Source organism: Escherichia sp. MOD1-EC6842 (genome assembly GCF_002965705.1).
GTDB classification, from domain to species: Bacteria; Pseudomonadota; Gammaproteobacteria; order Enterobacterales; family Enterobacteriaceae; genus Escherichia; species Escherichia ruysiae.
The window spans coordinates 171,169-286,511 of record NZ_PTRF01000001.1 but is presented as its reverse complement, the minus strand read 5'-3'; the positions used below and the strand labels follow the sequence as shown (position 1 = coordinate 286,511).

Annotated in this window: 117 protein-coding genes, 1 tRNA gene and 2 pseudogenes (1 of these 120 running past the window's edge); 53 read left to right on the top strand and 67 right to left on the bottom strand. The window is 50.0% G+C overall.

The genetic code is table 11. The annotated features are described in order from the left end of the window. Positions 1-39 precede the first annotated feature (39 nt). The 3 genes from rsmF (at position 40) to A7Z29_RS01510 (ending at position 2,129) form a co-directional block, all read left to right on the top strand. Positions 40-1,479, top strand: coding sequence for a 16S rRNA (cytosine(1407)-C(5))-methyltransferase RsmF (rsmF, locus tag A7Z29_RS01520; RefSeq protein ID WP_105289765.1), 1,440 nt, complete (start codon positions 40-42; stop codon positions 1,477-1,479). Positions 1,480-1,595: 116 nt separating this feature from the next. Further along, positions 1,596-1,832 (top strand): DUF1480 family protein, encoded by a 237-nt coding sequence (locus A7Z29_RS01515; RefSeq protein ID WP_010345804.1) that lies wholly within the window; start codon positions 1,596-1,598, stop codon positions 1,830-1,832. Positions 1,833-1,937: 105 nt separating this feature from the next. Next, positions 1,938-2,129: a YdfD/YebW family protein gene (locus A7Z29_RS01510; RefSeq protein WP_000457829.1), complete on the top strand. Its 192-nt coding sequence runs from the start codon at positions 1,938-1,940 to the stop codon at positions 2,127-2,129. Here A7Z29_RS01510 and pphA read toward each other — a convergent pair whose 3' ends face one another. The 4 genes from pphA to yobA all read right to left on the bottom strand — a co-directional run bounded on the left by pphA (position 2,130) and on the right by yobA (position 4,796). Next, complete coding sequence (gene pphA / locus A7Z29_RS01505; protein ID WP_105289702.1) at positions 2,130-2,786, bottom strand: protein-serine/threonine phosphatase; 657 nt, start codon at positions 2,784-2,786, stop codon at positions 2,130-2,132. It abuts the gene before it with no gap. A 408-nt stretch (positions 2,787-3,194) separates the two neighbouring features. After that, entirely contained in the window at positions 3,195-3,536 is a 342-nt protein-coding gene (locus tag A7Z29_RS01500) for a YebY family protein (RefSeq protein ID WP_000976489.1), read from the bottom strand. A gap of 12 nt (positions 3,537-3,548) precedes the next feature. Next, positions 3,549-4,421 carry a copper homeostasis membrane protein CopD gene (copD, locus tag A7Z29_RS01495; protein WP_000879337.1) on the bottom strand — a complete coding sequence of 291 codons (873 nt, stop codon included), beginning with the start codon at positions 4,419-4,421 and terminating at the stop codon, positions 3,549-3,551. Positions 4,422-4,424: 3 nt separating this feature from the next. Further along, positions 4,425-4,796 (bottom strand): CopC domain-containing protein YobA, encoded by a 372-nt coding sequence (gene yobA, locus A7Z29_RS01490; protein WP_000255068.1) that lies wholly within the window; start codon positions 4,794-4,796, stop codon positions 4,425-4,427. Between the two features lie 138 nt (positions 4,797-4,934). Between yobA and holE the strand changes: the two genes are divergently transcribed. The 3 genes from holE (at position 4,935) to exoX (ending at position 6,609) form a co-directional block, all read left to right on the top strand. Continuing rightward, complete coding sequence (gene holE, locus A7Z29_RS01485; protein WP_000916765.1) at positions 4,935-5,165, top strand: DNA polymerase III subunit theta; 231 nt, start codon at positions 4,935-4,937, stop codon at positions 5,163-5,165. Between the two features lie 100 nt (positions 5,166-5,265). Further along, positions 5,266-5,922: a carbon-nitrogen hydrolase family protein YobB gene (gene yobB, locus A7Z29_RS01480; RefSeq protein ID WP_105289701.1), complete on the top strand. Its 657-nt coding sequence runs from the start codon at positions 5,266-5,268 to the stop codon at positions 5,920-5,922. A gap of 24 nt (positions 5,923-5,946) precedes the next feature. Beyond that, positions 5,947-6,609, top strand: coding sequence for an exodeoxyribonuclease X (exoX, locus tag A7Z29_RS01475; RefSeq protein ID WP_105289700.1), 663 nt, complete (start codon positions 5,947-5,949; stop codon positions 6,607-6,609). On the opposite strand, the gene ptrB is transcribed toward exoX, so the two are convergent. From ptrB to yebG, 4 genes are all read right to left on the bottom strand, one after another. Further along, the gene (gene ptrB / locus A7Z29_RS01470) at positions 6,606-8,666 is read right to left on the bottom strand and encodes an oligopeptidase B (RefSeq protein ID WP_105289699.1); all 2,061 of its coding nucleotides are present in this window, start codon (positions 8,664-8,666) and stop codon (positions 6,606-6,608) included. The two genes, exoX and ptrB, sit on opposite strands and share 4 nt — an antisense overlap. 209 nt (positions 8,667-8,875) lie before the next feature. Further along, complete coding sequence (locus A7Z29_RS01465; protein ID WP_105289698.1) at positions 8,876-9,535, bottom strand: tellurite resistance TerB family protein; 660 nt, start codon at positions 9,533-9,535, stop codon at positions 8,876-8,878. A 305-nt stretch (positions 9,536-9,840) separates the two neighbouring features. After that, positions 9,841-10,197 carry a protein YebF gene (gene yebF / locus A7Z29_RS01460; RefSeq protein ID WP_010345796.1) on the bottom strand — a complete coding sequence of 119 codons (357 nt, stop codon included), beginning with the start codon at positions 10,195-10,197 and terminating at the stop codon, positions 9,841-9,843. A 66-nt stretch (positions 10,198-10,263) separates the two neighbouring features. Next, a complete protein-coding gene (gene yebG, locus A7Z29_RS01455; RefSeq protein ID WP_105289697.1) occupies positions 10,264-10,554 on the bottom strand; it encodes a DNA damage-inducible protein YebG in 291 nt (96 codons plus the stop codon). Between the two features lie 141 nt (positions 10,555-10,695). Between yebG and purT the strand changes: the two genes are divergently transcribed. Next, positions 10,696-11,874, top strand: coding sequence for a formate-dependent phosphoribosylglycinamide formyltransferase (gene purT / locus A7Z29_RS01450; protein ID WP_105289696.1), 1,179 nt, complete (start codon positions 10,696-10,698; stop codon positions 11,872-11,874). A gap of 235 nt (positions 11,875-12,109) precedes the next feature. Here purT and kdgA read toward each other — a convergent pair whose 3' ends face one another. The 3 genes from kdgA to zwf all read right to left on the bottom strand — a co-directional run bounded on the left by kdgA (position 12,110) and on the right by zwf (position 16,309). Beyond that, positions 12,110-12,751, bottom strand: a complete 642-nt coding sequence (gene kdgA / locus A7Z29_RS01445) for a bifunctional 4-hydroxy-2-oxoglutarate aldolase/2-dehydro-3-deoxy-phosphogluconate aldolase (RefSeq protein WP_000800512.1) — start codon at positions 12,749-12,751, stop codon at positions 12,110-12,112. 36 nt (positions 12,752-12,787) lie between these two features. Then, positions 12,788-14,599: a phosphogluconate dehydratase gene (edd, locus tag A7Z29_RS01440; RefSeq protein ID WP_001069467.1), complete on the bottom strand. Its 1,812-nt coding sequence runs from the start codon at positions 14,597-14,599 to the stop codon at positions 12,788-12,790. Positions 14,600-14,833: 234 nt separating this feature from the next. Then, a complete protein-coding gene (gene zwf, locus A7Z29_RS01435; protein WP_000301727.1) occupies positions 14,834-16,309 on the bottom strand; it encodes a glucose-6-phosphate dehydrogenase in 1,476 nt (491 codons plus the stop codon). Between the two features lie 337 nt (positions 16,310-16,646). On the opposite strand from zwf, the gene hexR reads away from it, so the two are divergent. Both hexR and pyk read left to right on the top strand, forming a co-directional pair. Then, complete coding sequence (gene hexR / locus A7Z29_RS01425) at positions 16,647-17,516, top strand: DNA-binding transcriptional regulator HexR (RefSeq protein WP_001056684.1); 870 nt, start codon at positions 16,647-16,649, stop codon at positions 17,514-17,516. A 126-nt stretch (positions 17,517-17,642) separates the two neighbouring features. After that, positions 17,643-19,085 carry a pyruvate kinase gene (gene pyk, locus A7Z29_RS01420; RefSeq protein WP_000091159.1) on the top strand — a complete coding sequence of 481 codons (1,443 nt, stop codon included), beginning with the start codon at positions 17,643-17,645 and terminating at the stop codon, positions 19,083-19,085. A gap of 131 nt (positions 19,086-19,216) precedes the next feature. On the opposite strand, the gene lpxM is transcribed toward pyk, so the two are convergent. The 3 genes from lpxM to znuA all read right to left on the bottom strand — a co-directional run bounded on the left by lpxM (position 19,217) and on the right by znuA (position 22,577). After that, entirely contained in the window at positions 19,217-20,188 is a 972-nt protein-coding gene (gene lpxM / locus A7Z29_RS01415; protein WP_010357026.1) for a lauroyl-Kdo(2)-lipid IV(A) myristoyltransferase, read from the bottom strand. Positions 20,189-20,306: 118 nt separating this feature from the next. Further along, positions 20,307-21,629 carry a murein DD-endopeptidase MepM gene (gene mepM, locus A7Z29_RS01410; RefSeq protein ID WP_001184035.1) on the bottom strand — a complete coding sequence of 441 codons (1,323 nt, stop codon included), beginning with the start codon at positions 21,627-21,629 and terminating at the stop codon, positions 20,307-20,309. A 15-nt stretch (positions 21,630-21,644) separates the two neighbouring features. Next, positions 21,645-22,577, bottom strand: coding sequence for a zinc ABC transporter substrate-binding protein ZnuA (znuA, locus tag A7Z29_RS01405; RefSeq protein ID WP_105289764.1), 933 nt, complete (start codon positions 22,575-22,577; stop codon positions 21,645-21,647). 78 nt (positions 22,578-22,655) lie between these two features. Between znuA and znuC the strand changes: the two genes are divergently transcribed. Further along, the gene (gene znuC, locus A7Z29_RS01400) at positions 22,656-23,411 is read left to right on the top strand and encodes a zinc ABC transporter ATP-binding protein ZnuC (RefSeq protein ID WP_000202981.1); all 756 of its coding nucleotides are present in this window, start codon (positions 22,656-22,658) and stop codon (positions 23,409-23,411) included. Then, positions 23,408-24,193 (top strand): zinc ABC transporter permease subunit ZnuB, encoded by a 786-nt coding sequence (znuB, locus tag A7Z29_RS01395; RefSeq protein ID WP_000571472.1) that lies wholly within the window; start codon positions 23,408-23,410, stop codon positions 24,191-24,193. The genes znuC and znuB overlap by 4 nt, the downstream gene beginning before the upstream one ends. Before the next feature lie 513 nt (positions 24,194-24,706). Here the strand turns inward: znuB and A7Z29_RS01390 are convergent. From A7Z29_RS01390 to A7Z29_RS01380, 3 genes are all read right to left on the bottom strand, one after another. Then, positions 24,707-25,153 (bottom strand): YcgN family cysteine cluster protein, encoded by a 447-nt coding sequence (locus A7Z29_RS01390; protein WP_024165127.1) that lies wholly within the window; start codon positions 25,151-25,153, stop codon positions 24,707-24,709. 92 nt (positions 25,154-25,245) lie between these two features. Beyond that, positions 25,246-25,905: a fumarylacetoacetate hydrolase family protein gene (locus A7Z29_RS01385; protein WP_000284293.1), complete on the bottom strand. Its 660-nt coding sequence runs from the start codon at positions 25,903-25,905 to the stop codon at positions 25,246-25,248. Between the two features lie 71 nt (positions 25,906-25,976). Continuing rightward, positions 25,977-26,270, bottom strand: coding sequence for a YcgL domain-containing protein (locus A7Z29_RS01380; RefSeq protein WP_001516252.1), 294 nt, complete (start codon positions 26,268-26,270; stop codon positions 25,977-25,979). Between the two features lie 128 nt (positions 26,271-26,398). Between A7Z29_RS01380 and minC the strand changes: the two genes are divergently transcribed. The 6 genes from minC to A7Z29_RS01355 all read left to right on the top strand — a co-directional run bounded on the left by minC (position 26,399) and on the right by A7Z29_RS01355 (position 29,484). Beyond that, positions 26,399-27,094, top strand: a complete 696-nt coding sequence (minC, locus tag A7Z29_RS01375; protein WP_010357020.1) for a septum site-determining protein MinC — start codon at positions 26,399-26,401, stop codon at positions 27,092-27,094. A gap of 23 nt (positions 27,095-27,117) precedes the next feature. After that, a complete protein-coding gene (minD, locus tag A7Z29_RS01370) occupies positions 27,118-27,930 on the top strand; it encodes a septum site-determining protein MinD (RefSeq protein WP_000101043.1) in 813 nt (270 codons plus the stop codon). Between the two features lie 3 nt (positions 27,931-27,933). Beyond that, positions 27,934-28,200 carry a cell division topological specificity factor MinE gene (minE, locus tag A7Z29_RS01365; protein WP_001185665.1) on the top strand — a complete coding sequence of 89 codons (267 nt, stop codon included), beginning with the start codon at positions 27,934-27,936 and terminating at the stop codon, positions 28,198-28,200. A gap of 446 nt (positions 28,201-28,646) precedes the next feature. Beyond that, positions 28,647-28,799 carry a hypothetical protein gene (locus A7Z29_RS24000; RefSeq protein WP_370906317.1) on the top strand — a complete coding sequence of 51 codons (153 nt, stop codon included), beginning with the start codon at positions 28,647-28,649 and terminating at the stop codon, positions 28,797-28,799. Between the two features lies 1 nt (position 28,800). Beyond that, entirely contained in the window at positions 28,801-29,145 is a 345-nt protein-coding gene (locus A7Z29_RS01360) for a YMGG-like glycine zipper-containing protein (RefSeq protein ID WP_000730702.1), read from the top strand. 3 nt (positions 29,146-29,148) lie between these two features. After that, the gene (locus A7Z29_RS01355) at positions 29,149-29,484 is read left to right on the top strand and encodes a YmgD family protein (RefSeq protein WP_000979974.1); all 336 of its coding nucleotides are present in this window, start codon (positions 29,149-29,151) and stop codon (positions 29,482-29,484) included. Between the two features lie 304 nt (positions 29,485-29,788). Here the strand turns inward: A7Z29_RS01355 and ymgF are convergent, their stop codons facing one another. Both ymgF and A7Z29_RS01345 read right to left on the bottom strand, forming a co-directional pair. Continuing rightward, positions 29,789-30,007, bottom strand: a complete 219-nt coding sequence (ymgF, locus tag A7Z29_RS01350) for a cell division-associated protein YmgF (protein WP_001043535.1) — start codon at positions 30,005-30,007, stop codon at positions 29,789-29,791. Positions 30,008-30,178: 171 nt separating this feature from the next. Next, on the bottom strand, positions 30,179-31,702 hold the full coding sequence (locus A7Z29_RS01345) for an EAL domain-containing protein (protein ID WP_085460637.1): 1,524 nt from the start codon (positions 31,700-31,702) through the stop codon (positions 30,179-30,181). Positions 31,703-32,581: 879 nt separating this feature from the next. On the opposite strand from A7Z29_RS01345, the gene A7Z29_RS01340 reads away from it, so the two are divergent. Beyond that, a complete protein-coding gene (locus A7Z29_RS01340; protein WP_010345776.1) occupies positions 32,582-32,911 on the top strand; it encodes a YkgJ family cysteine cluster protein in 330 nt (109 codons plus the stop codon). 309 nt (positions 32,912-33,220) lie between these two features. Next, on the top strand, positions 33,221-33,937 hold the full coding sequence (locus A7Z29_RS01335) for a YebC/PmpR family DNA-binding transcriptional regulator (RefSeq protein ID WP_085460636.1): 717 nt from the start codon (positions 33,221-33,223) through the stop codon (positions 33,935-33,937). A 110-nt stretch (positions 33,938-34,047) separates the two neighbouring features. On the opposite strand, the pseudogene A7Z29_RS01330 reads toward A7Z29_RS01335, so the two are convergent. Further along, a pseudogene (locus A7Z29_RS01330) lies at positions 34,048-34,420 on the bottom strand (transposase); the annotation flags it as partial. A 708-nt stretch (positions 34,421-35,128) separates the two neighbouring features. Continuing rightward, positions 35,129-35,204: transfer RNA gene (locus A7Z29_RS01315), tRNA-Met, on the bottom strand. A 322-nt stretch (positions 35,205-35,526) separates the two neighbouring features. On the opposite strand from A7Z29_RS01315, the gene A7Z29_RS01310 reads away from it, so the two are divergent. Both A7Z29_RS01310 and A7Z29_RS01305 read left to right on the top strand, forming a co-directional pair. Continuing rightward, positions 35,527-35,820 (top strand): hypothetical protein, encoded by a 294-nt coding sequence (locus A7Z29_RS01310; protein WP_024165126.1) that lies wholly within the window; start codon positions 35,527-35,529, stop codon positions 35,818-35,820. 226 nt (positions 35,821-36,046) lie between these two features. Further along, a pseudogene (locus A7Z29_RS01305) lies at positions 36,047-36,320 on the top strand (IS3 family transposase); the annotation flags it as partial. 112 nt (positions 36,321-36,432) lie between these two features. Here A7Z29_RS01305 and icd read toward each other — a convergent pair. After that, on the bottom strand, positions 36,433-37,683 hold the full coding sequence (gene icd / locus A7Z29_RS01300) for an NADP-dependent isocitrate dehydrogenase (RefSeq protein ID WP_000444485.1): 1,251 nt from the start codon (positions 37,681-37,683) through the stop codon (positions 36,433-36,435). Between the two features lie 171 nt (positions 37,684-37,854). Here icd and rluE point away from each other — a divergent pair, with 171 nt between their 5' ends. From rluE to roxA, 8 genes are all read left to right on the top strand, one after another. Beyond that, on the top strand, positions 37,855-38,508 hold the full coding sequence (gene rluE, locus A7Z29_RS01295) for a 23S rRNA pseudouridine(2457) synthase RluE (protein ID WP_001248687.1): 654 nt from the start codon (positions 37,855-37,857) through the stop codon (positions 38,506-38,508). 9 nt (positions 38,509-38,517) lie between these two features. After that, positions 38,518-38,979, top strand: a complete 462-nt coding sequence (nudJ, locus tag A7Z29_RS01290; RefSeq protein ID WP_000476081.1) for a phosphatase NudJ — start codon at positions 38,518-38,520, stop codon at positions 38,977-38,979. 53 nt (positions 38,980-39,032) lie between these two features. Beyond that, a complete protein-coding gene (gene mnmA, locus A7Z29_RS01285) occupies positions 39,033-40,139 on the top strand; it encodes a tRNA 2-thiouridine(34) synthase MnmA (protein WP_010345559.1) in 1,107 nt (368 codons plus the stop codon). A gap of 35 nt (positions 40,140-40,174) precedes the next feature. After that, positions 40,175-40,816, top strand: coding sequence for a high frequency lysogenization protein HflD (gene hflD / locus A7Z29_RS01280; protein WP_001297479.1), 642 nt, complete (start codon positions 40,175-40,177; stop codon positions 40,814-40,816). A gap of 3 nt (positions 40,817-40,819) precedes the next feature. After that, positions 40,820-42,190: an adenylosuccinate lyase gene (purB, locus tag A7Z29_RS01275; RefSeq protein ID WP_000423715.1), complete on the top strand. Its 1,371-nt coding sequence runs from the start codon at positions 40,820-40,822 to the stop codon at positions 42,188-42,190. Positions 42,191-42,348: 158 nt separating this feature from the next. Continuing rightward, the gene (gene phoP / locus A7Z29_RS01270; RefSeq protein ID WP_001265482.1) at positions 42,349-43,020 is read left to right on the top strand and encodes a two-component system response regulator PhoP; all 672 of its coding nucleotides are present in this window, start codon (positions 42,349-42,351) and stop codon (positions 43,018-43,020) included. Further along, positions 43,020-44,480, top strand: coding sequence for a two-component system sensor histidine kinase PhoQ (gene phoQ / locus A7Z29_RS01265; protein WP_000735366.1), 1,461 nt, complete (start codon positions 43,020-43,022; stop codon positions 44,478-44,480). Before phoP ends, phoQ begins: the two co-directional genes overlap by 1 nt. A 75-nt stretch (positions 44,481-44,555) precedes the next feature. Further along, positions 44,556-45,677: a [50S ribosomal protein L16]-arginine 3-hydroxylase gene (gene roxA, locus A7Z29_RS01260; RefSeq protein WP_000456504.1), complete on the top strand. Its 1,122-nt coding sequence runs from the start codon at positions 44,556-44,558 to the stop codon at positions 45,675-45,677. 48 nt (positions 45,678-45,725) lie between these two features. On the opposite strand, the gene pepT is transcribed toward roxA, so the two are convergent. Next, positions 45,726-46,952 (bottom strand): peptidase T, encoded by a 1,227-nt coding sequence (pepT, locus tag A7Z29_RS01255; protein WP_000359429.1) that lies wholly within the window; start codon positions 46,950-46,952, stop codon positions 45,726-45,728. Between the two features lie 249 nt (positions 46,953-47,201). On the opposite strand from pepT, the gene potA reads away from it, so the two are divergent. The 5 genes from potA to A7Z29_RS01225 are packed head-to-tail and all read left to right on the top strand — an operon-like array spanning position 47,202 to position 51,532. Further along, the gene (potA, locus tag A7Z29_RS01245) at positions 47,202-48,338 is read left to right on the top strand and encodes a spermidine/putrescine ABC transporter ATP-binding protein PotA (protein ID WP_000531593.1); all 1,137 of its coding nucleotides are present in this window, start codon (positions 47,202-47,204) and stop codon (positions 48,336-48,338) included. Then, complete coding sequence (gene potB / locus A7Z29_RS01240) at positions 48,322-49,179, top strand: spermidine/putrescine ABC transporter permease PotB (RefSeq protein WP_000799415.1); 858 nt, start codon at positions 48,322-48,324, stop codon at positions 49,177-49,179. Before potA ends, potB begins: the two co-directional genes overlap by 17 nt. After that, entirely contained in the window at positions 49,176-49,970 is a 795-nt protein-coding gene (potC, locus tag A7Z29_RS01235) for a spermidine/putrescine ABC transporter permease PotC (RefSeq protein ID WP_000580316.1), read from the top strand. The genes potB and potC overlap by 4 nt, the downstream gene beginning before the upstream one ends. Further along, complete coding sequence (gene potD / locus A7Z29_RS01230; protein ID WP_000759309.1) at positions 49,967-51,013, top strand: spermidine/putrescine ABC transporter substrate-binding protein PotD; 1,047 nt, start codon at positions 49,967-49,969, stop codon at positions 51,011-51,013. Before potC ends, potD begins: the two co-directional genes overlap by 4 nt. A 57-nt stretch (positions 51,014-51,070) precedes the next feature. Then, the gene (locus tag A7Z29_RS01225; RefSeq protein ID WP_105289695.1) at positions 51,071-51,532 is read left to right on the top strand and encodes a DUF3592 domain-containing protein; all 462 of its coding nucleotides are present in this window, start codon (positions 51,071-51,073) and stop codon (positions 51,530-51,532) included. A gap of 163 nt (positions 51,533-51,695) precedes the next feature. Here the strand turns inward: A7Z29_RS01225 and cobB are convergent, their stop codons facing one another. From cobB to lolC, 5 genes are read right to left on the bottom strand one after another with little or no spacing between them, the layout of a single operon-like run. Further along, positions 51,696-52,517: a Sir2 family NAD+-dependent deacetylase gene (gene cobB / locus A7Z29_RS01220; protein WP_032225396.1), complete on the bottom strand. Its 822-nt coding sequence runs from the start codon at positions 52,515-52,517 to the stop codon at positions 51,696-51,698. 15 nt (positions 52,518-52,532) lie between these two features. Next, positions 52,533-53,444, bottom strand: coding sequence for an N-acetylglucosamine kinase (gene nagK, locus A7Z29_RS01215; protein WP_032225397.1), 912 nt, complete (start codon positions 53,442-53,444; stop codon positions 52,533-52,535). 28 nt (positions 53,445-53,472) lie between these two features. Continuing rightward, positions 53,473-54,717 (bottom strand): lipoprotein-releasing ABC transporter permease subunit LolE, encoded by a 1,245-nt coding sequence (gene lolE / locus A7Z29_RS01210; RefSeq protein ID WP_001251371.1) that lies wholly within the window; start codon positions 54,715-54,717, stop codon positions 53,473-53,475. Further along, on the bottom strand, positions 54,717-55,418 hold the full coding sequence (lolD, locus tag A7Z29_RS01205; RefSeq protein WP_001033695.1) for a lipoprotein-releasing ABC transporter ATP-binding protein LolD: 702 nt from the start codon (positions 55,416-55,418) through the stop codon (positions 54,717-54,719). The genes lolE and lolD overlap by 1 nt, the downstream gene beginning before the upstream one ends. Further along, entirely contained in the window at positions 55,411-56,610 is a 1,200-nt protein-coding gene (lolC, locus tag A7Z29_RS01200) for a lipoprotein-releasing ABC transporter permease subunit LolC (RefSeq protein ID WP_000284716.1), read from the bottom strand. The genes lolD and lolC overlap by 8 nt, the downstream gene beginning before the upstream one ends. Before the next feature lie 263 nt (positions 56,611-56,873). Here lolC and A7Z29_RS01195 point away from each other — a divergent pair, with 263 nt between their 5' ends. The 3 genes from A7Z29_RS01195 to ldtC all read left to right on the top strand — a co-directional run bounded on the left by A7Z29_RS01195 (position 56,874) and on the right by ldtC (position 62,625). Then, complete coding sequence (locus tag A7Z29_RS01195) at positions 56,874-57,944, top strand: acyltransferase family protein (RefSeq protein WP_105289694.1); 1,071 nt, start codon at positions 56,874-56,876, stop codon at positions 57,942-57,944. A 127-nt stretch (positions 57,945-58,071) separates the two neighbouring features. Beyond that, the gene (gene mfd, locus A7Z29_RS01190) at positions 58,072-61,518 is read left to right on the top strand and encodes a transcription-repair coupling factor (protein WP_105289693.1); all 3,447 of its coding nucleotides are present in this window, start codon (positions 58,072-58,074) and stop codon (positions 61,516-61,518) included. 144 nt (positions 61,519-61,662) lie between these two features. After that, the gene (gene ldtC / locus A7Z29_RS01185) at positions 61,663-62,625 is read left to right on the top strand and encodes a L,D-transpeptidase LdtC (RefSeq protein ID WP_105281017.1); all 963 of its coding nucleotides are present in this window, start codon (positions 61,663-61,665) and stop codon (positions 62,623-62,625) included. Positions 62,626-62,705: 80 nt separating this feature from the next. Here ldtC and bhsA read toward each other — a convergent pair whose 3' ends face one another. Next, complete coding sequence (gene bhsA, locus A7Z29_RS01180) at positions 62,706-62,963, bottom strand: multiple stress resistance protein BhsA (protein ID WP_000800147.1); 258 nt, start codon at positions 62,961-62,963, stop codon at positions 62,706-62,708. 240 nt (positions 62,964-63,203) lie between these two features. Here bhsA and comR point away from each other — a divergent pair, with 240 nt between their 5' ends. Beyond that, entirely contained in the window at positions 63,204-63,836 is a 633-nt protein-coding gene (comR, locus tag A7Z29_RS01175; RefSeq protein WP_021550605.1) for a TetR family copper-responsive transcriptional repressor ComR, read from the top strand. A gap of 63 nt (positions 63,837-63,899) precedes the next feature. Here comR and A7Z29_RS01170 read toward each other — a convergent pair whose 3' ends face one another. The 8 genes from A7Z29_RS01170 to hinT form a co-directional block, all read right to left on the bottom strand. Then, a complete protein-coding gene (locus A7Z29_RS01170; RefSeq protein WP_010350841.1) occupies positions 63,900-64,439 on the bottom strand; it encodes a glycine zipper 2TM domain-containing protein in 540 nt (179 codons plus the stop codon). Between the two features lie 226 nt (positions 64,440-64,665). After that, complete coding sequence (gene ndh / locus A7Z29_RS01165; RefSeq protein ID WP_000211045.1) at positions 64,666-65,970, bottom strand: NADH-quinone dehydrogenase; 1,305 nt, start codon at positions 65,968-65,970, stop codon at positions 64,666-64,668. A 400-nt stretch (positions 65,971-66,370) separates the two neighbouring features. Continuing rightward, positions 66,371-66,913, bottom strand: coding sequence for an alpha/beta hydrolase YcfP (gene ycfP / locus A7Z29_RS01160; protein WP_105289692.1), 543 nt, complete (start codon positions 66,911-66,913; stop codon positions 66,371-66,373). A 22-nt stretch (positions 66,914-66,935) separates the two neighbouring features. After that, positions 66,936-67,961 (bottom strand): beta-N-acetylhexosaminidase, encoded by a 1,026-nt coding sequence (nagZ, locus tag A7Z29_RS01155; RefSeq protein ID WP_105281016.1) that lies wholly within the window; start codon positions 67,959-67,961, stop codon positions 66,936-66,938. A 10-nt stretch (positions 67,962-67,971) separates the two neighbouring features. Continuing rightward, on the bottom strand, positions 67,972-68,796 hold the full coding sequence (thiK, locus tag A7Z29_RS01150) for a thiamine kinase (protein ID WP_001116778.1): 825 nt from the start codon (positions 68,794-68,796) through the stop codon (positions 67,972-67,974). After that, on the bottom strand, positions 68,777-69,418 hold the full coding sequence (gene lpoB, locus A7Z29_RS01145) for a penicillin-binding protein activator LpoB (RefSeq protein WP_000164436.1): 642 nt from the start codon (positions 69,416-69,418) through the stop codon (positions 68,777-68,779). The genes thiK and lpoB overlap by 20 nt, the downstream gene beginning before the upstream one ends. Before the next feature lie 13 nt (positions 69,419-69,431). Then, positions 69,432-69,809 carry a YcfL family protein gene (locus tag A7Z29_RS01140; RefSeq protein ID WP_001225287.1) on the bottom strand — a complete coding sequence of 126 codons (378 nt, stop codon included), beginning with the start codon at positions 69,807-69,809 and terminating at the stop codon, positions 69,432-69,434. A gap of 2 nt (positions 69,810-69,811) precedes the next feature. Beyond that, positions 69,812-70,171 (bottom strand): purine nucleoside phosphoramidase, encoded by a 360-nt coding sequence (gene hinT, locus A7Z29_RS01135; protein ID WP_000807125.1) that lies wholly within the window; start codon positions 70,169-70,171, stop codon positions 69,812-69,814. Positions 70,172-70,504: 333 nt separating this feature from the next. Between hinT and fhuE the strand changes: the two genes are divergently transcribed. Continuing rightward, entirely contained in the window at positions 70,505-72,694 is a 2,190-nt protein-coding gene (gene fhuE / locus A7Z29_RS01130) for a ferric-rhodotorulic acid/ferric-coprogen receptor FhuE (RefSeq protein ID WP_105289691.1), read from the top strand. 59 nt (positions 72,695-72,753) lie between these two features. Here fhuE and ptsG read toward each other — a convergent pair whose 3' ends face one another. From ptsG to pabC, 6 genes are all read right to left on the bottom strand, one after another. Further along, complete coding sequence (gene ptsG, locus A7Z29_RS01125; RefSeq protein WP_000475698.1) at positions 72,754-74,187, bottom strand: PTS glucose transporter subunit IIBC; 1,434 nt, start codon at positions 74,185-74,187, stop codon at positions 72,754-72,756. 292 nt (positions 74,188-74,479) lie between these two features. Beyond that, complete coding sequence (locus tag A7Z29_RS01120; protein WP_000480284.1) at positions 74,480-75,277, bottom strand: metal-dependent hydrolase; 798 nt, start codon at positions 75,275-75,277, stop codon at positions 74,480-74,482. Positions 75,278-75,287: 10 nt separating this feature from the next. Beyond that, positions 75,288-76,292 (bottom strand): DNA polymerase III subunit delta', encoded by a 1,005-nt coding sequence (gene holB / locus A7Z29_RS01115; protein ID WP_001267910.1) that lies wholly within the window; start codon positions 76,290-76,292, stop codon positions 75,288-75,290. After that, positions 76,289-76,930, bottom strand: a complete 642-nt coding sequence (gene tmk, locus A7Z29_RS01110; RefSeq protein WP_001257008.1) for a dTMP kinase — start codon at positions 76,928-76,930, stop codon at positions 76,289-76,291. Before tmk ends, holB begins: the two co-directional genes overlap by 4 nt. Next, positions 76,920-77,942, bottom strand: a complete 1,023-nt coding sequence (yceG, locus tag A7Z29_RS01105) for a cell division protein YceG (RefSeq protein WP_000756886.1) — start codon at positions 77,940-77,942, stop codon at positions 76,920-76,922. The genes tmk and yceG overlap by 11 nt, the downstream gene beginning before the upstream one ends. A 2-nt stretch (positions 77,943-77,944) precedes the next feature. Beyond that, on the bottom strand, positions 77,945-78,754 hold the full coding sequence (gene pabC / locus A7Z29_RS01100) for an aminodeoxychorismate lyase (protein ID WP_000478694.1): 810 nt from the start codon (positions 78,752-78,754) through the stop codon (positions 77,945-77,947). 356 nt (positions 78,755-79,110) lie between these two features. Here pabC and A7Z29_RS01095 point away from each other — a divergent pair, with 356 nt between their 5' ends. The 6 genes from A7Z29_RS01095 to A7Z29_RS01070 all read left to right on the top strand — a co-directional run bounded on the left by A7Z29_RS01095 (position 79,111) and on the right by A7Z29_RS01070 (position 85,096). Next, positions 79,111-79,644, top strand: a complete 534-nt coding sequence (locus tag A7Z29_RS01095) for a fimbrial protein (RefSeq protein ID WP_000669543.1) — start codon at positions 79,111-79,113, stop codon at positions 79,642-79,644. Positions 79,645-79,718: 74 nt separating this feature from the next. After that, positions 79,719-80,396 (top strand): fimbria/pilus periplasmic chaperone, encoded by a 678-nt coding sequence (locus A7Z29_RS01090; protein ID WP_000778187.1) that lies wholly within the window; start codon positions 79,719-79,721, stop codon positions 80,394-80,396. 29 nt (positions 80,397-80,425) lie between these two features. Beyond that, positions 80,426-82,999, top strand: coding sequence for a fimbria/pilus outer membrane usher protein (locus A7Z29_RS01085; protein ID WP_105289690.1), 2,574 nt, complete (start codon positions 80,426-80,428; stop codon positions 82,997-82,999). 28 nt (positions 83,000-83,027) lie between these two features. Next, on the top strand, positions 83,028-84,023 hold the full coding sequence (locus tag A7Z29_RS01080; protein WP_001041735.1) for a fimbrial protein: 996 nt from the start codon (positions 83,028-83,030) through the stop codon (positions 84,021-84,023). 9 nt (positions 84,024-84,032) lie between these two features. After that, entirely contained in the window at positions 84,033-84,554 is a 522-nt protein-coding gene (locus A7Z29_RS01075; RefSeq protein ID WP_001021712.1) for a fimbrial protein, read from the top strand. 14 nt (positions 84,555-84,568) lie between these two features. Further along, positions 84,569-85,096: a fimbrial protein gene (locus A7Z29_RS01070; RefSeq protein WP_000632672.1), complete on the top strand. Its 528-nt coding sequence runs from the start codon at positions 84,569-84,571 to the stop codon at positions 85,094-85,096. A 58-nt stretch (positions 85,097-85,154) separates the two neighbouring features. On the opposite strand, the gene fabF is transcribed toward A7Z29_RS01070, so the two are convergent. From fabF to yceD, 8 genes are all read right to left on the bottom strand, one after another. After that, a complete protein-coding gene (gene fabF / locus A7Z29_RS01065) occupies positions 85,155-86,396 on the bottom strand; it encodes a beta-ketoacyl-ACP synthase II (protein ID WP_000044680.1) in 1,242 nt (413 codons plus the stop codon). A gap of 89 nt (positions 86,397-86,485) precedes the next feature. Next, entirely contained in the window at positions 86,486-86,722 is a 237-nt protein-coding gene (gene acpP, locus A7Z29_RS01060; protein WP_000103754.1) for an acyl carrier protein, read from the bottom strand. 210 nt (positions 86,723-86,932) lie between these two features. Beyond that, positions 86,933-87,667 carry a 3-oxoacyl-ACP reductase FabG gene (fabG, locus tag A7Z29_RS01055; RefSeq protein ID WP_001008544.1) on the bottom strand — a complete coding sequence of 245 codons (735 nt, stop codon included), beginning with the start codon at positions 87,665-87,667 and terminating at the stop codon, positions 86,933-86,935. Between the two features lie 12 nt (positions 87,668-87,679). Then, the gene (fabD, locus tag A7Z29_RS01050) at positions 87,680-88,609 is read right to left on the bottom strand and encodes an ACP S-malonyltransferase (RefSeq protein ID WP_105289689.1); all 930 of its coding nucleotides are present in this window, start codon (positions 88,607-88,609) and stop codon (positions 87,680-87,682) included. 15 nt (positions 88,610-88,624) lie between these two features. Next, a complete protein-coding gene (gene fabH / locus A7Z29_RS01045; RefSeq protein ID WP_000288127.1) occupies positions 88,625-89,578 on the bottom strand; it encodes a beta-ketoacyl-ACP synthase III in 954 nt (317 codons plus the stop codon). A 67-nt stretch (positions 89,579-89,645) separates the two neighbouring features. Continuing rightward, on the bottom strand, positions 89,646-90,716 hold the full coding sequence (gene plsX / locus A7Z29_RS01040) for a phosphate acyltransferase PlsX (protein WP_085460621.1): 1,071 nt from the start codon (positions 90,714-90,716) through the stop codon (positions 89,646-89,648). 80 nt (positions 90,717-90,796) lie between these two features. Beyond that, on the bottom strand, positions 90,797-90,970 hold the full coding sequence (gene rpmF / locus A7Z29_RS01035) for a 50S ribosomal protein L32 (RefSeq protein ID WP_000290727.1): 174 nt from the start codon (positions 90,968-90,970) through the stop codon (positions 90,797-90,799). Between the two features lie 51 nt (positions 90,971-91,021). Continuing rightward, positions 91,022-91,543, bottom strand: coding sequence for a 23S rRNA accumulation protein YceD (yceD, locus tag A7Z29_RS01030; protein WP_001174481.1), 522 nt, complete (start codon positions 91,541-91,543; stop codon positions 91,022-91,024). Between the two features lie 198 nt (positions 91,544-91,741). Here yceD and yceF point away from each other — a divergent pair, with 198 nt between their 5' ends. Continuing rightward, positions 91,742-92,326 (top strand): 7-methyl-GTP pyrophosphatase, encoded by a 585-nt coding sequence (gene yceF, locus A7Z29_RS01025; RefSeq protein ID WP_010345602.1) that lies wholly within the window; start codon positions 91,742-91,744, stop codon positions 92,324-92,326. Between the two features lie 102 nt (positions 92,327-92,428). On the opposite strand, the gene rluC is transcribed toward yceF, so the two are convergent. Then, the gene (gene rluC / locus A7Z29_RS01020) at positions 92,429-93,388 is read right to left on the bottom strand and encodes a 23S rRNA pseudouridine(955/2504/2580) synthase RluC (protein WP_024165114.1); all 960 of its coding nucleotides are present in this window, start codon (positions 93,386-93,388) and stop codon (positions 92,429-92,431) included. Between the two features lie 572 nt (positions 93,389-93,960). On the opposite strand from rluC, the gene rne reads away from it, so the two are divergent. Next, positions 93,961-97,146, top strand: a complete 3,186-nt coding sequence (rne, locus tag A7Z29_RS01010) for a ribonuclease E (RefSeq protein ID WP_085460620.1) — start codon at positions 93,961-93,963, stop codon at positions 97,144-97,146. A 195-nt stretch (positions 97,147-97,341) separates the two neighbouring features. Here the strand turns inward: rne and flgL are convergent, their stop codons facing one another. The 11 genes from flgL to flgB form a co-directional block, all read right to left on the bottom strand. Further along, a complete protein-coding gene (gene flgL, locus A7Z29_RS01005; protein ID WP_001212795.1) occupies positions 97,342-98,295 on the bottom strand; it encodes a flagellar hook-associated protein FlgL in 954 nt (317 codons plus the stop codon). Between the two features lie 12 nt (positions 98,296-98,307). Further along, entirely contained in the window at positions 98,308-99,951 is a 1,644-nt protein-coding gene (flgK, locus tag A7Z29_RS01000; protein WP_085460619.1) for a flagellar hook-associated protein FlgK, read from the bottom strand. Positions 99,952-100,016: 65 nt separating this feature from the next. Further along, positions 100,017-100,958 carry a flagellar assembly peptidoglycan hydrolase FlgJ gene (gene flgJ / locus A7Z29_RS00995; protein ID WP_085460618.1) on the bottom strand — a complete coding sequence of 314 codons (942 nt, stop codon included), beginning with the start codon at positions 100,956-100,958 and terminating at the stop codon, positions 100,017-100,019. Beyond that, positions 100,958-102,055: a flagellar basal body P-ring protein FlgI gene (gene flgI / locus A7Z29_RS00990; protein ID WP_032225429.1), complete on the bottom strand. Its 1,098-nt coding sequence runs from the start codon at positions 102,053-102,055 to the stop codon at positions 100,958-100,960. Before flgI ends, flgJ begins: the two co-directional genes overlap by 1 nt. An 11-nt stretch (positions 102,056-102,066) precedes the next feature. Further along, a complete protein-coding gene (gene flgH / locus A7Z29_RS00985) occupies positions 102,067-102,765 on the bottom strand; it encodes a flagellar basal body L-ring protein FlgH (RefSeq protein WP_010345611.1) in 699 nt (232 codons plus the stop codon). 51 nt (positions 102,766-102,816) lie between these two features. Then, the gene (flgG, locus tag A7Z29_RS00980; protein WP_000625837.1) at positions 102,817-103,599 is read right to left on the bottom strand and encodes a flagellar basal-body rod protein FlgG; all 783 of its coding nucleotides are present in this window, start codon (positions 103,597-103,599) and stop codon (positions 102,817-102,819) included. Positions 103,600-103,736: 137 nt separating this feature from the next. Then, on the bottom strand, positions 103,737-104,492 hold the full coding sequence (flgF, locus tag A7Z29_RS00975) for a flagellar basal-body rod protein FlgF (RefSeq protein ID WP_105289688.1): 756 nt from the start codon (positions 104,490-104,492) through the stop codon (positions 103,737-103,739). 19 nt (positions 104,493-104,511) lie between these two features. After that, entirely contained in the window at positions 104,512-105,717 is a 1,206-nt protein-coding gene (gene flgE, locus A7Z29_RS00970; protein ID WP_105289687.1) for a flagellar hook protein FlgE, read from the bottom strand. Between the two features lie 24 nt (positions 105,718-105,741). Further along, on the bottom strand, positions 105,742-106,437 hold the full coding sequence (flgD, locus tag A7Z29_RS00965; RefSeq protein WP_000020458.1) for a flagellar hook assembly protein FlgD: 696 nt from the start codon (positions 106,435-106,437) through the stop codon (positions 105,742-105,744). An 11-nt stretch (positions 106,438-106,448) separates the two neighbouring features. Continuing rightward, complete coding sequence (flgC, locus tag A7Z29_RS00960) at positions 106,449-106,853, bottom strand: flagellar basal body rod protein FlgC (RefSeq protein ID WP_001196460.1); 405 nt, start codon at positions 106,851-106,853, stop codon at positions 106,449-106,451. Between the two features lie 3 nt (positions 106,854-106,856). Continuing rightward, a complete protein-coding gene (gene flgB, locus A7Z29_RS00955) occupies positions 106,857-107,273 on the bottom strand; it encodes a flagellar basal body rod protein FlgB (RefSeq protein ID WP_000884706.1) in 417 nt (138 codons plus the stop codon). Between the two features lie 153 nt (positions 107,274-107,426). Here flgB and flgA point away from each other — a divergent pair, with 153 nt between their 5' ends. From flgA to flgN, 3 genes are all read left to right on the top strand, one after another. Next, positions 107,427-108,086: a flagellar basal body P-ring formation chaperone FlgA gene (flgA, locus tag A7Z29_RS00950; protein WP_000880637.1), complete on the top strand. Its 660-nt coding sequence runs from the start codon at positions 107,427-107,429 to the stop codon at positions 108,084-108,086. A gap of 75 nt (positions 108,087-108,161) precedes the next feature. After that, positions 108,162-108,455 (top strand): flagellar biosynthesis anti-sigma factor FlgM, encoded by a 294-nt coding sequence (gene flgM, locus A7Z29_RS00945; protein ID WP_000020870.1) that lies wholly within the window; start codon positions 108,162-108,164, stop codon positions 108,453-108,455. 4 nt (positions 108,456-108,459) lie between these two features. Then, complete coding sequence (flgN, locus tag A7Z29_RS00940; protein ID WP_000197371.1) at positions 108,460-108,876, top strand: flagella biosynthesis chaperone FlgN; 417 nt, start codon at positions 108,460-108,462, stop codon at positions 108,874-108,876. A gap of 39 nt (positions 108,877-108,915) precedes the next feature. Here the strand turns inward: flgN and murJ are convergent, their stop codons facing one another. The 4 genes from murJ to rimJ all read right to left on the bottom strand — a co-directional run bounded on the left by murJ (position 108,916) and on the right by rimJ (position 112,728). Continuing rightward, on the bottom strand, positions 108,916-110,451 hold the full coding sequence (gene murJ, locus A7Z29_RS00935) for a murein biosynthesis integral membrane protein MurJ (RefSeq protein ID WP_001050689.1): 1,536 nt from the start codon (positions 110,449-110,451) through the stop codon (positions 108,916-108,918). 109 nt (positions 110,452-110,560) lie between these two features. Further along, a complete protein-coding gene (locus A7Z29_RS00930; RefSeq protein WP_000736172.1) occupies positions 110,561-111,484 on the bottom strand; it encodes a Gfo/Idh/MocA family protein in 924 nt (307 codons plus the stop codon). A gap of 1 nt (position 111,485) precedes the next feature. Further along, complete coding sequence (locus A7Z29_RS00925; RefSeq protein ID WP_000877105.1) at positions 111,486-112,133, bottom strand: YceH family protein; 648 nt, start codon at positions 112,131-112,133, stop codon at positions 111,486-111,488. A gap of 10 nt (positions 112,134-112,143) precedes the next feature. Further along, positions 112,144-112,728 carry a ribosomal protein S5-alanine N-acetyltransferase gene (gene rimJ, locus A7Z29_RS00920; protein WP_000468197.1) on the bottom strand — a complete coding sequence of 195 codons (585 nt, stop codon included), beginning with the start codon at positions 112,726-112,728 and terminating at the stop codon, positions 112,144-112,146. 235 nt (positions 112,729-112,963) lie between these two features. Here rimJ and mdtH point away from each other — a divergent pair, with 235 nt between their 5' ends. The 3 genes from mdtH to pyrC all read left to right on the top strand — a co-directional run. Next, positions 112,964-114,172, top strand: coding sequence for a multidrug efflux MFS transporter MdtH (gene mdtH, locus A7Z29_RS00915; RefSeq protein ID WP_000092224.1), 1,209 nt, complete (start codon positions 112,964-112,966; stop codon positions 114,170-114,172). 171 nt (positions 114,173-114,343) lie between these two features. Continuing rightward, entirely contained in the window at positions 114,344-114,904 is a 561-nt protein-coding gene (locus A7Z29_RS00910) for a lipoprotein (RefSeq protein ID WP_010345626.1), read from the top strand. Between the two features lie 105 nt (positions 114,905-115,009). Then, positions 115,010-115,343, top strand: partial view of a dihydroorotase gene (pyrC, locus tag A7Z29_RS00905; RefSeq protein ID WP_000126572.1) — the 5' end (the start) only. 713 nt of this gene lie beyond the right edge of the window; only the first 334 of its 1,047 coding nucleotides appear in the window; its start codon is at positions 115,010-115,012; its stop codon lies beyond the right edge, outside the window.

Here is a 115,343-nt window from a genome sequence, read left to right as displayed (position 1 = left end):
TAAACTGCGCGCCTGTTTTTTTGCCAGTGGTACATGCTCGTGGCCCAACACACCGTTTATTTCCCGGACGCCTTTCTGACGCAAATGCGTGAAGCAATGCCTTCGACGCTCTCTTTTGATGATTTTCTCGCCGCCTGTCAGCGCCCGTTGCGCCGCAGCATTCGCGTTAATACGCTGAAAATCTCCGTTGCAGATTTCCGGCAATTAACCGCTCCTTATGGCTGGACGCTAACGCCGATCCCGTGGTGTGAAGACGGTTTCTGGATCGAACGTGACGATGAAGACGCATTGCCGCTGGGCAGTACCGCTGAACATTTGAGTGGCCTGTTTTATATTCAGGAAGCCAGTTCAATGTTACCGGTTGCTGCATTGTTTGCCGATGGTAACGCCCCAAAACGGGTGATGGATGTCGCTGCTGCACCGGGTTCAAAAACTACGCAAATTGCCGCACGGATGAATAACGAAGGGGCGATCCTTGCCAACGAGTTTTCCGCCAGCCGGGTTAAAGTGTTGCACGCCAATATCAGCCGCTGTGGCATCAGTAATGTTGCGCTCACGCATTTTGATGGCCGCGTGTTTGGTGCGGCATTGCCAGAAATGTTCGATGCTATTTTGCTGGATGCCCCCTGCTCCGGTGAAGGCGTGGTGCGTAAAGATCCCGATGCGCTGAAAAATTGGTCACCAGAAAGCAATCAGGAGATCGCAGCCACCCAGCGAGAACTGATCGACAGTGCCTTTCATGCATTACGTCCTGGCGGTACGCTGGTTTACTCGACCTGTACCTTAAACCGGGAAGAAAACGAAGCCGTTTGCCTGTGGCTGAAAGAGACTTACCCTGATGCAGTAGAGTTTTTACCGCTGGGCGATCTATTCCCTGGCGCGGACAAGGCGCTGACCGAGGAAGGCTTTTTGCACGTCTTCCCACAAATTTATGATTGCGAAGGTTTTTTCGTTGCTCGTCTGCGTAAAACTCAGGCGATTCCCGCGTTGCCTGCGCCGAAATATAAAGTGGGCAATTTCCCGTTTACCGTAGTGAAAGATCGCGAAGCCGGACAAATTCATCAGGCGGCTGCGAGTGTCGGCTTAAACTGGGATGAAAACCTGCGCCTCTGGCAGCGCGATAAAGAAATCTGGTTATTCCCGGTGGGCATTGAAGCGTTGATAGGTAAAGTCCGATTTTCCCGTCTGGGGATTAAACTTGCTGAAACACATAACAAAGGTTATCGCTGGCAGCATGAAGCGGTTATTGCCCTTGCCTCACCCGACAACGAGAACGCGTTTGAACTGACACCACAGGAAGCGGAAGAGTGGTATCGCGGGCGCGACGTCTACCCACAAACCGCGCCAACTACGGATGATGTGCTGGTCACCTTCCAGCATCAGCCAATCGGTTTAGCCAAACGTATTGGTTCACGGCTGAAAAACAGTTACCCACGGGAGCTGGTGCGCGACGGGAAACTTTTTACCGGTAAAGCCTGACCGCACACAAAAAAGCGCACTTTTTGACTGGCGAATCTGACTGCCTTGACTAGGCTGAAAAATGGTACGATCGAACTGGTCGTACCACAATCGGCACTTAAATGGAGAGCACGAAGATGAAAACCAGTGTACGCATAGGCGCTTTTGAAATCGACGACGGCGAGTTAACCGGCGAATCGCCTGGTGACCGAACGTTAACCATCCCCTGTAAATCTGACCCGGATTTATGTATGCAACTTGATGCCTGGGACGCCGAAACCAGCATCCCAGCCCTGCTAAACGGCGAACACTCTGTCCTTTACCGTACCCGCTACGATCAAAAGTCTGATGCCTGGATTATGCGTCTTGCCTGATCCAAAAAGAACCCGTCGGCATGACGGGTTATTTATCCTGGTTATTTCCTCCGTTGTAAAATCTCCCCTAAACTTAACGGTACGGCACCGCACTTCGAGGATGAAATGTTCGCGCTGGTACTTTTTGTTTGCTATCTGGACGCTGGCTGTGACGATATTGTGGTTGATATCTACAATACGGAACAGCAGTGCCTCTATTCAATGGACGATCAACGGATCCGCCACGGCGGCTGTTTTCCGATTGAGGATTTTATTGATGGTTTCTGGCGACCTGCACAGGAGTACAGTGACTTTTAATTATTGCAGTTGCACAAGAGTCAACTCACCTCCGAAGACGGCGCCGGTATCAATATAATGCAAGTTACCGATATCCACGCGATGCCGTAAGGGCGTATGCCCAAACCAGAAATGATCGGCACCTGTAATTCCCTGCCCTTTTTGCCCCCCACGCAATCGCGATCGACTCCACAACACCTGATGCAGATCGACTTCCTTATGCCACTCATAAATATCGTTGGGGTAATCCGCATGGGCGATGACATGCAATCCGCTACTACAGCTTAATTCAATTATCCACGGCAAAGACCAGCATTTTTCCAGCACTATTCTCGCCTGCTCGCATTGGCGCTCGGTCAGTGCAGCGAACCAATCGCCGCCATTCATAAACCACAAAGACATCTGCTGCGAATCCAGCGCATCCATCGCCATCTGCTCATGATTGCCTCTTACCGCTCTGATCCAGCGTTGTTCCAGTAATTGCAGGCAGCGCAAACTCTCCGGGCCACGATCGATAACGTCACCAACCGAGATCAGCAAGTCTTGCCACGGGTCAAACCGGCAGTGCCACAATTTCTTACGCAGTTGCGCCAGGCAGCCATGAATATCCCCCACCAGCCAGATATGTCGCCACTGACTGCCATCAATCTTCTGATAGATGTGTCTTGCCTGTTTCATCAATTCCTTACTCCCGCGCGAAAGATCACATTATCTTAACAAAAATGTTAAAAAAGCCTGGACTGAAGCAGTAGAGTGTGTGTTATGGTTGATGGTAAAGTCAGTGCAGTAAAAGCTGTGATGTAATCATCAAACTGGCTTTATAGATAAAAAGAGACCGAATACGATTCCTGTATTCGGTCCAGGGAAATGGCTCTTGGGAGAGAGCCGTGCGCTAAAAGTTGGCATTAATGCAGGCTTAGTTGCCTTGCCCTTTAAGAATAGATGACGACACCAGGTTTGCCAGTTTGCGTGCAAAATGGTCAATAAAAAGCGTGCTTGTCATCGTCTTAAATGTTAAAAACCGCCCGTTCTGGTGAAAGAACTGAGGCGGTTTTTTATTTGAAATCAAACATTTACTGTAGATGATTAACAGAGTTTCTCAGCTCTTTCAATAAACGGTGCCAGACTCATTTTTTCACCTGGTTTGTTAGGATCATCAATCTGGATCACTGAAATAGGCTGGGCGTTGGTCTTTCCGCTAGTAACTTCTTTTTGCGCGACATCGTTCAAAGGGTACTGCACCAGGGTGCTGGGGTTAATGACATACAGCGCGTTGCCCGGTCGGCATGTCAGCATCACTTCTTCACGATTAAATGCCCATTTGTCTTTACCCATTTCAAAACGACTAACGGTGATCACTTGTGGCGCCGCCAGCGCCGCTGCCGAACTGGTAAGCAATACAAATGCCAGAATACTTTTTTTCATCATTTTCGTAATCCATCAAAAAGGTTCGAGAGTTGCAAGCAGGCTGATAATCACCAGCACTACCGCACCTATCGCCCATTCGAGTTTTGTCATCCAAACAAACCACGGAGCCGCACGGTCTTCATCTTGCCCCATCCGTGGCACCAGAACATAACGATTTGCCAGTGCAATGGCTACCATAATCATCACCAATATGACCTTTAGAAATAAAAGCTGCCCCCAGTAAGTCGCAAGTGTTGGGGGAAATCCGGTGATGAATAATGCATTAAGCACACCGCTTGCCAGCACGCCAATTACCGCAAAATGTCCACACCAGGAGAATCGCATCAGTGCATGAATGGCCTGACGTCGCCAGCGCCCTTTTACCAACCGCATACACCAGACGACCGGCAGCAAGCCACCAAACCATGCCGCCGCGCAAATCAGATGTACAGCGTGATTAGTCTGATGGATTTTCGCCGTTAATCCTTCGTTTAACGTCGCATGTCCTACTCCCGCCATCAGGATAAATTGCGCGGTAGTTAGCACAAACAACAAACGTGGCATGTTCCCTGGTTGCATCAGAGCGACGGTTAGCGTAACGAGGGCGAGAACGATTTGCCAAATCCAGACACCACCAAACTGCGTTTGTAACACTGATTGCCAAATGTTCAACGAAACCACATCCGACCATCCCGCGCCCATCAACCCGCCCTGTACGGCGAACATCGCAGCGGCGCTGCTCAAACTCCAGACGGCAGCATGTTGTTGTAAACGCAGAAAACGTTTCGTCAGCAAGCGACGAATTGCTATTGGTGCCAGCCATGCGCCATACATCGCGAAGCCAAAGACCAGCATCAGGGAGGTAAAATGGATAAATCGCAATGCGACCCAGGTAAACGCCAGCATGTTTTATTTCACTGTAAAGGTGTAATGCCCTTTGGTTTTATGCCCGTCCACCGAGACTACATGCCAGTTGACGGTATAACTTCCGGGCTTCAGGGCGTCGGCAAGCGGAACAATCAATTGGTTTTTGTCTTGTTCATTACGCTTCGCGGGTAATGTTTTAACATCTTCATTCTTTGAACCGATGATTTTGGCGCCGCTGAATCCGGGTTCAATACTTTCAGAGAAGTTTAACGTAATGGCCTGTGGGGCAGCAGTAACCTCCGCATTCGCCGCAGGATACTGATGCGTCAGATGCGCATGTGCCCAGACAGAAGGCGCTAGCGAAGCGGCAAATAATACGAGTGCGTAACGAAGAGAACGTGCAGTTGAAACCATATTATCTATTCCTTTTTGTAATAACTTTTTTACAGAGCATAACCTTGTCTAATGATAGAGTCGAGGATCATCAATTCCGGCTTGCCATCCAGGCTGACTCTTAGTAACTTTTGCCCGCAATTAACGAGGAGACACAATATGCTGAAGAATCTGGCTAAACTGGATCAAACTGAAATGGATAAAGTTAATGTCGATCTGGCGGCTGCCGGGGTGGCATTTAAAGAACGTTACAATATGCCGGTAATTGCTGAGGCGGTTGAACGTGAACAACCGGAACACCTGCGAAGCTGGTTTCGTGAGCGCCTTATTACCCACCGCCTTGCCTCTGTAAATCTGTCACGCTTACCTTACGAGCCTAAACTTAAATAAACCTTATATTAAGTTACACTTTCTTACATAGCGCCTGCTAAATTGTGAGTATTTTCTTATACGCATCAATATTTGCGGACACTGTGAAAAGGAAGTCATTATGACATACAGGAAAGTCGCAGCAGCACAATATGAGCCTCGTAATGCCTCACTCACTGAGCAGGTGGCCCATCATCTGGAGTTCGTGAGGGCTGCCGCCAGACAGCAGTGCGAACTTTTAGTTTTCCCCTCGCTTTCTCTACTGGGATGTGATTATAAGCGACGCTCTCTTCCTGCCCCGCCCGACCTTTCGCTGTTAGCCCCGCTTTGTTATGCCGCGACAACATGGAGAATGACCATTATTACCGGCCTCCCCGTTGAACATAATGAACGTTTTATTCGTGGTATTGCCGTATTCGCGCCAGGGATGAACGCGCCCGGAATTTATCATCAAAGCCACGGAGCATGTCTGGATCGACACTCTAAAACCATCACTGTGGTGGATGGACAACCTGAAGGCATTGATATGCCCCCAACCTGTTCACTGTTTACCACCGGTCAGTGCATCAGTGAGCCCGAACTATTGGCTTCTACTCGCCACTTACAATTTTTCTCACATCAGTTCTCCATCGCCGTACTGATGGCTAATGCCCGGGGCAACAGCGCACTGTGGGATGAACATGGCAGCCTTATTGTTCGCGCCGATCGCGGTTCGTTATTGTTAGTTGGTCAACGCACAGCGCAGGGTTGGCAAGGCGATATCATTCCATTACGCTAGGCGTTTTCGGCCCGGAGTTTTGCCATGCTGCGTATTATCGATACAGAAACCTGCGGTTTACAGGGAGGGATCGTCGAGATTGCCTCAGTTGATGTTGTTGATGGGAAAATCGTCAACCCCATGAGCCACCTGGTGCGCCCCGACCGTCCCATCAGCCCACAGGCTATGGCAATTCACCGAATTACCGAAGCCATGGTCGCCGACAAGCCGTGGATTGAAGAGGTGATCCCGCACTACTACGGTAGTGAATGGTATGTCGCCCACAATGCCAGCTTTGACCGCCGCGTATTGCCTGAAATGCCTGGCGAGTGGATCTGCACGATGAAACTGGCTCGTCGTTTGTGGCCAGGAATCAAGTACAGCAATATGGCGTTGTATAAAACGCGTAAACTCAGTGTACAAACGCCGCCAGGCTTGCATCACCACCGTGCGCTGTATGACTGTTACATCACCGCTGCCTTGCTTATCGATATTATGAACACATCCGGCTGGACGGTGGAACAAATGGCGGATATCACTGGACGTCCATCATTGTTAACGACGTTCACGTTTGGCAAGTATCGCGGTAAAGCAGTATCAGAAGTTGCAGAGCGCGATCCGGGCTACCTGCACTGGTTGTTTAATAACCTCGACAGTATGAGCCCGGAATTGCGTTTAACGTTGAAGCATTACCTGGAGAATGCTTAAGCCGCTGGCTGACCGGGTAATGTCCCCTGCGCCAGCGCGACCAGAAAAGCATATTCCATCGCCACACCTTCGTAAGATTTGAAGCGCCCCGATTTACCGCCATGCCCTGAGTCCATGTCGGTACACAGCAATAACAGATGGTCATCGGTTTTCAACTCACGCAATTTAGCCACCCATTTTGCCGGTTCCCAGTATTGCACCTGTGAATCGTGTAAGCCGGTCGTTACCAGCAAATGCGGATAAGGCTGTGCGGTGACGTTGTCATACGGGCTGTAGCTTTTCATGTACTCGTAATATTGCGGATCTTGCGGATTCCCCCACTCTTCAAATTCGCCAGTGGTCAGAGGAATTGATTCATCAAGCATCGTTGTTACGACATCAACAAACGGCACCTGGGCGATAACGCCGTGGAACAGCTCGGGGCGTTCGTTGATAGCGACCCCCATCAGCATTCCCCCCGCACTGCCTCCCATTGCATAACAGAGCGAAGGAGAGCCATAGCCCAGTTTTAACAATGCATCGCAGGCATCAAGATAGTCATTAAACGTATTTTTCTTCTTCAGGAATTTACCGTCTTCGTACCATTGATGCCCCAGCTCGCCACCACCGCGAACATGGACAATGGCGTAGACAAATCCACGATCCAACAAACTCAGGCGGCTGAAACTGAAATCGGCATCTATGCTTGCTCCGTAAGAACCATAACCGTATACCAACAGCGGATTGTTGCCTTTCTGGAAGTGCTTACGATGATAGACCAGCGAAACCGGAACTTCGACGCCATCCCGGGCAGTGATCCACAAGTGTTCACTGCGGTAATTCGCCGCATCAAAACCGGGTACTTCAGTTTGTTTCAGCACGCGGCGCTCGCCGGTATCCATATCCAGTTCAAACAAAGTATCTGGCGTGGTCATGGAGGAATAACCGTAACGCAATCGCGCGGTTTCAGGTTCTGGATTGTAGGCAATCCAGGTCACGTAGGCAGGATCATCAAAGGCAATGCCGATGACTTCTCGTGTCTTGCGGTTAATTTGGCGCAAACTGGTTAACCCGCGCTGACGCTCTTCAACCACCAGCCAGTCGGTAAACAGCGTAAACCCTTCCAGCATGATGTTATCGCGTGGCGGAATTAACTCCTCCCATTGTTGTTCATCACGCATACGGGTACGGTATAAACCAAAGTTTTTGCCGTTGCGGTTGGAACGCAGATAAAACCGATGCTGGTAGTGATCAAGACTGTATTCGTGATCTTTGCGGCGCGGCAGAAAAACAAACGGCTCGGCATCGGCCATTTCCGCGTCCAGCAAGCGAACTTCACTGGTGGTGGCGCTGGCCAGGTGAATGACTACATAGTGCTTCGATGTCGTTTTATGCAAACTGACGTAATAGGTATCGTCTTTTTCTTCGTAGATCAGTTTATCGTGCGATGCCGGAGTCCCGATGGCGTGTCGCCAGACCTGATAAGGCAGCAGCGTCACCGGATGCTTGCGCACATAATAGAAAGTCCACGAATCATTCGCCCAGACAAAGCTGGGATCGACATTATCCAGCAATTCGGGATACCAGTTGCCCGTTTCAAGATTGCGAAAACGGATGCCGTACTGGCGTCGGGAAAGGAAATCTTCCGCCAGCGCCATAATGGTGTTATCGGGGGTAATTGCCATTCCGCCCATCGAATAAAACTCACTGTGCGCCGCGCGCTTGTTGGCATCGAGCAATGTTTCCCACTCATCCCACTCTTCACTGAACGCCGATTGACGCTGGTAGATAGCATATTCACAGCCAGGTTCATAAATATGCCGGTAGCGGTAGCCATTTTTGATGTAGGGCGCAGAGACTTCTCTTTGCGGAATGCGGTCGATAATTTCCTTTAATATGCGATCCTGCAAGGCTTGTTGCGAAGCCATCACCCGATGACCGTAGCTATTTTCTTGTTGCAAATAGTCCAGTACTTCCGGCTGTGAGCGCGTGTCGTCCCGCAGCCAGTAGTAATTATCGATGCGCGTATCGCCATGAAGCGTCATGGCGTGGGGAATGCGGGCGGCTTTTGGTAGCATGTTATTGTTCTTTCTGGTTGAAACATCTTATAAGGGTGGCAAAACTCACCCGGTATGCAAGCGAAACAGGGTAGTCATTGCTCAGATGATGACAGGTAATGGCGTGGATATCGAATGATATGCTGACAGAGAAAATCAGTCCGTTCAAATGGCTGTGCGGTTCTGGATAGCCAGAAATAGTCAACGGTCAGGCTATCCAGAGAGCGGAATTATTCCGCCAAAGTGCGCTTTTGCTGTTCGAGATCGCGTTCGATCCCTTCACGAACATCCTGGGGAATTTTCAGCGCGTCGCCCAATGCATTCAGGTAGCTACGCTCCATGAAATGATCAATATCAATAGCTGCGCAGCTCAAGAAATAGATTTCCAGCGCCTCTTCTTCATTACGAACCCCGTTCGCCAGGCGCTGCGGATCCAGCGGTTGTTCAATTGCCTGCTCAATGAGTACACGCCCCTGCTCTTCCACGCCGGCTTCACGCAATTGCTGGTCGATAGCTGCACGTTCTTTGGCATAAATATGACCATCACTTTTAGCGGCAAAGACCAGTGCAAGGATCAAACGTTCCGTACGCTCATCCAGCGGCGTGCTTTGAGTGCCGAATTGCGGTTCATCCTGATGCGCCGCACGAATTTTATCTTTGTATTTGTTCCACAGCACCGTACCCGCTACCGCTCCGCCGCCAACCAGCAACGCATTGGTGCCATATTTCGTGAGAAGTTTACGTGCTGATTTATTTGCGACCAGCAGCCCTGCCAGCCCGCCTAATGCGCCCGGCACTAAAAGTTTGCCCAATCCCTGCTCCGTAGACGAGGAGGTAGAAGAACTGCTTTGCCCAAGCAGGGATTGCAGTTGATTTAACCAGTTAGCCATATTTGCTCCTCAATAACCATTTTTAGTGCCTGTAGCATAGCGGATGAGGATGTCAGAAAGTGTATATTGCGGCAAAAGATGCGCAAATAAACGGACCGAAAGGAAGTCAGCGACGGAAATTCGCGTCAAATAAGGAACTCGGCTATGGTGGGAATTTGGATGAAGGATTGATTGGGATTATCTGCTGCTGATTGCCTACTGCGATGCTGTCGCGCCTTATCATGCCTACGGGGTCTGATGCATTGTAAGGCGGACAGGTGCTTACACCACATCCGCCAGGAATTATGCGCAATGACTAATAGCCATTAACGACGCTGATACTCCGCCATTCCCGCTTTACAGTCCACGCTTACCTGATAATGAATATCGGCACTTTTACCGCGCACGGTCAGCGGAACTGACCATTTATCATCTTTACCCTGAATATCCTGCAAACTAACCCACGCAACCGGATCTGCCTGACCAACGATTTTTTGATCGTCTGCCCAGCGCGCTACGCGGTTTTGTTGATAATCGCGTTTTACACTCGCGGCAATTCCGGCTGCATCCAGACCTTCACACTTTGGGAAAGTTACTGACTTGCTGGTTTCGTTATTTGCAGCAAAAACTGATGCGCAGGCAGAAAGCAGTAACAGCCCCAACAACGCTCCTCTTTTTTTCATGTTTTTCTCCATAGCACAATGATTCAGGAGAAAGCATGGTACAAATTGTCAGGAGCGCAAGTTGCTTCAGGCGGCGTGGGTCTCATCTTCCGCATTGTTGCTATTATCGACCACCTGCGGAGACGGTAATTTGCCTGTTTTCAGGATGGTACTCAGGACATCTTTCTGTTCTGCCAGCCACAGTGAAAGAGCTTCACGTTGCTCGTCTTCCATTTTGACCGGGGAATTTGCCAGCCAGGTGTCGAGCAGATCCGCCGTATCAAGCATTTTGTCATAAGCATCGGCTTCCTTTTTGCTGGTAAACGACATCTTCTCTTCGCCCTCACGAATGACTACGTATTTAATTTCAACCGCCATTTGCAGCCTCTCATCATAACTGTAATTTTATACAGTATATTTCTTTTCAATCGAGAAATCAACGCAAGCAATCAAGCAATAAAGACACACGCAAACGTTTTCGTTTATACTTCACGCGGAATTAATCAGGGGATATTCGTTATGACGTTATTAGGCACTGCGCTGCGTCCGGCAGCAACTCGCGTGATGTTATTAGGTTCCGGTGAACTGGGTAAAGAAGTGGCAATCGAGTGCCAGCGCCTCGGCGTAGAGGTGATTGCGGTTGATCGCTATGCCGACGCGCCAGCCATGCATGTCGCACACCGCTCCCATGTCATTAATATGCTGGATGGTGATGCATTGCGCCGCGTGGTTGAACTGGAAAAGCCGCACTATATCGTGCCGGAGATTGAAGCTATTGCCACCGATATGCTGATCCAGCTTGAAGAGGAAGGACTGAATGTTGTCCCCTGCGCGCGCGCGACAAAATTAACCATGAATCGCGAGGGTATCCGCCGTCTGGCGGCAGAAGAGCTTCAAATTCCCACTTCAACGTATCGTTTTGCCGACAGCGAAAACCTTTTCCGCGAGGCGGTTGCCGCCATTGGCTATCCCTGTATTGTTAAACCGGTGATGAGTTCTTCCGGCAAGGGGCAGACATTTATTCGCTCTGTCGAACAGCTTGCTCAGGCGTGGGAGTACGCCCAGCAAGGTGGTCGCGCTGGAGCAGGTCGTGTGATTGTTGAAGGCGTGGTTAAGTTTGACTTCGAAATTACACTACTGACCGTCAGCGCCGTGGATGGTGTCCATTTCTGTGCGCCAGTCGGCCATCGTCAGGAAGATGGAGATTACCGTGAATCCTGGCAACCGCAGCAAATGAGCCCCCTTGCCCTTGAACGTGCGCAGGAGATTGCCCGTAAAGTGGTGCTGGCGCTGGGAGGTTATGGGCTGTTTGGTGTCGAGTTGTTTGTCTGTGGTGATGAGGTGATTTTCAGTGAAGTCTCCCCTCGCCCGCATGACACCGGGATGGTGACGTTAATTTCTCAGGATCTCTCAGAATTTGCCCTACATGTACGCGCGTTCCTTGGACTGCCTGTTGGTGGGATCCGCCAGTATGGTCCAGCCGCTTCTGCGGTTATCCTGCCGCAACTGACCAGTCAGAATGTCACGTTTGATAATGTGCAGAATGCCGTAGGCGCAGGTCTACAGATTAGATTATTTGGTAAGCCGGAAATTGATGGCAGCCGTCGTCTGGGTGTGGCACTGGCTACTGCAGAGAGTATTGATGAGGCGATTAAACGCGCGAAGCACGCCGCCGGTCGGGTGAAAGTGCAAGGTTAAATCTGTTAAAAACAAGCTACAAAAATGCCCGATTCACAATCGGGCATTTCAGATTGCTGACAAAGTGCGCTTTGTTTATGTCAGAGGCGGCGTAAACGCCTTATCTGACCTACAAATCTTATGAATTCAATATATTACAATTCACTTGTAGGCCTGATAAGCATAGCGCATCAGGCAATGTTGCGTTTGTCATCATCCTCAAAAATGCCCGATTCTCGATCGGGCATTTTGACTCTTACAGCTTAGCGCCTTCTACTGCTTCACGCGCCAGCTTAGTAATACGGTCGTAATCGCCCGCTTCCAGCGCATCCGCCGGAACCAGCCAGGAACCACCGATGCACAGTACGCTTTTCAGCGCCAGGTAATCACGGTAGTTAGCCGGAGAAATGCCACCAGTCGGGCAGAAACGCACCTGGGAGAACGGACCTGCGATCGCTTGCAGGGCTTTCACGCCGCCGTTAGCTTCAGCCGGGAAGAATTTGAACTCTTTCAGGCCGTAGTCCATACCCAGCATCAGTTCGGAAACAGTGCTGATCCCTGGAATCAGAGGGATTGTACCTTCAGTCGCCGCTTTCAGCAGTGGCTCAGTCAGACCCGGGCTGATTGCGAACTGTGCACCCGCTTCGGTCACTTCTGCCAGTTGCTGTGGATTCAGCACTGTACCGGCACCCACAATCGCTTCAGGCACTTCTTTGGCGATAGCACGGATAGCATCAACTGCACACTCGGTACGCAGAGTCACTTCCAGAACGCGCACCCCACCAGCAACCAACGCTTTTGCCATCGGCACCGCGTGTTCCAGTTTTTTTACCACGATAACCGGTACAACCGGGCCGGTGGTCAGGATTGATTCTGCACTTGTTTTCCAGTTTTTCATCAGAGTTTTCTCTCGCCTGATTACAAATTTGTCATCTTAAAAAGTGATACAGGTTGCGCCCTGTTCGGCACCGGACAGTTTTTCACGCAAGGCGCTGAATAATTCACGTCCTGTTCCCACGCGTGACGCGCTCAGGTCAGGAATGTGCGGTTCGCGAGCAGCCAGTTCCGCTTCGTCTACCAGCAGCGTCAGTTCGCCTGTCTGTCCATTCACACGAATGATGTCCCCGTCGCGCACTTTTGCCAGCAGCCCGCCATCATAGGCTTCTGGTGTTACGTGGATAGCTGACGGCACTTTACCTGAAGCACCGGAGAGTCGTCCATCAGTAACTAACGCAATTTTGAAACACCGGTCCAATAATACACCAAGTGGCGGCATGAGTTTATGTAATTCTGGCATTCCGTTCGCTTTTGGCCCCTGATGACGGACAACAACCACACAATCGCGATCCAGCAAACCCGCTTCAAAGGCAGGCATAACGTCATGTTGGCTTTCAAAAACAACCGCAGGCGCTTCAATCACCTGGTTTTCTACCGGTACGGCGGAGGTCTTCATAACCGCACGGCCCAGGTTACCGCTTAACACTTTTGTCCCGCCATGATGAGAGAAAGGCTGCTCGAAGGAAGCAATCACATTGCTGTCGAGCGATTTTTCTGCGCCCTCGCGCCAGTCCAGCTCACCGTTATTCAGCCACGGTTCGAGGGTATAACGCGAAAGGCCAAAACCCGCTACCGTGTTGACATCTTCATGCAGCAGGCCCGCCTTGAGCAGTTCACGCACCAGCACTGGTACGCCACCCGCTGCCTGGAAATGGTTAATATCGGCCGGACCGTTCGGGTAGAGACGCGCCATCAGCGGTACGACATCAGAAAGATCAGAGAAATCATCCCAGTTAATCTGAATACCCGCCGCACGCGCCATCGCCACCAGGTGCATTGTGTGGTTAGTGGAGCCGCCGGTCGCCAGCAGTGCCACGATGCCGTTCACCACCACTTTTTCGTCGATCATCTTACCGATCGGCATCCATTCATTACCGTTGCCAGTCATGCGTGTAACCTGGCGCGCTGCGGCTGCGGTTAATGCATCACGTAACGGGGAGTCCGGATGAACAAAAGAAGAGCCCGGCAACTGCATCCCCATAAACTCCACCACCATCTGGTTGGTGTTGGCAGTACCGTAGAAAGTACATGTACCCGGCGCATGATAAGATGCAGCTTCTGACTCCAGCAGTGCCATACGATCCACTTTGCCTTCGGCATAAAGCTGGCGAATACGCACTTTTTCTTTATTTGGCAACCCGCTTGCCATTGGACCTGATGGCACAAATACCGCAGGCAGATGACCGAACGACAAAGCAGCCATCGTAAGCCCAGGGACAATCTTGTCGCACACGCCGAGGAACAGCGCGCCATCAAACATATTATGGGACAGCCCCACCGCCGCAGACATTGCAATCACTTCGCGGCTTAGCAGCGACAGTTCCATGCCGTCCTGCCCCTGGGTTACACCATCGCACATAGCCGGAACACCACCAGCAACCTGACCGACCGCGTTGGCTTCATGCAGTGCTTTACGAATAATCTCCGGGTAGTGTTCATAAGGCTGGTGGGCAGAGAGCATGTCGTTGTAGGAGGTGATGATAGCGATATTGTTACGCAACATGCTTTTCAGAGAGGCTTTGTCTTCTGGCTGGCAGGCAGCGAAACCGTGTGCCAGGTTACCACATGCCAACTGCGAACGATGAACGGTCGAAGTTTTCGCTTGTTCGATCCGGGCGAGGTATGCAGAGCGAGTCTCGCGCGAACGTTCAATGATTCGATTTGTTACGCGTAACAATTGTGGATTCATAAAGGCTCCTGAAATTGAGTTGTCAGAGCAGGATGATTCACAACGCGTTTCATTCAGGAAAATTATGACTGAAACGCCTGTAACCGGAGCTCATAGGGCAGAAACGTTTCAGTCAGTGTAATAAAAAAAGCCTCGTGGGTGAATCCACACGAGGCTCAAAAGTGTAAAAATTACTCTACAATCTGTGCAAGATCATGTTACCGGTAAAATAACCCGTAAGGATAAGTCGAGATATTACTCAAACTCATTCCAGGAACGACCGTCACGAGTAATCATCGCCACCGAGGCAACAGGTCCCCAGGTTCCGGCCTGATACGGTTTCGGCGCATCATTGTCCATCGCCCACGCCTCAGTAATGGAGTCTACCCATTTCCAGGCTTCTTCCACTTCATCGCGACGTACAAACAATGCCTGAATACCACGCATGGTTTCCAGCAGCAGACGTTCATAGGCATCTGCCAGATGCGTCTGATTAAAGGTTTCTGAATAGCTCAGATCCAGCTTGGTGATTTGCAGGTTATGTTTGTGGTCAAGGCCAGGAACTTTATTCAGTACCTGGATATCCACGCCTTCATCAGGTTGCAGACGGATAGTCAGTTTATTCTGCGGCAGATCCTGCCACGACTCTTTAAACAGATTCAGTTCTGGCGTTTTGAAATAGACCACCACTTCAGAGCATTTAGTCGGCAGACGTTTACCGGTACGCAGGTAGAACGGTACGCCAGCCCAGCGCCAGTTATCGATGTCGACGCGGATCGCCACGAAGGTTTCCGTGTTACTGCTTTTGTTCGCGCCCTCTTCTTCCAGATAACCCGGCACTTTTTTGCCCTGTGCAAAACCTGCGGTGTACTGCCCACGCACCGTCTTTTCACGCACGTTAGAGCGATCAATGCGGCGCAGAGACTTCAGTACTTTGACTTTTTCATCACGGATGCTGTCTGCGCTCAGGTCAGACGGCGGAGACATCGCAATCATGCAGAGAATTTGTAGCAGGTGGTTCTGGATCATGTCGCGCATCTGACCGGCTTTATCAAAATAGCCCCAGCGCCCTTCGATCCCCACTTCTTCTGCCACCGTAATCTCAACATGATCAATGGTGCGATTGTCCCAGTTGTTTACAAACAGAGAGTTAGCAAAACGCAGCGCCAACAGGTTCAGCACCGTTTCTTTACCAAGATAGTGGTCGATACGGTAAACCTGGCACTCCTCGAAGTATTCGCCAACCTGATCGTTGATTTCCTGCGAGGTCGCCAGCGACGTCCCCAGCGGTTTCTCCATGACTACGCGTGCCGGTTTAGCATTCAGTTTTGCCTCGCCAAGCCCTTTGCAAATTGCGCCAAAAGTGCTGGGCGGCATGGCAAAGTAGTTAATGGTGATACGATTTTTTTGATCCAGCATCGCGCCGAGACGGCTGAATGCAGCAGTGTCATTGACATCGAGATTACAAAAATCCAGACGTGCACTCAGGGTGTCCCATAAACCTTCATCAATGGTTTCTTTCATGAAAGTTTCGAGCGCCTCGCGGACAACTTTGGTATATGCCGCTTTATCCCAGTCAGCACGCCCTACGCCGATAATCCGGGTGTCCGGGTTGAGCTGACCGGCTTTTTCCAGTTGATACAGGGAAGGCAGCAATTTACGACGCGCAAGGTCGCCTTTCGCGCCGAAAATGACCAGGTCACAGGCCTGGGCTGTTTGCGTTACCGCCATGTCATTCTCCTTAAGTTAACTAACCCGGTACTTAAGCCTGGGTATACTTGTAATTTTCTTACGGTGCACTGTACTGCTTTTACGAGCTTGCGAAAACTGTAAACGCTTATCCACCCGTGCGATTACGGCAAAAGCGCGTAAAGTGCGGCAAAACTGATAAAAAAACCATCGTTTTCCTTTGGGTAAAAATCTGACACTGATCATGTTATGAAAAAAAATAACAACTTTTTTATCTGCTTTTGTCATTAACACAGCGCACAGGCGTAATATCTGACAAAACTGCATTTCGATTTCTTTCCGTGCGGAAATCGTCATTACCCGTGAGTCTCTTTACATCATGAATATGCTGGAAAAAATCCAGTCTAAACTGGAACATCTGAGCAAATCAGAACGCAAAGTTGCCGAGGTCATTCTTGTCTCGCCCGACAACGCGATCCATTCGAGTATTGCTGCTCTGGCACTGGAAGCCAATGTTAGCGAACCGACGGTCAATCGTTTCTGTCGCAGCATGGACACACGCGGTTTTCCTGATTTTAAACTGCATCTGGCGCAAAGTCTGGCTAATGGCACACCCTATGTTAATCGCAACGTCAGTGAAGATGACAGCGTTGAATCATACACAGGGAAAATATTTGAGTCGGCAATGGCTACTCTCGATCACGTCCGCCACTCGCTGGATAAGTCCGCCGTCAATCGCGCTGTTGATCTCCTCACCCAGGCGAAAAAAATTGCCTTTTTCGGGTTAGGTTCTTCTGCCGCTGTTGCCCACGATGCAATGAATAAGTTTTTTCGCTTCAATGTTCCGGTGATCTACTCGGACGATATCGTACTGCAGCGAATGAGTTGTATGAACTGTAGCGATGGAGACGTCGTTGTGTTGATTTCCCATACCGGCAGAACCAAAAATCTGGTTGAACTGGCGCAACTGGCGCGGGAAAACGACGCAATGGTGATCGCCCTCACCTCTGCTGGTACACCACTCGCCCAAGAAGCGACACTGGCAATTACCCTCGACGTACCGGAAGATACTGACATTTATATGCCCATGGTCTCTCGACTTGCCCAGTTGACCGTGATAGATGTGCTGGCAACAGGATTTACTTTGCGACGCGGCGCAAAATTCAGAGATAACTTGAAGCGGGTCAAGGAAGCTCTTAAGGAATCGCGTTTTGATAAGCAGTTACTTAATTTAAGTGACGATCGTTAAAACGATTGCCATTGTTCTAATCTTATACGACATCCGAATGAGATTAATTTATCGCCACAATGGCTTTATTTCATTCGGATTTCATGTTCAAGCAACACCTTGTTGTTTCAGTCAACGGAGTATTACATGTCCAGAAGGCTTCGCAGAACCAAAATCGTTACCACGTTAGGCCCTGCTACTGATCGCGATAATAACCTTGAAAAAGTTATCGCTGCCGGCGCGAACGTTGTACGTATGAACTTTTCTCATGGCTCGCCTGAAGATCACAAAATGCGCGCGGATAAAGTTCGTGAAATTGCCGCAAAACTGGGGCGTCATGTGGCTATTCTGGGTGACCTTCAGGGGCCAAAGATTCGTGTATCTACCTTTAAAGAAGGTAAGGTATTCCTCAATATTGGGGATAAATTCCTGCTGGACGCCAACCTGGGGAAAGGTGAAGGCGATAAAGAAAAAGTCGGCATCGACTATAAAGGATTGCCTGCTGACGTCGTGCCTGGCGACATCTTGCTGCTGGACGACGGTCGCGTTCAGTTAAAAGTGCTGGAAGTTCAGGGCATGAAAGTGTTCACCGAAGTGACCGTCGGCGGCCCGCTCTCCAACAATAAAGGGATCAACAAACTCGGCGGCGGCCTGTCGGCTGAAGCCCTGACCGAGAAAGATAAAGCAGATATCCAGACTGCGGCGCTGATTGGCGTGGATTACCTGGCGGTCTCCTTCCCACGCTGCGGCGAAGACCTGAACTATGCACGCCGTCTGGCGCGCGACGCTGGTTGTGATGCGAAAATTGTCGCCAAGGTTGAACGCGCAGAAGCCGTTTGCAGCCAGGATGCGATGGACGACATTATTCTCGCCTCTGACGTGGTGATGGTTGCACGTGGCGACCTCGGCGTAGAAATTGGCGATCCTGAACTGGTCGGCATTCAGAAAGCGTTGATTCGTCGCGCGCGTCAGCTGAACCGCGCGGTAATCACTGCGACCCAGATGATGGAGTCAATGATTACCAACCCAATGCCGACTCGTGCAGAAGTTATGGACGTGGCAAACGCCGTGCTGGATGGTACTGACGCAGTAATGTTGTCTGCAGAAACCGCTGCGGGTCAGTATCCGTCAGAAACCGTTGCAGCCATGGCGCGTGTTTGCCTGGGTGCGGAAAAAATCCCAAGCATCAACGTGTCTAAACATCGTCTGGACGTTCAGTTCGACAATGTGGAAGAAGCTATCGCCATGTCCGCGATGTATGCGGCTAACCACCTGAAAGGTGTTACCGCTATCATCACCATGACCGAGTCAGGTCGTACCGCGCTGATGACTTCCCGTATCAGCTCCGGACTGCCGATTTTCGCAATGTCTCGCCATGAGCGCACCCTGAACCTGACTGCGCTTTATCGTGGTGTAACGCCGGTCTATTTTGACAGCGCGAATGATGGCGTGGTTGCAGCCAACGAAGCGGTAAATCTGCTGCGCGATAAAGGCTACCTGATGTCTGGTGACCTGGTAATTGTCACCCAGGGCGATGTGATGAGTACCGTGGGTTCTACCAACACCACGCGTATTTTAACCGTAGAGTAAGTACGTTGCCGGATGCGGTGAAAACGCCTTATCCGGCCTGCAATTCAATGATAATTCGACAGATTTCAAATCTTCTGAAGCAAACTTGAATTTATCATCAGACGAAAGCCTCTCTTTGTGAGAGGCTTTTTCTATTTGATGGGATAAAGATCTTTGCGTTTATAAGGCTGAATTTCGCCCGGTTTGCGAGTCTTGAGCAATTTTAAAATCCAGGTGTATTGCTCTGGTCGCGGACCAACAAAAATCTCGACTTCTTCATTCATCCGCCGTGCAATGGTATGGTCATCTGCCTCTGACAAGTCATCCATCGGCGGACGAACCTGAATTGTCAGGCGGTGCGTCTTGCCGTCATAAATCGGAAACAACGGTACGACACGCGCACGACACACTTTCATCAGACGACCAATCGCGGGCAGCGTCGCTTTATAAGTTGCAAAGAAATCAACAAATTCACTGTGCTCCGGGCCATGATCCTGATCGGGCAAATAATAGCCCCAGTACCCCTGACGAACCGACTGGATGAACGGTTTTATGCCGTCATTCCTCGCATGTAGACGACCACCAAAACGACGACGCACGGTGTTCCAGACATAATCAAAAACCGGGTTGCCCTGATTATGGAACATCGCCGCCATTTTCTGCCCTTGCGAGGCCATCAGCATCGCGGGGATATCTACCGCCCAGCCGTGCGGCACCAGAAAGATCACTTTCTCGTCGTTACGCCGCATCTCTTCGATGATTTCCAGTCCCTGCCAGTCTACGCGCGGCTGAATTTTTTCCGGCCCGCGTATCGCCAGTTCTGCCATCATCGCCATCGCCTGCGGCGCTGTGGCAAACATCTCATCCACAATCGCTTCGCGTTCAGCTTCGCTACGTTCTGGAAAGCAAAGAGACAGATTGATTAACGCACGACGACGTGAGCTTTTACCCAATCGTCCGGCAAAACGTCCCAGCCGCGCCAGAATGGGATCGCGGAATTTCGGAGGCGTTAAGGCAATGCCGGCCATCGCCGCCACACCCAACCAGGCTCCCCAGTAACGCGGATGGCGAAAGGATTTATCAAACTCAGGAATGTATTCACTATTATTTTTTTTCGTTTCCATGCTTTTCCAGTTTCGGATAAGGCAAATATCAATCTGCTGATAGTGTAGCGGCGCAACTTGCCCCGCACCAAATAAAAAAGCCGGTACTGACTGCGTACCGGCTGCGAATGGGTGTTAATTAATCAAACTGTAGCTGCGGCACAATCTCTTTGGCCTGCGCCAGGAACTCACTGCGATCGGAGCCAGTCAGCCCTTCGGTACGCGGCAGTTTCGCCGTCAGCGGGTTTACGGCCTGCTGGTTGATCCATACTTCATAGTGCAAATGCGGCCCGGTTGAACGCCCGGTGTTACCGGAAAGCGCGATACGATCGCCTCGTTTTACCTTCTGCCCCGGTTTCACCAGAATCTTGCGCAGGTGCATATAACGCGTGGTATAGGTGCGGCCATGACGGATCGCAACATAATAACCTGCGGCGCCACTGCGTTTGGCTACAACCACTTCACCGTCACCCACCGAAAGTACCGGCGTACCCTGTGGCATCGCGAAATCAACCCCTCTGTGCGGCGCAACGCGACCTGTGACCGGGTTCAGACGACGCGGGTTAAAGTTAGACGAGATACGGAACTGCTTCGCCGTCGGGAATCGCAAGAATCCTTTCGCCAGACCAGTACCGTTACGATCATAGAACTTGCCATCTTCGGCACGGATAGCGTAGTAATCTTTACCTTCAGAACGCAAACGTACGCCCAGTAACTGGCTTTGCTCACGTTTGCCATCAAGCATTTCACGTGACATTAATACCGCAAATTCATCGCCTTTTTTAACCTTCCGAAAGTCCATCTGCCACTGTAACGCTTTAATCACTGCGCTCACTTCAGCACTGGTTAAACCAGCACTTCTGGCGCTGGCAACAAAGCTCGACCCTACAGTGCCTTTCAGTAGATTATTAACCCACTCCCCTTGCTGCATTTCGCTGGTCATTTTAAAACCGTTTGCTGCAGTGCGGTCATAGGTACGCGTTTCCCGACGAGAAACTTCCCAGGTCAGACGTTGTAAATCGCCCTCTGCGGTTAATGTCCAGGTGAGTTGTTGACCAATTTTCAGGTTACGCAGATCTTTATCCGCAGCAGCCAGTTGGGTGATATCACCCATATCAATACCATATTGATTGAGGATGCTACTTAGCGTATCGCCTGTGGAAACAACATATTCATGCACACCCGCTTCTCCGGCGATCTTGTCGTCCAGTTCATCTTGCGGAATGGCTTCATCTTCTTGTGCGGCTTGATCAATCGGTTCACTGGCTTCAGGTAAGAGTGAACGGATTTCGTTTTGTTCCAGCTCAATGGTTTTAACAATTGGCGTGGCGTCGCGGTGGTAAACATAGGGCCGCCAGACAGCGACGGCCAGAGTAAGAACGGTGAGCGACCCCAACATAACGCGGTGTGGTCGCGGTAAATTATTAAACGCCAGGGCGACAGAGCGGGCTATCTGTTGCACGTAATCACTTCCTCATTAATCTCCTTTCAGGCAACTCGCGTACTGGTTGGCTAATTGATTCAGAAATTCTGAATAGCTTGTTTTACCCAGTTTGATATTCGTCCCAAGGGGATCCAACGTTCCCATACGAACGGATGTCCCTCGTGCGACGCTTTCAACGACCGCTGGCCTGAACTGTGGTTCAGCAAAAACGCAGGTTGCTTTTTGCTCAACCAACTGTGTTCTTATTTCATGTAAACGCTGCGCGCCCGGTTGAATCTCTGGGTTAACGGTAAAATGACCAAGCGGTGTCAGTCCGAATTGTTTTTCGAAGTAGCCGTAAGCATCATGAAAAACGAAATAACCTTTTCCCTTGAGCGGCGCGAGCTCATTACCAACCTGTTTATCGGTTGCAACTAATTGTGCCTCAAAATCCTTCAGGTTGGCGTCAAGTTTGGCTCGACTTTGCGGCATAAGTTCCACTAATTTTCCATGGATTGCAACCGCTGTAGCCCGCGCTATCTCTGGGGAGAGCCAAAGATGCATGTTGAAATCGCCGTGATGGTGATCTTCGTCACTTTTTTCCGCGTGGTTATGATCATCATCATCGCCGTGAATACTTTTCATCAGCATCGGTTTTACATTCTCAAGCTGTGCAATCGTTACCTGTTTCGCCTCAGGTAATTTGCTCACCGGCTTTTGCATAAACGCTTCCATCTCCGGGCCAACCCAGACGACTAAGTCCGCGTTCTGTAAGCGTTTTACATCCGATGGACGCAGTGAATAATCGTGTTCAGAAGCACCATCAGGCAGTAATACTTCAGTCTCTGTTACCCCATCAGCAATGGCGGAAGCGATGAATCCAATAGGTTTAAGCGAAGCAACAACGGCGGCATCTGCCGCCTGTGTTGCACCACCCCAGAGAGCGGCGGATAATGCTGCGAAAAGAAGCGTTTTTTTATGTAACATAATGCGACCAATCATCGTAATGAATACAAGAAGTGTGATATTATAACATTTCATGACTACTGCAAGACTAAAATTAACATGACAAGTCTGGTTTCCCTGGAAAATGTCTCGGTTTCTTTTGGCCAACGCCGCGTCCTCTCTGATGTGTCGCTGGAACTTAAACCTGGAAAAATTTTGACCTTACTTGGGCCGAACGGCGCAGGTAAGTCGACGCTGGTGCGGGTTGTGCTCGGGCTGGTAACACCAGATGAAGGTGTTATCAAGCGCCACGGAAAACTGCGTATCGGCTACGTGCCGCAAAAGCTCTATCTCGACACCACGTTGCCACTGACCGTAAACCGTTTTTTACGCTTACGCCCCGGTACATATAAAGAAGACATTCTGCCCGCACTGAAACGCGTTCAGGCCGGGCATCTGATTGACGCGCCAATGCAAAAGCTCTCTGGCGGCGAAACGCAGCGTGTACTGCTGGCGCGCGCGTTGTTAAATCAACCGCAATTATTAGTGCTGGATGAACCCACTCAAGGCGTGGATGTAAATGGTCAGGTTGCGTTGTACGACCTGATTGATCAACTGCGCCGCGAACTGGATTGTGGCGTATTAATGGTTTCTCACGATCTGCATCTGGTGATGGCAAAAACCGATGAAGTACTTTGCCTCAATCACCACATCTGTTGTTCCGGCACACCGGAAGTCGTTTCCCTGCATCCAGAATTTATTTCGATGTTTGGACCTCGCGGTGCTGAGCAACTAGGTATCTATCGCCATCATCATAATCACCGCCATGATTTACAGGGGCGGATTATTCTGCGTCGGGGAAATGATCGCTCATGATTGAATTATTATTTCCTGGTTGGTTAGCCGGGATCATGCTGGCCTGTGCCGCAGGTCCGCTGGGTTCGTTTGTTGTCTGGCGTCGTATGTCTTATTTCGGCGACACGCTGGCACATGCATCTTTACTTGGCGTCGCGTTTGGCCTGCTACTGGATGTGAATCCTTTCTATGCAGTGATTGCGGTTACGCTGCTGCTGGCGGGCGGTCTGGTATGGCTGGAAAAGCGCCCACAACTGGCGATCGATACATTATTGGGAATTATGGCGCACAGTGCTTTGTCGCTGGGTCTGGTCGTCGTCAGCCTGATGTCTAACATTCGCGTTGACTTGATGGCATACCTGTTTGGTGATTTGCTGGCAGTGACGCCGGAAGATCTTATCTCCATTGCGATTGGCGTGGTCATCGTGGTGGCAATTCTGTTCTGGCAATGGCGCAATTTACTGTCGATGACGATTAGCCCGGATCTGGCGTTTGTCGATGGCGTGAAATTACAGCGCGTAAAATTATTGTTGATGCTGGTGACGGCATTGACGATTGGCGTGGCAATGAAATTTGTCGGCGCGTTGATTATTACCTCGCTGCTGATTATTCCTGCGGCTACTGCACGTCGTTTTGCCCGCACGCCGGAGCAGATGGCTGGTGTCGCTGTTTTGGTGGGGATGATTGCCGTAACTGGTGGTTTAACCTTTTCCGCGTTTTACGATACGCCAGCAGGCCCGTCGGTGGTGCTGTGTGCGGCGCTGTTGTTTATTATCAGTATGATGAAAAAGCAAGCCAACTAAGTTGCGACTGGCACTATACAGTGCCAGTTTCATCGACCAGGTCACCACATTGCGAGTATCAGCAAAAAACATTCTGTTAAGAACAAGCGACCAGAGAATGTTTATATGGTCTGCATAAAATCCATGTCCGCATTCGACAAATTAAACGACGATATTAAGAATTCTCCTTTGCAGTTATTTCCCCACGAAAAATATTATCGTTCTCTCGAAAAAACGTGAGTGAGCAGATAAGCAGTCTCTGGAAACTGGCAATAAATACAGGAATGTAGCACCGAGAAATAGGAGTATCAGTATAAGTTCGTACAGCGTATGAATTGCAGCACATTTGCTCGCAGGGCATTAAGTGCAGGAGTAAATCCAATCTTCATTACTGCACAGAGGGGCATTTTTCTGTTCGCATTGGGGGCAGATAATAATGACAATCCCCTGGCAATTCTGAATGTAAATTTCAGTTCTGATGCACCAACAGTGCCCCGTTCAAAACGAGAAAGTAATCCCTTCTGTTTCAAATGCTCACTGCGCCCAGTCCGGTTTATTGAGTATATGATCCTGCCAGTCGATCACTTCTGATTCTTTCACCGCAATATGACGTACAGAGATTCGCTCACCGTGCATTGCCGCTTTCGAACCAGTCATCAGCGGATGCCACTCTGGCAATGCCTTCCCTTCCGCCAGCAATCGATATGCACAGGTCATCGGTAGCCATTCGAATGTTGGCAGGTTTTCGCGGGTTAATTTGATGCAGTCAGGTTCAAACTCGAAGCGGCGTTCGTAGTTCCGACATTGACAGGTTTTAATATTAAGCTGACGGCAAGCGACGTTAGTGAAGTAGATTTCGTCGGTGTCTTCATCCATCAGTTTATGCAGGCAGCACTGACCACAACCATCACACAACGACTCCCATTCTGCATCGCTCATTTCATCAAGGGTTTTACTTTGCCAGAAAGGTATATCGCTCATCAGGTGTTCCGCCATTACGTTAAAACGCACCTTATAACCAGTCTGGCATAGCGATGCAAGTTTTGCCGCCTCATTCAGGCGGCAAAAAAGTATTACAAAACGCGAGTTGTCAAAGAATGACCATCGAAAGTAACAGTCAGTTCATCGCCACTGTATAGCGGGCCGACACCATCAGGCGTGCCTGTTAACACAACGTCACCGGCCTTGAGGGTAAAAAACTTGCTCATATAAGCAATCAGCGGAACGATTTTATGGATCATGTCCGCAGTCGTACCTTGTTGGCGTTGTTCGCCGTTAACGCTCAGACCCAGCGATGTATTTTGCGGATCGCCAGTGAACTCTGCGGCAGGAATAAACCCGGAAAGAGGACAAGAGTTATCAAACGCTTTGGCCTTTTCCCACGGCTGCCCGGCTTTCTTCATTTTTGCCTGAATATCACGTAATGTCAGATCGAGCGCCACGCCGTAACCTGCAATGGCTTTGCGCACATGCTCTTCCGTAGCCTGACGTAGCGTCGCGCCAATCAACACAGCCAGTTCTACTTCATGATGAACCGCGCCGAAATCTGAGGGAATAGCCAATGGCTGGCGCAGATCGCACAGTGCCGTTTCAGGTTTAATGAACAACACGGGCTCTTCAGGTACTTCACTCCCCATCTCTTTAATATGTCTGGCATAATTACTGCCAACACAAACTACTTTACTCACCGGATAATCCAGCAGTGCACCTTGCCAGTTGTGATGTTGATACATAACGTTCCTCTCACTTCATCGTGGATCTTAAAACCCGCTCCGACAAATATGATGCCACCGCCGGATATTGGTTATTTTTTAGTGCTGTCTGTATTTTTCGCCATCACAGAAAGATGTTGCTTCAGCAAATCCTCAGGAGGAGGTGGCAATTGAAGATAATAGCCATGCTCAGCTAAGGCCTGTTTAACTTTCTCAATATCGGCATTTACCAGTTTTTTTCTCCCGTCCAATGGAAGAATCATCGCAAGTTGCGGTTGACCAAAACCTTTCATCAGCTCCTCTGGAACACGTGAAAAGTCGTCTTTTTTTTCAACATATAAATAGGTCTGGTCACGTTTACTACTTCGATAGATCACACAAAACATAATTTTACTCTGAATAAATGGGGGGGTGACTTGCCTCAATATAATCCAGACTATAACATGCCTTATAGTCTTCGTAATATCATCGCACGCTGATGATGATGGTAATTAGCTAATTGAGTAAGGCCAGGATGTCAAACACGCCAATCGAGCTTAAAGGTAGCAGCTTCACCTTATCTGTGGTTCATCTGCATGAGGCAGAACCTAAGGTTATTCATCAGGCGCTGGAAGACAAAATCGCTCAGGCTCCGGCATTTTTAAATCATGCTCCCATCGTACTCAATGTCAGTGGCCTCGAAGAACAGGTCAACTGGCCAGCAATGCACAAAGCTATCTCAGCAACAGGCTTGCGGATCATTGGTGTCAGTGGCTGCAAAAATGCGAAGCTGAAAGCTGAAATCGAAAAGATGGGGTTGCCGATCCTGACTGAAGGAAAGGAAAAAGCGCCACGTCCAGCACCGACTCCCCAGGTTCCTGCGAAAAATACAACACCGGACACAAAAACGCGCTTAATAGATACCCCTGTACGTTCCGGTCAGCGCATTTATGCGCCACAATGTGATCTGATTGTTACAAGCCATGTTAGTGCAGGGGCAGAATTGATCGCAGATGGTAACATTCATGTCTATGGCATGATGCGCGGTCGTGCGCTAGCCGGGGCAAGTGGTGACCGGGAAGCACAAATATTTTGTACGAGTCTGATGGCAGAACTGGTCTCTATCGCCGGTGAATACTGGCTGAGTGATAAAATCCCAGCAGAATTTTATGGCAAAGCAGCACGACTGCAATTAGTCGAAAACGCTTTGACCGTTCAATCGTTAAATTGATCCCTTTTTAACAAGGAATTTTTATGGCACGCATTATTGTTGTTACTTCGGGGAAAGGGGGCGTTGGAAAGACAACCTCCAGCGCGGCCATCGCCACTGGTTTGGCCCAGAAGGGAAAGAAAACTGTCGTGATCGATTTTGATATCGGCTTGCGTAATCTCGACCTGATTATGGGTTGCGAGCGCCGGGTCGTTTACGATTTCGTCAACGTCATTCAGGGCGATGCAACGCTAAATCAGGCGTTAATTAAGGATAAGCGTACTGATAACCTCTATATTCTCCCAGCTTCGCAAACTCGCGATAAAGATGCCCTCACCCGCGAAGGGGTGGCCAAAGTTCTTGATGACCTGAAAGCGATGGACTTTGAGTTTATCGTTTGTGACTCACCGGCGGGTATTGAAACCGGTGCATTAATGGCTCTTTATTTCGCTGATGAGGCCATTATTACCACCAACCCGGAAGTCTCCTCAGTGCGTGACTCTGACCGTATTTTAGGTATTCTGGCGTCGAAATCACGTCGCGCAGAAAACGGCGAAGAACCCATAAAAGAGCACCTGCTGTTAACGCGCTATAACCCTGGTCGCGTGCATAAAGGAGACATGTTGAGCATGGAAGACGTGCTGGAGATCCTGCGCATCAAGCTCGTCGGCGTGATCCCAGAGGATCAATCAGTATTGCGCGCCTCTAACCAGGGGGAACCGGTTATTCTCGATATCAACGCCGATGCGGGTAAAGCCTACGCTGATACCGTAGAACGTCTGTTGGGAGAAGAACGTCCTTTCCGCTTCATTGAAGAAGAGAAGAAAGGCTTCCTCAAACGCTTGTTCGGAGGATAAGTTATGGCATTACTCGATTTCTTTCTCTCACGGAAGAAAAACACGGCCAACATTGCAAAAGAGCGGTTGCAAATTATTGTTGCTGAACGCCGTCGCAGCGATGCAGAACCACACTATCTGCCCCAGTTGCGTAAAGATATTCTTGAGGTCATTTGTAAATACGTACAAATCGATCCCGAGATGGTGACCGTACAGCTTGAGCAAAAAGATGGTGATATTTCCATTCTTGAGTTGAACGTGACCCTGCCGGAAGCAGAAGAGCTGAAATAAGCTGTATTAGCTCAGGTACGATCTGACAGTTACCGGTTATTTATACAGGTATCTGTCAGATTACACCCTGGTTAAATTTTTCTCTTCCCCGGTTCGCTATTAAGTAATGTTGTCATCGGCGTCCAGGCACAGCCCCCTTCCCTCCGTTGAGTTCGCTCATTTGGTTGCTGCGTTGTTAGTACAGGAAATGGGAATTACCTCCTGTTTTGTATAAACGGTAACACTCCCCATTCAAGCTCCAGCGTCAAATTAAGTCGCAACTAATTCACATTATCGCCACCAGAATAAAATCACTGACATTACGTTTTCTGATAAATATTGTTCACATATAAATTACACAATAACATTGATATTTCAGATTGCCTTACCTTTGCAATGCAATGTTAACACTTGATGACATTTCTTGAATAAAATATTCAAAATCAATGAGTTAATTCTTATTTAAGATTATTCCCATTCAAGCGAAAAACATAACTCTTATTATACAAACCGCGCTCATTTTGAATGATCTGAATAATATCGAGCGTTCTTTAGTTAAGCTGCTCTTAATTGAAGACGAAATTATTGTGTGTGCAACTTACTTAATACCGGACATCTAAGTTGAAGAAAAAAACACTCGCCTTCGGGCTCATCTCAATATTACTCTGCTCCACGCCAGCCATGGCGGATATGAATCGCACCACTAAAGGCGCATTGTTAGGCGCAGGCGTAGGCTTACTGACTGGCAATGGCGTAAATGGCGTACTGAAAGGTGCTGCTGTAGGTGCAGGTGTTGGCGCAGTCACTGAAAAAGGTCGCGATGGTAAAAATGCCCGTAAAGGCGCAAAAGTAGGTGCGGCCGTTGGCGCAGTCACTGGCGTCCTGACCGGCAATGGTCTGGAAGGCGCGATTAAAGGTGCTGTGATTGGTGGTACAGGTGGTGCCATTCTGGGTAAAATGAAATAAGGTATGATGATGAAAAAATTTGCTTTACTGGCTGGACTGTTTGTTTTCGCACCAATGACCTGGGCGCAGGATTATAATATTAAGAACGGCCTGCCGGCAGAAACCTACATTACTTGCGCAGAAGCCAACGAAATGGCAAAAACTGACAGCGCACAGGTTGCAGATATCGTCGCTGTAATGGGTAATGCCAGCGTTACTAGCCGTGATTTAAAAATTGAGCAATCTCCAGAACTGAGTGCCAAAGTGGTAGAAAAACTGAATCAGGTTTGTGCTAAAGATCCGCAAATGCTGTTAATTACCGCAATTGATGACACCATGCGTGCCATCGGCAAAAAATAATAGTTAATGTAGTACCGCGTCGATTTATTCGACGCGGTATATTTTTAGCGGATGGATGTGCTTATAAACAAAAATGAAGTGTTAGTATTTGGCTTTGGTTTATTCCGTCAGTTTTCACTGTATCAAAAACTATTTTACTGCAATCATATCCGTATACCCCCCTCACCGCAGAGTAATTTCCCCAAAACTAAACCTGACCAGTTTTTCCAGTTTCAAAGATTAATCATCTACTGATTGGATTTATAAGCATTTCTGATCAAATATCCTGTCAGCCCAAATTGTCAAAACGTATTTAAAAGAAGGGTTAATGCTGATCCCTTTGGCTTACCAGCTTCTCTCTTAACCGGTTAAGCAAATTGATTACCAGCCAAACCAGTGCATTGATTAAATTTATGGTAACAAGCACTTCTCCTAGCCAGATGCTGGGTTTGGCGATCAGGATAATCAGGATGGAGATCAGCATAAACGCAATGGAAAAGATGATATACAAAGTGAAATAATCCAGGCTATTACTTTTGTTCATGCTACTTACGGTGATCCTGACAAAATCTTCAGACAATTATAGCAAACAAAATAATGAACAATAGTAACAAGAAGCAACGAGCTAATTACCTGTCTACAATTGCACCATTTCATCGTCTTGCTGATCAATTTTCAGCCAAATATCATCATGCTATATCAATTAGTGCAATATTCACTCAACAACCACTTTCACCTTCGGTTTTGAGAGAATAATTTTGACGAGTTCAATATACGTCACCGGTTTATAGAAATAGTACCCTTGCTGGAACGTAATATTATTCTGGTTCAAATAGTCGAGCTGCTCCTTCGTCTCGACGCCTTCGGCGACAATACTGATAGAAAGTTTGCGCGCCAGATCCAGCACACAGTCCAGAATTCGGGTGGAATCAGGATCTGCATTGACCCGACCGACGAAACTGTGATCAATCTTAATATAATCGATGTGCAGATCATGGAGATAAGAAAGCCCTGAGTAGCCCGTACCAAAATCATCCAGCGCGATAACAAAACCATTTTCATGCAGAATGTTCAATCGCTGAACCAAATTTTCATCAACATGTAACGCTTCACGCTCAGTAACTTCAAGAACGAGATTCAAATCATGGCGAGTGAAGCTGTCGCGGTATTTCAGACATTCTTCAACAAATGTCGGCGAAATAATATGCGAGGCGCTAAAATTGATCCCAACATGAAATCCTTCCGGCAGTTTACTGGCGATCGCGTTCATTTGTGTGGCGACCTGACTCATCAAACTTTGGGTGAGCGGAACTATCAACCCTGATTTTTCAGCAAGTGGAATAAACGCTACAGGTGAAATATATCCTCCACGAGGATGTTTCCATCGGGCAAGAACTTCTACGCCGCGTAACGTCCCTTCCCGACCATTAACTACCGGTTGGTAAAAAGGCACAATCTCACCATTACTTATCGCCCTACGCAGAATCTCTTCAGGTGTGTCTGTCTTATTGAAATATTTATCAAGTAAAAAGGCAGCGGAACAGGATATTAAAAGGCTGAATATCAAAATACCCAAGCCTTTGTCGATCATTCTGGTAAAGCTAAATAGCGGCGGCTGGTTATAGATAATACTGAAATGATATTCAGTGGAGTTAACCCGTCCAGAAAGTTGATGTCTGCCATTGAGAGTTGTCACATCTCCCGACGGCCCAATAATATTATCCCCCACGCGCAAACTATATTTCACCCCCTTCAACGGCACATGGAGCGCCCCACGGATATGCTGGTCGCTAATAGTCACCAGGATACGCGTATCAGCGAACTGAATCTGATAGAGCAGAATGGGTAATCTATTTACAGTGTCGAGCGCCGGAGCCAACAGCAAATTACTGTCTGGTATCTCAGGAATACGGGATAGCAGTACCCGATTACCCGGCAGCGATGTACACCAGACAGCACCTTGTTTGAGAATGATGATCGTCCGCAGATGGGGTTTCAGCGCGGCCTCTGTACCTAGCTGATATTGTTCATCCAGATCGCACCTTTTCCCTGCAATTTCCATCGCCGTTTGAGTCGCCTGTGACGCTTCCTCAAGAATATGATTAATGTTGTTGGCGGCGTACTTCGCCCCCGCCAGGCTCTCAGCTTTTGCGGAATACCAGAGCTGAATATTCAAAATAGAGACGCCAGTAATAAACAGGCACACCGCAACGAGGATGGGGATAAGTGTATTGCGCATTCGCGTGTCCCAGGACCATTTTTCTCTGTTCATTCGCTCAATCTGGCGTCTACAGAGAGCATGGTAGAGAGAATCAGAAATATCCACGTTCTTGATGAAATTTCACCCCGCTATGCCGTAATACCTTCAATGTTGGATAAAAATCTCAAGTGAGCGTTAATTGACTGCCCCCAGGACAGAGAAGACGATTGAGCAACAAACCAGAACAAGAATATTGGGTAGGCAACGTTCTCTGTGTACTCATCCTTTAATACTTAACTGTATCAATGAGTAAGGCTATGCTGGACTGGTACAAAGTCGATGGGGACAGTAAAGGTTATACCGAGGTAAGGCAGTGCAAATTGTTACTCTACGCGACCCAGCTTTTTCTTCAACAGCACACGACACCTGCTCATAACAAACGGTATCCATCAATAGCGGCATCCAAAATCAGCTCCATTATATACAGCAATATCACTGGAAGGAATGTGAAGAATCGATAGCAGTAATATAAGTTGCACAAGTCAAACGTGGATTTTTTATACTCTTAAAAACCAGAGAAATAACTTTTTCTGATAACATCTATAACCAGTTAGAATAAGAAAGAGAGCGATATATTCTTATTTAGCAAGTCAGGCTATAGAAACCATATAATGCGAACTCTGGTGCGTAAGACATTTTCTTTTCACAAAACCCCATGTTACAAATTGTAAAGATTAACTCTTCCTGTTTGTATTCAACTTGTCTGGTCATATCTAAATAGATATGTAAAATTGATAACGGCTGGTAATCATTCAATACTCGCACTATAGAAAGTTCGCCAGCCTGCCGCAGGCACGCGCCTTTATACGACGTGTCTGCGGTTTTGTTGTGATATTTATATAGAAGTACTGGTGAATTATGAGCAATCTGAATCCATGCATGGCGTGTGGTGCCTGTTGTGCATTTTTCCGCGTCTCTTTTTACTGGGCCGAAGCTGATGATGCAGGCGGAACCATACCGGCTCATCTTACTGAGCAGATATCCCCTTACCACCGATGTATGCGCGGAACTAACCAGAAGAACCCACGCTGTATTGCCCTGGCAGGAACGCCTGGAAAAAACGCCTGCTGCACAATATATAAAAACCGCTCTTCCACATGTAGGGAATTCGCCATGTCAGGCGAGCATGGAGAAATTAATGAGGCATGTAATCGCGCTCGAGCTAAATATGGACTACCTCCAATTTAAAAGCTTTTTCAAGTTTAATTAGCTCCATACGATCGCCATCCTCAACAATATATTCAGGTAGCGAAACTAACTATGCCGCGACATTACTGTCGCGGTTAATCCATTAATAATAAATACAAAAAAAACCAAAATAAATCATATAACACCCCATCAATAATTAAGATCATTGATAAAATTAAAGTACGTCTGTAGCATTATCATATTTTATTTTTCATAGACGAGTTTTTTCGTGTTATGTTATAATATGGCGAATAAACACAGGTTATCAACTTGTCAGTAATGTAAATAAATTTCGAGGAGATCATTCCAGTGGGACGTAAATGGGCCAATATTGTTGCTAAAAAAACGGCTAAAGACGGTGCAACGTCTAAAGTATATGCAAAATTCGGTGTGGAAATCTATGCTGCCGCTAAACAAGGTGAACCAGACCCAGAATTAAACACATCTTTAAAATTCGTTATTGAACGTGCGAAGCAGGCACAAGTTCCAAAACACGTTATTGATAAAGCCATTGATAAAGCCAAAGGTGGCGGAGATGAAACGTTCGTACAAGGGCGTTATGAAGGCTTTGGACCAAATGGTTCAATGATTATCGCTGAAACGTTGACTTCAAATGTTAATCGTACAATTGCTAATATTCGCACAATTTTCAATAAAAAAGGCGGGAATATTGGAGCAGCAGGTTCTGTCAGCTATATGTTTGACAATACTGGTGTGATTGTATTTAAAGGAACAAATCCTGACCATATTTTTGAAATTTTGCTTGATGCTGAAGTAGATGTTCGTGATGTGACTGAAGAAGAAGGAAGCATCGTTATTTATACTGAACCTACAGATCTTCACAAAGGAATTGCAGCTCTAAAAGCCGCTGGAATTACTGATTTTTCAACAACAGAATTAGAATTGATTGCTCAATCAGAAGTAGAACTTTCACCAGAAGATTTAGAAATCTTTGAAGGGCTTGTTGATGCCCTTGAAGATGACGATGATGTCCAAAAAGTATATCATAACGTTGCTAATCTCTAATTATAAATATCCTCCGGCTATGCCGGAGGTTTTTCAAATGCGCCTATAAGGCACTGTTTCCAACTGCGCCCTAACTGGTGCATATGATCTAACATTTGCATTCAACTTCGTTACTTACGCCCCGTAAACGAGCTGCCTGGATATGGGTTCAATAATTGTTCGCCAATTTTATCTTCTTCGAGTGGGTGCTTTATATATTCTTGTATCTTTGCTGTGTTCTTACCCAGCGTATCTAAATAATAACTTCCACATCAAAATTCCCTGTTCCTGTATTTGAATTTTAGTTCTCTAGATTGCTCATAGAGCATCTGACTGCGTTTACCCTTCAGATAGCCATAAACCTCGATACGCTCATTTTCGACGGGATCTCCACAAGTATGTGGATATATCCACACAGCATTCTGCTTTCGCATCGGCTAACTCCTTTGAGTATTTTGCATCGAGTGCAGCAACATCGCACTGGCGCAACTGCATATCAGTAAAGGAAACGTCCTCAGCTTCTTGTACCGTCTGATTATTGATATCACCCCCGAAGAGGGACTGTTGAATAAATCAGATTGTAGTGAGCAATCAGGCTAACGTCAGCAAATAAAAAGGGCGCCTACTGGCAATCTTATGAATTCAACACATTACATATGGGTTCAGGTATTGCACAGTCCTGTACCATGTAATTAATATCGAAAGGCAATAAAAATATCCGATATATAACTCATGATACTTGCCCATAAAAAAGCCCTTCCGGAGATGAAGGGCAGGTTTTTGTATGCGCAATGTTCCATCATTTGCATGGTGCCGGGTGCCTCCCGGTGAGTCCGGCATCAGCATCCGAACCCGCAATATTGCCGCTAAAGCCGAAGGATATTTGCAACCTTGCTGATATGCCCCTCCGCACAGGGGGATTCACCATGCAGGTGATTTTTTAACAAATAAGAAAAATGGCATCAATACCATAATCTCGAAAACACATAATTTTATCAAATACAATTAATTTGTTATCGGAATATGTTAATTACGGATTTTCCTGCATCCGAAACAACAAAATCCACTCAACGGCAGGTTTATACTATTTCGGCACAATATCAAAATTTGCTCAAATAAAGCAAAAGGAGTAACAGTGACCTGTTGATATCCCCGCGCAGCCAAGTTCGAAGGTTGGCGCTCTCTCCCCCAATGAGCTAATGGCTGTATGGTTGGTGGCGCTTGCTGGATTTGAACCAGCGACCTGGCGATTATGGGCCGCTCACACTCACCACTGAGCTAAAGAGTCAGAAAAACAAATTTGCTTCGTTAAAAGTACATATATACAGTCTACATTATCGCATTATTAATAAAAAACAAAAAATTGATATTTTCTTATCTATTACAGATATTAATCGCATTGTATATTTTGATGATTTATATCACCCTGTAAAAAAATAAAGCTTTAGCCATTATCAAAACAAAGACTTCGTCACATCTTGCAACAAAAGGATTCAACAAGTATATCTATCACTAGGATAGACCACGTATCAAAAATATTACAAAAAATCTTAACTATGAAAAAAAATGTTTTTATAATATTTTTAAGTATTCTCTGTACAGGAGCCGTTGTGGATCATCCTCACTTAGACAGTAGGATACCAACAAACGAAATAATCAATTGTCTTTCCCGCTCCATCCAGGAAAGTGGTTATATAATGGATCTAAACGGCACCAGGCTGCCTATTAATGCAAAAGAATTCGCAACATACAAAATGTCAAACTTCTCCGGTTCATTCTGGATCGAATATTCAACAGAAGGAAGACCAATAAGGGAGGCTGGTATAAAAGATGCAACACAGGAGAGTTATAAGGTTCTGAATGATGCATTGCGACTATGTAGTGAGACCCTGACAAGATATTGACGTTCACAATCAATGTATTTACAGTCCACACTATATATCAACAAGTCAGCTTTCCGAAATTGCTGAACATTTCATCTCCGACAGTCCGCTGGCAAAGATCTTTTTCGGATTTACCTGTGAATTACCGATGCAAAAAACTGTATATCTGCGGGTTTGTATTAATATCCTAACACAGACATAAAAAGTCTATCATTGCGCTTAACTTATCACAGATACGGGAAAAAGTGAGCTAAAGAAAAAGCGACAACGTATTTAAATGGAAAACGAAATATTTAAAAAGGCTACCGTGCTCTTGATACGGCTCCCTTGAACAGTTCTCGATAATCGGAAAACTCAGGGCGCGTTATCCTGTGGTCACTCTCAGCCATGTGTTCGGGGTTCATCGCATTAGCTACAAATACTAACCAGACGGCAGACGTGCTGTATTACGCAGTCAGGTACTTGAGCTACATGGCATCAGCCACGGTTCAGCCGGAGAAAAAAGCATCGCTACAATGAGTAGAACTGCTATCTGCCCCACCAAACTATCAGGGGGTTTTGATAACCCTTAGCAAGCTAACAAAAACAACGGGCGTGTTATACGCCCGTTACAGTTTTTAACACATGCAGAAATTACATGTTTTCGATGATCGCGTCACCAAACTCTGAACATTTCAGCAGTTTAGCGCCTTCCATCAGACGTTCGAAGTCATAGGTTACGGTCTTCGCATTGATTGCGCCTTCCATACCTTTAACAATTAAATCAGCCGCTTCGGTCCACCCCATGTGGCGCAGCATCATCTCAGCGGAGAGAATTATAGAGCCTGGGTTAACTTTGTCCTGACCGGCATATTTCGGCGCAGTACCGTGGGTGGCTTCAAACAGGGCGCATTCGTCACCGATGTTTGCGCCAGGGGCAATACCGATACCGCCAACCTGCGCTGCCAGGGCGTCAGAAATGTAGTCACCGTTCAGGTTCATACAGGCGATAACATCATATTCAGCCGGACGCAGCAGGATCTGTTGCAGGAATGCATCAGCAATCACGTCTTTAATGACGATCTCTTTGCCGGTATTCGGGTTTTTAACTTTCAGCCACGGGCCACCGTCGATCAGTTCACCGCCAAACTCTTCACGCGCCAGCTGGTAGCCCCAGTCTTTAAACGCGCCTTCGGTGAACTTCATGATGTTGCCTTTGTGCACCAGAGTCACAGAGTCACGATCGTTAGCAATTGCGTATTCGATCGCGGCACGGACCAGACGTTTGGTGCCTTCTTCAGAACACGGCTTAATACCGATACCGCAATGTTCCGGGAAGCGAATTTTCTTCACGCCCATCTCTTCACGCAGGAATTTAATCACTTTCTCGGCGTCGGCAGAGTCAGCTTTCCATTCGATACCCGCATAAATGTCTTCCGAGTTTTCACGGAAGATAACCATATCGGTCAGTTCAGGGTGTTTAACCGGGCTTGGAGTGCCCTGATAGTAACGTACCGGACGCAGGCAGATGTAGAGATCCAGTTCCTGGCGCAGGGCAACGTTCAGAGAGCGAATACCGCCACCAACCGGAGTGGTCAGCGGGCCTTTAATGGCAACGCGATATTCACGAATCAGATCAAGGGTTTCAGCAGGCAGCCAGACGTCCTGACCATAAACCTGTGTGGATTTTTCACCGGTGTAAATTTCCATCCAGGAGATTTTACGCTCGCCTTTATAGGCTTTCTCGACCGCAGCGTCGACCACTTTCAGCATGGCTGGGGTTACATCTACACCGATTCCATCACCTTCGATGTAAGGGATAATCGGATTTTCAGGAACGTTGAGTTTGCCGTTTTGCAGGGTGATCTTCTTGCCTTGTGCCGGAACAACTACTTTACTTTCCATTCACCTCTCCTTCGAGCGCTACTGGTTTGCTCGTCTGCCACCACGTTGCATATGCGTTTGCGTCCTGCGATACGGATGCTTTAGAGCAATTTTTTGTTAATGATTTGTAATTGGCTTGTCAATACTACCCTATTGTTTGCCGTCATGAAAGATGCGCGTTATTAGGCTATAATGCGGCAATTCATAATCTCTGAAAATACCATGCAAAAAACTTCTTTTAGAAATCACCAGGTTAAGCGATTCAGCTCGCAACGTTCTACCAGGCGAAAACCTGAAAACCAGCCCACGCGCGTGATCCTGTTCAATAAACCCTACGATGTTCTTCCGCAGTTCACCGATGAAGCAGGGCGTAAAACATTAAAAGAATTCATCCCGGTTCAGGGCGTTTATGCGGCTGGTCGTCTCGACAGAGATAGCGAAGGGTTACTGGTGCTGACTAATAATGGCGCGTTACAGGCGCGTTTAACCCAGCCGGGCAAACGCACCGGGAAAATCTATTATGTGCAGGTGGAAGGCATTCCTACGGAAGACGCTCTTGAAGCCTTGCGCAATGGCGTAACCTTAAATGATGGCCCTACCCTGCCCGCTGGCGTGGAATTGGCTGAAGAACCGGAGTGGTTATGGCCGCGTAATCCGCCAATTCGTGAACGAAAAAGTATTCCCACCAGCTGGCTGAAGATCACCTTATATGAAGGACGTAATCGCCAGGTACGCCGCATGACCGCCCATGTTGGTTTCCCCACACTGCGACTGATTCGCTATGCGATGGGGAGTTACACGCTGGATAATCTTGCTAATGGCGAATGGCGAGAAACCACAGAATAAGGAAGCACAATGTTTAAACCGCACGTTACCGTTGCCTGCGTGGTGCACGCAGAAGGCAAATTTTTAGTCGTTGAAGAGACGATTAATGGTAAAGCGTTATGGAACCAACCTGCCGGGCATCTGGAAGCAGATGAAACCTTAGTGGAAGCCGCCGCGCGTGAGCTGTGGGAAGAGACGGGCATCAGCGCGAAACCGCAACATTTCATCCGTATGCATCAGTGGATTGCGCCAGATAAAACGCCGTTTTTGCGTTTCCTCTTTGCCATTGAACTTGAGCAAATATGCCCGACCCAGCCTCATGACAGCGATATCGACTGCTGCCGTTGGGTCAGCGCCGAAGAAATTTTACAGGCGTCAAATCTTCGTTCGCCGCTGGTGGCGGAAAGTATTCGTTGTTATCAAAGCGGGCAACGCTATCCGCTGGAGATGATTGGCGATTTTAACTGGCCTTTTACAAAGGGTGTCATCTAAAAGGCTGCGTGATAGAATACGCCGCCTTGAAGTTCAATGTCGTGAGTGATCCAATGTCTGAAACCGCAAAAAAAGTAATCGTCGGCATGTCCGGCGGTGTCGATTCCTCCGTTTCTGCCTGGCTGTTGCAACAACAGGGATATCAGGTCGAAGGCCTGTTTATGAAGAACTGGGAAGAAGACGACGGTGAGGAATATTGCACGGCGGCAGCGGATCTGGCTGATGCCCAGGCTGTCTGCGACAAGCTCGGCATTGAACTGCACACCGTTAACTTTGCTGCCGAGTACTGGGACAACGTCTTCGAACTGTTCCTTGCCGAATATAAAGCCGGTCGCACGCCGAATCCGGATATTCTGTGCAACAAAGAGATCAAATTTAAAGCCTTCCTCGAATTTGCCGCCGAAGATTTAGGTGCCGATTATATCGCTACCGGTCATTACGTTCGTCGCGCAGATGTCGATGGCAAGAGCCGCCTGCTGCGTGGTCTGGACAGCAACAAAGACCAGAGCTACTTCCTTTACACGCTTAGCCATGAGCAGATTGCGCAAAGCCTGTTCCCGGTCGGCGAACTGGAAAAACCGCAGGTGCGTAAGATTGCTGAAGATCTCGGTCTGGTTACCGCGAAGAAAAAAGACTCTACCGGCATTTGCTTTATTGGCGAACGTAAATTCCGCGAGTTCCTGGGGCGTTATCTCCCGGCGCAACCGGGCAAAATCATTACCGTTGATGGCGATGAAATTGGCGAACACCAGGGGCTGATGTATCACACCCTCGGTCAGCGTAAAGGTCTGGGTATCGGTGGCACTAAAGATGGCACCGAAGAACCGTGGTACGTCGTCGATAAAGACGTCGAGAATAACATTCTGGTTGTCGCGCAGGGTCATGAGCATCCACGTCTGATGTCTGTTGGGTTGATTGCCCAGCAGTTGCACTGGGTCGATCGTGAACCGTTCACCGGCACTATGCGTTGCACGGTAAAAACCCGCTATCGCCAGACCGACATCCCATGCACCGTCAAGGCGCTGGACGATGATCGCATTGAAGTGATTTTCGATGAGCCTGTTGCCGCCGTGACGCCGGGTCAGTCTGCCGTCTTCTACAACGGTGAAGTGTGCCTCGGTGGCGGTATTATTGAGCAGCGTCTGCCGCTGCCGGTCTGATTATTATCTTTACTTAAAACAAGGAAGCAGTGAACGTGGCAAAGAATTACTATGACATCACCCTCGCCCTGGCTGGTATTTGTCAGTCGGCTCGCCTGGTGCAACAACTCGCTCACCAGGGGCATTGTGATGCCGATGCGCTACACGTTTCACTCAACAGTATTATTGATATGAACCCCAGCTCCACGCTGGCGGTTTTTGGCGGTAGCGAAGCCAACCTGCGCGTCGGGCTGGAAACCCTGCTCGGCGTGCTCAATGCCAGCAGCCGTCAGGGTTTGAACGCTGAGTTAACCCGCTACACCCTTAGCCTGATGGTGCTTGAGCGTAAACTTTCATCTGCCAAAGGTGCGCTCGACACTCTGGGCAACCGGATCAACGGCCTGCAACGCCAGCTCGAACACTTCGATTTACAGTCCGAAACGCTGATGAGCGCGATGGCCGCCATCTATGTTGATGTTATCAGCCCGCTTGGCCCGCGCATTCAGGTCACCGGTTCCCCTGCTGTACTGCAAAGCCCGCAGGTGCAGGCGAAAGTTCGCGCAACCCTGCTGGCAGGCATTCGCGCCGCCGTGCTCTGGCACCAGGTCGGCGGTGGACGTCTGCAACTGATGTTTTCTCGTAATCGCCTGACCACTCAGGCAAAACAAATTCTTGCTCATTTAACCCCGGAGTTGTGATCTATGGAATTATCCTCACTGACCGCCGTTTCCCCTGTCGATGGACGCTACGGCGATAAAGTCAGCGCGCTGCGCGGGATTTTCAGCGAATATGGTTTGCTGAAATTCCGTGTACAAGTTGAAGTACGTTGGCTGCAAAAACTAGCCGCGCACGCAGCGATCAAGGAAGTTCCTGCTTTTGCTGCCGACGCAATCGGTTACCTTGATGCAATCGTCGCTAATTTCAGCGAAGAAGATGCTGCACGCATCAAAACCATCGAGCGTACCACTAACCACGACGTTAAAGCGGTTGAGTATTTCCTGAAAGAAAAAGTGGCAGATATCCCGGAACTGCACGCGGTATCTGAATTCATTCACTTTGCCTGTACTTCGGAAGATATCAATAACCTCTCCCACGCGTTGATGCTGAAAACCGCGCGTGATGAAGTGATCCTGCCATACTGGCGTCAACTGATTGACGGTATTAAAGATCTCGCTATTCAGTACCGCGATATTCCGCTGCTGTCCCGTACCCACGGTCAGCCAGCCACGCCGTCAACCATCGGGAAAGAGATGGCTAACGTTGCCTACCGTATGGAACGCCAGTACCGCCAACTTAACCAGGTGGAGATCCTCGGCAAAATCAACGGCGCGGTCGGTAACTATAACGCCCACATCGCCGCTTACCCGGAAGTTGACTGGCATCAGTTTAGCGAAGAGTTCGTCACCTCGCTGGGTATTCAGTGGAACCCGTACACCACGCAGATTGAACCGCACGACTACATTGCCGAACTGTTTGATTGCGTTGCGCGCTTTAACACTATTCTGATCGACTTTGACCGTGACGTCTGGGGTTATATCGCTCTTAACCACTTCAAACAGAAAACCATTGCTGGTGAGATTGGTTCTTCCACCATGCCGCATAAGGTTAACCCGATCGACTTCGAAAACTCCGAAGGGAACCTGGGGCTTTCCAACGCAGTGTTGCAGCACCTGGCCAGCAAACTGCCGGTTTCCCGCTGGCAGCGTGACCTGACCGACTCCACCGTGCTGCGTAACCTCGGCGTGGGTATTGGTTATGCACTGATTGCTTACCAGTCTACCCTGAAAGGCGTGAGCAAACTGGAAGTGAACCGTGACCATCTGCTGGATGAGCTGGATCACAACTGGGAAGTGCTGGCTGAGCCGATCCAGACAGTCATGCGTCGCTATGGCATTGAAAAACCGTATGAAAAGCTGAAAGAGCTGACTCGCGGTAAGCGCGTTGACGCCGAAGGCATGAAGCAATTTATCGACGGTCTGGCGCTGCCAGAAGAAGAGAAAGCGCGCCTGAAAGCGATGACGCCGGCTAATTATATTGGTCGTGCCATCACGATGGTTGATGAGCTGAAATAATCCCCTGTCAAGGCCGGATGGCGATGCTGTCCGGCCTGCTTCTTAAGCGAATCTTTTCCTGTGTTGCCTCCCCTACCCGCTGGTTTAATTAATGTTTACTCCCATAAATACATAATCGCGTTACACTATTTTAATAATTAAGACAGGGAGAAATAAAAATGCGCGTACTGGTTGTCGAAGACAATGCGTTGTTACGTCACCATCTTAAAGTTCAGATTCAGGACGCTGGTCATCAGGTCGATGACGCAGAAGATGCCAAAGAAGCAGATTATTATCTCAATGAACATTTACCGGATATTGCCATTGTCGATCTTGGCTTGCCTGATGAAGATGGTCTGTCGCTGATCCGCCGCTGGCGTAGCAATGATGTTTCACTACCGATTCTGGTATTAACCGCCCGTGAAAGCTGGCAGGACAAAGTCGAAGTCTTAAGTGCCGGTGCTGATGATTACGTGACCAAACCGTTTCATATTGAAGAGGTGATGGCGCGTATGCAGGCGTTGATGCGGCGTAATAGCGGTCTGGCTTCACAGGTTATTTCGCTGCCACCGTTTCAGGTTGATCTCTCCCGCCGTGAATTATCCATTAACGACGAAGTGATCAAACTGACCGCGTTTGAATACACCATTATGGAAACGCTAATCCGTAATAACGGCAAAGTGGTCAGCAAAGATTCGCTGATGTTACAGCTCTATCCGGATGCCGAATTGCGGGAAAGCCATACCATTGATGTGTTAATGGGCCGACTGCGTAAGAAAATTCAGACGCAATATCCGCAAGAAGTGATTACCACCGTTCGCGGCCAGGGCTATCTGTTCGAATTGCGCTGATGAAAAAATTACTGCGTATTTTTTCCCCACTCTCGCTACGGGTTCGTTTTCTGTTGGCAACGGCAGCGGTAGTGCTGGTGCTTTCGCTTGCCTACGGGATGGTCGCGCTGATCGGTTATAGCGTCAGTTTCGATAAAACCACGTTTCGGCTGTTACGTGGCGAGAGCAACCTGTTCTATACCCTCGCGAAGTGGGAAAACAACAAATTGCATGTCGAATTGCCAGAAAATATCGACAAGCAAAGCCCTACTATGACACTGATCTATGATGAGAACGGGCAACTTTTATGGGCGCAGCGTGACGTTCCCTGGTTGATGAAAATGATCCAGCCTGACTGGCTGAAATCTAATGGCTTCCATGAAATAGAAGCGGATGTTAACGATACCAGCATTTTGCTGAGTGAAGATCATTCTATACAACAACAGTTGCAGGAAGTACGGGAAGATGACGACGACGCTGAAATGACTCACTCGGTGGCAGTAAACATCTACCCGGCAACGTCGCAGATGCCGAAGTTAACCATTGTGGTGGTTGATACCATCCCTGTAGAGCTTAAAAGTTCCTATATGGTGTGGAGCTGGTTTGTCTATGTGCTCTCAGCCAACCTGCTGTTAGTGATCCCTCTGTTATGGGTCGCCGCCTGGTGGAGTTTACGCCCTATCGAAGCCCTGGCAAAAGAAGTCCGCGAACTGGAAGAGCACAACCGGGAACTACTCAACCCTACCACCACGAGGGAACTTACCAGCCTGGTACGTAACCTGAACCGACTGTTAAAAAGTGAGCGTGAACGTTACGACAAATACCGCACTACGCTCACCGACCTGACGCACAGTCTGAAAACACCGCTGGCGGTGCTGCAAAGTACGCTACGTTCCATGCGTAGTGAGAAGATGAGCGTCAGCGAAGCAGAGCCGGTAATGCTGGAACAAATCAGCCGCATCTCGCAACAAATTGGCTACTACCTGCATCGCGCCAGTATGCGCGGTGGAACATTACTTAGCCGCGAATTGCATCCTGTCGCCCCACTGCTGGACAATCTCACCTCGGCGCTGAACAAAGTTTATCAGCGTAAAGGGGTTAATATTTCCCTCGATATCTCGCCAGAAATCAGCTTTGTGGGTGAGCAGAATGATTTTGTCGAAGTGATGGGCAACGTACTGGATAACGCCTGTAAATACTGTCTTGAGTTTGTCGAAATTTCAGCCAGACAAACCGATGATCATCTCTATATTGTGGTCGAGGATGATGGCCCCGGTATCCCGAAAAGCAAGCGTGAAGTGGTCTTCGACCGTGGTCAACGTGTTGACACTTTGCGCCCCGGACAAGGTGTCGGTCTGGCAGTCGCACGTGAAATTACCGAGCAATACGACGGAAAAATCATCGCCGGAGAGAGTATGCTCGGCGGTGCACGAATGGAAGTGATTTTTGGTCGCCAGCATTCTTCGCCAAAGAGTGAATAAATATGCCCTTTCTTCACGCATTACGTTAAGCATCCGTTATAATCGGTTGCAGATACCAGCCTGTGGATGCTTAACATGGAATACCAACTTACCCTTAACTGGCCCGATTTTCTTGAACGCCACTGGCAGAAACGTCCGGTAGTGTTAAAACGCGGCTTTAATAATTTTATTGACCCAATCTCTCCAGACGAGTTAGCGGGTCTGGCGATGGAAAGCGAAGTCGACAGTCGGCTGGTCAGTCACCAGGATGGTAAATGGCAGGTCAGCCACGGTCCATTCGAAAGCTACGATCATCTCGGTGAGACCAACTGGTCATTGCTGGTGCAGGCAGTAAATCACTGGCATGAACCAACCGCCGCGCTGATGCGTCCGTTTCGTGAACTGCCGGACTGGCGCATTGACGACCTGATGATCTCATTTTCCGTACCCGGCGGCGGCGTCGGCCCGCATCTCGATCAATACGATGTGTTTATTATCCAGGGAACTGGTCGTCGTCGCTGGCGAGTGGGCGAAAAGCTGCAAATGAAACAGCACTGCCCGCACCCGGATCTGTTACAGGTCGATCCGTTCGAAGCCATCATCGATGAAGAGCTGGAGCCTGGCGATATTCTTTATATTCCGCCGGGATTCCCGCACGAGGGCTACGCGCTGGAAAATGCGATGAACTACTCTGTCGGTTTTCGTGCGCCCAATACGCGGGAGCTGATCAGCGGTTTTGCCGATTATGTTCTGCAACGTGAGCTGGGCGGTAATTATTACAGCGATCCGGATATCCCTCCTCGCGCCCATCCGGCTGATGTTCTGCCGCAAGAGATGGATAAACTGCGTGAGATGATGCTTGAACTGATCAACCAGCCGGAACACTTTAAGCAATGGTTTGGCGAGTTTATTTCCCAGTCACGTCATGAACTGGATATCGCGCCGCCAGAGCCGCCTTATCAGCCGGATGAAATCTACGATGCGCTGAAACAAGGTGATGTGCTGGTGCGCCTGGGTGGTCTGCGCGTATTGCGCATTGGTGATGATGTATACGCCAATGGTGAAAAGATCGATTCTCCGCACCGTCCGGCACTGGATGCGCTCGCCAGTAATATTGTGCTGACTGCCGAGAATTTTGGCGATGCGCTGGAAGATCCATCATTCCTCGCGATGCTCGCGGCGCTGGTCAATAGCGGGTATTGGTTCTTCGAAGGGTAAGTTTGGATGTAAGCCGGATGCGGCATCACATGCCGCATCCCTTTTCGCTTACTTCCGTTGCGCCGTTAACTCGGCAATACGCACGATCACCTGCACCGCTTTTTCCATTCCTTCCAGGGTCACAAACTCATGTTTACCATGATAGTTGTAACCGCCAGTGAACAGGTTCGGGCACGGTAATCCCATAAACGACAACTGCGCGCCGTCGGTGCCGCCACGGATCGGCTTCAGATCCGGTTCAATATCACAATCGCGCATCGCCTGCTGGGCGATATCGAGAATATGCGGATGATCCACAATTTTCTCGCGCATGTTGTAGTAACTGTCTTCAATCACCAGTTCAATGTAGCAATCAGGGTGCAGCCCTTTGCCCACTTTCTTGGCAATCTCCATCATCTTACGTTTACGCGCTTCAAACTGTTTACGATCGAAATCACGAATGATGTAGTGCATATCGGCGCGCTCAACGGTGCCTTTCATACTCGTCAGGTGATAAAAACCTTCATAACCTTCGGTAGTTTCTGGGCTTTCATCCGCCGGAACTTCTGCATGAATGCGTGCGGCCAGCGATAGCGCGTTAACCATCACGCCTTTTGCCGAGCCTGGGTGAACGTTGTTACCGACAATTTTGATATTCACCGATGCGGCGTTGAAGTTTTCAAACTCCAGTTCGCCTACGCCACCACCATCGACGGTGTAAGCCCAACGAGCATCAAAGGCGTCAACATCAAAGTGTTTCGCCCCTTTCCCCACTTCTTCATCTGGCGTAAAGGCGACGCGAATATCGCCATGCGGAATGTTTTTCTGCTGCAATACCGCCAGCGCGGTCATAATTTCCGCAATACCGGCTTTATCGTCAGCGCCCAATAGCGTTTTGCCATCGGTGGTGATCAGCGTCTGCCCCAGCAATTGATGCAGAACCGGGAACATCACTGGTGACAAGACTTCGTCGCCAATACCCAGCGCGATGTCGCCACCACGATAGTTTTCAACAATTTGCGGATTTACATTTTTACCGCTGCAATCCGGAGAGGTATCCACATGAGAAATAAAACCAATCGCCGGGATATCGCCAGGAACGTTAGCCGGTAACGTCGCCATTAGCGTTCCTTTCTCACTTAAGGTCACATTGATAAGCCCCATCTCTTCGAGCTGATCTTTCAACAAATGCAATAACTTCCACTGACCTTCCGTGCTGGGAACCTGTCTCACTCCCGCTTTTGATTGGGTATCCAGAGACACGTAGTTCAAAAAACGCTCAAGTAGTTTATCCATGTAGTCACCCTCACTTTTCGTGACAACATTATTAAGAAGCAAGAAAAGACAAATATTGCGTCAGGTCACTTTTACCCCTGCAAGCGGGAATATTTATCAACATTACCTTAATCAATATAAAGCTAAGCCAGTAATTCACAACAAGGATTGGCGATTCCGATGGTTTGCCGTAGAATTACCGCCCTCATTAAGAGTCACCAAGGTGGTTAACCACAAACCCCGCATCGGTAAGCCATCCGTTGCGTTTACATGGGACAGAGTAAAAAATTGAATAAACAACCGAGTTCGCTTTCACCGCTGGTGCAATTGGCGGGAATTCGCAAATGCTTTGATGGTAAAGAAGTCATTCCCCAGCTTGATCTGACTATCAACAATGGCGAGTTCCTCACGCTGCTTGGCCCTTCTGGCTGCGGTAAAACAACCGTTCTTCGCCTGATTGCGGGTCTGGAAACTGTTGATTCCGGGCGCATCATGCTGGATAACGAGGACATCACCCACGTTCCGGCGGAAAACCGCTATGTGAACACCGTTTTCCAAAGCTACGCGTTATTCCCCCACATGACCGTATTCGAAAATGTGGCCTTTGGGTTGCGTATGCAAAAAACCCCCGCTGCTGAAATTACGCCTCGCGTGATGGAAGCCCTGCGGATGGTACAACTGGAAACCTTCGCTCAACGCAAACCGCATCAACTCTCTGGCGGTCAGCAGCAACGCGTGGCCATTGCCCGCGCAGTGGTTAACAAGCCTCGTCTGTTGTTGCTTGATGAATCGCTTTCCGCGCTGGATTACAAACTGCGCAAACAGATGCAGAACGAGTTAAAAGCGTTACAGCGAAAACTTGGCATTACTTTCGTCTTCGTTACCCACGACCAGGAAGAGGCACTCACTATGTCTGACCGGATTGTGGTGATGCGCGATGGTCGCATTGAACAAGACGGCACACCACGTGAAATCTACGAAGAACCCAAAAACCTGTTTGTTGCCGGATTCATTGGCGAAATCAATATGTTTAACGCCACGGTGATCGAACGTCTCGACGAGCAACGCGTACGCGCCAACGTTGAAGGTCGCGAGTGTAATATCTACGTTAACTTCGCCGTTGAACCGGGGCAAAAACTGCATGTTCTGTTACGCCCGGAAGACTTACGCGTTGACGAAATCAACGATGATAACCACGTCGAAGGGCTGATTGGTTACGTTCGCGAGCGTAACTACAAAGGCATGACGCTGGAGTCGGTTGTCGAACTGGAAAATGGCAAGATGGTGATGGTCAGCGAATTCTTCAACGAAGACGATCCTGACTTTGACCACTCACTCGACCAGAAAATGGCCATTAATTGGGTAGAAAGCTGGGAGGTCGTACTGGCTGATGAAGAACACAAGTAAGTTCCAGAATGTAGTGATTGTCACTATCGTCGGTTGGCTTGTGTTGTTTGTCTTTCTGCCCAACCTGATGATCATTGGCACCAGCTTTTTGACCCGCGACGACGCGAGTTTCGTCAAAATGGTCTTTACGCTGGATAACTACACACGTCTGCTCGATCCGCTCTATTTTGAAGTGCTCGTGCACTCACTGAATATGGCGCTGATCGCCACTCTCGCCTGCCTGGTGCTGGGCTACCCGTTTGCCTGGTTTCTGGCAAAACTGCCGCATAAAGTGCGACCGCTGCTGCTGTTTCTGCTGATTGTTCCCTTCTGGACAAACTCGCTGATTCGTATCTACGGGCTAAAAATTTTCCTCAGCACCAAAGGCTATCTCAACGAGTTCCTGCTGTGGCTGGGCGTTATTGATACCCCAATTCGCATCATGTTCACCCCCAGCGCGGTGATTATCGGTCTGGTTTACATTCTGCTGCCGTTTATGGTGATGCCACTCTATTCCAGTATTGAAAAACTGGATAAACCTTTACTGGAAGCGGCGCGCGATCTCGGTGCCAGCAAATTGCAGACTTTTATCCGTATTATTATTCCGCTGACGATGCCGGGAATTATTGCCGGATGTCTGCTGGTGATGCTGCCAGCTATGGGCTTGTTCTATGTATCCGACCTGATGGGTGGTGCGAAAAACCTGCTGATCGGTAACGTCATCAAGGTTCAGTTCCTTAATATTCGCGACTGGCCGTTTGGCGCCGCCACCAGCATTACGCTGACTATCGTAATGGGCCTGATGTTGCTGGTTTACTGGCGCGCTTCTCGTTTGCTGAATAAGAAGGTGGAACTCGAATGATCGGTCGACTGCTTCGCGGCGGTTTTATGACCGCTATCTACGCGTACCTGTATATCCCAATCATTATTTTGATTGTGAACTCCTTTAACAGCTCGCGCTTTGGCATTAACTGGCAGGGTTTTACTACCAAATGGTATAGCCTGCTGATGAACAACGACAGCCTGTTACAGGCAGCGCAGCATTCACTAACAATGGCGGTGTTTTCGGCGACGTTTGCTACGCTTATCGGTTCACTGACGGCAGTTGCGCTGTACCGTTATCGCTTTCGTGGTAAGCCGTTCGTTAGCGGAATGCTGTTTGTGGTGATGATGTCACCAGATATCGTGATGGCGATTTCGCTGCTGGTGTTGTTTATGCTGCTGGGTATCCAGCTTGGCTTCTGGTCGCTATTGTTCTCGCATATCACCTTCTGCCTGCCATTTGTGGTGGTGACGGTGTATTCGCGCCTGAAAGGTTTTGATGTGCGGATGCTGGAAGCGGCGAAAGATCTCGGCGCCAGCGAATTTACCATTCTACGGAAAATCATTTTGCCACTGGCAATGCCGGCTGTGGCTGCGGGCTGGGTGCTAAGCTTTACCCTGTCGATGGACGATGTGGTAGTTTCGTCATTTGTCACCGGACCGAGCTATGAAATTCTGCCGTTAAAAATTTATTCGATGGTCAAAGTCGGCGTATCGCCAGAAGTTAACGCGCTGGCAACCATATTACTGGTGCTGTCGCTGGTAATGGTAATTGCCAGCCAGCTTATTGCTCGTGATAAAACGAAAGGTAACACAGGGGACGTTAAATGAAAAAATGGTCACGCCACCTGCTCGCGGCGGGTGCTCTGGCACTGGGCATGAGCGCCGCTCACGCCGATGACAACAACACGCTGTATTTCTACAACTGGACCGAGTACGTGCCGCCAGGACTGCTTGAACAGTTCACCAAAGAAACCGGTATTAAGGTTATCTATTCGACTTACGAGTCGAACGAAACCATGTACGCAAAACTGAAAACGTACAAAGACGGTGCCTATGACCTGGTGGTTCCTTCAACCTATTACGTCGATAAAATGCGTAAAGAAGGGATGATCCAGAAGATCGATAAGTCGAAGTTAAGCAACTTCAGCAACCTCGATCCAGACATGCTCAACAAGCCGTTTGACCCGAATAACGACTACTCCATTCCGTATATCTGGGGTGCGACGGCGATTGGCGTTAACGGTGATGCGGTGGATCCGAAGTCTGTTACCAGCTGGGCCGATCTCTGGAAGCCTGAGTACAAAGGCAGCCTGCTGCTGACCGATGATGCCCGTGAAGTATTCCAGATGGCACTGCGTAAGCTGGGCTACTCCGGTAACACCACCGATCCGAAAGAGATTGAAGCTGCATATAACGAGCTGAAAAAACTGATGCCAAACGTGGCAGCGTTTAACTCCGATAACCCGGCTAACCCGTACATGGAAGGCGAAGTTAACCTCGGCATGATCTGGAACGGTTCTGCTTTCGTTGCGCGCCAGGCGGGTACACCAATTGACGTCGTGTGGCCGAAAGAAGGCGGCATTTTCTGGATGGACAGCCTGGCGATCCCGGCAAATGCCAAAAACAAAGAAGGCGCGCTGAAATTGATCAACTTCCTGCTGCGCCCGGATGTGGCAAAACAGGTTGCCGAAACTATCGGTTATCCAACGCCAAACCTTGCGGCGCGTAAGCTGTTAAGCCCGGAAGTAGCGAACGATAAAACGCTCTACCCGGATGCTGAAACCATTAAAAATGGTGAATGGCAGAATGACGTTGGCGCAGCCAGCAGCATTTATGAAGAGTATTATCAGAAGCTGAAAGCAGGACGTTAATTCAGCAAACGGGCGGTGGTATTACCGCCCGTTTTTTATTTAGCAAGGATGTGACATATGAGTCAGGACAGTAACGTTTTATCCCGCTCTTTCGTCGGTATTGGTTTGGTACTGCTCGTTATTTCTGTTGTTATATTTTACAACCAGTTCACCTATACCAAAAATGCGATGCATACCGAAGGGGTCATTGTTGATGCCGTCTGGTACAACAATCATTCAAACGACGTCGGTGATAATGGTTCCTGGTATCCAGTGGTTGCCTTTCGCCCTACACCAGATTACACGCTAATTTTTAATTCAAATATTGGTAGTGATTTTTATGAAGATAGCGAAGGTGACAAAGTCAATGTCTATTATCCGCCAGGGCATCCAGAAGAAGCCGAAATAAACAATCCGTGGGTTAATTTTTTTGAATGGGGCTTTGTTGGCATAGCAGGCATTATTTTCGGTGGTATCGGTCTGATAATCATGGTCCCCTCCTCTAAAAAATCACGCAGGAACAGGAAGTCCCGCCCATGAAAAAATTCATACGAGTAAAAGTTAAAAGAGGCCGATAAAGTGTGCGTGTATTATGCCGGATGCGGCGTTAACGCCTTATCAGGCCTACAAAACCCGCAAATTCAATTAATTGCACCCTATCGTAGGCCTGATAAGCGTAGCGCATCAGGCTATTACTCCTGATTTATAATCCCTTCAGCAACTTTTCAACAAACTCTGGCACCACCTGGCTTGCCGGGCCGTAATATTTCTCGGCAAATTCGTTACCAACCTGGCTCGGCTCAAGATTGAGTTCCACGGTGTGCGCGCCATGCAATTTTGCTTCATGAACAAAACCGGCCGCCGGATAAACATGCCCGGATGTGCCAATGGCAATGAAAATATCCGCCATCGCCAGTGCCATATAAATTTCATCCATGCCAAGCGGCATTTCGCCAAACCACACCACGTGCGGGCGCAGCGGAGCCGGAAACTGGCAGCAATGACATTTATCTTCTGGCGTAACATCACCAGTCCAGTCGAGAACCTGCCCGCTTTGCGAACAACGTACTTTCAGCAATTCTCCATGCATATGAATCACATTGGTATTGCCTGCGCGTTCATGCAGGTTATCGATATTCTGCGTCACCAGCAAAAAGCGGTCGCCGAGGGCATCTTGCAGTTTAGCCAGCGCAAGATGCGCGGCGTTAGGCTGTATTTCTGGCTGCTGTAACTGTCGGCGACGAGCGTTATAAAACGCTTGCACCAGTTCAGGGTCGCGATCAAAGCCCTCTGGCGTCGCAACATCTTCAACACGATGTTCTTCCCACAGGCCATCTGCGGCGCGAAAGGTACGAATACCTGATTCCGCAGAAATACCAGCCCCTGTCAGTACGAGTACTCTTGGTTTTTCCATTGCTTCCGACACCACTTTATCTCTGAAAAAAATACGCTGACGTAAACGCTCGCGCAGGCGGCGTTTATTTTTACGAAAACGACTTAACCGATGACCCCGACGCGACAGCATAGCAACCTCTGTTGTTTAATCGGTTAGATGTAGGAAGGCAGCTCCACGCATTCCGCCTGCATCACCGTGGCGCGCGCGTTCAATGCGCGGAACACGAGCTACAGGTAAGAGATGACGAGGCAGCCTGTCCGCCAGTTGCGTTGTGATTGCCGGGAAATTGGATAAACCACCGCCAATGACCACCAGATCAGGGTCAATAATGGTCAGGATGTTTCCCAGACAAACCGCTAATAGATCCAGATAACGCTCAACATGCGCCCTTGCCTGCTCATCGCCTTGATCATAAAGCGCAATAATTTCGGGAGCCTGCAACGGTTGATGATAATAGTGTTGATACAGCCACGCAAAACCGCGACCAGACAGATAATTTTCAATGCAGCCATGCTGACCACAGCCGCAGCGGCGTAATGGGAAATCAAGCCCCATCATGGTTAACGCATCGACCGGCAGACGCATATGACCAAACTCGCCGGTAATATAGCTTTTACCCGTCACCGCTTTACCGTTAAACACCAGTCCACCGCCAACGCCAGTGCCGAGAATTAACCCCATCACCAGCGGATATTGGGTAAATTCATCATCCCAGGCTTCAGAAAGGGCAAAACAGTTCGCGTCATTATCAAGTCGCACATCGCGCTCAAGACGTGCGCTCAGGTCGGCGCGCAGCGGTTTACCGCTGGCAGCGGGGACATTGGCGGCATACAGCGTGCCATCTTCTGTTTCCGGCATTCCCGGAATACCGATGCCGACAGAACCTTTACAGCCAAAACGCTGATCGGCTTCGACGACCAGCTCGCACACTGCATCTAAAAATGCGTCATAGCTGTCACGCGGTGTCGGCACCCGCTTTTCCCACTGCAACTGCCGACTGCTATCAAATACGCCAAGCGCAATTTTTGTTCCACCAATATCAAACCCGTAATACATTGCCGCTCCTTGTTTTAATGTACTGCCTTTACTGGCCGCTAAGGACTCGCGCAGGGTCAATATTGCTGGCGCGCCGCGCCGGATACCAACTTGCCAAAAGACTCAGCAACAATGCTGTGACCAGTACGTAGAAGACATCCAGCCAGTGCAATTCCGATGGCAGGAAGTCAATAAAATAGATATCGCTGGAGAGGAACTGATGACCGATCAGCTTTTCAATCCACTCGATGATCGGAGTAAGTTGCAGCGAAACCACTACGCCGATAATCACACCACACAAGCTGCCGAACAACCCTGCCAGTAATCCATACCAGACAAAAATGGCGCGAATTAAACCGTCTTTCGCGCCCAGCGTTCTTAATACTGCGATATCGCCACTCTTGTCTTTTACCGCCATCACTAAAGTGGAGACGATGTTGAAACAGGCTACGCCAATCACCAGTACCATCGCCAGATACATAATGGCGCGGATCATCTGGATATCACGATACATATAGCCGTAAGTGCCGATCCAGCTCTTGATATAAACATAGCTATTGGTCACTTCGCCCGCGTCACGCACCAGTTTGTTGGCGTTAAATACATCCGTCATTTTAAGGGCAATACCTGACACACTGGAACCCATATCAAGATATTGTTGGGCATCCGCCAGCGGGATCATGGCAAAACTGTGATCGAGTTGACCGCTCAGCTGCAAAATTCCGGCAATTTGCAAGCGCACACGTTTTGGCTGCATCAGTTTATGCTCGGGATTCGAATTTGGGATCATGATCGACACCCAATCGCCCTGCTTCACTTTTAACGCATCCGCTACGCCTTTGCCGATAATAATCTGCTGCTCACCGGCTTTAAAATTGTTCCAGGCATCACCCTGGACAAACGAGGGCAGCGCACTTAGGCGCTGTTCCTGTTGCGGATCAACCCCTTTAACCTGAAGCGCGCGCAGATTTGCTCCGCTTTCCACCAGCCCCGTGAAATTGATATACGGCGCAGCAGCGGCAATACCTGGCACTTTTTGCACGTTATCCAGTGCTTCCTGCCAGTTAGTCCACGGCTGATCCACTGCTTCAATTTCGCCATGCGGTACTACCGCCAGAATGCGGTTATTCAGTTCACGTTCAAAGCCGTTCATCGCGCTTAAGCCGACGATCAATACCGCCACGCCAAGTGCAATGCCAATGGTAGAAATGACGGAGATCAGCGACACCATGCCGCCACGCCGCCGTCCGCGACTAAAACGCAGACCAATTAATAACGATAAAGGCATCGCCATTACTCCGCCCCCATCAGGCTCAGTTCCGCCGTCAGACGACCATCACGCATTTCTAACTGGCGGCTCATACGTTTCGCCAGTTGCAGATCGTGAGTAACCACCAGGAAGGCGGTGCCCTGCAAGCGATTCAACTCCCCAAGCAACTGGAAGATGCTGTCGGCGTTACGTGCGTCAAGGTTACCGGTAGGTTCATCTGCCAGTACCAGACGCGGGTTATTGACCAGCGCACGGGCAATCGCCACACGCTGACGTTCGCCGCCGGAAAGTTCGGATGGACGGTGATTCGCGCGATGCTCCAGCCCCACCGCTTTTAACATTTCCAACGCTCGACTGTTGATTTCAGCGGGCTTTTTCTTGCCAATCAGCAGCGGCATAGCTACGTTTTCCAGGGCGGTAAAATCCGGTAGCAGGTGGTGAAACTGATAAATAAAGCCCAGCTTCTGGTTGCGCAGTTCTGCTTTTGCCGCCGACGACAGTTTGCTCATCGGCTGACCGTTAAAAATCACATCGCCGGAAGTTGGCGTATCCAGCCCGCCCAGCAGGTGCAGTAAGGTACTTTTACCGGAACCTGAACTGCCGACGATAGCCATCATTTCGCCTTCACCCACGCTGAAACTGACATTGTGCAGCACGTCGGTTTGCACACTGCCTTCCTGATAGCGTTTGCACAGGTTGTCGCATTGCAACAGGATCTTATTCATAACGTAAAGCCTCAGCGGGTTGAGTGGCGGCAGCGCGCCAGGAAGGGTAAAGCGTAGAAAGCAGCGCGATAGCCATCGCCACCAGCGCAATAATAATGACCTGTAAAGGTTCGATAGCGACCGGCAGCGCCGCGCCATCAAGCAGGACGCCGATTATCGGCATCAGATTATTCAACTGGCTGGCAAGCAGCGCACCAAGCGCCGCGCCCAGGATCGCACCAATAATTCCGGCGCTGGCACCCTGTACCATAAAGACCATCATGATTTGTCGCGGAGTTAAACCTTGCGTTTGCAAAATCGCCACTTCGCCCTGCTTCTCCATCACCATCAGCCCCAGCGAGGTAATAATGTTAAACGCCGCAACGGCGACAATCAGGCTCAGCAGCAAGCCCATCATATTTTTTTCCATACGCACGGCCTGGAACAGCTCACCTTTACGGTCGCGCCAGTCCTGCCATTTACTGCCTTCTGGCAGTTTTTGCTGGCTTAACGAATCCACTTTCAGCGGCTCATCCAGCCACAGACGCCAGCCGGTGATATTACCTGCCGGATAACGCATCAGACGCGAGGCATCCTCAATATTCACCAGCATTTCATAGCCGTCGACTTCACTGTTGGCGGCAAAAGTGCCAATCACATTGAACAGACGCTGACTTGGAATACGCCCCATCGGCGTGAACTGGCTGGCGGAAGGCACCATCACGCGGATTTGGTCGCCGCGATTGACACCTAACTGTGAGGCAAGCTGTTCACCGAGGATGACATTATATTTCCCCGGCTCGAGGTTGGCTTGCTTCACATTGACCAGATACGGGGTTAGCGGATCTTTTTGCGCCGGATCGATACCCAGCATGACGCCTACCGCCACGCTGCGTGCGCTTTGCAGCACCACATCACCAGTAGTGATAGGCGCGACGCGATTTACGCCGTCCAGTTTGACTGCCGATTCCGGGAGTTTCTGCGGGTTAAGAGAGCCCTGCTCCGAAGAGAGGATCGCCTGTGGCATCAGGCCAAGGATGTTGTTTTGCAGCTCGCGCTCAAAGCCGTTCATCACTGACAATACTGTGACCAGCGCCATCACCCCGAGGGTAATGCCGATGGTAGAAAGCCAGGAGACGAAACGACCGAAGCGATCCGCTGCACGCCCACGCATGTAACGCAGGCCAATAAATAGAGCGACAGGTTGGTACATGAAATCCGTCTGGTTGCTGTTAGCAAAGACACGAGTATATAAGCGAAAGCAGGATGGGTAAACGCCTGAACTGTAAGTGATCATCAGGGCTAATCTGAAAAGCATCCATAAATCAATCGGCTAAATTGCCATATTTTACCAGCAGGCTTGCAGCCTGATCTTAATCTGAAAAATCATCTAATACAGACAGATACCCATTACACCTCGGTTAATAACCAGCAGGATCAGTTGTTGGTAAATTAATAAAAGAGCGTGTTCTTCTGATGAAACAAAAAGAACTATGGATTAACCAGATCAAAGGGTTATGCATCTGTCTGGTGGTGGTTTATCACTCGGTCATTACCTTTTATCCGCATATGACCACTTTTCAGCATCCGTTATCGGAAGTCCTGAGCAAATGCTGGATCTATTTCAATCTTTACCTTGCGCCCTTCCGTATGCCGGTTTTTTTCTTTATCTCCGGCTATTTGATTCGCCGCTATATCGACAGTGTGCCGTGGGGAAATTGTCTCGATAAACGGATCTGGAGCATCTTCTGGGTGCTGGCGCTGTGGGGTATCGTCCAGTGGCTGGCGCTGAGCGCACTGAATCAGTGGCTGGCACCTGAGCGCGATTACAGCAATGCCTCCAATGCCGCTTATGCCGATTCCACTGGTGAGTTCCTGCACGGGATGCTCACCGCCAGCACCAGCTTGTGGTATCTGTATGCTTTAATTGTCTATTTCGTGGTGTGTAAAATTTTTAACCGCCAGGCGCTGCCATTATTCGCCCTGTTTGTACTGATGAGTGTGGCTGTTAATTTCGTTCCCACGCCGTGGTGGGGAATGAACAGTGTGATCCGCAATTTGCCTTATTACAGCCTTGGCGCTTGGTTTGGCGCAACATTAATGACCTGTGTTAAAGAAGTACCGTTGCGCCGCCATCTGCTGATGTCTTCGCTGCTGGCCGTTCTGGCGGTCAGTGCCTGGTTGTTTAACGTGTCGCTACTCCTGTCGCTGGTATCGATTGTGGTGATCATGAAGCTGTTTTATCAGTACGAGCAGCGTTTCGGTATGCGCTCCTCCAGCCTGCTGAATGTGATTGGTTCCAACACCATTGCCATCTACACCACCCATCGCATTCTGGTAGAGATATTCAGCTTGAGTCTGATTCCGCAAATGAACGCGGCGCGCTGGTCGCCGCAACTCGAACTGACGCTCCTGCTGGTTTACCCCTTTGTCAGTTTGTTGATTTGTACTGTTGCTGGCTTGTTGGTACGCAAAATTTCACAACGCGCATTCAGCGATCTGTTGTTCTCCCCGCCTTCTCTGCCTACAACCAGTTACTCTCGCTAAGCCATCGCCCCAGCCGGGGCGATTCAATTTGCTAAACCATGTCGATTCCGGATAATGAACAGCATTGCTTATCAGAGATATGCCCCCATATGTTGAGGCATATCCTAACGAGAATCTGACAACCGTTATGCCTGAACAATATCGTTATACGCTGCCCGTCAAAGCGGGTGAACAGCGTCTGCTGGGCGAGTTAACCGGCGCTGCCTGTGCGACGCTGGTAGCGGAAATTGCCGAACGTCACGCCGGACCGGTGGTGCTCATCGCACCAGATATGCAAAATGCTCTGCGTTTGCATGATGAAATCAGCCAGTTCACCGACCAGATGGTGATGAATCTGGCGGACTGGGAAACCCTCCCTTACGACAGTTTTTCGCCTCATCAGGATATTATCTCCTCGCGTCTTTCCACCCTTTATCAGTTACCAACAATGCAGCGTGGTGTACTGATTGTTCCGGTAAATACGCTTATGCAGCGCGTTTGCCCGCACAGTTTTCTCCACGGTCATGCGCTGGTGATGAAAAAAGGTCAGCGCCTGTCACGAGATGCATTGCGTACCCAACTGGACAGCGCCGGTTATCGCCATGTTGATCAGGTAATGGAGCACGGTGAATACGCCACGCGCGGTGCATTGTTGGATCTCTTCCCGATGGGGAGTGAGCTGCCTTATCGTCTTGATTTCTTTGATGATGAAATCGACAGCCTGCGAGTATTTGATGTCGATAGCCAGCGCACGCTGGAGGAAGTTGAAGCCATCAACCTACTGCCCGCACACGAATTTCCGACCGATAAAGCGGCAATTGAACTGTTCCGCAGTCAGTGGCGTGATTCTTTCGAAGTAAAACGCGATCCAGAACATATTTATCAACAAGTGAGCAAAGGCACATTGCCTGCCGGGATCGAGTACTGGCAACCGCTGTTCTTCAGCGAACCGTTGCCGCCACTGTTCAGTTATTTCCCTGCAAATACACTGCTGGTGAATACTGGCGATCTGGAAAACAGTGCCGAACGTTTCCAGGCTGACACGCTGGCGCGTTTTGAGAATCGCGGCGTCGATCCGATGCGTCCACTACTGCCGCCACAATCGCTCTGGCTGCGGGTCGATGAACTGTTCTCAGAGCTGAAAAACTGGCCGCGTGTACAGCTAAAAAATGAACATTTACCGACAAAAGCAGCAAATGCCAATTTAGGCTTTCAGAAACTGCCAGACCTTGCCGTTCAGGCGCAGCAAAAAGCCCCGCTGGATGCGCTGCGTAAATTTCTTGAATCTTTCGACGGCCCGGTGGTGTTCTCGGTAGAAAGTGAAGGTCGCCGTGAAGCACTCGGTGAACTGCTCGCCCGTATTAAAATTGCTCCGCAACGCATTATGCGCCTCGATGAGGCCAGCGACCGTGGGCGTTATCTGATGATTGGCGCTGCCGAACATGGTTTTGTCGATACGGTGCGTAATCTGGCACTGATTTGCGAAAGCGATCTGCTCGGTGAACGCGTTGCCCGTCGTCGTCAGGATTCTCGCCGCGCCATCAACCCCGATACACTGATCCGCAACCTCGCGGAACTGCATATTGGTCAGCCGGTGGTGCATCTGGAGCACGGTGTCGGGCGCTATGCCGGAATGACCACGCTGGAAGCTGGCGGCATTACTGGCGAGTATCTGATGCTCACCTATGCCAACGACGCCAAACTGTATGTTCCGGTGTCGTCGCTGCATCTGATTAGCCGTTACGCGGGTGGTGCAGAAGAAAATGCCCCGCTGCATAAACTTGGCGGCGATGCGTGGTCACGCGCTCGGCAGAAAGCGGCAGAAAAAGTGCGTGATGTGGCGGCGGAATTGCTGGATATCTACGCTCAACGCGCCGCCAAAGAGGGTTTCGCGTTTAAACACGATCGTGAGCAATATCAATTGTTCTGCGACAGCTTCCCGTTCGAAACCACGCCGGATCAGGCGCAGGCCATTAATGCGGTGCTTAGCGACATGTGTCAGCCGCTGGCAATGGATCGTCTGGTGTGCGGCGATGTTGGCTTTGGTAAAACAGAAGTAGCGATGCGCGCCGCTTTCCTGGCGGTAGAGAACCACAAGCAGGTGGCGGTGCTGGTGCCAACGACTCTGCTCGCGCAGCAGCATTACGACAACTTCCGCGACCGTTTCGCCAACTGGCCGGTACGCATCGAAATGATCTCCCGTTTCCGCAGCGCCAAAGAGCAGACGCAAATCCTTACGGAAGTGGCGGAAGGGAAAATCGATATTCTGATCGGTACGCACAAACTGCTGCAAAGTGACGTCAAGTTTAAAGATTTAGGCCTGCTGATTGTCGATGAAGAACACCGCTTCGGGGTGCGTCATAAAGAGCGCATTAAAGCGATGCGCGCGAACGTGGATATTCTGACACTTACCGCAACGCCGATCCCACGAACGCTGAATATGGCGATGAGCGGAATGCGCGATCTGTCGATTATCGCCACGCCGCCCGCTCGTCGTCTGGCAGTTAAAACCTTTGTCCGTGAGTATGACAGTCTGGTGGTCAGAGAGGCTGTCCTGCGTGAAATTCTGCGCGGGGGACAGGTTTATTATCTCTACAATGATGTGGAAAACATCCAGAAAGCCGCCGAACGGCTGGCAGAACTGGTGCCAGAAGCGCGGATCGCCATCGGTCACGGGCAGATGCGTGAGCGCGAACTGGAACGGGTGATGAATGATTTCCATCATCAGCGTTTTAACGTGCTGGTTTGTACCACAATTATCGAAACCGGGATCGACATCCCTACCGCCAACACCATTATTATTGAACGCGCAGATCACTTCGGTCTGGCGCAACTACACCAGTTGCGCGGCCGCGTCGGACGTTCGCATCACCAGGCATATGCATGGCTGCTGACGCCGCACCCGAAAGCGATGACTACCGATGCGCAAAAACGTCTCGAAGCGATTGCTTCTCTGGAAGACCTTGGCGCGGGCTTTGCGCTGGCAACGCACGATCTGGAGATTCGCGGCGCCGGTGAACTGCTCGGCGAAGAACAAAGTGGCTCGATGGAAACTATCGGTTTCTCGCTTTATATGGAGTTGCTGGAAAATGCCGTCGATGCACTGAAAGCCGGACGCGAGCCGTCGCTCGAAGATCTCACCAGCCAGCAAACGGAAGTCGAACTGCGGATGCCGTCGCTGTTGCCGGATGACTTCATTCCTGATGTAAATACCCGTCTGTCGTTCTATAAACGTATTGCCAGCGCCAAAACGGAAAGCGAGCTGGAAGAGATCAAAGTCGAACTTATCGATCGCTTCGGCCTGCTGCCGGATCCGGCGCGAACCCTACTGGATATTGCCCGTCTGCGCCAGCAAGCGCAGAAGCTGGGGATCAGGAAGCTGGAAGGGAACGAGAAAGGCGGTGTGATCGAATTTGCTGAGAAGAATCACGTGAATCCTGCCTGGCTGATTGGTTTGCTGCAAAAACAGCCGCAGCATTACCGCCTTGATGGTCCGACGCGCCTGAAGTTTATTCAGGATTTGAGCGAGCGGAAAAAACGTATCGAATGGGTGCGCCAGTTTATGCGTGAACTGGAAGAGAACGCGATCGCATAATGGCATATCGGGGGGCGTTTCTTCGCCCCCATCCCCAACATTTACAAATTCTTTGCACTTCCCTGCACTATCCGACACTGTCACCATCCATAATTCAGACTTATCTTTTTATTACAATAACCTTATATTTATTATGGACTTTTGGTGATGATCAAAACGCGTTTTTCTCGCTGGCTAACGTTTTTTACGTTCGCCGCTGCCGTGGCGCTGACGCTACCGGCAAAAGCCAACACCTGGCCGCTGCCGCCTGCGGGCAGTCGTCTGGTGGGCGAAAACAAATTTCATGTGGTGGAAAATGACGGCGGTTCGCTGGAAGCGATCGCCAAAAAATATAACGTCGGTTTCCTCGCTCTGTTACAGGCTAATCCCGGCGTTGATCCGTATGTACCGCGCGCAGGCAGTGTGTTAACCATTCCATTGCAAACTTTACTGCCAGACGCGCCGCGTGAAGGCATTGTGATCAACATTGCGGAGTTGCGTCTCTATTACTACCCACCGGGCAAAAATTCAGTGACCGTGTACCCCATCGGCATTGGTCAGTTGGGGGGTGACACGCTGACGCCGACAATGGTGACTACCGTTTCAGACAAACGTGCAAACCCAACCTGGACGCCGACTGCAAACATCCGCGCCCGTTATAAAGCCCAGGGGATTGAGCTTCCACCAGTCGTTCCGGCAGGACCGGATAACCCGATGGGCCATCATGCGATTCGTCTGGCGGCCTATGGCGGTGTCTATTTGCTTCACGGTACGAACGCCGATTTCGGTATTGGTATGCGGGTAAGTTCTGGCTGTATTCGTCTGCGTGATGACGATATCAAAACACTTTTCAGCCAGGTCAGCCCCGGCACCAAAGTGAACATTATCAACACGCCGATTAAAGTCTCCGCCGAGCCAAACGGCGCACGTCTGGTGGAAGTGCACCAGCCGCTGTCAGAGAAGATAGATGACGATCCGCAATTGTTGCCGATTACGCTCAACAGTGCGATGCAGGCATTTAAAAATGCTGCGCAAACTGACGCCGAAGTGATGCAGCACGTAATGGACGTGCGTTCCGGAATGCCGGCTGATGTGCGTCGTCATCAAGTGAATCAGCAAACGCTGTAAATCGCGGACAAAAAAATCCCCGCAGCACAGGTTGTTGCGGGGAAATAGCAGCAATAACAGGCATTAATGAGGGTTAATGCTTATTTATAAATTACCGCCGTTCCGTGGAGGGTATTCGGACCGGTTACTGAAGTAATACGGAAAGATTTTGCGCCCATCTCATCCGCTTTTTGTGCCAGTTGTTCTTCCAGCGATCCCAGATTTGTCCCCGCGTTAGCACTGATAGTGCCCACTTTTTGTTGACCTTCTGGTGTTGCCTGAACTTCGACAGCCGCAAAGCTGGCAAATGACATGGAGCTTAAAATCGCCGCAGCGATGAGGGTTTTTACATTTTTCATAATAGTGACCTTATGCAGATGAATAGCGTCGCAAGCAATTACTTAACGATCGATAACTAAATGATAGATGTGATCTGGATCACATACAAGATGTTTTTTATAACATTCGTTAATTAAATTAAAATTCTTTAAATTTCAGTTAAATAGATGGCTATTATTTTTCTGGCTTCTGGACTGGTGAACAGAAGTGATTATTTTTATAATAACCATTCATTCACAGCTAAAAGGTACAACGGCATCATGGCAACTGACTCAACACATTGTGTAAAAAAAAGCCGTGGTCGCCCAAAAGTGTTCGACAGGGAAGCCGCGCTTGATAAGGCCATGAAGTTGTTCTGGCAGCACGGTTATGAAGCTACTTCTCTTGCCGATCTCGTCGAAGCGACCGGAGCCAAAGCGCCAACGCTATACGCGGAGTTCACCAATAAAGAGGGATTATTCCGCGCCGTACTGGATCGCTATATCGACCGTTTTGCCGCAAAGCACGAAGCACAACTGTTTTGTGAAGAGAAAAGCGTGGAGTCTGCGCTGACTGACTATTTCGCGGCCATCGCCAACTGTTTTACCAGCAAAGACACCCCTGCTGGCTGCTTTATGATCAACAACTGCACCACGCTCTCCCCGGATTCAGGAGATATCGCCAATACGTTGAAATCACGCCACGCGATGCAAGAACGCACCTTGCAGCAGTTTTTATGTCAACGACAGGCGCGCGGGGAAATCCCTGCCCACTGTGACGTGACGCATCTGGCGGAATTCCTTAACTGTATTATTCAGGGGATGTCGATCAGCGCCCGCGAAGGCGCATCGCTGGAAAAACTGATGCAGATTGCCCAAACCACTTTGCGTTTATGGCCCGAACTGGTGAAATAAAACGTAAAAAAAAAGCCCCTCAGCCTGAGCGAATGAGGGGCTAAATTGCAGAGTACAGCCTTGTTATACTTTGTTATTCAGAATCAGTTGCCCGTTGTTATCTAATTGGATTTGTGTACCCGGATCGCGGTCCATGCGGATTTTGCCCTGCTGATCGCCAATCTTATAGGTCACATCATAACCGAGCATTTTTTCTGACTTGTCATACACCGTTTTACAACGCTGTTGGGTGGTGGTGTAAGTATCACGTTCCTGGAGAGAACCCTGGATCTGGTTACCAGCATATCCACCACCAAGCGCCCCGACGACTGTAGCAACATCCTTACCGCGACCACCGCCAAACTGATGCCCTATCACCCCACCAGCCACAGCGCCCAGAACTGAACCCGCGATGCGATTTTCATCCTGCACCGGCCGGCGATGGGTCACTGTGACATTGCGGCACTCCTGGCGCGGTGTTTTAACTGTTTCCTTGATTGGGATTGCAGAAACAACCTGAGCGTATTGCGGGCCACGTTCAAACACGTTCAGGCTGGCCACTGCCGCTACGCCCAGCGCAGCCGCGACACCAATCCCGATACCCGCCAACATTGATTTATTCACGGGAACACCTCCTTCTTTGCAGTTATGTCAATCATGCAAGCGAAGGGGTGAAACAACCATCAGACAGAAGATGAAAAGCGCAGGAATGGCAGGAAATACTTAAGGATTCGGAGGAGTCTGAAGGAATGCCTGATACGACGCTTAACGCGTCTTATCAGGCCTGCCGCTCGTACCATTTGTCCAGGGCGGATAAGGCATTTACGCCGCATCCGCCAGTACAAGTTGATTAATGCAGTTTCAAACGCGGACGGATAACGCGGTTGATACTACCTACCAACATCATTAGTCCAGTTTTGAAGTAGCCATGCAGCGCAATCTGATGCATCCGGTACAACGAGATATACACAAAGCGCGCAATACGCCCTTCAATCATCATTGAGCCGCGCGTCAGGTTACCCATCAGGCTACCGACGGTAGAGAAGTTCGACAGCGATACCAGCGAACCGTGATCTTTATACTGATAATTTTTCAGCGGTTTGCCATTCATCTGCGCCAGAATATTGTTCATTGCGCAGGTAGCCATCTGGTGTGCGGCCTGAGCGCGCGGCGGAACAAAACCCCCTTCCGGACGCGGGCATGACGCACAGTCGCCAATAGCATAAATGTCTGGATCGCGCGTGGTTTGCAGCGTCGGTTCCACCACCAGCTGGTTGATACGGTTGGTCTCCAGCCCACCAATATCCTTCAGGAAATCTGGCGCTTTGATCCCGGCAGCCCACACCATCAGATCAGCCTCAATATATTCGCCATCTTTAGTGTGCAGCCCCCCTTCATCGGCGCTGGTGACCATGGTTTGCGTCAGCACGCGAACGCCCAGTTTCGTTAACTCATTGTGGGCGGCAGCAGAGATACGTGGCGGCAGCGCAGGCAAAATACGTTCGCCCGCTTCTACCAGCGTTACGTTCAACGCTTCGTTGGTCAGGCCTTTGTAACCGTAGCTGTGCAGTTGCTTGACGGCGTTGTGCAATTCAGCGGAGAGTTCTACACCCGTCGCGCCGCCGCCAACAATCGCAATATTCACTTTGCCATTCGCGCCCAGGTTGGCGGAGTATTTCAGGAACAGATTCAGCATCTCCTGATGGAAACGACGCGCCTGATGCGGGTTATCGAGGAAAATACAGTTCTCTTTTACACCCGGCGTATTGAAATCGTTAGAGGTGCTGCCCAGCGCCATCACCAGCGTGTCATAGGCGATTTTACGTTCCGGAACCAGCAGTTCACCTTTTTCGTCGCGCAGTTCTGCAATAGTGATTGTTTTCGCTTCACGATCAATATCAATTACGGAACCCAGCTGGAACTGAAAACCATGATTACGCGCATGAGCCAGGTAGCTCAGTGCATCGACGCCTTCATCAAGCGAGCCAGTCGCCACTTCGTGCAGCAGCGGTTTCCACAGGTGGCTGTGGTTACGATCGACCAGCGTAATTTTGGCTTTTTTCTTGCGTCCCAGCTTATGCCCCAGCTGTGTCGCCATTTCCAGCCCACCAGCACCGCCGCCGACAATCACAATTTTTTTCAATGGCGTAGTCAACGTGACCCCCTTAAATTTATTAACCAATTGTTAATTAATAGTTATTAAGATAGCTCTTAATTAACAACAGGTTACAGCAATGAAAATGTTCTTCGCTATTGAGAATAACATGAATGGTGCATTGGTCATACCAAAATTGATGTTAATCAAGTTTTGTTGCTGAAAAGATAGGCGACTTTACCGGGTGAGATCAAAAAACAGAGTTTATTGTTTATTATTTAAGCGAACTCGGGAGAGTGAGGCGTATATAGAGGGCAATTGGTGGGCCTGATAAGATGCGCAGCATCGCATCAGGCATTGGTACACGGCTGTCGGATGTGGCGTGGACGCTTCATCCAACCTACAGAATCCGGGGCGCATCAGATATAGGCAAGGTTACCTGATGCGACCGAGGATAGCTTTAACCGAGGGTTTTGAACGCCTTAATGCGCTGCAAATGCGGAGAGATATTTTTGAATTTGTGCGTCTGATCTTCGTCCCAGACAATCTCGTAATAATGATGCAACTCTTCAGATGTCCGCTGACTATTAAGCGCCTCATCATTACGCGACAATATCACCAGACAACGATCGCGATTCTTCTCGCGGAAGTTAGTCACACATTTAGTCGCGATATCGGTGTACTCTTCCGGGCGATCAATCTTCCCTTCCATGTTCTCGTAAGGGAACAAATTAGGGTTGAAGATCACCTGGCGGATATCGCAGAGAAAACCAATCCGTTCCGCCCAGTAACCACCCAGCCCGACACCGCAAATTAGCGGGCGCTCGTCGACGTTCAGTTGCAGCATTTTGTCTACTTCTTTGAGCAGATGCTGCATATCGTGTTTCGGATGCAGAGTGCTGTAGCTTATCAAGCGCACATCCGGGTCAATAAACTGCAATTGTAAAACTTTCTCGTGGTTACCCGGACTGTTAGAGTCAAAACCGTGTAAATAGATAATCATCGCTTCCTCACATAAGCCAGGGTTAGTGACCTGCTTTCTCTTCCTGCCAGCGTTCATGTAACTGATTCAGACGGGCGCTGATCTCTTTCCAGCGAGCCGAGTCCATCAGCTCCTGTCGCGAAAATGAACCTTTATGATACAAACGTGTAACACGCTCTGCCTTGATCGGTGACAGATTATCTAACACGCTGACGGCCCCTTTACGATTATTGCAGACCAGGATCATATCGCAACCCGCATCCAGTGATGCCTGCCCACGTTCGGCATAACTGCCCATAATCGCGGCACCTTCCATCGATAAATCGTCTGAGAAAATCACGCCGTCAAACCCCAGCTCCTGACGTAAAACAGTTTTCAACCAGTAGGGAGAACCGCTAGCCGGACGTGGATCAACATCGCTGTAGATCACATGCGCAGGCATAATGGCGTCGAGTTTATTTTCGCGAATTAACGTACTGAAGACCGACATATCTTTGGCGCGAATTTCCGCTTGCGGACGTGGGTCGCACGGTGTCTCTTTGTGCGAATCTGCCGTTACTGCACCGTGGCCAGGAAAATGTTTACCGGTGCTTTTCATTCCGGCTTCATGCATACCATCAATAAACTGGCTGGCGATTGCGAGGGCTTTTTCGGGATCGGCATGGTAAGAACGCTCGCCTATCGCCGCGCTAATGTGCCCTACGTCCAGCACGGGTGCAAAGCTGATATCAATATCCATGGCGATCATTTCGCTGGCCATCAACCAGCCTGCCTCTTGCGCCAGTTTGCCGCCTTCTTCCATTCCCAACAGCGCAGCGAATGATTGCGCCGCTGGCAAGTGGGTAAAACCTTCACGAAAACGCTGCACTCGCCCACCTTCCTGATCCACCGCCACCACCAGATGATTGCGCGAAGCTGTGCGGATTTGGCGCACCAGTTCGCGTAATTGCGCAGGATCATGATAGTTACGCGTAAAGAGAATCAGCCCTCCCACCAGCGGGTGCGCCAGTATTTCACGCTCTTCCGCGTCCAGTTCGTAACCTTCAACATCCAACATTACTGGACCCACACTGCTCTCCTTATTGTTTTATTGATAGCTGCCGCCAGGTGTCATCGGCAAGCCTGATAAATTGTTGATCGCCGGTTTGTTGCCAACGGTACTCAAACCACCCTGCTTTGAGCATCAGCAACCAGGGAAACCAGCGCCTGACCTGACGCCATAATTGCGCCGGATTAATCTTCGCCCGCGCGGCATAGTCATTGACCAATTGCCGATGCTGGTGAGTATTTTCCACCCACACCGCCGCCAGTTCCAGTGCGATATCGCCATCACCGGCATACTCCCAGTCAATGAGTTTTAACCCTGACTCACTATGCACTAAGTTTCCGGCATGAACATCCATATGCAATGGGCTTAAGCGTAATGGCTGTGGTTCCCGTATTTTGCGCAGACGTTTTAATAGTCGCAGCCAATCCGCTGTCCGCCGCGCCGGATCGCTTCGCTGCCAGTACCGTTCCAGTAACGGTAGCAGGGTTATTCGCCAGCCAAAACGCGGTTGTTGATGCAGATAATACAGCAAGCCTGCCAGTTCGTCGGTATCCGGCAATTGCGTTTTTACCTCGCCGGGCAAATAGTCGACCACCATCCAGCCACGGAGATAGAGATGTGGCTTCGGTGCAAGGTATGCCGGCAATCGTGATAACGCCCGATACTGGCGCAGAAACACGGACTGCGGTGCATCAGGATCGTGAGTCTGACGCACAACGAAACGCAGATCCTGATGTTCAATGAGAAAACTCCCGCCGCTAAGTCCATGATTAAACGTCGCGACGGGATGATACTGCGGGAAATAGCGCGACAATAATTCGTCGCGCGTGATGGGATTATTGTTGCTGAACGGCACCTTTACCTGACCAGATAATTTCACCCGTCTGCACCAGCATGAGTTGCATTTGCAGGGTCGGTGCGTTGACGTTACCAGAGGCACTGGAGTACAGCACATAATGAGCGCCGACGTTACGGGCAATGCCAATCGCTTTACTGCGAGTGCCTAAACTGTCCTGCGGCGACAAACCTAACTGCTGTTTGGCCATTGAAAGCTGTTGGGCAGAAACGAGTGTAAATTTACCGTTATTGGCCAGCGCATTACGTAGCGTTTCGGTCGCTTCTCCGGCATTCAGCGAACCGTTAGTACGGTTATTAACGCTATCAACCAGCAGAACGCTGCCTGCGGTCACACCATCAGCCCCAAGCATTTTACTGACCATCGGCTGCATTGCGCCGTTCCAGTCATAATGACGAATATGCGGCGCAGGCGGTGCAGTTTGATCTTCGTGCTCAATTGGCCCTGGCTGCTGCGGGATCGTCGGCACCGATGGCACGGTTGGTACTGGCTGTTGCGGCTCGGCTGGTTGCTCCGGCGCAGGTTTCACCTCTTCTACCGGTGCAGGTTCTCGAGGCCCCACACACCCGGCGAGAAACATCGCCAGCGCGGTGATTAAGGCGTAGCGACTCATTTTTGTCATCAAGATTCACCCCTTACAAATATAGATAAAGTCTGACTTTGTGCGCCCCCAGATAATTGGCGCTGCCGTACAGAGTTACCGCCGAACGTGCGGGAATGGTAACGCTGCGGGGCGTTTCCAGAGGATGCATCTCCAGCCCTCTGGCGTCATACCAGTAAAAACGATAATGAACGGTAACGGGTTCTTGCCTTTCGTTATAAAGCGTCGAGGATGCTGAAGGCTGAATATCAGACATTGAAAGAACGGGCTTTTCTGCACTGATGCCCGCAGCCAGAAGAGATGACTCCATCACCAGCGACTGTTCTTCATTCACCGGAATTTCCGGATGTGAACGACACCCCACCAGCAATAACAGCGCCAGAGACACCAGCCCAAAGCATCCTTTTCTCATCGTTACAGACCTTTATGCGCCAGCATTGGGCCAAGAGGACGGCCACCCAGCAAGTGCATATGGATGTGGTACACCTCTTGCCCGCCATGGCGGTTGGTGTTCATGATCAGACGATAGCCATCTTCGGCAATGCCTTCTTGCTCAGCAATTTTTGCCGCTACAGTGATCATGCGTCCCAGCGCCTGCTCATGCTCGGCAGAGACGTCGTTCACGGTAGGAATCAGGATATTAGGAATGATGAGAATATGTGTTGGCGCTTGCGGCGAAATATCGCGAAACGCCGTTACCAGATCATCCTGGTAGACGATATCGGAGGGGATCTCACGACGAATAATTTTGCTGAAAATAGTTTCTTCTGCCACGACATTTTCCTTTTTTAAATAGCCATGCGTTGCGCCATGCTACGCCGCGCCACACTGCGAGTATAGAGTATGGTCGAGTTAAACCCGCTCTTTCAACCTTAACCCACGATTTATTAAGCAAAAAACCGTTTTACTGCCGCATACATCGCCATTATTCCCCTTTATGCCTATGAATGAACCGAAAACACACTTTCTCTTTGGTTTACATGTTGAATATGAATGCGTATATTTCTCATTTGCATTACCATGCAAAATTATTAGCGCGCTAAATATAAACGCTCATCACCTTCCTCTGGAATGAGCCTGACTACAACATAAATCAAGAGATTTCAGATGCTTTCGACACAATTTAACAGGGATAATCAGCATCAAGCCGCAGCCACGCCGTCGCTGCTCGCAGCCTGCATTGCTCTGGCCTTATTTCCTTCCTCCACTCTGGCCGTGCCAACCGCCGAAGAAACGGTGATTGTTGAGGGAGCAACCAATGCTCCAGTTGATGACGAAAATGATTACAGCGTAACGTCTACCTCTGTAGGTACTAAAATGCAGATGACCCAACGTGATATTCCACAGTCGGTCACTATTGTCAGCCAGCAGCGAATGGAGGATCAGCAACTTCAAACGCTGGGCGAAGTGATGGAAAATACCCTCGGGATTAGCAAAAGCCAGGCTGACTCCGACCGTACCCTCTATTATTCGCGTGGATTCCAGATCGATAACTATATGGTCGATGGTATTCCCACCTATTTTGAATCACGCTGGAATCTGGGCGATGCACTCACTGATATGGCGTTGTTCGAGCGTGTAGAAGTGGTGCGTGGCGCGACCGGGCTAATGACGGGTACTGGCAATCCTTCTGCGGCGATTAATATGGTTCGTAAACATGCCACCAGCCGTGAATTTAAAGGCGATGTCTCGGCGGAATACGGAAGCTGGAACAAAGAACGTTATGTGGCGGATTTACAAAGTCCGCTCACGGAAGATGGTAAAGTCCGCGCGCGAATTATCGGCGGCTATCAGAACAACGATTTATGGCTGGATCGCTACAACAGCGAAAAAACTTTCTTCTCCGGCATTGTGGATGCTGATTTGGGCGAGCTGACCACGCTTTCTGCCGGTTATGAATATCAACGTATTGATGTTAATAGCCCAACCTGGGGTGGCCTGCCACGCTGGAATACCGATGGCAGCAGCAACAGTTACGATCGCGCCCGCAGCACCGCGCCTGACTGGGCGTATAACGACAAAGAGATCAACAAAGTCTTTCTGTCACTGAAGCAACGATTTGCCGATACCTGGCAGGCGACGCTGAATGCCACCCATTCCGAAGTCGAATTTGACAGCAAAATGATGTATGTCGACGCCTACGTAAATAAAGCAGATGGAACGCTGGTGGGACCATATGGCAGCTATGGCCCCGGATTTGATTATGTGGGCGGCACTGGCTGGAACAGTGGCAAACGTAAAGTTGACGCGCTGGATCTGTTTGCCGACGGTAGTTATGAAGTGTTTGGTCGCCAGCACAATCTGATGCTCGGCGGTAGCTACAGTAAACAAAACAACCGCTATTTCAGCTCCTGGGCCAACGTTTTCCCCAATGAAATTGGCAGTTTCTACAACTTCAACGGTAACTTCCCGCAGACCAACTGGGCACCGCAAAGCCTGGCACAGGACGATACCACACATATGAAATCGTTGTATGCCGCCACCCGCGTCACCCTCGCCGATCCGCTGCATCTGATCCTCGGCGCACGTTATACCAACTGGCGGGTTGATACACTGACTTACAGCATGGAGAAAAACCACACCACGCCTTATGCTGGTCTGGTGTTTGACATCAATGACAACTGGTCGACCTACGCCAGCTATACCTCTATTTTCCAGCCACAAAATGATCGTGACAGTTCGGGTAAATATCTGGCGCCGATCACCGGTAACAACTACGAACTGGGTCTGAAATCAGACTGGATGAATAGCCGTCTGACCACCACGTTAGCCATCTTCCGTATTGAGCAGGATAATGTCGCCCAGTCCACCGGAATGCCTATCCCCGGCAGTAACGGCGAAACCGCCTATAAAGCGGTGGATGGGACAGTAAGTAAAGGCGTGGAATTTGAACTTAACGGCGCAATTACCGACAACTGGCAACTGACGTTTGGCGCAACGCGCTATCTGGCGGAAGATAACGAAGGGAATGCCGTTAACCCGAATCTGCCGCGTACCACGGTTAAAATGTTTACCAGCTATCGGTTGCCTGTCATGCCAGAGTTGACGGTCGGCGGTGGTGTTAACTGGCAAAATCGCGTGTATACCGACACCGTGACACCGTATGGCACCTTCCGCGTCGAGCAAGGTAGCTACGCGCTGGTGGATCTGTTCACCCGCTACCAGGTGACAAAAAACTTCTCGTTGCAGGGTAACGTCAATAATCTGTTCGATAAAACCTATGACACTAACGTGGAAGGTTCTGTCGTCTACGGCGCACCACGTAATTTTAGTATTACCGGCACGTATCAGTTCTGATTAACACCTGTAAAAAAGGCAGCCATCCGGCTGCCTTAGTCTCCCCAACATTTTACTGATTAGTTGTTGCGGATGTACTCATCCATCTCGGTTTTCAGGTTATCGGATTTAGTACCGAAAATTGCCTGAACACCAGAACCAGCAACCACTACGCCCGCTGCGCCCAGTTTCTTCAGGCCAGCCTGATCCACTTTGGACACATCAGCAACGCTGACGCGCAGACGAGTAATACATGCATCGAGGTTAGTGATGTTTTCTTTACCACCAAATGCGGCAACCAGAGCCGGTGCCATTTCGCTGGTACCGGTAGCTTTCGCATCTTCAGTTGCGTCTTCACGGCCCGGCGTTTTCAGATCCAGAGCTTTAATCAGCACACGGAAGATGGTGTAGTAAACAATCGCATAACCAATACCGACAATCGGGAACAGCCACAGTTTGCTGCTGTTACCAGACAGTACGATGAAGTCGATCAGGCCGTGTGAGAACGACGTACCGTCGCGCATTCCCAGCAAAATACAGATTGGGAATGCCAGACCAGCCAGTATCGCGTGGATGATGTACAGGATCGGCGCAACGAACATGAAGGAGAACTCGATCGGCTCGGTGATACCGGTCAGGAACGAGGTCAACGCAGCGGAGATCATAATACCGCCCACTTTCGCGCGGTTTTCTGGTTTAGCAGAGTGCCAGATAGCAATCGCAGCTGCCGGCAGACCGTACATTTTGAACAGGAAGCCGCCAGACAGTTTACCCGCAGTCGGGTCACCCGCCATATAACGCGGAATATCGCCGTGGAAAACCTGACCTGCTGCGTTGGTGTATTCACCAATCTGCATCTGGAAAGGTACGTTCCAGATATGGTGCAGACCAAACGGCACCAGACAACGTTCGATGAAGCCGTAAATACCAAACGCAACTACCGGGTTCTGGTAAGCAGCCCACTGGGAGAAGGTCTGGATTGCGGAACCAATCGGCGGCCAAATGAAGGACAGCACAACGCCAGTAAAGATGGCAGCCAAACCAGAAATGATCGGTACAAAGCGTTTACCGGCAAAGAAGCCAAGATACTCAGGCAGCTTAATACGGTAGAAACGGTTAAACATGTACGCTGCAATCGCACCGGAGATGATCCCCCCAAGTACGCCAGTATCCGCCAGATGTTTAGCGGCAATTTCTTCAGCAGGTAAATGCAGTACCAGCGGCGCGACCACAGCCATGGTTTTTACCATGATGCCATAGGCAACAACTGCGGCAAGAGCGGATACGCCATCGTTATTGGTAAAGCCAAGGGCGACACCGATCGCAAAAATAAGTGGCATGTTTGCAAAGACGGAACCGCCTGCTTCTGCCATAACATGCGATACAACGGCTGGCAGCCAGCTGAAATTCGCGGAACCGACGCCCAGCAGAATACCTGCGATAGGCAGTACGGATACCGGCAGCATCAGCGATTTACCGACCTTTTGCAGGTTAGCAAATGCATTCTTAAACATAATTGAGAGTGCTCCTGAGTATGGGTGCTTTTTACGTTCTCACGCGTGGCAAGGGGGGAGAACCTTGCCGTGTACAGGGCATCTAAGCGCCCTTTATTTATTACACAGAGTAAAATAATTCAGTGTCGATTTGTTTGACGGCTATCACGTTTCAACTTCAGGTCTTTAGCGAAGTTGCACATTTTGACAAAACATATGTCAAGATATTACAAACATGGTTAGCCACCGCCCAATTTGCGGCGGTGAACTTTACTCGTTTTAACCATTAATTACGAGCTTAAAAAAAATTCATTCAACTGATGGACTGAAGGCGGGAAGCGTCGATGTGAAACAGACGGGCGAAGTTATCGGTGGTTACCTGCGCCAGTTCTTCAACGGCAACACCTTTCAACACAGCCATGTATTCTGCAACGTCACGAACCATTGCAGGTTGATTCTCTTTTCCTCGATGTGGCACTGGCGCCAGGTAAGGCGAATCAGTTTCCACCAGGAGCCGATCCAGCGGGACATAACGCGCGGCATCGCGCAGTTGTTCCGCATTACGGAAGGTCACAATGCCGGAAAAGGAGATATAAAATCCGAGATCCAGTAACTTGCCCGCCGTTTCTTTGTCCTCTGTAAAACAGTGTAGTACGCCACCACAATCCGTCACTTTTTCTTCGCGCAGAATAGCCAGCGTATCGGCGCGGGCGTCACGCGTATGGACGATAACCGGCTTGTTCAGTTCGCGACCAATCTGGATATGGTGAATAAAGGATTCTTGCTGACGGACTTTTGTTTCCGGCGTGTAATAATAATCCAGCCCGGTTTCACCCAGCGCAACAACGCCCTCTTCTGTTGCCAGACGGCGTAAATCTTCCACATCGTAGGGATCATTCTGATTTAGCGGATGCACGCCGCAAGAAAAAACGACGTTGTCACGTTCGCCGACCAGATCCCGCATATGCAGGTAACCGGGCAATGTTGTGGCGACCGCCAGACAAAATTTCACATCGCGCGCAGCGGCTTTCGCCAGAACGTCATCCACGTCCTTGTGCAAAGATTCATAATTCAGACCATCGAGATGGCAGTGTGAGTCGACTAAAAACATAATGTCTCTCTTAAAGATGAGGAACCGGTAACACAACACCCGGTTGCAGGTAATGCTCAATACGTAGTAAAAGATCGGTGATGACAAGCTCGCGGTTTACGCCTGTGACAGAAATTAACTGCTCACGACTTTGGCAAACATCCCCCAGTATAGCCTGCAGGCGAGAGGGAGAAAGCTGGTTTGCCAGTGCGGTGACAACACCAGGAACATCAACATTGGTGACTTGTGAAGCGCCATAATGGCGTTTGAGCGCATCCATCAACAAAGTTGCCAACCAGTGCAGACGCGCCGGAGCTTGTTCGTGGTTCAGTGCCGACAACATCGAATACCAGTCACCCGATTGCACGCTGTGTGCCAATGCCTGACAAAGTATCTCACGTGCCTGCCAGGTATCTCCCTGAAACAGCCCCAACGCCGCGCCAGGCGAACCGGCGCTCAGACGCAATGCGGTTATTATGGCCTCTTGTGACATTGTCACTTCACGCGCAAGCCAGCTCACTGCGTACTGTTCTGGCGGCGGTGCAAGGTAATGTAAGCGACAACGGCTGCGCAGTGTTGCCAGTAAGCGTTCAAGTTCTCGTGTAGCGAGGAAAAACCAGGTTTCCGCTGGCGGCTCTTCCAGCGTTTTCAGCAAGGCATTGGCAGCAGCATCGGTCAGCAAGGCGGCATCGGTGACCCAGACAACTTTCGCACCGCCTAATCGTGCGTGTTCATTCAGCTTTTCGGTGACTTCACGCACGGCATCAATGCCTAGGGCATTCTTCCCTTTTTCGGGAGCAAGAGTGTAATAATCGGGATGCGTCCCCGCCTGCATCAACTGGCATCCGCGACAATGACCACAACTTTTGTGCCCCTGCGGTTGTTGGCAAAGTAAATAACGGCTAAGAGCGTAGATTAAGGCATCATCGCCCATGCCAGGTAATGCCTGAATCAGTAGCGCATGGTGACCCCTTCCGGCCTGATAGCTGGCTACCAGTTTTTCGAAATCAGGTCGTAACCATGGATACCATCTCATTCGCCCTGCTCCTTAACCCAGTGAGTCACGGTGGTGCGAATCGCGTCCATGACGGCTTCCAGCGATTGTGTTGCATCAATAGTGTGAATGCTTTTATCTTGTGCAGCCAGTTCCAGATAGCGGGCGCGGGTGCGATTAAAGAAATCAAAAGACTCTTGCTCAATGCGATCCAGCTCGCCGCGCGCGCGCGCGCGCTTAAGGCCGACTTCTGGGGTAACATCGAGATAGAGCGTTAAATCAGGGCGAAAATCCCCAAGAACGGCATCACGCAACGTTGCCAGCATATGCTGGTCAATACCACGACCACCGCCCTGATACGCCTGAGTGGAGAGATCGTGGCGATCGCCAATCACCCAGGTGCCGTTTGCCAGTGCCGGTTTGATGACGGTTTCTACCAGCTGTACACGCGCGGCATAAAACATCAGCACTTCGGCTTTATCGGTAATGACTTCATCGCCTACCGATTTGATATCCAGCACCAGGCTTCTTAACTTTTCGGCAAGTTGCGTACCGCCAGGTTCCCGAGTGAAAACCATGTCGCGGATACCCAGTTGCTCAAGCGTCTCAACCACCACGTTGCGTGCGGTGGTTTTGCCTGCGCCTTCCAGCCCTTCAATGACGATATACTTACTGCGCATTTTTTTCCTTAAGCACTTTCAGATAATCCTGCACAGACTTGTTATGACTGGCAAGATTGGTATTAAACGTGTGACCACCTTTACCATCGGCCACAAAATAGAGATACGGCGTTTTTGCCGGATGCGCAGCAGCCTTCAGCGAATCAGCCCCCGGCGTAGCAATCGCGCCTGGCGGCAAACCGGTAATGGTGTAGGTGTTATACGCTGTTGGCGTTTCCAGATCTGCACGAGAAAGTTTGCCATTATAACGCTCTCCCATCCCGTAAATCACCGTCGGGTCGGTCTGCAGGCGCATACCAATGCGTAAACGGTTGATAAAGACCGAGGCAACCTGATCTCGCTCACTGGCAACGGCGGTTTCTTTTTCGATAATTGATGCCATCGTCACCAGCTGGTTTTTATCTTTATAAGGTAGACCGTCCGCACGCCCTTCCCAGGCGCTATCAACCGCTTTCACCATTTTCTTGTGTGCTCGCTTGAGTAACGCAACATCGGTGGTATTGGCGGTATACATCCAGGTGTCTGGCCAGAACCAGCCTTCAATCCACTCCGGGTTTTCCAGCTCCAGCGCCTGTGCCACGGTGGTATATTTATCGTCGCTCAGCGTGTGCTTGACATACGGTGCCTCACGCAATTGTTTGAGGTAATCGCTCAGACGCATCCCTTCCACCAGGCGTAGTGGAAACTGTGCTTCTTTACCGCTTTCCAGCAATTTCAGCATCTCACGCACAGTCATCTGCGGTGTAAAGCGGTAAGTTCCGGCTTTGAAGTGAGAAAGATCCGGTTCGATACGCAGCAGCCATTGAAATACCCGTGGGCGATTGATGATCTTATCGGCATAAAGCTGTTCACCGAGCGCCAGACGTCCGGTTCCCGGTTTGAGGGTAAATATCGTCTCTTCTTTAATAAGTAATTTGCTGTCGGCGAGATGGCGAACCTTCCAGACGCCCACACCAGCGGCGATACCCAGTACCACCAGCAATAACAAGACAATCAATAACACTTTTTTCATGACTAATTCGGGTGCTCACAAAGTGGGGCTAAATATTCATATAGCGTTGTTGACGAAAAGGAGGCTTCGCCACAGGCACGCACGGGAATCACTGGCATCAACGCATTACAGACTACCATCTCATCTGCCTGCATCACCTCCTCCAGCGAGGCTTGTACTTCGACAAGCTGATAAGAGGATTGTGCCAGTAAACCGATGCAGAATTGTCGCATAATGCCGTTGACACCAGCCTGATCCAGACGCGGCGTATAAACTACGTTGCCCTTGCGCCAGAACAAATTAGCCGCACAGCATTCCGTAACCCACCCATCGCTGTCAAGAACCAGCGCCTCATCGGCGTTTGTCTGCTCAAGATGAGAGCGGATCAGTACTTGCTCAAGCCGATTAAGATGTTTAATTCCTGCGAGATAAGGATTACGTCCAAGGCGTACTGGACTTAGCGCCAGAGTAATACCTTCCCGCCGCCAGCGGGTGTAATGTTCAGGAAAGGGGGAGACAGATAAAATGCGCCCAGGCGATTCGCAGTGGGCGATGCTATATCCTCGACCACCACTGCCGCGAGTGATAATAACTTTTAAAACGCCACGCTCAGCTTGTCGTGCCAGACTTTGCATCTCATCTTCCAGTATAGACCAGTCGGAATAAGGAATGCTTAAACGGGAGCAGGCTTCACGTAAACGTGTTAAATGCGCGGTCAAGAGTACTACCTGCCCACGGTTTATCACAGCCGTTGTAAAACATCCATCACCGAACTGTATGCTCCTGTCACAAGCCGGTAACTCATTGTTACATTTTCCATTAATTAAAAACATTCACTTCCCCAATAAACAAAGAAATACAATAAATTATTTTAGCTTCTATGTTCAAATTTATCTGTTCACTGGCCTCTTTTTGATTGCCCAAAGATATTTATACGACAGCACACATTTAAATCATCAATATGATTGTACAACTCCCCCAGCAATCCTCACAAACTTCACCACCAATCATACGCAATACGAATCAATTAAGCATGCCTAAAAACATATTTAAGTAAAAATAAGGTGTTTAACGTTTCGTGCTTTAATATTATATTTTTTCCTGAGGAATTTAAAATTCACTGGAGTGATGGCAGTGCCTTAGTACTGTCAAAGTAAGCATATTTGCTGCAATCTCAAGGATAATGTAAATGAAATTCAAACTAGCCGCTCTGGTTTTAGTAACAACCGCTGGTCTTAGCTCTGTCGCCTCTGCAGATGATGGTAAAATAAATTTTATTGGAGATATCATTGAATCAGGCTGTGAAGTTAACAGTACGCTGTCATCTCCAATGACAGTGAAATTAGGCACAATTGCTAAAACAGCTTTTAACGCTACGGCTGGGACTACTGCTGCAAATACCAAATTTACACTGGTATTAAAAAATTGCCCGAATGAGCTCAAAAATGTTGCTGTTAAATACGATGGTACTCCGGATCAGATCAACCAGGATGCTTTACAAGTTACTGATTACGGTACAACCGGTGTAGCAAAAGGTGTTGCAATTCAGCTCATGAATTCTTCCGGTAGCGTGCTGCCTCTCGGTACTGAATCCGATAGCACGGCTCTCAATAGCACTGGCGACACTAACCTGGACTTCTTTGCACGTTATATCGCTACAGAAGATACCATAGCGGTTGGTAGTGCAAATGGTACTGTGAACTTTACGTTAGCGTATAACTAAGATACGCCTGATTTTAATATAATTACGTCAGGTAAAACCGAGTTACTCGGTTTTACCTTTTAAAGGTTTTTGAGATGAAATTATCGACTTATTTTCTTGCTACTGCATTGTTATTATCCAACTCTGTTGCACAGGCGGGTGTCATTGTTGGAGGAACACGAGTTATTTATAACGGCGATAAAAAAGAAACGTCTCTGCACCTGAAAAATCCGGATAAATCCTCCTACCTTATTCAATCATGGGTCGATGGAGATCCGCAAACCAACGCCAAAGCCCCTTTTATTATTACCCCCCCTCTGTTCCGCCTGGGCGCCACTGAAGAAAATGCGTTGCGCATTATTCGCGCTGGCGGCAATCTGCCGACAGATCGCGAAACGATGTACTGGATGAATATTAAAACGATACCTGCAACTGAAAAGCAGGAAAATGTCAACACCTTGCAAATTGCCATTAAAACGCGAATTAAATTGATTTATCGACCACATGAGATTTCGTCCACATTACCAGAACAAGTCGTGAAAAATTTGACCTGGCGACGTAGCGGACAGCAAATCACTGTCACCAACCCAACTGCTTACTATATGAACTTCAGTCAGGTCAAGATTGGCGGAAAAGCATTACCTGATGCCACATATGTTGCTCCTATGAGTAGTGCGACATTTCAAATTCCAGCCAACACAACAGGAAATGTAAGCTGGACAATCATCAGTGATTACGGTGCAGCAGGCGACGTACACAACGCTTCTTTGTAAGACGTCATTTAACTGCATAAGGATGTGTAATGAGTTCAAGAATCAATAAAAAGAAAATGATACGGAACAAAATTGCCTGTTTCGTTGCTCTGCAATGCGCCCTGTCTCTCGCCTCATCGGCATATGCACGCGAATATTTTAACCCCGCATTACTGGGAATCGACGGCCCTGGCTCAGGTATTTCAGATCTTAGCGCTTTTGAAGAGGGTGTCGGTCAGATTCCTGGAACCTATCGTGTTGACGTTTACCTAAACAAAATGTCGCTGGGTACACACGATATTACTTTCAGTATGCAGAAAGACCTTCAGGGTCAGAACATATTGCAACCATGCATATCGGTGGAAAAATTAAAGCAATTTGGTGTTCGTACCGAGTTATTCCCGCAACTGATCAATAATGAAGGCTGCGCCAATCTCGCGGCAATTCCGATGGCCTCGGCAAAACTCATTTTTAACCGTCAGCAGCTAATGGTGGAAATACCTCAAGCGGCAGTCGAAGCGAAACCGCGTGGATACGTGGCGCCTGAAAATCTGGATGAAGGAATAAATGCGTTACTGCTGAACTACAATTTCACCGGTGCTAATACAAAATCGCGTGATAGCAATTCATCTGATTCTGACAGCTATTATCTTAATCTCCTTCCTGGATTAAATATCGGGCCATGGCGCTTACGTAATTACAGTACCTGGAGTCGTAACACTTTTGGTAGTGATACCCAGAACAACTGGGATTCTCTGTATACCTATGCCCAGCGAAATATCATTTCGCTCAAGAGCCAGCTCACGCTTGGAGAAAGCTCTTCTCCGTCAGATATGTTTGATAGCGTTCCGTTTCGCGGTGTGCAGCTAGCTTCTGATGACGATATGTTACCTGACAGTATGCGTGGTTATGCACCTGTTGTACGCGGAATCGCCAGAACCAATGCGCAGGTTATTGTTAAACAAAATGGTTATACCATTTATCAAACTTATGTTTCGCCAGGCGCATTTGAAATCACGGATATGTATCCGACCGGAAGTAGCGGCGATCTGGACGTAACGGTCAAAGAAGCGGATGGCAGTGAACAGCACCAGGTTGTTCCCTTTGCATCGCTCCCCGTGTTGCAACGTGAAGGCCGCCTGAAATATAGCGTGACCAGCGGAAAATACCGCTCTTATGACAGTCGTGTTGATAAAGAGTATTTCACGCAAGCAACTGCCATATATGGCCTGCCCGTTGGATTTACCTTATATGGCGGTGGGCAATTCTCGCAACATTATCAATCATTAATTTTCGGTATGGGTAAAAACTTGGGTGAAATGGGCGCCTTATCTATCGATACCGCCCAGGCCTGGTCCCAACAGCAGGAACAAGAGAAAACCAGCGGTCAGTCAGTACGGGTACGCTATAGTAAAAACATTCTCGCCACCGGGACTAATGTTTCTATCGCGGGCTATCGCTATTCCACATCGGGTTATTATTCACTGCAAGAAACGCTCGACACCTGGCGTGAAAATAATCAAAACATGCCAGAACGGCGGCGTAACCGAGCGGAGTTCCTGCTTAACCAAAATCTTGGACAGAATGCTGGTTCAGTATCGCTTAATGCCATTAGCGAAGATTATTGGAACAGCGATCGACAAATGCGTTCTGTTGGCGTTGGCTACAGTAATAGCTGGAGCGGCATGACTTACAGCCTGAATTACAGTTATAACCGTAATACCAACGACAATAGTAATTACCGCGACAATAATACAACGCGTAATAAGTACTACAATAGCGATCAGATTTTCTCATTTAATATCAATATTCCATTAAATCGCTGGTTGAATAACAGTTGGGCGAGCTACAGTCTGAATACCAGTAAACACGGCGATACCAGTCATTCTGTAGGCCTGAATGGTTCTGCGCTTGACGATCAGAACCTCAACTGGAATATTCAGGAAAGTGAAACGGATCACGGTGTAGGTAATGGCGGTTATGCCAGCCTGGACTATCAGGGAACCTATGGTCGCGTCAATGCTGCGTACAGTTATGACCAGAACCAGCACCGGGTGAACTATGGTATTGATGGGGGTATTGTTGTTCATGCCAATGGCATCACACTAAGCCAGTCCCTGGGAGAAACCACTGCACTGGTTGAAGCGCCAGGTGCCAGCGGTGTAAATATCAGTAACCAGACCGGTGTAAACACCGACTTTCGTGGCTACACGATCGTTCCTTATATCAGCCCCTATCGTGAAAACACTATTTCACTTAACACTGAAGCATTACCTGAAAATGCAGATGTTGAGCTCTCCTCACGTACAGTAACGCCGACACGTGGCGCTATCGCGCGAGCAAACTTTAATATTCGCGTAGGTAATCGTGTATTAATGATGCTGGATAAACCATCGGGAGAAGCAATACCTTTCGGAGCCATTGTCACCCTGCTTAACAGTGAAAATGCAAACAGCTTTATCGTCGGCGATAACGGACAAGTCTATATGACAGGTATGCCAGACAGTGGTGTACTCGCTGTTAAATGGGGAAACGATGCGCACCAAAATTGCCGGGTTGAATTCAACGTCACTCAACAGCAATCGACAAATAGTGTATTAGAGAGCCATGGAAGGTGCGAATAAATTGAGCCAGAAAAGAGGAAACAATGCTATGAATAAACAAAGGGTAATCATCTTTCTTATCTCAGGCATTGCATCACTGCCGTTAACAACAACAGCATCGCAATTTCAGACTGATACTGCACAGGTAGTCACTTACCCTCATGATTTTTCAACGTGGAGCATACCAACGAGTGTAGGTGGAACAACCTGGTTTGATGACTGGAATAAATTTTATTGGATCAATATCGCGTCCGGAGGTTCTGGCAGTGCATATGCCGATCTTACAGTAAATGGGACGGTGGTCGGAACAACGGGCGACGGAGCAACCATATATCAAACTAGCAATCCAGGTATTGGCATTGCATATCAACTCAATTTTTCAACCCCAACAGATACCACACCAAATTTGGCGAAAGCAGCACCTCACACGCTGACTTTCCCGGAAGGTTTAAGCAAGAGTGGTTACATACACATCAAGTATGAATTAGTTCGTCTTACAGAGCAGATACCGCCAGGACCTCTTGTCGCTGTTCCTGACGTCACATTAAATTATCACAACCCGCCGGGAAGCACTTATTCGGATAAATCATTTCTTGCACGCTCGGGAGTTTCTTCGCAGCCTACCATGACGCCATGCACGATAAATGCCCCAAAAGAAGTGAATCTTACAACACTTTATGGCGGTAATGCAGTCAGTGGGGCACAACTGGCTACGCCAATACCTACGATAACATTAACAAATTGTCCGGGCGCAATTACGGGTATCTCTTACAAATTTAGCGCCTTATACGGCACTCACGGCTCGGTGGATGGCGTGATGAACGGTGAGACCGGAACCGGCTATGCGCAAGGCGTATATGTGCAATTTCAAAACCCCGATGGAAGCGGATTCGATCAGTTTAACAATAACTTTGCATTGAATTATATCGGCTCAGGTGATTATACAATACCCGAATATAAAGTAGCTTATTACATTGACGATGTTAATAACATAACCACCGGCCAGGTAAAATCCGCATTGCAATTTACTGTACAATATAATTAAGGAAAAATGATGAATATAATATGGAAGCGTAAGTTTATAATATTTGTTATCGCCAGCAGTCTTCTGGGGGCTTCCTCCGTTAATGCGGTAGATATCAATATTAATGGATTAGTACTGGCATCTCCGTGCGTCGTTAATGGTGGGAATAGTGCCGTGAATGTAAATATTGGCGATAATATTCAGGCGGATTCTCTTTCGGCTGCGGGAAGCGCATCCACCTGGAAAGACTTCTCTTTGCAATTAACCAATTGCCCACTCTCAACCTCCAGCTTTAGCGTCGCTTTCTCTGGTACGCCGGACGGTGATATTGCCACAAACTACGCCAATACTGGTTCAGCAACTAATCTCTCTCTTGAGCTCACTACGCAGGATGGTTCTACAACGTTGGGTAATGGTTCATCAATCAATAATACCCCTATTCCTGGTTCTCACGCCTATGACCTTCAGCTTCGTACGCGGGCTGTATCGAAAGGAAATGTGATGCCTGGTTCAATCACCGGCCTGGTTCAGGCAACATTTACTTATCAGTAACAGGTGCTAGCGCCATGATTACTCAACGAAGTGCCACAATTTTTACCTTACTGGTAACGCTCTGGCCTTTATGTGCATTTCACTCTGCCCAAGCGGCTGATATTAACATTAATGGCACGGTGGTAGCATCAGCATGCGTCATAGATACACAAACGAAGGATCAAACTGTCAGCTTTGAGCAGGCGCGAGCCGTTAATTACGACACGGTCGGCCATACCAGTGAGTGGCAGAACTTTAGTCTGAATTTATCTTCTTGCCCTGCATCAACAAGCAGTGTTACAGCGTTGTTTACCGGGGAAAGCGATCTTGTTGACCAGACGAAGTTCGCGAATACACTTGGGGATGCCACCGGGATGGCGCTGCAGATTATGACGGATGACCACATAACGGAAATAAGCCCGGATGGTAAAATGACGGTAAACGTCGACAAGGCCAGTAGAAAAGCGACCTTCCCACTTGCTGCACGGATGTATACACCTACCGGTACGGTCACGGCAGGTGAATTCCATACTGTTGTGCAGTTTACGTTTACTTATCAATAAGTTGACGTAAAAAAAGCGAAACACATTGTGTTTCGCTTTTTAACTATCTACTTAAGGATTAAACGCGTTTAAAGATCAACGAACCGTTAGTACCTCCAAAGCCGAAGGAGTTACACAGGGTATACTCCATTCCGCTGACCTGACGCGCTTCGTGCGGTACGAAATCCAGATCGCAACCTTCATCCGGGTTATCCAGGTTGATGGTCGGTGGAACAGCCTGATCGCGCAGCGCCAGGATGGAGTAGATAGACTCTACCGCACCCGCCGCACCTAACAGGTGACCGGTCATGGATTTCGTGGAGCTTACCAGCACACGGCTTGCAGCTTCACCGAAGATGGTTTTCACTGCCTGTGCTTCGGCTTTATCGCCAGCAGGCGTTGAAGTACCGTGCGCGTTAACGTAGCCAATCTGGCTCGCTTCAATACCTGCATCACGCAGAGCATTTGCCATTGCCAGAGCTGCGCCTGCGCCATTTTCCGGCGGCGACGTCATATGATAGGCATCGCTGCTCATACCAAAGCCGACGAGTTCAGCGTAAATTTTCGCACCGCGTTTTTTCGCGTGTTCGTACTCTTCGAGCACCAGCATACCGGCACCATCGCCCAGAACGAAACCATCACGCTCTTTATCCCACGGGCGGCTAGCCGCTTGCGGGTTATCATTGCGGGTAGATAATGCACGTGCCGCGCCGAAACCGCCAACGCCCAGCGGCGTACTGGCTTTCTCTGCGCCACCTGCAACCATCACGTCAGCATCGCCATACGCGATAATACGCGCAGCATGACCAATGTTGTGCACGCCGGAAGTACAGGCGGTCGCGATAGAGATGCTTGGGCCACGCAGGCCATACATGATAGTCAGATGACCTGCCACCATGTTCACAATCGTTGACGGAACGAAGAATGGGCTGATCTTACGTGGACCACCGTTCATCAGAGATGTGTGGTTTTCTTCGATCAGTCCGAGGCCGCCAATCCCGGAGCCAATTGCGGCACCAATGCGGGTTGCGTTCTCTTCCGTTATTTCAAGGCCAGAATCCTGCATGGCCTGAACGCCAGCGACAATTCCATATTGAATGAAGGCATCCATCTTGCGCTGTTCTTTGCGCGAGATAATGTCCTCACAGTTAAAATCCTTTACTAAGCCAGCAAATTTCGTTGCATAGGCGCTAGTATCGAAATGGTCGATTAGGCTGATGCCACTCTGACCGGCAAGCAGAGCTTTCCAGGTAGACTCTACGGTATTGCCGACAGGAGACAACATGCCCAGTCCGGTCACAACTACACGACGCTTAGACACGTTTGTCCTCCAGGGAGGGAAAAAAAATGATTCTAGTGGGACAAAAAGATAAAACTCAGGCGGTCGAACGACCGCCTGGAGATGTTCACTTACGCCTGGTGGCCGTTGATGTAATCAATGGCAGCCTGAACGGTGGTGATTTTCTCAGCTTCTTCGTCCGGAATCTCAGTATCAAACTCTTCTTCCAGAGCCATTACCAGCTCAACGGTGTCAAGAGAATCCGCGCCCAGGTCTTCAACGAAAGAAGCATTGTTGGTAACTTCTTCCTGCTTAACGCCCAGCTGTTCGCCGATAATTTTCTTAACGCGTTCTTCGATAGTGCTCATACTCTTAAATTTCCTATCAAAACTCGCTTTCGCGATGGTTTTCGTAGTGTATAAAATGTTGAAAAATTTGCAACTAAATCCCGGCAGGTCTTACCACGATTTTACGTTATTTTGAGGCCATACCCCCCAACAACGCAAATCATTTTGCACTAATTATTACTCATAACCACGCAGACTGCGCGCAACATGAGCATTTTGTGCAAATCGCGGTCAGACCATGTACATCCCGCCGTTCACATGCAAAGTTTCACCCGTGATGTAAGCTGCTTCGTCGGATGCCAGGAATGCAACCGCGTTGGCGATTTCCTGTGCGCCGCCGAGGCGACCCGCAGGAACCTGCGCCAGGATACCCGCACGCTGGTCATCGCTCAGCGCACGTGTCATGTCCGTTTCAATAAAGCCCGGAGCAACAACGTTTACAGTAATACCACGTGACGCAACTTCGCGCGCCAGGGATTTACTGAAGCCGATCAAGCCCGCTTTCGCCGCAGCGTAGTTGGCCTGACCGCCATTTCCCATGGTACCAACCACAGAACCGATAGTGATAATACGACCATGACGCTTTTTCATCATAGCGCGCATTACCGCTTTTGACAGACGGAAAACAGATGAAAGGTTGGTTTCGATAATATCGTTCCACTCATCATCTTTCATTCGCATTAACAGGTTATCACGAGTGATACCGGCATTATTGACCAGGATATCGACTTCACCAAATTCTGCGCGAATTTTTTCCAGAACAGATTCGATAGATGCCGGGTCGGTCACATTCAACATCAGACCTTTACCGTTATCACCTAAATAATCGCTGATCGCCTGAGCGCCGCTTTCACTGGTCGCAGTACCGATAACTTTCGCGCCACGAGCTGCGAGCGTTTCAGCAATTGCGCGGCCAATCCCACGGCTTGCACCGGTTACCAGTGCGATTTTTCCTTCAAAATTCATATTTTTCCTCTTTTAAAGCTCGAGCGCCGCTGCCATCGCTGAAGGTTCGTTCAGCGCCGAGGCGGTCAGGGTGTCGACAATGCGTTTCGTCAGGCCAGTAAGCACTTTGCCCGGGCCGACTTCATAAAGATGTTCAACGCCTTGCGCTGCCATGTATTCAACAGATTTCGTCCACTGAACCGGATTATACAGCTGACGTACCAGCGCATCACGGATAGCATCGCCATTAGTTTCGCATTTCACATCAACGTTATTCACAACCGTAACGGTTGGGGTATTGAAGGTGATTTTCGCCAATTCAACAGCCAATTTATCGGCAGCCGGTTTCATCAGCGCACAGTGTGACGGTACGCTTACAGGCAACGGCAGCGCACGTTTTGCGCCCGCAGCTTTACAGGCAGCGCCTGCACGCTCAACCGCTTCTTTATGACCGGCAATAACGACCTGCCCCGGAGAGTTAAAGTTTACCGGAGAAACGACCTGACCTTCTGCAGCTTCTTCACACGCTTTAGCAATAGACGCATCATCAAGACCGATAATTGCCGCCATTGCACCTGTCCCTTCCGGTACAGCTTCCTGCATGAACTTGCCACGCATCTCAACCAGACGCACCGCATCAGCAAAATCAATCACACCAGCGCAAACCAGCGCGGAGTATTCACCCAGGCTGTGACCGGCCATCATCGCCGGTGCTTTACCGCCCTGCTGCTGCCACACACGGTACAGCGCAACAGATGCCGTCAACAGTGCTGGTTGGGTTTGCCAGGTTTTATTCAATTCTTCGGCAGGTCCCTGCTGGGTCAGTGCCCACAAGTCGTAGCCCAGCGCCGCAGAAGCTTCAGCAAACGTTTCTTCGACAATGGGATAGCTCGCCGCCATATCAGCCAGCATTCCAACGGTTTGAGAGCCCTGTCCAGGGAACACAAATGCAAATTGCGTCATCTTTAAATCCTTATCCTAGAAACGAACCAGCGCGGAGCCCCAGGTGAACCCACCGCCAAAGGCTTCAAGCAGAACCAACTGCCCAGGCTTAATGCGCCCGTCGCGTACAGCTTCATCCAGCGCGCACGGGACAGAAGCGGCAGAAGTATTACCGTGGCGATCCAGCGTCACCACGACATTGTCCATCGACATGCCGAGTTTTTTCGCCGTTGCGCTGATAATACGCAGGTTCGCCTGATGCGGAACCAGCCAGTCCAGTTGGGAACGATCAAGATTATTCGCCGCCAGCGTCTCATCAACGATGTGCGCCAACTCGGTTACTGCAACCTTGAAGACTTCGTTGCCCGCCATGGTCAGATGAATTGAATTTTCTGGATTCACACGGTCGGCATTAGGCAACGTCAGCAATTCACCATAGCTGCCATCAGCATGAAGATGCGTTGAGATAATTCCTGGCTCTTCAGAGGCAGCCAGCACTGCAGCGCCCGCGCCATCGCCAAAAATGATAATGGTCCCGCGATCTGTTGGATCGCAGGTGCGCGCCAGTACATCGGAACCGACAACCAGAGCATACTTCACCGCACCAGATTTCACGTATTGATCGGCTACGCTCAACGCGTAGGTGAAACCTGCACATGCTGCGGCAACGTCAAACGCCGGGCAACCTTTAATGCCCAACATGCTTTGAATCTGACATGCTGCGCTCGGAAAAGCGTGCGTAGCAGAAGTCGTTGCCACAACGATCAGCCCAATCTGGTCTTTATCGATGCCAGCCATCTCAATTGCGCGTGTCGCCGCTTCAAAACCCATGGTTGAAACGGTTTCGTTTGGCGCGGCAATGTGGCGTTCGCGGATGCCTGTACGAGTGACAATCCACTCGTCAGAGGTATCCACCATTTTTTCCAGATCGGCGTTTGTCCGCACTTGTTCGGGCAGATAGCTGCCAGTACCAATAATCTTCGTATACATGTACGCTCAGTCACTTTTCGGTTATATACCGTCACTTGCAAACTGCGAGTTCGCTGGCAGCGTCCTGCTACCGCAGAGATCCGCTTTTGCCACCGTCCAACAGCTCAAAACCAGCTGGGTATACAGATTCCAGGCGAGCGGCAATTCGCTGAGGAACTTGTCGCTGCACCGCCTGCACTGCCTGTTCAATCGCGACCGCAAAAGCTCGCTGATTGGCTGCACCATGACTTTTTATCACCGTGCCGCGCAATCCTAACAGACAGGCGCCGTTATACTGGTCGGGGTTGAGGTGACTGAATCGCCTCGTCAGGCTCTTTTGTAGCCAACGCTTTAATAACAGTAGCCACCACGACCGTTTTTTCCCTTCTCCCTGAGATTTCAGCAGAGAAAGGAACATCCTGACAACACCTTCCATCGTCTTTAATGTGACATTTCCTGTAAAGCCGTCACAGACCAGCACATCTGTCTTGCCAGTTAATAACTCATTGGCTTCAAGATAGCCGATATAGTTGATAGAAGGGATTGTTTTAAGCACCGCTGAGGCATCCCGAATACTGTCGAGACCCTTTACTTCTTCTTCACCAATATTGAGCAACGCCACGCGAGGATTGGGAATTCCCACCACCTCTTCAGCCAAAACTGAGCCCATAATGGCAAATTGCACCAACATTGTGCTGTCACAATCGACGTTGGCTCCTAAATCGAGAACCACCGTTTTGCCCTTTTGTTGATGCGGTAACACCGTCACCAACGCCGGGCGCTCAATCCCCTCCAGGGGCTTGAGTAATAATTTAGCCAGCCCCATCAGCGCCCCGGTATTGCCAGCACTGACACAGGCTTGCGCTCGACCTTCTTTCACCAGTTCCAGCGCCACGCGCATTGAGCTACCGCGACTGGCGCGGATAGCTTGCGAAGGCCGGGCATCACTGGCGATAACTGACTGCGCAGGAATAATCTGCAAACGAGAACGTTGTTCGAAGTCAGCTTTAGCAAGTAATGGCGTGATGGCGTCGGGATTACCGACTAAAAGAAGAGTGAGTTGCGAATTAGAGTTCAGTGCCTGCAAAGCTGCAGGCACTGTCACAGAAGGGCCAAAATCGCCCCCCATGACATCTAACGCCAGGGTTAGACGTGTCAAGGTATCGTCGCCGCCCGGTTTGGTCTTTCCCCAGTTGCCTGGGGAAAATCCTCACTAAGCTTCATCACGCAGATGCGTGATTACTTAGCGATGACCTTGCGGCCACGGTAGTAACCGTCGGCAGTGATGTGGTGACGCAGGTGTTTTTCACCAGAAGTTTTGTCTACAGACAGGCTGGTGACTGCGGTCAGCGCGTCATGGGAACGACGCATGCCACGTTTGGAACGGGTTGGTTTATTCTGTTGTACGGCCATGGACCTTACTCCTCAATTACGGTTTATCCCCGATCCAACGGGGAGCACCAATTACTTACGCTTTAAGCTGGCTAATACGGCAAATGGGTTTGGCTTTTGCGCTTCTTCAGGCAGTTCACCAAAGACCATGTCCGCTTCGGACACTTCACAGTGTTCAGAATCATGCACCGGAACTACCGGCAAGGCGAGGATGATTTCATCTTCAACCATTGCAAGCAGATCGATTTCACCGAATTCGTTAACCTCAATCGGTTCATACGCTTCCGGCAGTGCTTCAGCCTGTTCGTCTGAACGCACAGGACTAAAACAGTACGTTGTGTAGACCTGATGAGTAAACGGCTTCCCGCAACGCTGACACTCGAGCGTTACCGTCACCTTCGCATCGCCGTTTAACACTGCGAGACGTTGGTTATCGATAGCGAACGACATGGAGCATTCCACATCACTGTCCACACTGACTACGGATTCGGCGACGCGCTCAACCTGATCAGGAGTATAGATACCCTGGTAATCAAGGCGTTTTTGAGCCGTACGAACCGGATCGAGAGTCAGGGGTAATTTTACCTTTTGCATAGGGCGCGCATATTAACTTTGTAACGTCATAGAGTCAAAGAAAAAGGCAGCCTGTGGTTGCCTTTTGCCAATAATTCGCACACATTGCGGGTTACTGCTTTATTTTCGTTCAGTGCTGATAACGAACATCAACCTGCAAAACGAAGCGCATAGTTTAAAATGGCTATCATCAATACGCTATATCTGATGGAAAAAAATATGTCTAAACTTATTTTAGCCTCCACTTCGCCCTGGCGCCGCGCCCTACTTGAAAAACTACAAATCTCTTTCGAATGTGCCGCCCCGGAGGTCGACGAAACCCCGCATAGCGATGAATCACCGCGCCAGCTGGTGCTCCGGCTGGCGCAAGAAAAAGCGCAATCCTTAGCGTCACGTTATCCCTCTCATTTAATTATTGGTTCAGACCAGGTGTGTGTTCTTGATGGGGAAATCACCGGTAAACCGTTAACGGAAGAAAATGCGCGTCTGCAATTACGCAAAGCCAGCGGCAATATTGTCACCTTCTATACTGGGCTGGCGCTATTTAATTCGGCGAACGGGCATCTGCAAACGGAAGTGGAACCTTTTGACGTTCATTTCCGCCACTTAAGCGAGGCGGAGATTGATAATTACGTGCGTAAGGAGCATCCCCTGCACTGCGCGGGTAGCTTTAAGAGTGAAGGATTTGGCATTACGCTGTTTGAGCGTTTAGAGGGGCGTGACCCTAACACGCTGGTTGGTTTACCGCTAATCGCTCTGTGTCAGATGTTACGTCGGGAAGGGAAAAACCCGCTGATGGGATAGTTGTTTGCGCCGGATGCGGTTACGTCGCATCCGGCAATCGGTGCTGGCGGCCTGATGCAGTATCAGGCCTACCGCCCATTATATCTGGCTTATATGCTTGTATTAACGCGCATTACGCAGTTTCTGCAAACAACGCTTCAGGCCATCATCCATCGGCGCTTCGATACGCATCACCTCACCCGTTCCCGGATGGGTAAACTTCAACGCTGCCGCATGCAGGAACAAACGTCTCAGCCCCGTTCCGGTCTCAGTGAGCTGTTGATCAAACTCACGATCGCCGTAACGATCATCAAAGGCAATCGGATGACCCGCATACTGTGTATGCACACGGATCTGATGAGTACGCCCTGTTACCGGGCTACAACGCACCAGGGTGGCAAATGCATAGCGTTCTTCCACTTTAAAGCGTGTTTCCGACGGTTTGCCTTCCTGACTGACACGCACGATACGTTCGCCGCTTTGCAGAATATTCTTCAGCAGCGGAGCCTGGACACTCTTCACGTGTGACTGCCACTGACCGCGCACCAGCGCCAGATAATCTTTTTGCATCCCTTTTTCACGTAATTGCTCATGCAGAGAACGTAACGCCGAACGTTTTTTCGCTACCAGCAATACACCTGAAGTGTCCCGGTCGAGTCGATGCACCAGTTCAAGGAATCGCGCTTCCGGGCGCAACGCCCTCAGCCCTTCAATAACGCCGAAGCTTAAACCACTGCCGCCATGCACCGCCGTACCTGAGGGTTTATTCAGCACCAGGATATGATCATCTTCATATAAGATGACGTCCGCCAGCGCCGCCACTTTTTGCAGATGCGGCGAAACGGCCTCTTCTTCCCGTTCAGCAACGCGAACCGGCGGAATACGCACTTCATCACCGGCTTCGAGTTTATATTCAGGCTTAATACGTTTTTTGTTCACCCGCACTTCGCCTTTACGCAAAATACGGTAAATCATACTTTTTGGTACGCCTTTCAATTGGGTGCGCAAAAAGTTGTCGATACGTTGCCCCGCTTCATCAGCGGTAATAGCAACGATTTTTACGGATGGAGTCTCTGTTTTCATGGTGGGCGATTCTAAATAGCCAACAGGATTCGCGCCACTCATTTTTCTATGCTTATATTTAGTTCTGCACCTTATTACTTCCCAGTGCAATCACTTAATTGATGGTTATTAAACCAATCGCCAGTAAGAAGTGAAAAAACTGTGAGTAAGTGGGTGATAAATGGTAAAAGTCATCTTGCTATAACAAGGCTTGCAGTGGAATAATGAGAACGTTTCCGTGTCCAACCTTGTTAAAACAAGAAATTTTACGGAATACCCCATTTTGCCCGACCGATCATCAACGCAGCAATGGCGTAAGACGTATTGATCTTTCAGGCAGTTAGCGGGCTGCGGGTTGCAGTCCTTACCGGTAGATGGAAATATTTCTGGAGAGTAATACCCAGTCTGTTTCTCTGATAATTGCGCTGTTTTTCCGCATGAAAAACGGGCAACCGACACTCTGCGCCTCTTTGAGCTGACGATAACCGTGAGGTTGGCGACGCGACTAGACACGAGGCCATCGGTTCACACCCGGAAAGGCGTTACTTTGCCCGCAGCTTAGTCGTCAATGTAAGAATAATGAGTAAGTTACGATGAAAAGAATGTTAATCAACGCAACTCAGCAGGAAGAGTTGCGCGTTGCCCTTGTAGATGGGCAGCGTCTGTATGATCTGGATATCGAAAGTCCAGGGCATGAACAGAAAAAGGCGAACATCTACAAAGGTAAAATCACCCGCATTGAACCGAGTCTGGAAGCTGCTTTTGTTGATTACGGCGCTGAACGTCACGGTTTCCTCCCACTAAAAGAAATTGCCCGCGAATATTTCCCTGCTAATTACAGTGCTCATGGCCGTCCTAACATTAAAGATGTGTTGCGCGAAGGTCAGGAAGTTATTGTTCAGATCGATAAAGAAGAGCGCGGCAACAAAGGTGCGGCATTAACCACTTTTATCAGTCTGGCGGGTAGCTATCTGGTTCTGATGCCGAACAACCCGCGCGCGGGTGGTATTTCTCGCCGTATCGAAGGCGACGACCGTACCGAATTAAAAGAAGCACTGGCGAGCCTTGAACTGCCGGAAGGCATGGGGCTTATCGTGCGCACCGCTGGCGTCGGCAAATCTGCTGAGGCGCTGCAATGGGATTTAAGCTTCCGCCTGAAACACTGGGAAGCCATCAAAAAAGCCGCTGAAAGCCGCCCTGCTCCGTTCCTGATCCATCAGGAGAGCAATGTTATCGTTCGTGCATTCCGCGATTACTTACGCCAGGACATCGGCGAAATCCTTATCGATAATCCGAAAGTACTCGAACTGGCGCGTCAGCATATCGCCGCGTTGGGTCGCCCGGATTTCAGCAGCAAAATCAAACTGTACACGGGTGAAATTCCCCTGTTCAGCCACTACCAGATCGAATCGCAGATCGAGTCCGCCTTCCAGCGTGAAGTCCGTCTGCCGTCTGGTGGCTCCATTGTTATCGACAGCACCGAAGCGTTAACCGCCATCGACATCAACTCCGCGCGTGCAACTCGCGGCGGCGATATCGAAGAAACTGCATTTAACACTAACCTGGAAGCAGCCGATGAGATTGCTCGTCAGCTACGCCTGCGTGACCTCGGCGGTCTGATTGTTATCGACTTCATCGACATGACGCCTGTACGCCATCAGCGCGCGGTGGAAAACCGTCTGCGTGAAGCGGTACGTCAAGATCGTGCGCGTATTCAAATCAGCCATATTTCTCGCTTTGGCCTGCTCGAGATGTCCCGTCAGCGCCTGAGCCCGTCGCTGGGTGAATCCAGCCATCACGTCTGCCCGCGTTGCTCCGGTACTGGCACCGTGCGTGATAATGAATCCCTGTCGCTCTCTATTCTGCGTTTGATTGAAGAAGAAGCCCTGAAAGAGAACACCCAGGAAGTCCACGCCATTGTTCCTGTCCCTATTGCCTCTTACCTGCTGAACGAAAAACGTTCTGCGGTAAATGCAATTGAAACCCGTCAGGACGGCGTGCGCTGTGTGATTGTACCAAACGATCAGATGGAAACCCCGCACTACCACGTACTGCGCGTGCGTAAAGGGGAAGAGACGCCGACCTTAAGCTACATGCTGCCGAAGCTGCATGAAGAAGCAATGGCGCTGCCGTCAGAAGAAGAGTTTGCGGAGCGTAAACGTCCGGAACAACCTGCACTGGCGACTTTTGCCATGCCGGATGTGCCACCAGCTCCAGCCCCGGCAGAACCTGTAACGCCTGCGGCAGCCACAGCGCCTAAAGCCGCGCCGACAACACCTGCTGCTCCTGCACAACCAGGCCTGTTAAGCCGTCTCTTCAGCGCCCTGAAATCGCTGTTCAGCGGTGGTGAAGAAACCAAACCAACCGAGCAACCTGCACCAAAAGCAGAAACGAAACCGGAACGTCAACAGGATCGCCGTAAGCCTCGTCAGAACAATCGCCGTGACCGTAATGAACGCCGCGACACGCGTAGCGAACGTACAGAGGGTAGCGATAATCGCGAAGAAAACCGTCGTAATCGTCGCCAGTCACAGCAGCAAACTGCCGAGACGCGTGAGAGCCGTCAGCAGGCTGATGTAACAGAAAAAGCGCGTACCACCGACGAGCAGCAAACACCGCGTCGTGAGCGTAGTCGTCGCCGCAACGATGATAAACGTCAGGTACAACAAGAAGCGAAGGCACTGAATGTTGAGGAGCAATCTGTTCAGGAAACTGAACAGGAGGAGCGTGTACGTCCGGTTCAACCGCGTCGTAAACAGCGCCAGCTAAATCAAAAAGTGCGTTACGAGCAAAGCGTTGCGGAAGAAGTGGTAGCCGCTCCGGTGGTTGAAGAAACCGTCGCCGCCGAACCTGTTATGCAGGAAGCGTCTGCCCAACGTACTGAACTGGTGAAAGTACCATTGCCAGTCGTTGCACAAACTGCGCCGGAACAACAAGAAGAGAACAATGTCGATAACCGTGACAACGGCGGTATGCCGCGCCGTTCTCGTCGCTCGCCTCGCCATCTGCGCGTGAGTGGTCAGCGTCGTCGTCGCTATCGTGACGAGCGTTATCCGGTTCAGTCACCAATGCCGTTAACCGTAGCGTGTGCGTCTCCGGAACTGGCCTCTGGCAAAGTCTGGATCCGCTATCCGGTTGTACGTCCGCAAGATGTACAGGTTGAAGAGCAACGCGAACAGGAAGAAGTACAGATGCAGCCGATGGTGACTGAAGTCCCTGTCGCCGCCGCTGTCGAACCTGTCGTTGCCGCGCCGGTTATTGAAGAAGTGACCGAAACTATAGAAGCACCGGTTCCGGTTGCACAAGCGCAACCGGAAGTGGTTGAAACGACGCATCCTGAAGTGATTGCCGCAGCGGTAACTGAACAGCCACAGGTGATTGCCGAGGCTGATGTTGCTGTAGCGCAGGACGTTGCAGAACACGCGGAACCGGTAGTTGAACCGCAGGAAGAGACGGCAGATATTGAAGAAGTTGCCGAAACTGCCGAGGTTGTAGTTGCCGAACCTGAAGTTGTCGCTCAACCTGCCGCACCTGTGGTCGCTGAAGTCGCAGCAGAAGTTGAAACGGTAGCCGCTGTTGAACCTGAGATTACCGTTGAGCATAACCACGCTACCGCACCGATGACACGCGCTCCGGCACCGGAATATGTTCCGGAAGCACCGCGTCACAGTGACTGGCAGCGCCCTACTTTTGCCTTCGAAGGTAAAGGTGCCGCAGGTGGTCATACGGCAACGCATCATGCCTCTGCCGCTCCTGCGCGTCCGCAACCTGTTGAGTAATCATTAGCTCAAAGTAATCAAGCCCTGGCAACCGCCGGGGCTTTTTATTTCATCTTTGAATCAACATATTCAAATTCATCAAATGGCATTCTTGCTAGCCAACTACTCAAATCAGGCAAAAAAAATGCCCGCCCCGGCGATCCCAGAGCAGGCAGACAAAACATACCCAGTTTCATGATATGTTTGAAAAAGTGCTTATTTGTTGAGCTGGAAAAGCGATAACCCCTGCATATCAGTAAACGCTTTGTACGACGCCTGCAATGCTGTTTGCTGCATGATGTAAGACGAAATAGTCGCGTTCCAGTCCACATCAACCAAATCACTCATCTGCTGCGTTTGGCCTAAAGCGCGATCGCTACCTAAAGAATCCAGCGACTCCAGCTCGTTCAGCTGCGTACCTAATTCCGCGCGTACGGTGAGCACATTATTCAGCGAGTTTTTCAGGCCACGGTTGGTTTTATCTAACGCCGCAGCGGAGGTTTCTTGATCCGCTTCACTATCCGCAACCGGTGTTTTAAGCGCAGCGATGGCGCTATCCAGCATGGCAAAAAGATTGGTTTCAGAATCGCTACCGTCTGGTTCCGCTACTGCATTACTGGTAATGCTATTAAAAATTTTGTCGCCGGTATGCCCTATCACCATCGAACGCGAAGCATCGACCTGTTGCTTAATACTTTCTGTTCCGCCGACATATTTACCTTTCTCTTCGCTAAACGGCGCGGTTTCTGTTTTATAACCCGCAAAAATGTAGCGCCCGTTACCGTCAGTGGTATTCGCCAGATTCAACAACTGGTCACGGAGCCCCTGAATATCCGTTGCCAGCGATGCCCGGTCATCGTCACTCAAGGTGCCGTTGCTGGCATAGACAATTTTCTCCTGAGCATTCTGGATAGCAGTGGTCACCTGGCTAAGCACACTCTCTTCCAGTGACACTTTTTGAGTCGCGAAAGTACGCGCCAGCGTGTACTGGCTGTTTTGCGCCTGCGCTTGTGAGAGCACTACGGCTTGTGATGCAGCAATGGGATCATCTGAAGGGTTAACGACTCGCTTACCCGTCGACATCTGTTCGCCGTACTTCATCCATTCCGCCTGAGAACTGGTGATACCGCGCATGTTCTGCTGGTACATCATTTGAGTACTGAAACGCATTTTTTCTCTCCCTTAGCGAATGTTAATCAGCGCATCAAAAATGGCGTTCGCCGTCTGCAAAACCTGCGCATTCGCCAGGTAATACTGCTGAAAGCGTTGCAGGTTGCCGTACTCTTCGTCGAGGTTGACGCCGGAAATAGATTGCTGCTGATTAGAAAGTTGCGTTACCACATTACCTTGCGTGGTACTGCTGGTTTTCAACGTAGCGGTTTTATTACCGATGTCGCTGACCAACGAGGCATAGGCGTCGTTAAAGGATTTCGCCCCGCCCACCGTTTTACCGTTGCTTTGCAAATCCAGCAGCGCCTGACCATTGCGGTTGTCGCTCTCACCAGCCGTTTTATCACTCGCCATGGCGATTTCCGCTTCGTCGGTGATTAAAACGTCCATATTGACGATGGCATCGCTTACCGGTTTCAGCGTAAAGCTGTCGTTAGCGACTGGTGTGCCAGTAAACGTCAACTCCAGACCATCAAACGTGACTTTACCGTCAGCATCCGGCGTCACCGGAAAAGTGGTATTGCTGGCAAGGCGGGTGACCTGCCACTGATCGTTGCTAAAGGAGATTTTGTAATCTGTCGCCAGCACGGCAGAGCCATCGGTCACTGTGGCGCTAATCGCGCTGTTACCCTGGTTTTTAGTATTCTCCAGTACAGCCGGCTTACCGATGGCAAAGAAATCCTGCCCTTCCTTACCATTGGCATCAAATCCCTTGTTATGTTGGGTATTGAAAGCCTCGGCAAATGCCAGCGCCAGTTGCCCGAGCGTATTGCGCGTCTGGTCAAGATCCTGAGAACGGAATGTCAGAATGCCGCCCAGCGACCCGGTATTCAGCAACTTCTCCGGGATCTCAATATTGCCTGCTGTCCCATCAACATAAGCGACAGTGGTACGAGAAGGATCGGCGCTGGACGGTACTGCCGCCAGCTGGCGCGCCGTACTACCTTGTACCAGCGAGTAACCATTGGCCATCGTGATGTTATAAGTGCCGCCATCCTGAACGCTGACTTCTACACCAACAATCTGGTTTAATTCACTCACCAGTTGATCGCGTTGATCCAGGAGATTGTTGGGTGACGCCCCTGCCCCCACACCTGTCAGGCGTGAAATTTGATCGTTAAGGCTGGCGATTTGTTTAGCGAAATTGTTGATCTGGTCAACGCTGGCACCTATCGCAATATTGACCTGTTTATCCTGGTCGCGCAGATACTGATCGGTGGTTTTAAACTGATTCACCAGCCCTTCTGATTTACCAATCAGCGCCTGACGTGCTGCTGGATCTTCCGCGTTGCTGACCAGCGTTTGCAGACTGGTGAAGAAGTCCTGCATCTGTGTTGCCAGCGACGTGGTGCTGCCAGAGAGCATATTGTCGATTTTCGACATCTGCTCATAGCGGGAAGTCAGGCCGCTACTCTGGGTCTGCGCCGCACGTAACTGGTTGGTAATAAAGGCGTCGTACTCACGCTGTACGCCGGAAACGTAGACGCCATTGCCAACCCAGCCGCCTGCCCCCAGAGTGCTATTGGCCTGCGCCATAATGGTCGTTTGACGAGTATATCCGGCAACGTTATAGCTGGAAATATTATTACTCGCCGTATTTAACGCCGCCTGAGCCGCGTTAAGTCCGCTCATGGCGTTATTGATCAAGCTGGACATGGAGGTTCCTTATAAGCTTTCAATTACAGAGCATTATCGGCAGCGACCCGCCGGACTTGAGTTGTTCAGAACAGATTATCGATACTGATGTTGTAGGTCTTACTCACCTTGTCGCTTACCGATTTCATCTGTTGAATCATATTGGTGAGTTTGCGGGCATAATGAGGATCGGTAGCATAGCCCGCGTCCTGTAATGCCTGCGCGCCCTGCTCGGCGCTTGTGGCGGTCGTCACGGCAGCGTAACGCGGATTACGCGTTAACAGTCCTACATAATCCGACAATGCTTCAAGATAAGAGCTGTAGACCCGAAACTTCGCCTTCACTTTCCTCGCTTCGCCGTTTTCATATTCGGTAGTGGTAATTTCAGTCACCGCCCCTTTCCAGTTGGCAGAGGCTTTGACGCCAAACAGGTTATAGCTTGGTTCACCATTTTCACGACGAATTTGCCGTTGACCCCAGCCTGATTCCAGCGCGGCCTGGGCGAGGATCAGATGATGTGGCACACCGCTTTGCTGGCTTGCCAGTTGGGCGGGCAATGAGAGTTGGGCGAGGAATGCTTTACTGTCACCTGGCAGCGAATCATCGTAGTTACGTGGCACGGCTTTTTGCACAAGCTGCGTGAGTGTCTGATTTTGATAACGCACCACGGTTTCGAGCGGGAATTTCATCGGTGCCGTTGGCGTCGCTTCATCTGGCAGTGGTTGTTCTGGCGTCATCTGTTTTACCATCATCTCCGCCAGTCCCAGACCTTTGCCCGCCGTCATCTGTTGGGCAATCTGCTGGTCATACATACTGGTGTAGAGGCGAGTGTGCTCACTACTGAACAGGCCATCTTTCGGTAGGGCTTCACGCATACTTTTCAGCATCATCTGCACGAACATCCCTTCCACCTGGCGGGCAACCGGACGAATATTTGCCGCCGGATCTTCGCCCGCTTTCGCTTTCAGATCGTTAAGCGATTGCGCATCCCAGGCGGCACTTGCCAGTAGTTTGCTGTCGCTAATCATCAGATGATTTCCAGTTTTGCCCGCAGACATCCCGCGCTTTGCATTGATTGCAGTATGGACATCAGATCCATCGGCGTAGCGCCCAGCGCATTGAGCGCGCGCACCACGTTATTGAGGCTGGCACTAGAACGTACGCTTTGCAGCGAACCGCCGCTCTGGCGTAAGTCGATCTGGGTTTGTGGCGTGACAACGGTCTGCCCGCCACCAAACGGTGTGTCTGGTTGGCTCACGTTAACCTGACGATTTACCGTAACCGAGAGATTCCCCTGTGCTACCGCGCAACTGTCCAGCGTCACTTCACGGTTCATCACCACTGAACCAGTACGCGAGTTAATAATCACTTTGGCGTCCTGCGGGGTGACATTAACCTGCATATTCTGGATATCAGCAAGGAAACGCACCTGGGAACTGTTGCCACTCGGCACGCGTACCTGAATAGTCCGCGCATCTAACGCCGTCGCGTTACCGTATCCACGTGTGCGGTTGATGGTATCGGCAATTTCCTGCGCCATGGTGAAATCTTCCTCATTTAGCTGCAAATTGAGGGTATTGCCAGCGCCAAACTGGCTGGGCAATTCGCGCTCAATAATCGCACCATTAGTGATCCGTCCGCCGTTCAGTTGGTTAACCTGGACACTGCTGCCTCCCGCCGATGCGCCCGCACCGCCAACCAGAATGTTGCCCTGCGCCAGCGCATACACCTGGCTATCAACGCCCTTAAGCGGTGTCATCAACAACGTGCCGCCACGCAGACTTTTGGCGTTCCCCATAGAAGAAACCACCACGTCGATGGTTTGCCCCTGGCGACCAAATGGCGGAAGCGACGCCGTCACCATTACCGCAGCCACGTTTTTGAGTTGCATATTGGTGCCAGTCGGAACGGTAATTCCCAACTGCGAGAGCATGTTATTAAGCGTTTGAGTGGTAAACGGCGTCTGGGTCGTCTGGTCGCCTGTACCATCCAGGCCAACGACCAGCCCATAACCGATCAGCGAGTTTTGCCGTACGCCCTGAACGCTGGTGAGATCGCGAATACGGTCGGCCTGCGCCACCGTCGCAACCAGCAAAAGAATGAACGCAGAGAGAAATTTAATCACTACAGCCTCACTTACATTGGCGACAGGTTAAGGAAGAAACGCTGTAACCAGCCCATATTTTGCGCTTCGTTAATGTAACCGTTACCCACGTACTCAATACGTGCATCCGCCACCTGAGTAGACGGTACGGTATTGCTGCCACTGATGGTGCGTGGATTGACCACGCCGGAGAAGCGAATAAATTCAGTGCCCTGATTAATGGCGATCTGTTTTTCACCCACCACATGCAGGTTACCGTTGACCAGCACCTGATCGACCGTCACTGTTAATGTGCCGCTAAAGGTATTGCTGGCATTAGCACCGCCTTTACCGTTGAAACTATTGCCACCAGAGGCATCGACATCGGCGCGGGCGTTACCAAACAGCCCCTGCAAATAGCGCGGCACAGTATCAAAGCCAAAATTAGTTTTACCGTCACGGCTGGCATTCGCAGAGGAACTCTTGCTGGCGCTGACGTTCTCCTGCAACACAATGGTCAGCGTGTCACCAATATTGCGCGGTCGGCGATCTTCAAACAGCGGTTGATAGCCATAGTTAATCGGCTGGGCAGACTGAAAAATTGAACCGTTGGCAACGGGCGTCGGGCCGGGAACCGGCTGTGCACTGGTCGCCCCCTGCACCAGCGGCGTGGAGGGTATCCAGGCACAGCCGGATAGTGAAAGCACCAACAAGCTGGAAATGGCGTAAGTATGCACAGCGTTTTTTTGCATGGCTATCATCTTCAAAATCAGTAAACCGGTGAGAGTCCCCACCGGTATGCCTTAGAGTTGCGTCAGTTTTTGCAGCATTTGATCGGTAGTGGATACCGCTTTACTGTTGATTTCGTAGGCGCGCTGTACCTGGATCATGTTGACCAGTTCTTCCGCCACGTTGACGTTAGATGTTTCAACATACCCTTGATACAACAGTCCTGCACCGTTCAGGCCCGGCGTGCTTTCATTCGGTGCACCGGAGGATTGCGTTTCGGTGTAGAGGTTTTCACCAATACTCTCCAGCCCGGTGTCGTTCATAAAGGTAGTGAGATTGAGTTGTCCAACCTGAACCGGCGCCGCCTGACCTTGCTGGGTAACGCTTACCACGCCATCACGACCAATGGTGATACTTAACGCATTCGCCGGAATGGTGATTGCTGGCTGCACCTGAAAGCCACCGGCCGTCACCAGTTGCCCGTTCTGATCCACCTGGAAAGAGCCGTCACGGGTATAGGCTGATGAGCCATCCGGTAACATGACCTGGAAAAAACCCTGCCCTTTGATGGCAACATCTTTGCTGTTATTGGTTTGCGACAGATTGCCCTGACTGTGTAAACGTTCAGTGGCGACCGGACGCACACCGGTGCCAATTTGCAACCCGGATGGCAAGGTGGTTTGTTCGGAAGACTGTGCGCCAGGCTGGCGAATGGTTTGATAAAGCAGATCTTCAAACACCGCCCGCTGGCGCTTAAAACCGTTGGTGCTGACGTTTGCCAGGTTGTTGGCAATAACGTCCATATTGGTTTGCTGGGCGTCGAGACCCGTTTTGGCGATCCATAATGAACTGATCATAAAATATCCTTTGGTGGATTGCTGACAAGCAGAGCAAAAGCACGCGGCGGTGCGAATTTCCCCTCACCCTAACCCTCTCCCCAAAGGGGCGAGGGGATAGTCCGCGCGCTTTTATTGCAATGTCATCAATCGTTTAATTAACTCATCGACAGCAGTTGGTTGGCACGGCCTGCGTTATCATCGACGCTGCTGATCACCTTCATCTGCATTTCAAAACGCCGCGCGCTGGCAATCATGTCGCTCATTGCCGAAACGGCATTGACGTTACTGCCTTCCAGAACGCCCGACATCACACGCAACGTCGGGTCAGCCTGCAGCACCGTGCCACGCGTTGCCTGGCTTTCCGCATTTAAACGAAAAATACCGTCATCACCACGCTGTACTTCACTGCCCGTGGCTTTCACCAGTTTCAGACGCCCCACTGGCGCGACGGTATTTGCCGGATCGCCGGGATTCCGCGCCGAAATCGTGCCATCGGCGGCAATCGTGATTTCTGCCCCTTCCGGTACAGCAATCGGTCCCGCCTCGCCAATCACCGGATGCCCCTGAATCGTCAGTTGCCCGGTGGGATCAACCTGGATGCTGCCGTTACGCGTATACCCTTCGCTACCGTCAATAGTCTGCACGGCCAGCCAGCCGTCCTGCTGTAATGCGACGTCCAGCGGGCGCGAGGTGTAATCCATCTTGCCGGGAGTCATGTCTGCACCCGGCGTTGACGCCGTTACCAGCGTGCGCGTGGGCAGAGAAAGCCCTTCCACCGGCACCGCACGTAAGGCGTTTAACTGCGCGCGAAAACCCGGTGTCGAGACATTTGCCAGATTACTGGCGGTCACCGCCTGCTGATTCAGCGTCTGGCTGGCGGCGCCCATTGCGGTATAGATTGCGTGATCCATTGAGCTATTCCGTCAGCAATTAGCGTAAGTTAACCAGCGTGTTAAGGATCTGATCCTGGGTTTTGATGGTCTGAGCATTGGACTGATAGTTACGCTGGGCGACAATCATATTGACCAGTTCTTTGCTGAGATCGACGTTGGACGCTTCCAGCGCGCCGTTGGTCAGACTGCCAAAATTACCCGTTCCGGCAGTCCCCAGCAGCGCCACGCCAGAAGATTGCGTCGCAGACCAGACGTTATCGCCTTCGGAAGCCAGCCCTTCGTTGTTAGCGAAGTTTGCCAGCACAATCTGCCCCAGCAACTGGGTTTGTTCGTTGGAATAGTTACCGACTACCGTGCCGTCATCGTTGATTTGATAGCTCACCAAATCGCCAGGTTTGTAGCCATCCTGCGTGGTTGCCACAATGTTGTTTGCGCCGGTGTTTTGCTGCATAGAATTGAGGAAACTTAACGAGAATAAGGCAGGATCTGCGCCATTGATTGCGCCGGTGGTAATGTTCGCTGTCCCCCCCGAAGTCAATATGCCATTGGCATTAAACGCTAGCGTCGTTGCGTGGTTCGCTGTGCCTGTTGGATCACTGCTGTCCTGGGTGTAAACATCCCAGTTATTATCCCCGGTCTTCACAAAGTAGACGCTCATGTCATGAGCATTCCCCTGACTATCGAAAACAGTCACCGAGCCTTTTTTGTTATAGCTATCCGCATTACTGGCATCAAAGGTAGTCACCGACGGAAGCGGATCACTGGAGTTCAGGTTGATCTGCATCGACGCCGTGGTGGTTGTTTTTGCCGCCATCAAGGTATTTGGAATCGAAATATTGGTCGGATTCGCCCCTTGCTGAATGGTCGGCGGCGTGCCGGTTGCCGGATAACCTGTCAACTGTAAACCTTGCATATTCACCAGGTTGCGGTTTTCATCGAGTTTGAATTGCCCGTTACGGCTATAAAACACCGAGCCGTTGCTGTCTACCAGGCGAAAAAAACCGTTCTGGCTGATAGCAACGTCAAGACCACGTCCGGTATTGGTGGTCGTGCCATCGGTAAAATCCTGGGTGATGCCAGCAACTTTTACTCCCAGTCCCACTTTAGAACCCGCGAACATATCAGCAAATGAAGCCGTGCCGGATTTAAAGCCATAGGTGGCGGAGTTGGCGATATTGTTGCCAATGACATCGAGGTTGGTGGCGGCAGCGTTTAATCCGCTTACCGCTTGAGAAAAGGCCATGACTGACTCCTGAAATGTGAAGGCTTAGATTATCTGCCGTACTTCGTCGAGCGTGGTGGTGCCGTAAGTACCAAGATCCAGCGTATTCCCGTTGTTGCCGCGAATCACGCCCTGTACCAGAGCAAACTGCAGCGGTTGAGCCACTAACTGCGTACCACCGTTACTGGCGCTAATCGCCACGTTATAAGAACCATTTGGAGCGGTTGTGCCATCAGTTAACGTACCGTCCCAGGTGAAACTGTGGACGCCGGCGGTCAGTTCACCGATATCAATAGTGCGCACAACCGCGCCGTTTTTATCAGTGATAGTGGCAGTGACTTTGTCTGCCGCCTGTTGCAGTTCAACACCGAACGGTGTGGTCGTGGTTACCGCACCTTCTTCACTGCCGGTTCCGGCAAGAATAGTGGTGCCGGGGATCATCACACCGTGACCAATCAGGTTACTGGCCTGTAGCGACTGACTGTTGTCTATCTGCCCGGAAATCGAACCGAGCGTAGTATTGAGTTTTTCAATCCCACTGACCGTGCTGATTTGCGCCAGTTGCGACGTCAGCTCGTTGTTTTCCATTGGATTGGTCGGGTCCTGGTTTTTTAGTTGTGCCACCAGCAAGGTCAGAAAACTGCTTTGTAAATCTGCGGCGTTACTGCCCGTGATCGAACTACTGCTGGTAGTGCTGACGCCGGTATTTGTCGGATCGGTGGTGGTTACCGCAATGGACATGGCTTTCTCCTTTATTGACCGAGCGTGAGGGTTTTCAGCATCATGCTTTTCACCGTGTTAAGCACTTCCACGTTGGCCTGATAGCTGCGCGACGCCGACATGGTGTTAACCATCTCCCCGACAACATCAACGTTTGGCATTTTCACGTAGCCCTTCGCGTCCGCCAGCGGATTACCCGGCTCATAAACCAGTTTGTCCGGAGCCTGACTTTCAATAACATCGGCAACCTTTACGCCGCCCGTAGCAGCGCCTGGCGCGGCGTTCACCTGGAACACCACCTGTTTTGCCCGATAAGGTTGTCCGTCTGGGCCAGTCACACTGTCGGCATTAGCCAGATTACTGGCCGCCACGTTCAGACGCTGGGACTGAGCAGTTAACGCCGATCCGGCGATATCAAAAATATTCAGCAGTGCCATCCGTTAATTTCCGCTCTGTAAAACGTTCATCATGCCTTTGATTTGCCCACTCAACGCACTAAGGCTCATCTGGTATTGCAGGCTGTTATCGGCAAACTGGGTACGTTCGCGATCCATATCGACGGTATTGCCGTCCAGCGAAGGCTGATCCGGAATACGGTATTGCAGTTCTGTGGAAGGAGGCGTCAGCGCCTGCGCCGGAATGTGTTGCGTTGAGGTCATGGTCAGCGCAACCACGCTGGTTTCATCTCGTCCACGCTGCATCACTTTTTTAAGTTCACTGGCAAAATCTATATCGCGCGCCTGATAACCAGGGGTATCAGCATTGGCGATATTTGCCGCCAGCACTTCCTGACGCTGGGCGCGCAGATTGAGCGCCTCTTGTTGAAAACGTAAGGCGGCGTCGAGCTTATCGAGCATATCTCCTCCGCAGGTATCAAAATTCTGCCGTCAGCTTAAAGGCTTTACGCGCGCGTTATCGGCGGAATAAACGCAAAATGGGTCGCTATTTATGCCGTTGATGGTCACAACGCGCGGGTACAATTTGGCCTGTAGAAATGGCTGGAGGTGAAAATGCTGGCAATGAAGCGTTGTATGGTGATCATCGCGATACTGTTCAGTCCGCTGAGTGCGGCTGGCGATCTCACATCACAATTGCAAACCTTTTTTGCCGCACAACTGGCAGGGTTGAGTGATGAAGTCCGGGTCTCTATTCGTACTGCGCCCCATTTACTGCCTCCGTGTGAACAGCCATTGCTGTCGATGACCAGCAATTCCCGCCTGTGGGGCAATGTGAATGTGCTGGCGCGCTGCGGCAACAACAAACGATATTTGCAGGTTAATGTGCAGGCCACGGGAAATTATGTGGTTGCTGCGATGCCCGTTGTGCGTGGGGGAAAACTGGAATCTGGCAGTGTCAAACTAAAACACGGACGGCTGGATACCTTACCGCCGCGTACTGTACTGGATGTCAATCAACTTGTTGATGCCGTCAGCCTGCGCGATCTGGCGCCCGAACAGCCTGTACAGCTAACCATGCTGCGCCAGGCCTGGCGAGTCAAAGCCGGTCAACGCGTCAATGTGATTGCCAGCGGGGAGGGATTCAGCGCCAATGCTGAAGGTCAGGCACTGAACAATGCCGCCGTCGCGCAAAATGCTCGTGTCCGCATGGTGTCGGGTCAGGTGGTCAGTGGCGTGGTGGATGCTGATGGGAATATTCTTATAAACCTGTAAGCTGTTAAAGATTGACCGACTATTGCCGATAAATAAGCAACAAATGATAAAAGCGCCCTCAATGAGGAATAAACCATGAGTATTGACCGCACTTCACCTCTGAAGCCCGTAAGCACCGTTCAGCCACGCGAAAACACTGACGCGCCGGTAGCCAATACCCGCTCGACTAAAACGACCGCAGCCACCAGCACCAACGTCACGTTAAGCGATGCGCAGGCAAAATTGATGCAGCCAGGCAGCAGTGATATCAATCTTGAACGCGTAGAAGCGTTGAGACAGGCGATTCGTAACGGTGAGCTAAAAATGGATATCGGCAAAATTGCCGACGCGCTGATCAGCGAAGTACAACAAGACTTACTGAGTAAATAGGCTTATGACGCGTCTTGCAGAGATCCTCGACCAGATGTCCACAGTGCTTAACGAGCTTAAAATGGTGATGGATCAAGAGCAACAACATCTCTCTATGGGGCAGATCAACGGCAGCCAGTTGCAATGGACTACAGAACAAAAAAGCTCACAGCTGGCAACGCTGGATTACCTTGAGCAGTTACGTCGGCAAACACTGGATACTGTAAACAGCGACGAGATCACACAGCGATGGCAGGAAATTACCGTGAAAACGCAGCAACTGCGCCAGTTAAATCAACATAACGGCTGGCTTCTGGAAGGACAGATTGAGCGCAATCAACAGGCGCTGGAGATGCTGAAACCGCATCAGGAACCGACGCTGTACGGGGCTAACGGTCAAACCTCAACGTCCCATCGCGGCAGTAAAAAGATATCTATCTGAAGATTTTCTCCGGCCTGCAATGCAGGCCGGAACGCATTATTACACCGTCCGACGGGCAAACTCTTTAACTTTGAAGCCCAGCACCGCCAGCGCGGCAAAGTATGCCGCGATCCCCGCGACAACAACCGCCATCAAGCGTAGTAAGCGCCAGGGCATAGTGCCCAATGACCACTCTGGCATGATGTGTAACATACCTAACAGCACGCCAGACATCACCAATACGGCTACCAACAAACGCAACAGAAACGCAGTCCAGCCGGGCTGTGGGGTAAAGATTTTCTGCTTACGCAACTGCCAGTACAGCAGCGAAGCATTCAGGCAAGCCGCCAGACCAATGGAAAGCGACAATCCGGCATGTTTCAACGGGCCGATAAACGCCAGGTTCATCAATTGCGTCAGGATCAGCGTGACGATGGCTATTTTTACCGGTGTTTTAATGTCCTGTCGGGAATAAAAGCCCGGAGCCAGCACTTTCACCACAATCAGGCCAATCAAACCCACCGAGTAAGCAATTAACGCCCGCTGGGTCATCAGCGCATCAAAGGCGGTAAATTTACCGTATTGAAACAGTGAAACGGTCAACGGCCCGGAAAGGATACCCAGCGCCACCGCGCTTGGCAGCGCCAGCAAGAAACAAAGACGCAGCCCCCAATCCATCAAGCGGTTGTATTCATCGTGATTGCCGCTGGCAAAACTTTTCGACAGCGACGGTAGCAAAATGGTGCCCAGCGCCACGCCCAGTACGCCAGACGGGAACTCCATTAAACGGTCGGCGTAATACATCCAGGACACAGAACCGGATGCCAAAAACGAGGCAAAAATGGTGTTAATGATCAAGGAGATCTGACTGACAGAGACGCCAAGAATCGCCGGTCCCATCTGTTTCACCACGCGCATCGCACCCGCATCGTGGAAGTTAATGCGTGGCAAAACCAACATGCCTATCTTCTTCAGGTGCGGTAGCTGATAAACCAGTTGCAGGATACCGCCCACCGTTACAGCCCACGCCAGCGCCAGCACAGGCGGATTAAAGTACGGCGCGGCAAACAGCGCAAAACCAATCATGCTGATGTTAAGTAACGTCGGGGCAAATGCCGGAATCGAAAAACGGTTCCAGGTATTGAGAATCGCCCCCACCAGCGACGCCAGGGAGATCAGCAAAATATAGGGAAAAGTAATCTGTAATAGCTGGGTAGTCAGGGCAAATTTGTCGGCAGTATCAGCAAAGCCCGGCGCGGTCACCATGATTACCCACGGCGCGGCGAGCATCCCGGCAACCGTCACAACCGCCAGCGCGAGTGTCAGCAGACCAGAAACATAAGAGACAAAGACCCGCGTGGCGTCTTCACCCTGCTTGCTTTTATATTCCGCCAGAATCGGCACAAATGCCTGGGAGAAGGCTCCTTCAGCAAAAATACGGCGCAACAAGTTAGGAAGTTTAAAAGCGACAAAAAAGGCGTCGGTTGCCATCCCTGCGCCAAAGATTCTGGCGACAATTGCGTCACGTGCGAAGCCAAGCACACGCGAAAACATGGTCATCGAGCTGACGGCGGCCAGCGATTTTAATAAATTCATCGGTGTTCTAATCCAGACCCACGGGCAAAACGCCTGCAAGGCAGGCGCTGAAAGAGGCGAATAGTCTACCTGGATTATGGTGAATTGCTACCGCCAGATGTTACAGGGTTTATTCACTCATCGCGTCGCGCCAGATCTTGTCAACGATGCGCTGCGCCAGCACCGCCTGTTCACCGGCGGTTTGCGGAACTGTCTGATTTTGCACGCATTCAATGAAGTGACGTGCGCAACCAACAAATCCACGCTGCTCAAGGGTACTCTGCCAGCCTGGAATCGGTTTATGCACTACCCCCTGCCCGCGCTCCTCACGCCATTCACGCATATCCGTAATGTCGATGAGCGCACCGTCAGTCACGGCCTGCACGGCTTCACGCTGACTTCCGGCACGGCGATGCATACTGGTGGTAATCTGCAAAGAACCCGCAGAAAAATGGTGCTCGGCAAATAGCATTTCGCCAGCGTCGTTAGTCAGTAGCGTGCCGCCATCCAGAGAGGCTTTACCGCCAGACAACCACAGCGCGGTATCCACCACATGCAGATAATCATCCAGCAACGTGAAATAAAGATCGTGCGGCCCGACACTATTGCTACGATGCTTATCCATTCTTAGCGAGGCCGCCGTAGCGAGTTGCGTTTTTAACTCACAGTAGAGAGGTGCGAAACGGCGGTTAAAACCGACCATCAGGGTGAGTTTTTTCCGTGCTGCCAGTTCCACCAGCCGCTCGGCATCACGCAGATTTTCCGCCAGCGGTTTATCAACACAAACATGCACCCCCGCATTTAACAGCGCACTGACAACCTCAAAGTGGCTGGCAGTGCTTGAATGCACGAAAACCGCATCGCAACTGGCGGCGAGGCTGGATAACGAATCAGCGTAGGGAATGCGCCAGCTTTCACAAACTGGCAGGGCTTTCTCACGCGTTGGCGACCACGCGCCTTGTAACGTCCAGTCTGATGCTGCCGCCAGCACCGGTAACCACGCTTTTTGCGCGATGCCGCCTAATCCCACTACGCCGATACGTAATTTTTTCACTTTAATCTCCCAGATGGGCCAGCAATGAATCAAGACGCTGTTTCAGTTCTGCCACTTCGATTTCCAGTGCTTCGACACGAGCCTGTAAATCGCCGTCAACCGCGTTCGACGACTCCGTTAACACCGGTTGATCCTCAACCTCACCGCTGAAAAGATGCATATAACGGCTTTCACGTTTACCCGGGTCACGAGCCAGGCGAACCACAAAAGGCCCGTCTTCACGATTAGCCAGTTGTTCCAGCGTGGACTCCACTTCCGCCATATCGCTAAATTCATACATCCGCGCCGCGCGGCTGCGCAATTCGCCTGGCGTCTGGGCACCGCGTAACAACAAAGTGGTTATCAACGCCACTTCTGCGGCACTCAGTTTCAGATCGCCAAATTCTGAATTACAAAAGCGTTGCTCATATTTGGTGACCCGATTACCAAAACCGCTCACCGTGCGTAAATAATGACGTTTGACCAGATTATCCAGCTGCTCCTGCACCTCGGATTCACTCAGATTCATTACCGGTTCACGGTTCGTTTTCTGATTACAGGCCGTTACTACACCATTTACAGAAAGCGGATATTGCTCCGGCGTTGTCACCTGTTTTTCCAGCAAGCAGCCAATCACGCGGGCTTCCAGTGCAGTAAGTTGATATTTCATGAGATTCTCCTTAGCGGCCGGGCGTCCAGTCTGGGGTGGTTAATGCCGTCAGTACGTGATCGCGCCATTGTCCATCAATCAACAAATAATCTTTCGCATAGCCTTCTTTTTCAAAACCCAGTCGCGCAAGTAAATCACCGCTGCGTTTATTGTGCGGCATATAGTTGGCCATAATGCGATGAATATGTTGGGTGCGCTGCATATAACGAATGGCGGCGGTCAGGGCTTCAAACATTAGCCCTTTGCCCTGCCATTTTTGCCCAATCGAATAACCGAGATAGCAGGCATGAAAAGATCCTCGCACCACATTAGAAAAATTGGCAACGCCAATAATCTCTTTCTCATCCGGGTCGAACAACCCAAAATAGAATGCAGAACCTTGTTTATGAAATTCATTAATCATGCTTAACCTGGCCTGCCAGCCTGAAGGATAGCAGTGGCTTTCGTCGCGCACTGGCTCCCAGGGCTTGAGGAAATGGCGATTCTCTGCGTAATAATCCGCCAGCCGCCAGGCATCACGATCATGCACCAGACGCACGACCAGTCGGTCCGTGGTTAAGCGCACTTTTGGCACGTTACTGCGATAGCCAAACATTCTATACCTACTCCTTCCCGTAACGTCTTTAATACGCTGTAAGTATTACTATACCTGCGCAACCAGAGCCTGTGAAAAGTCCAAAATGCCATTTCCTGCATTATTCACATATTTGATAAAAACTCTCTATCAAAGAGGGCTTTCGATAAAAAAATATTGTCCCGGGAATTGTGGGAAAAGTATTAGCGACCATGCAGAATAGAAAGTGCTCATCTTTTATTTCCCAGGAGGGGAAATGTCGCGCGTGTCGCAGGCGAGGAACCTGGGTAAATATTTCCTGCTCATCGATAATATGCTGGTCGTGCTGGGGTTCTTTGTTGTCTTCCCGCTGATCTCCATCCGCTTCGTTGATCAAATGGGCTGGGCCGCCGTAATGGTCGGTATTGCCCTCGGTCTGCGTCAGTTCATTCAACAAGGGTTGGGTATTTTTGGCGGCGCAATTGCCGACCGCTTTGGCGCTAAACCAATGATTGTCACCGGTATGCTGATGCGCGCCGCCGGATTCGCCACTATGGGCATCGCCCAGGAGCCCTGGTTACTGTGGTTTTCCTGCCTTCTCTCAGGTCTTGGCGGCACTCTTTTCGATCCGCCGCGTTCGGCGCTGGTGGTCAAATTGATTCGCCCGCAGCAACGTGGGCGCTTTTTCTCGTTGTTGATGATGCAGGACAGTGCCGGTGCGGTCATTGGCGCTTTGTTGGGAAGCTGGCTGTTGCAATATGATTTCCGCCTGGTCTGCGCCACAGGGGCGATTCTATTTGTACTGTGTGCAGCGTTTAATGCCTGGTTGTTACCGGCATGGAAACTCTCTACCGTGCGCACGCCAGTCCGCGAAGGCATGGCTCGCGTGATGCGTGATAAACGTTTTGTCACCTACGTCCTGACGCTGGCGGGCTACTACATGCTTGCCGTTCAGGTGATGTTGATGCTGCCGATTATGGTCAACGACGTCGCCGGAGCGCCCTCTGCCGTTAAATGGATGTATGCCATTGAAGCATGTCTCTCCTTAACCTTGCTCTACCCTATCGCTCGCTGGAGCGAAAGGCGTTTTCGTCTGGAACACCGGTTGATGGCTGGGTTGTTGATAATGTCATTAAGCATGATGCCGGTGGGCATGGTCAGCAGCCTGCAACAACTTTTCACCCTGATTTGTCTGTTTTATATCGGTTCGATCATTGCCGAACCTGCGCGTGAAACCTTAAGCGCCTCGCTGGCGGATGCGCGAGCACGCGGCAGCTATATGGGTTTTAGCCGTCTGGGTCTGGCCATTGGCGGCGCTATTGGCTATATCGGCGGCGGTTGGCTGTTTGATCTGGGAAAGTCGGCACAACAACCAGAGTTACCGTGGATGATGTTGGGCATTATTGGCATAATCACCTTCCTTGCGCTGGGTTGGCAATTTAGCCAGAAACGCGCGGCGCGTCGGTTGCTGGAACGCGACGCCTGAAAACGCGATGCTTTCTGTTACCATTGCTCGCCCTGTCAACCTGACACGCCTTAACAGCTTGTTATTACCTGCCGCCGCAGAATTCAGTTTTTTCTGCTGGCGAGTTTAACGCTGGTGGCACATGCTGCGTTGTGTCAGGATATTGACGCAGATTTCATGTCGAGGACTACCATGAACAAGTTTTTATTTGCCGCTGCATTGCTCGTCAGCGGCCTGCTCGTTGGCTGTAATCAACTCACCCAGTACACGATTAGCGAACAAGAAATTAACCAGTCACTTGAGAAACATAATAATTTCTCGAAAGATATCGGTTTGCCCGGCGTAGCGGATGCCCATATTGTTCTGACAAACCTGGCCAGCCAAATTGGTCGCGAAGAGCCGAATAAGATAACCTTAACCGGGGATGCAAATCTGGATATGAACTCCCTGTTCGGCAGCCAGAAAGCGACCATGAAACTAAAACTGAAAGCACTGCCGGTTTTCGATAAAGAAAAAGGCGCTATCTTCCTGAAGGAAATGGAAGTGGTCGATGCGACGGTACAACCGGAAAAAATGCAGACAGTGATGCAAACGTTGCTCCCCTATTTGAATCAGGCATTACGCAACTACTTTAACCAGCAACCGGCTTACATTCTGCGCGAAGATGGCAGCAAAGGTGAAGCAATGGCGAAAAAACTGGCGAAAGGTATTGAGGTGAAACCTGGCGAAATTGTCATTCCGTTTACTGATTAAACACGAGGGCGCATTCGCGCCCTTTATTTTTCGTGCAAAGGAAAACGTTTCCGCTTATCCTTTGTGTCCGGCAAAAACATCCCTTCAGCCGGAGCATAGAGATTAATGACTGCACCATCCCAGGTATTAAAGATCCGCCGCCCAGACGACTGGCACCTTCACCTCCGCGATGGCGACATGTTAAAAACTGTCGTGCCGTATACCAGCCAAACCTATGGTCGGGCCATCGTTATGCCCAATCTGGCACCGCCCGTGACGACCGTTGAAGCTGCCGTGGCTTATCGTCAACGTATTCTTGACGCCGTCCCTGCCGGGCACGACTTCATCCCGCTGATGACCTGCTACCTAACTGATTCACTGGATGCAGACGAACTGGAGCGAGGGTTTAACGAAGGCGTGTTCACCGCTGCAAAACTTTACCCAGCAAACGCGACCACCA

What these genes read in the sequence shown, in the direction of transcription:
- flgF (WP_105289688.1), bottom strand. Translation starts at nt 104,492, where the DNA reads ATGGATCACGCAATCTATACCGCAATGGGCGCCGCCAGCCAGACGCTG.
- flgH (WP_010345611.1), bottom strand. Translation starts at nt 102,765, where the DNA reads ATGCAAAAAAACGCTGTGCATACTTACGCCATTTCCAGCTTGTTGGTG.
- flgB (WP_000884706.1), bottom strand. Translation starts at nt 107,273, where the DNA reads ATGCTCGATAAGCTCGACGCCGCCTTACGTTTTCAACAAGAGGCGCTC.
- A7Z29_RS01510 (WP_000457829.1), top strand. Translation starts at nt 1,938, where the DNA reads ATGTTCGCGCTGGTACTTTTTGTTTGCTATCTGGACGCTGGCTGTGAC.
- fhuE (WP_105289691.1), top strand. Translation starts at nt 70,505, where the DNA reads ATGCTTTCGACACAATTTAACAGGGATAATCAGCATCAAGCCGCAGCC.
- A7Z29_RS01515 (WP_010345804.1), top strand. Translation starts at nt 1,596, where the DNA reads ATGAAAACCAGTGTACGCATAGGCGCTTTTGAAATCGACGACGGCGAG.
- A7Z29_RS01225 (WP_105289695.1), top strand. Translation starts at nt 51,071, where the DNA reads ATGAGTCAGGACAGTAACGTTTTATCCCGCTCTTTCGTCGGTATTGGT.
- ymgF (WP_001043535.1), bottom strand. Translation starts at nt 30,007, where the DNA reads ATGAACAAAAGTAATAGCCTGGATTATTTCACTTTGTATATCATCTTT.
- icd (WP_000444485.1), bottom strand. Translation starts at nt 37,683, where the DNA reads ATGGAAAGTAAAGTAGTTGTTCCGGCACAAGGCAAGAAGATCACCCTG.
- exoX (WP_105289700.1), top strand. Translation starts at nt 5,947, where the DNA reads ATGCTGCGTATTATCGATACAGAAACCTGCGGTTTACAGGGAGGGATC.
- A7Z29_RS01070 (WP_000632672.1), top strand. Translation starts at nt 84,569, where the DNA reads ATGATTACTCAACGAAGTGCCACAATTTTTACCTTACTGGTAACGCTC.
- minE (WP_001185665.1), top strand. Translation starts at nt 27,934, where the DNA reads ATGGCATTACTCGATTTCTTTCTCTCACGGAAGAAAAACACGGCCAAC.
- yceF (WP_010345602.1), top strand. Translation starts at nt 91,742, where the DNA reads ATGTCTAAACTTATTTTAGCCTCCACTTCGCCCTGGCGCCGCGCCCTA.
- phoP (WP_001265482.1), top strand. Translation starts at nt 42,349, where the DNA reads ATGCGCGTACTGGTTGTCGAAGACAATGCGTTGTTACGTCACCATCTT.
- edd (WP_001069467.1), bottom strand. Translation starts at nt 14,599, where the DNA reads ATGAATCCACAATTGTTACGCGTAACAAATCGAATCATTGAACGTTCG.
- copD (WP_000879337.1), bottom strand. Translation starts at nt 4,421, where the DNA reads ATGCTGGCGTTTACCTGGGTCGCATTGCGATTTATCCATTTTACCTCC.
- pepT (WP_000359429.1), bottom strand. Translation starts at nt 46,952, where the DNA reads ATGGATAAACTACTTGAGCGTTTTTTGAACTACGTGTCTCTGGATACC.
- A7Z29_RS01500 (WP_000976489.1), bottom strand. Translation starts at nt 3,536, where the DNA reads ATGATGAAAAAAAGTATTCTGGCATTTGTATTGCTTACCAGTTCGGCA.
- tmk (WP_001257008.1), bottom strand. Translation starts at nt 76,930, where the DNA reads ATGCGCAGTAAGTATATCGTCATTGAAGGGCTGGAAGGCGCAGGCAAA.
- yobB (WP_105289701.1), top strand. Translation starts at nt 5,266, where the DNA reads ATGACATACAGGAAAGTCGCAGCAGCACAATATGAGCCTCGTAATGCC.
- yebG (WP_105289697.1), bottom strand. Translation starts at nt 10,554, where the DNA reads ATGGCGGTTGAAATTAAATACGTAGTCATTCGTGAGGGCGAAGAGAAG.
- potC (WP_000580316.1), top strand. Translation starts at nt 49,176, where the DNA reads ATGATCGGTCGACTGCTTCGCGGCGGTTTTATGACCGCTATCTACGCG.
- A7Z29_RS01355 (WP_000979974.1), top strand. Translation starts at nt 29,149, where the DNA reads ATGATGATGAAAAAATTTGCTTTACTGGCTGGACTGTTTGTTTTCGCA.
- potB (WP_000799415.1), top strand. Translation starts at nt 48,322, where the DNA reads ATGAAGAACACAAGTAAGTTCCAGAATGTAGTGATTGTCACTATCGTC.
- purT (WP_105289696.1), top strand. Translation starts at nt 10,696, where the DNA reads ATGACGTTATTAGGCACTGCGCTGCGTCCGGCAGCAACTCGCGTGATG.
- cobB (WP_032225396.1), bottom strand. Translation starts at nt 52,517, where the DNA reads ATGCTGTCGCGTCGGGGTCATCGGTTAAGTCGTTTTCGTAAAAATAAA.
- ptrB (WP_105289699.1), bottom strand. Translation starts at nt 8,666, where the DNA reads ATGCTACCAAAAGCCGCCCGCATTCCCCACGCCATGACGCTTCATGGC.
- flgG (WP_000625837.1), bottom strand. Translation starts at nt 103,599, where the DNA reads ATGATCAGTTCATTATGGATCGCCAAAACGGGTCTCGACGCCCAGCAA.
- potD (WP_000759309.1), top strand. Translation starts at nt 49,967, where the DNA reads ATGAAAAAATGGTCACGCCACCTGCTCGCGGCGGGTGCTCTGGCACTG.
- A7Z29_RS01140 (WP_001225287.1), bottom strand. Translation starts at nt 69,809, where the DNA reads ATGAGAAAAGGATGCTTTGGGCTGGTGTCTCTGGCGCTGTTATTGCTG.
- hexR (WP_001056684.1), top strand. Translation starts at nt 16,647, where the DNA reads ATGAATATGCTGGAAAAAATCCAGTCTAAACTGGAACATCTGAGCAAA.
- ptsG (WP_000475698.1), bottom strand. Translation starts at nt 74,187, where the DNA reads ATGTTTAAGAATGCATTTGCTAACCTGCAAAAGGTCGGTAAATCGCTG.
- nagK (WP_032225397.1), bottom strand. Translation starts at nt 53,444, where the DNA reads ATGTATTACGGGTTTGATATTGGTGGAACAAAAATTGCGCTTGGCGTA.
- flgE (WP_105289687.1), bottom strand. Translation starts at nt 105,717, where the DNA reads ATGGCCTTTTCTCAAGCGGTAAGCGGATTAAACGCTGCCGCCACCAAC.
- yceD (WP_001174481.1), bottom strand. Translation starts at nt 91,543, where the DNA reads ATGCAAAAGGTAAAATTACCCCTGACTCTCGATCCGGTTCGTACGGCT.
- fabH (WP_000288127.1), bottom strand. Translation starts at nt 89,578, where the DNA reads ATGTATACGAAGATTATTGGTACTGGCAGCTATCTGCCCGAACAAGTG.
- yebF (WP_010345796.1), bottom strand. Translation starts at nt 10,197, where the DNA reads ATGAAAAAAAGAGGAGCGTTGTTGGGGCTGTTACTGCTTTCTGCCTGC.
- rimJ (WP_000468197.1), bottom strand. Translation starts at nt 112,728, where the DNA reads ATGTTTGGCTATCGCAGTAACGTGCCAAAAGTGCGCTTAACCACGGAC.
- flgN (WP_000197371.1), top strand. Translation starts at nt 108,460, where the DNA reads ATGACGCGTCTTGCAGAGATCCTCGACCAGATGTCCACAGTGCTTAAC.
- A7Z29_RS01075 (WP_001021712.1), top strand. Translation starts at nt 84,033, where the DNA reads ATGAATATAATATGGAAGCGTAAGTTTATAATATTTGTTATCGCCAGC.
- A7Z29_RS01465 (WP_105289698.1), bottom strand. Translation starts at nt 9,535, where the DNA reads ATGGCTAACTGGTTAAATCAACTGCAATCCCTGCTTGGGCAAAGCAGT.
- rpmF (WP_000290727.1), bottom strand. Translation starts at nt 90,970, where the DNA reads ATGGCCGTACAACAGAATAAACCAACCCGTTCCAAACGTGGCATGCGT.
- mnmA (WP_010345559.1), top strand. Translation starts at nt 39,033, where the DNA reads ATGTCTGAAACCGCAAAAAAAGTAATCGTCGGCATGTCCGGCGGTGTC.
- mfd (WP_105289693.1), top strand. Translation starts at nt 58,072, where the DNA reads ATGCCTGAACAATATCGTTATACGCTGCCCGTCAAAGCGGGTGAACAG.
- minD (WP_000101043.1), top strand. Translation starts at nt 27,118, where the DNA reads ATGGCACGCATTATTGTTGTTACTTCGGGGAAAGGGGGCGTTGGAAAG.
- fabD (WP_105289689.1), bottom strand. Translation starts at nt 88,609, where the DNA reads ATGACGCAATTTGCATTTGTGTTCCCTGGACAGGGCTCTCAAACCGTT.
- A7Z29_RS01345 (WP_085460637.1), bottom strand. Translation starts at nt 31,702, where the DNA reads ATGCGCAATACACTTATCCCCATCCTCGTTGCGGTGTGCCTGTTTATT.
- A7Z29_RS01380 (WP_001516252.1), bottom strand. Translation starts at nt 26,270, where the DNA reads ATGTTTTGTGTGATCTATCGAAGTAGTAAACGTGACCAGACCTATTTA.
- pabC (WP_000478694.1), bottom strand. Translation starts at nt 78,754, where the DNA reads ATGTTTTTAATTAATGGAAAATGTAACAATGAGTTACCGGCTTGTGAC.
- rluC (WP_024165114.1), bottom strand. Translation starts at nt 93,388, where the DNA reads ATGAAAACAGAGACTCCATCCGTAAAAATCGTTGCTATTACCGCTGAT.
- A7Z29_RS01120 (WP_000480284.1), bottom strand. Translation starts at nt 75,277, where the DNA reads ATGTTTTTAGTCGACTCACACTGCCATCTCGATGGTCTGAATTATGAA.
- pphA (WP_105289702.1), bottom strand. Translation starts at nt 2,786, where the DNA reads ATGAAACAGGCAAGACACATCTATCAGAAGATTGATGGCAGTCAGTGG.
- bhsA (WP_000800147.1), bottom strand. Translation starts at nt 62,963, where the DNA reads ATGAAAAATGTAAAAACCCTCATCGCTGCGGCGATTTTAAGCTCCATG.
- phoQ (WP_000735366.1), top strand. Translation starts at nt 43,020, where the DNA reads ATGAAAAAATTACTGCGTATTTTTTCCCCACTCTCGCTACGGGTTCGT.
- flgA (WP_000880637.1), top strand. Translation starts at nt 107,427, where the DNA reads ATGCTGGCAATGAAGCGTTGTATGGTGATCATCGCGATACTGTTCAGT.
- holB (WP_001267910.1), bottom strand. Translation starts at nt 76,292, where the DNA reads ATGAGATGGTATCCATGGTTACGACCTGATTTCGAAAAACTGGTAGCC.
- znuA (WP_105289764.1), bottom strand. Translation starts at nt 22,577, where the DNA reads ATGTTACATAAAAAAACGCTTCTTTTCGCAGCATTATCCGCCGCTCTC.
- A7Z29_RS01195 (WP_105289694.1), top strand. Translation starts at nt 56,874, where the DNA reads ATGAAACAAAAAGAACTATGGATTAACCAGATCAAAGGGTTATGCATC.
- flgM (WP_000020870.1), top strand. Translation starts at nt 108,162, where the DNA reads ATGAGTATTGACCGCACTTCACCTCTGAAGCCCGTAAGCACCGTTCAG.
- A7Z29_RS01095 (WP_000669543.1), top strand. Translation starts at nt 79,111, where the DNA reads ATGAAATTCAAACTAGCCGCTCTGGTTTTAGTAACAACCGCTGGTCTT.
- nudJ (WP_000476081.1), top strand. Translation starts at nt 38,518, where the DNA reads ATGTTTAAACCGCACGTTACCGTTGCCTGCGTGGTGCACGCAGAAGGC.
- lolE (WP_001251371.1), bottom strand. Translation starts at nt 54,717, where the DNA reads ATGGCGATGCCTTTATCGTTATTAATTGGTCTGCGTTTTAGTCGCGGA.
- A7Z29_RS01390 (WP_024165127.1), bottom strand. Translation starts at nt 25,153, where the DNA reads ATGAGCGATATACCTTTCTGGCAAAGTAAAACCCTTGATGAAATGAGC.
- lolC (WP_000284716.1), bottom strand. Translation starts at nt 56,610, where the DNA reads ATGTACCAACCTGTCGCTCTATTTATTGGCCTGCGTTACATGCGTGGG.
- fabG (WP_001008544.1), bottom strand. Translation starts at nt 87,667, where the DNA reads ATGAATTTTGAAGGAAAAATCGCACTGGTAACCGGTGCAAGCCGTGGG.
- flgL (WP_001212795.1), bottom strand. Translation starts at nt 98,295, where the DNA reads ATGCGTTTCAGTACTCAAATGATGTACCAGCAGAACATGCGCGGTATC.
- A7Z29_RS00910 (WP_010345626.1), top strand. Translation starts at nt 114,344, where the DNA reads ATGAACAAGTTTTTATTTGCCGCTGCATTGCTCGTCAGCGGCCTGCTC.
- mdtH (WP_000092224.1), top strand. Translation starts at nt 112,964, where the DNA reads ATGTCGCGCGTGTCGCAGGCGAGGAACCTGGGTAAATATTTCCTGCTC.
- pyk (WP_000091159.1), top strand. Translation starts at nt 17,643, where the DNA reads ATGTCCAGAAGGCTTCGCAGAACCAAAATCGTTACCACGTTAGGCCCT.
- flgD (WP_000020458.1), bottom strand. Translation starts at nt 106,437, where the DNA reads ATGTCCATTGCGGTAACCACCACCGATCCGACAAATACCGGCGTCAGC.
- roxA (WP_000456504.1), top strand. Translation starts at nt 44,556, where the DNA reads ATGGAATACCAACTTACCCTTAACTGGCCCGATTTTCTTGAACGCCAC.
- lolD (WP_001033695.1), bottom strand. Translation starts at nt 55,418, where the DNA reads ATGAATAAGATCCTGTTGCAATGCGACAACCTGTGCAAACGCTATCAG.
- ycfP (WP_105289692.1), bottom strand. Translation starts at nt 66,913, where the DNA reads ATGATTATCTATTTACACGGTTTTGACTCTAACAGTCCGGGTAACCAC.
- A7Z29_RS00925 (WP_000877105.1), bottom strand. Translation starts at nt 112,133, where the DNA reads ATGAAATATCAACTTACTGCACTGGAAGCCCGCGTGATTGGCTGCTTG.
- A7Z29_RS01085 (WP_105289690.1), top strand. Translation starts at nt 80,426, where the DNA reads ATGAGTTCAAGAATCAATAAAAAGAAAATGATACGGAACAAAATTGCC.
- rne (WP_085460620.1), top strand. Translation starts at nt 93,961, where the DNA reads ATGAAAAGAATGTTAATCAACGCAACTCAGCAGGAAGAGTTGCGCGTT.
- A7Z29_RS01340 (WP_010345776.1), top strand. Translation starts at nt 32,582, where the DNA reads ATGAGCAATCTGAATCCATGCATGGCGTGTGGTGCCTGTTGTGCATTT.
- kdgA (WP_000800512.1), bottom strand. Translation starts at nt 12,751, where the DNA reads ATGAAAAACTGGAAAACAAGTGCAGAATCAATCCTGACCACCGGCCCG.
- minC (WP_010357020.1), top strand. Translation starts at nt 26,399, where the DNA reads ATGTCAAACACGCCAATCGAGCTTAAAGGTAGCAGCTTCACCTTATCT.
- lpxM (WP_010357026.1), bottom strand. Translation starts at nt 20,188, where the DNA reads ATGGAAACGAAAAAAAATAATAGTGAATACATTCCTGAGTTTGATAAA.
- purB (WP_000423715.1), top strand. Translation starts at nt 40,820, where the DNA reads ATGGAATTATCCTCACTGACCGCCGTTTCCCCTGTCGATGGACGCTAC.
- znuC (WP_000202981.1), top strand. Translation starts at nt 22,656, where the DNA reads ATGACAAGTCTGGTTTCCCTGGAAAATGTCTCGGTTTCTTTTGGCCAA.
- acpP (WP_000103754.1), bottom strand. Translation starts at nt 86,722, where the DNA reads ATGAGCACTATCGAAGAACGCGTTAAGAAAATTATCGGCGAACAGCTG.
- lpoB (WP_000164436.1), bottom strand. Translation starts at nt 69,418, where the DNA reads ATGACAAAAATGAGTCGCTACGCCTTAATCACCGCGCTGGCGATGTTT.
- flgC (WP_001196460.1), bottom strand. Translation starts at nt 106,853, where the DNA reads ATGGCACTGCTGAATATTTTTGATATCGCCGGATCGGCGTTAACTGCT.
- rluE (WP_001248687.1), top strand. Translation starts at nt 37,855, where the DNA reads ATGCGGCAATTCATAATCTCTGAAAATACCATGCAAAAAACTTCTTTT.
- znuB (WP_000571472.1), top strand. Translation starts at nt 23,408, where the DNA reads ATGATTGAATTATTATTTCCTGGTTGGTTAGCCGGGATCATGCTGGCC.
- yceG (WP_000756886.1), bottom strand. Translation starts at nt 77,942, where the DNA reads ATGAAAAAAGTGTTATTGATTGTCTTGTTATTGCTGGTGGTACTGGGT.
- murJ (WP_001050689.1), bottom strand. Translation starts at nt 110,451, where the DNA reads ATGAATTTATTAAAATCGCTGGCCGCCGTCAGCTCGATGACCATGTTT.
- A7Z29_RS01090 (WP_000778187.1), top strand. Translation starts at nt 79,719, where the DNA reads ATGAAATTATCGACTTATTTTCTTGCTACTGCATTGTTATTATCCAAC.
- A7Z29_RS01385 (WP_000284293.1), bottom strand. Translation starts at nt 25,905, where the DNA reads ATGTATCAACATCACAACTGGCAAGGTGCACTGCTGGATTATCCGGTG.
- flgJ (WP_085460618.1), bottom strand. Translation starts at nt 100,958, where the DNA reads ATGATTAGCGACAGCAAACTACTGGCAAGTGCCGCCTGGGATGCGCAA.
- potA (WP_000531593.1), top strand. Translation starts at nt 47,202, where the DNA reads ATGGGACAGAGTAAAAAATTGAATAAACAACCGAGTTCGCTTTCACCG.
- comR (WP_021550605.1), top strand. Translation starts at nt 63,204, where the DNA reads ATGGCAACTGACTCAACACATTGTGTAAAAAAAAGCCGTGGTCGCCCA.
- zwf (WP_000301727.1), bottom strand. Translation starts at nt 16,309, where the DNA reads ATGGCGGTAACGCAAACAGCCCAGGCCTGTGACCTGGTCATTTTCGGC.
- holE (WP_000916765.1), top strand. Translation starts at nt 4,935, where the DNA reads ATGCTGAAGAATCTGGCTAAACTGGATCAAACTGAAATGGATAAAGTT.
- A7Z29_RS01080 (WP_001041735.1), top strand. Translation starts at nt 83,028, where the DNA reads ATGAATAAACAAAGGGTAATCATCTTTCTTATCTCAGGCATTGCATCA.
- yobA (WP_000255068.1), bottom strand. Translation starts at nt 4,796, where the DNA reads ATGGTTTCAACTGCACGTTCTCTTCGTTACGCACTCGTATTATTTGCC.
- flgK (WP_085460619.1), bottom strand. Translation starts at nt 99,951, where the DNA reads ATGTCCAGCTTGATCAATAACGCCATGAGCGGACTTAACGCGGCTCAG.